108 protein-coding genes and 1 riboswitch (2 of these 109 cut by a window edge) are annotated in these 113,354 nt (G+C 74.3%); of the genes, 53 read left to right on the top strand and 55 right to left on the bottom strand.

From position 1 onward, the window contains the following. On the top strand, positions 1-1,255 hold the end of the coding sequence (locus LDL48_RS19545; RefSeq protein WP_225256599.1) for a fibronectin type III domain-containing protein. The gene continues 1,757 nt to the left of window position 1, outside the view; only the last 1,255 of its 3,012 coding nucleotides appear in the window; its start codon lies beyond the left edge, outside the window; the stop codon is at positions 1,253-1,255. 12 nt (positions 1,256-1,267) lie between these two features. Here the strand turns inward: LDL48_RS19545 and LDL48_RS19540 are convergent, their stop codons facing one another. The 4 genes from LDL48_RS19540 to LDL48_RS19525 form a co-directional block, all read right to left on the bottom strand. After that, positions 1,268-2,479: a hypothetical protein gene (locus tag LDL48_RS19540; protein WP_225256598.1), complete on the bottom strand. Its 1,212-nt coding sequence runs from the start codon at positions 2,477-2,479 to the stop codon at positions 1,268-1,270. Position 2,480: 1 nt separating this feature from the next. After that, complete coding sequence (locus LDL48_RS19535) at positions 2,481-3,323, bottom strand: sugar phosphate nucleotidyltransferase (protein ID WP_225256597.1); 843 nt, start codon at positions 3,321-3,323, stop codon at positions 2,481-2,483. A 136-nt stretch (positions 3,324-3,459) separates the two neighbouring features. Next, positions 3,460-4,086 (bottom strand): hypothetical protein, encoded by a 627-nt coding sequence (locus LDL48_RS19530; RefSeq protein WP_225256596.1) that lies wholly within the window; start codon positions 4,084-4,086, stop codon positions 3,460-3,462. Positions 4,087-4,205: 119 nt separating this feature from the next. Next, positions 4,206-4,457 carry a hypothetical protein gene (locus LDL48_RS19525; RefSeq protein ID WP_225256595.1) on the bottom strand — a complete coding sequence of 84 codons (252 nt, stop codon included), beginning with the start codon at positions 4,455-4,457 and terminating at the stop codon, positions 4,206-4,208. Between the two features lie 348 nt (positions 4,458-4,805). Here LDL48_RS19525 and LDL48_RS19520 point away from each other — a divergent pair, with 348 nt between their 5' ends. After that, complete coding sequence (locus LDL48_RS19520) at positions 4,806-5,735, top strand: S1 family peptidase (RefSeq protein ID WP_225256594.1); 930 nt, start codon at positions 4,806-4,808, stop codon at positions 5,733-5,735. Between the two features lie 36 nt (positions 5,736-5,771). Here LDL48_RS19520 and LDL48_RS19515 read toward each other — a convergent pair whose 3' ends face one another. The 5 genes from LDL48_RS19515 to LDL48_RS19495 form a co-directional block, all read right to left on the bottom strand. Continuing rightward, positions 5,772-6,281: a GNAT family N-acetyltransferase gene (locus tag LDL48_RS19515; RefSeq protein ID WP_225256593.1), complete on the bottom strand. Its 510-nt coding sequence runs from the start codon at positions 6,279-6,281 to the stop codon at positions 5,772-5,774. A 4-nt stretch (positions 6,282-6,285) separates the two neighbouring features. Then, entirely contained in the window at positions 6,286-7,956 is a 1,671-nt protein-coding gene (locus LDL48_RS19510; protein WP_225256592.1) for a glycoside hydrolase family 43 protein, read from the bottom strand. A gap of 144 nt (positions 7,957-8,100) precedes the next feature. After that, positions 8,101-10,044: a putative bifunctional diguanylate cyclase/phosphodiesterase gene (locus LDL48_RS19505; RefSeq protein WP_225256591.1), complete on the bottom strand. Its 1,944-nt coding sequence runs from the start codon at positions 10,042-10,044 to the stop codon at positions 8,101-8,103. Between the two features lie 142 nt (positions 10,045-10,186). Further along, positions 10,187-11,647, bottom strand: a complete 1,461-nt coding sequence (locus tag LDL48_RS19500) for an aldehyde dehydrogenase family protein (RefSeq protein WP_225256590.1) — start codon at positions 11,645-11,647, stop codon at positions 10,187-10,189. Positions 11,648-11,744: 97 nt separating this feature from the next. After that, on the bottom strand, positions 11,745-12,248 hold the full coding sequence (locus LDL48_RS19495; RefSeq protein ID WP_225256589.1) for a pyridoxamine 5'-phosphate oxidase family protein: 504 nt from the start codon (positions 12,246-12,248) through the stop codon (positions 11,745-11,747). A gap of 84 nt (positions 12,249-12,332) precedes the next feature. On the opposite strand from LDL48_RS19495, the gene LDL48_RS19490 reads away from it, so the two are divergent. Further along, the gene (locus LDL48_RS19490; RefSeq protein ID WP_225256588.1) at positions 12,333-12,797 is read left to right on the top strand and encodes a winged helix-turn-helix transcriptional regulator; all 465 of its coding nucleotides are present in this window, start codon (positions 12,333-12,335) and stop codon (positions 12,795-12,797) included. Here the strand turns inward: LDL48_RS19490 and LDL48_RS44545 are convergent. The 5 genes from LDL48_RS44545 to LDL48_RS19465 form a co-directional block, all read right to left on the bottom strand. Continuing rightward, positions 12,786-14,267, bottom strand: coding sequence for a sensor histidine kinase (locus tag LDL48_RS44545; RefSeq protein ID WP_225256587.1), 1,482 nt, complete (start codon positions 14,265-14,267; stop codon positions 12,786-12,788). The two genes, LDL48_RS19490 and LDL48_RS44545, sit on opposite strands and share 12 nt — an antisense overlap. A gap of 285 nt (positions 14,268-14,552) precedes the next feature. Then, the gene (locus LDL48_RS19480; protein ID WP_225256666.1) at positions 14,553-15,755 is read right to left on the bottom strand and encodes an RNA polymerase sigma factor; all 1,203 of its coding nucleotides are present in this window, start codon (positions 15,753-15,755) and stop codon (positions 14,553-14,555) included. A gap of 65 nt (positions 15,756-15,820) precedes the next feature. Further along, positions 15,821-16,150, bottom strand: a complete 330-nt coding sequence (locus tag LDL48_RS19475; protein WP_225256586.1) for a YciI family protein — start codon at positions 16,148-16,150, stop codon at positions 15,821-15,823. Between the two features lie 97 nt (positions 16,151-16,247). Further along, positions 16,248-17,297 (bottom strand): hypothetical protein, encoded by a 1,050-nt coding sequence (locus tag LDL48_RS19470; RefSeq protein ID WP_225256585.1) that lies wholly within the window; start codon positions 17,295-17,297, stop codon positions 16,248-16,250. Continuing rightward, positions 17,294-17,797: a SigE family RNA polymerase sigma factor gene (locus tag LDL48_RS19465; protein WP_225256584.1), complete on the bottom strand. Its 504-nt coding sequence runs from the start codon at positions 17,795-17,797 to the stop codon at positions 17,294-17,296. Before LDL48_RS19465 ends, LDL48_RS19470 begins: the two co-directional genes overlap by 4 nt. A 326-nt stretch (positions 17,798-18,123) precedes the next feature. Between LDL48_RS19465 and LDL48_RS19460 the strand changes: the two genes are divergently transcribed. The 6 genes from LDL48_RS19460 to LDL48_RS19435 all read left to right on the top strand — a co-directional run bounded on the left by LDL48_RS19460 (position 18,124) and on the right by LDL48_RS19435 (position 25,981). Then, positions 18,124-19,467, top strand: a complete 1,344-nt coding sequence (locus tag LDL48_RS19460) for a TolB family protein (RefSeq protein WP_225256583.1) — start codon at positions 18,124-18,126, stop codon at positions 19,465-19,467. 205 nt (positions 19,468-19,672) lie between these two features. Beyond that, complete coding sequence (locus LDL48_RS19455; protein ID WP_225256582.1) at positions 19,673-20,101, top strand: DUF1810 domain-containing protein; 429 nt, start codon at positions 19,673-19,675, stop codon at positions 20,099-20,101. A gap of 39 nt (positions 20,102-20,140) precedes the next feature. Continuing rightward, positions 20,141-21,064, top strand: a complete 924-nt coding sequence (locus LDL48_RS19450) for an FAD-dependent oxidoreductase (RefSeq protein WP_225256581.1) — start codon at positions 20,141-20,143, stop codon at positions 21,062-21,064. Then, positions 21,061-21,681: a LysE family translocator gene (locus tag LDL48_RS19445; protein ID WP_225256580.1), complete on the top strand. Its 621-nt coding sequence runs from the start codon at positions 21,061-21,063 to the stop codon at positions 21,679-21,681. The genes LDL48_RS19450 and LDL48_RS19445 overlap by 4 nt, the downstream gene beginning before the upstream one ends. A 114-nt stretch (positions 21,682-21,795) precedes the next feature. Continuing rightward, positions 21,796-23,898 carry a PhoX family protein gene (locus LDL48_RS19440; RefSeq protein ID WP_225256579.1) on the top strand — a complete coding sequence of 701 codons (2,103 nt, stop codon included), beginning with the start codon at positions 21,796-21,798 and terminating at the stop codon, positions 23,896-23,898. 31 nt (positions 23,899-23,929) lie between these two features. After that, positions 23,930-25,981: a PhoX family protein gene (locus LDL48_RS19435; protein ID WP_225256578.1), complete on the top strand. Its 2,052-nt coding sequence runs from the start codon at positions 23,930-23,932 to the stop codon at positions 25,979-25,981. 1 nt (position 25,982) lies between these two features. Here the strand turns inward: LDL48_RS19435 and LDL48_RS19430 are convergent, their stop codons facing one another. From LDL48_RS19430 to LDL48_RS19405, 6 genes are all read right to left on the bottom strand, one after another. Continuing rightward, positions 25,983-27,209, bottom strand: a complete 1,227-nt coding sequence (locus LDL48_RS19430) for a TolB-like translocation protein (protein WP_225256577.1) — start codon at positions 27,207-27,209, stop codon at positions 25,983-25,985. Next, positions 27,206-27,940 (bottom strand): TIGR03943 family putative permease subunit, encoded by a 735-nt coding sequence (locus LDL48_RS19425; RefSeq protein WP_225256576.1) that lies wholly within the window; start codon positions 27,938-27,940, stop codon positions 27,206-27,208. Before LDL48_RS19425 ends, LDL48_RS19430 begins: the two co-directional genes overlap by 4 nt. Beyond that, positions 27,937-28,983: a permease gene (locus tag LDL48_RS19420; RefSeq protein ID WP_372472151.1), complete on the bottom strand. Its 1,047-nt coding sequence runs from the start codon at positions 28,981-28,983 to the stop codon at positions 27,937-27,939. The genes LDL48_RS19425 and LDL48_RS19420 overlap by 4 nt, the downstream gene beginning before the upstream one ends. Before the next feature lie 128 nt (positions 28,984-29,111). After that, positions 29,112-29,837: a GNAT family N-acetyltransferase gene (locus LDL48_RS19415; protein ID WP_225256575.1), complete on the bottom strand. Its 726-nt coding sequence runs from the start codon at positions 29,835-29,837 to the stop codon at positions 29,112-29,114. A gap of 48 nt (positions 29,838-29,885) precedes the next feature. Further along, a complete protein-coding gene (locus LDL48_RS19410) occupies positions 29,886-30,545 on the bottom strand; it encodes a response regulator (protein WP_225256574.1) in 660 nt (219 codons plus the stop codon). Continuing rightward, on the bottom strand, positions 30,542-31,858 hold the full coding sequence (locus tag LDL48_RS19405) for a sensor histidine kinase (RefSeq protein ID WP_225256573.1): 1,317 nt from the start codon (positions 31,856-31,858) through the stop codon (positions 30,542-30,544). Before LDL48_RS19405 ends, LDL48_RS19410 begins: the two co-directional genes overlap by 4 nt. Before the next feature lie 205 nt (positions 31,859-32,063). Between LDL48_RS19405 and LDL48_RS19400 the strand changes: the two genes are divergently transcribed. Together LDL48_RS19400 and LDL48_RS19395 are read left to right on the top strand one after the other, a co-directional pair. Continuing rightward, positions 32,064-32,756 (top strand): ABC transporter ATP-binding protein, encoded by a 693-nt coding sequence (locus LDL48_RS19400; RefSeq protein ID WP_225256572.1) that lies wholly within the window; start codon positions 32,064-32,066, stop codon positions 32,754-32,756. Further along, the gene (locus tag LDL48_RS19395; protein ID WP_225256571.1) at positions 32,753-35,131 is read left to right on the top strand and encodes an ABC transporter permease; all 2,379 of its coding nucleotides are present in this window, start codon (positions 32,753-32,755) and stop codon (positions 35,129-35,131) included. The genes LDL48_RS19400 and LDL48_RS19395 overlap by 4 nt, the downstream gene beginning before the upstream one ends. A 63-nt stretch (positions 35,132-35,194) precedes the next feature. Here LDL48_RS19395 and LDL48_RS19390 read toward each other — a convergent pair whose 3' ends face one another. Continuing rightward, the gene (locus LDL48_RS19390) at positions 35,195-36,235 is read right to left on the bottom strand and encodes a Gfo/Idh/MocA family protein (RefSeq protein WP_225256570.1); all 1,041 of its coding nucleotides are present in this window, start codon (positions 36,233-36,235) and stop codon (positions 35,195-35,197) included. Between the two features lie 73 nt (positions 36,236-36,308). On the opposite strand from LDL48_RS19390, the gene LDL48_RS19385 reads away from it, so the two are divergent. The 4 genes from LDL48_RS19385 to LDL48_RS19370 all read left to right on the top strand — a co-directional run bounded on the left by LDL48_RS19385 (position 36,309) and on the right by LDL48_RS19370 (position 39,140). Beyond that, positions 36,309-36,500, top strand: coding sequence for a hypothetical protein (locus LDL48_RS19385; protein ID WP_225256569.1), 192 nt, complete (start codon positions 36,309-36,311; stop codon positions 36,498-36,500). Between the two features lie 26 nt (positions 36,501-36,526). Next, entirely contained in the window at positions 36,527-36,664 is a 138-nt protein-coding gene (locus tag LDL48_RS19380) for a MerR family DNA-binding transcriptional regulator (protein ID WP_225256568.1), read from the top strand. 64 nt (positions 36,665-36,728) lie between these two features. After that, entirely contained in the window at positions 36,729-37,076 is a 348-nt protein-coding gene (locus LDL48_RS19375; RefSeq protein WP_225256567.1) for a GyrI-like domain-containing protein, read from the top strand. Positions 37,077-37,172: 96 nt separating this feature from the next. Beyond that, positions 37,173-39,140, top strand: coding sequence for a glycerophosphodiester phosphodiesterase family protein (locus LDL48_RS19370; RefSeq protein ID WP_225256566.1), 1,968 nt, complete (start codon positions 37,173-37,175; stop codon positions 39,138-39,140). A gap of 21 nt (positions 39,141-39,161) precedes the next feature. On the opposite strand, the gene LDL48_RS19365 is transcribed toward LDL48_RS19370, so the two are convergent. After that, positions 39,162-40,079, bottom strand: a complete 918-nt coding sequence (locus tag LDL48_RS19365; RefSeq protein ID WP_225256565.1) for a 5'-3' exonuclease — start codon at positions 40,077-40,079, stop codon at positions 39,162-39,164. Positions 40,080-40,161: 82 nt separating this feature from the next. Between LDL48_RS19365 and LDL48_RS19360 the strand changes: the two genes are divergently transcribed. Genes LDL48_RS19360 through LDL48_RS19345 form a run of 4 tightly spaced genes read left to right on the top strand, consistent with a single transcriptional unit; the run spans position 40,162 to position 42,775 of the window. Then, positions 40,162-41,304 carry an acyl-CoA dehydrogenase family protein gene (locus tag LDL48_RS19360; RefSeq protein WP_225256564.1) on the top strand — a complete coding sequence of 381 codons (1,143 nt, stop codon included), beginning with the start codon at positions 40,162-40,164 and terminating at the stop codon, positions 41,302-41,304. Positions 41,305-41,329: 25 nt separating this feature from the next. After that, a complete protein-coding gene (locus LDL48_RS19355; RefSeq protein ID WP_225256563.1) occupies positions 41,330-41,785 on the top strand; it encodes an Lrp/AsnC family transcriptional regulator in 456 nt (151 codons plus the stop codon). 49 nt (positions 41,786-41,834) lie between these two features. Beyond that, the gene (locus LDL48_RS19350; RefSeq protein WP_225256562.1) at positions 41,835-42,017 is read left to right on the top strand and encodes a hypothetical protein; all 183 of its coding nucleotides are present in this window, start codon (positions 41,835-41,837) and stop codon (positions 42,015-42,017) included. Positions 42,018-42,061: 44 nt separating this feature from the next. Beyond that, positions 42,062-42,775, top strand: a complete 714-nt coding sequence (locus LDL48_RS19345) for a phosphotransferase enzyme family protein (protein ID WP_225256561.1) — start codon at positions 42,062-42,064, stop codon at positions 42,773-42,775. Here LDL48_RS19345 and LDL48_RS19340 read toward each other — a convergent pair. Beyond that, complete coding sequence (locus LDL48_RS19340; RefSeq protein WP_225256560.1) at positions 42,764-43,486, bottom strand: class I SAM-dependent methyltransferase; 723 nt, start codon at positions 43,484-43,486, stop codon at positions 42,764-42,766. The two genes, LDL48_RS19345 and LDL48_RS19340, sit on opposite strands and share 12 nt — an antisense overlap. 118 nt (positions 43,487-43,604) lie before the next feature. Here LDL48_RS19340 and LDL48_RS19335 point away from each other — a divergent pair, with 118 nt between their 5' ends. Then, on the top strand, positions 43,605-43,796 hold the full coding sequence (locus LDL48_RS19335; RefSeq protein ID WP_225256559.1) for a CsbD family protein: 192 nt from the start codon (positions 43,605-43,607) through the stop codon (positions 43,794-43,796). A 13-nt stretch (positions 43,797-43,809) separates the two neighbouring features. Here LDL48_RS19335 and LDL48_RS19330 read toward each other — a convergent pair whose 3' ends face one another. Continuing rightward, positions 43,810-45,165: a KamA family radical SAM protein gene (locus LDL48_RS19330; RefSeq protein ID WP_225256664.1), complete on the bottom strand. Its 1,356-nt coding sequence runs from the start codon at positions 45,163-45,165 to the stop codon at positions 43,810-43,812. Positions 45,166-45,300: 135 nt separating this feature from the next. Here LDL48_RS19330 and kdd point away from each other — a divergent pair, with 135 nt between their 5' ends. The 9 genes from kdd to LDL48_RS19285 all read left to right on the top strand — a co-directional run bounded on the left by kdd (position 45,301) and on the right by LDL48_RS19285 (position 55,288). Further along, a complete protein-coding gene (kdd, locus tag LDL48_RS19325; protein ID WP_225256558.1) occupies positions 45,301-46,359 on the top strand; it encodes an L-erythro-3,5-diaminohexanoate dehydrogenase in 1,059 nt (352 codons plus the stop codon). A gap of 5 nt (positions 46,360-46,364) precedes the next feature. Next, positions 46,365-47,903: an amidohydrolase gene (locus LDL48_RS19320; RefSeq protein WP_225256557.1), complete on the top strand. Its 1,539-nt coding sequence runs from the start codon at positions 46,365-46,367 to the stop codon at positions 47,901-47,903. A gap of 2 nt (positions 47,904-47,905) precedes the next feature. Continuing rightward, positions 47,906-49,462 (top strand): lysine 5,6-aminomutase subunit alpha, encoded by a 1,557-nt coding sequence (kamD, locus tag LDL48_RS19315; RefSeq protein ID WP_225256556.1) that lies wholly within the window; start codon positions 47,906-47,908, stop codon positions 49,460-49,462. Then, a complete protein-coding gene (kamE, locus tag LDL48_RS19310) occupies positions 49,459-50,235 on the top strand; it encodes a lysine 5,6-aminomutase subunit beta (protein WP_225256555.1) in 777 nt (258 codons plus the stop codon). Before kamD ends, kamE begins: the two co-directional genes overlap by 4 nt. After that, entirely contained in the window at positions 50,235-50,642 is a 408-nt protein-coding gene (gene kal / locus LDL48_RS19305) for a 3-aminobutyryl-CoA ammonia lyase (RefSeq protein WP_225256554.1), read from the top strand. Before kamE ends, kal begins: the two co-directional genes overlap by 1 nt. Then, a complete protein-coding gene (locus LDL48_RS19300; protein ID WP_225256553.1) occupies positions 50,639-51,880 on the top strand; it encodes a glutamate mutase L in 1,242 nt (413 codons plus the stop codon). The genes kal and LDL48_RS19300 overlap by 4 nt, the downstream gene beginning before the upstream one ends. Positions 51,881-52,345: 465 nt before the next feature. After that, complete coding sequence (gene lnt, locus LDL48_RS19295; protein ID WP_225256663.1) at positions 52,346-53,944, top strand: apolipoprotein N-acyltransferase; 1,599 nt, start codon at positions 52,346-52,348, stop codon at positions 53,942-53,944. Next, entirely contained in the window at positions 53,941-54,729 is a 789-nt protein-coding gene (locus LDL48_RS19290; protein ID WP_225256552.1) for a polyprenol monophosphomannose synthase, read from the top strand. Before lnt ends, LDL48_RS19290 begins: the two co-directional genes overlap by 4 nt. 31 nt (positions 54,730-54,760) lie before the next feature. After that, a complete protein-coding gene (locus LDL48_RS19285; RefSeq protein WP_225256662.1) occupies positions 54,761-55,288 on the top strand; it encodes an FxsA family protein in 528 nt (175 codons plus the stop codon). 61 nt (positions 55,289-55,349) lie between these two features. On the opposite strand, the gene LDL48_RS19280 is transcribed toward LDL48_RS19285, so the two are convergent. Both LDL48_RS19280 and LDL48_RS19275 read right to left on the bottom strand, forming a co-directional pair. Then, positions 55,350-55,688 (bottom strand): RNA polymerase-binding protein RbpA, encoded by a 339-nt coding sequence (locus LDL48_RS19280; RefSeq protein WP_203939927.1) that lies wholly within the window; start codon positions 55,686-55,688, stop codon positions 55,350-55,352. A 238-nt stretch (positions 55,689-55,926) separates the two neighbouring features. Further along, the gene (locus LDL48_RS19275) at positions 55,927-57,126 is read right to left on the bottom strand and encodes a serine/threonine protein kinase (RefSeq protein ID WP_225256551.1); all 1,200 of its coding nucleotides are present in this window, start codon (positions 57,124-57,126) and stop codon (positions 55,927-55,929) included. 103 nt (positions 57,127-57,229) lie between these two features. Here LDL48_RS19275 and LDL48_RS19270 point away from each other — a divergent pair, with 103 nt between their 5' ends. Next, positions 57,230-57,598, top strand: a complete 369-nt coding sequence (locus LDL48_RS19270) for a MerR family transcriptional regulator (RefSeq protein WP_225256550.1) — start codon at positions 57,230-57,232, stop codon at positions 57,596-57,598. Positions 57,599-57,614: 16 nt separating this feature from the next. Here the strand turns inward: LDL48_RS19270 and LDL48_RS19265 are convergent, their stop codons facing one another. Together LDL48_RS19265 and LDL48_RS19260 are read right to left on the bottom strand one after the other, a co-directional pair. After that, entirely contained in the window at positions 57,615-58,268 is a 654-nt protein-coding gene (locus LDL48_RS19265; protein WP_225256549.1) for a response regulator, read from the bottom strand. Beyond that, complete coding sequence (locus LDL48_RS19260) at positions 58,265-59,410, bottom strand: sensor histidine kinase (RefSeq protein ID WP_225256548.1); 1,146 nt, start codon at positions 59,408-59,410, stop codon at positions 58,265-58,267. The genes LDL48_RS19265 and LDL48_RS19260 overlap by 4 nt, the downstream gene beginning before the upstream one ends. A gap of 131 nt (positions 59,411-59,541) precedes the next feature. Between LDL48_RS19260 and LDL48_RS19255 the strand changes: the two genes are divergently transcribed. After that, positions 59,542-59,967, top strand: a complete 426-nt coding sequence (locus LDL48_RS19255) for a DUF6069 family protein (protein WP_225256547.1) — start codon at positions 59,542-59,544, stop codon at positions 59,965-59,967. A 126-nt stretch (positions 59,968-60,093) separates the two neighbouring features. Then, a complete protein-coding gene (ybiA, locus tag LDL48_RS19250; protein WP_372472150.1) occupies positions 60,094-60,678 on the top strand; it encodes a riboflavin biosynthesis intermediates N-glycosidase in 585 nt (194 codons plus the stop codon). A gap of 62 nt (positions 60,679-60,740) precedes the next feature. Here the strand turns inward: ybiA and LDL48_RS19245 are convergent, their stop codons facing one another. Then, positions 60,741-61,202: a VOC family protein gene (locus LDL48_RS19245; protein ID WP_225256546.1), complete on the bottom strand. Its 462-nt coding sequence runs from the start codon at positions 61,200-61,202 to the stop codon at positions 60,741-60,743. Between the two features lie 126 nt (positions 61,203-61,328). Here LDL48_RS19245 and LDL48_RS19240 point away from each other — a divergent pair, with 126 nt between their 5' ends. Continuing rightward, entirely contained in the window at positions 61,329-62,315 is a 987-nt protein-coding gene (locus LDL48_RS19240) for a helix-turn-helix transcriptional regulator (protein ID WP_225256545.1), read from the top strand. A gap of 15 nt (positions 62,316-62,330) precedes the next feature. On the opposite strand, the gene LDL48_RS19235 is transcribed toward LDL48_RS19240, so the two are convergent. From LDL48_RS19235 to LDL48_RS19220, 4 genes are all read right to left on the bottom strand, one after another. Then, positions 62,331-63,260 (bottom strand): SDR family oxidoreductase, encoded by a 930-nt coding sequence (locus tag LDL48_RS19235; protein WP_225256544.1) that lies wholly within the window; start codon positions 63,258-63,260, stop codon positions 62,331-62,333. A gap of 214 nt (positions 63,261-63,474) precedes the next feature. Next, on the bottom strand, positions 63,475-64,023 hold the full coding sequence (locus LDL48_RS19230) for a histidine phosphatase family protein (RefSeq protein ID WP_225256543.1): 549 nt from the start codon (positions 64,021-64,023) through the stop codon (positions 63,475-63,477). Beyond that, entirely contained in the window at positions 64,020-64,766 is a 747-nt protein-coding gene (locus LDL48_RS19225) for a CbtA family protein (RefSeq protein WP_225256542.1), read from the bottom strand. The genes LDL48_RS19230 and LDL48_RS19225 overlap by 4 nt, the downstream gene beginning before the upstream one ends. After that, positions 64,757-64,951 carry a CbtB domain-containing protein gene (locus tag LDL48_RS19220; RefSeq protein ID WP_225256541.1) on the bottom strand — a complete coding sequence of 65 codons (195 nt, stop codon included), beginning with the start codon at positions 64,949-64,951 and terminating at the stop codon, positions 64,757-64,759. The genes LDL48_RS19225 and LDL48_RS19220 overlap by 10 nt, the downstream gene beginning before the upstream one ends. Positions 64,952-64,959: 8 nt before the next feature. Next, a riboswitch (adenosylcobalamin (AdoCbl) riboswitch) is annotated at positions 64,960-65,106 on the bottom strand. 84 nt (positions 65,107-65,190) lie between these two features. On the opposite strand from LDL48_RS19220, the gene mycP reads away from it, so the two are divergent. Further along, entirely contained in the window at positions 65,191-66,399 is a 1,209-nt protein-coding gene (mycP, locus tag LDL48_RS19215; RefSeq protein WP_225256540.1) for a type VII secretion-associated serine protease mycosin, read from the top strand. Here the strand turns inward: mycP and LDL48_RS19210 are convergent. Then, positions 66,378-67,916, bottom strand: a complete 1,539-nt coding sequence (locus tag LDL48_RS19210) for a glucoamylase family protein (protein WP_225256539.1) — start codon at positions 67,914-67,916, stop codon at positions 66,378-66,380. The two genes, mycP and LDL48_RS19210, sit on opposite strands and share 22 nt — an antisense overlap. Positions 67,917-68,031: 115 nt before the next feature. Between LDL48_RS19210 and LDL48_RS19205 the strand changes: the two genes are divergently transcribed. Beyond that, on the top strand, positions 68,032-70,002 hold the full coding sequence (locus LDL48_RS19205; RefSeq protein WP_225256538.1) for a hybrid sensor histidine kinase/response regulator: 1,971 nt from the start codon (positions 68,032-68,034) through the stop codon (positions 70,000-70,002). A 46-nt stretch (positions 70,003-70,048) separates the two neighbouring features. Here the strand turns inward: LDL48_RS19205 and LDL48_RS19200 are convergent, their stop codons facing one another. Continuing rightward, positions 70,049-71,008 carry a glycosyltransferase family 2 protein gene (locus LDL48_RS19200; RefSeq protein ID WP_225256537.1) on the bottom strand — a complete coding sequence of 320 codons (960 nt, stop codon included), beginning with the start codon at positions 71,006-71,008 and terminating at the stop codon, positions 70,049-70,051. 262 nt (positions 71,009-71,270) lie between these two features. On the opposite strand from LDL48_RS19200, the gene LDL48_RS19195 reads away from it, so the two are divergent. Next, a complete protein-coding gene (locus LDL48_RS19195) occupies positions 71,271-72,692 on the top strand; it encodes an alpha/beta hydrolase (RefSeq protein WP_225256536.1) in 1,422 nt (473 codons plus the stop codon). A 149-nt stretch (positions 72,693-72,841) separates the two neighbouring features. Here LDL48_RS19195 and LDL48_RS19190 read toward each other — a convergent pair whose 3' ends face one another. The 4 genes from LDL48_RS19190 to LDL48_RS19175 all read right to left on the bottom strand — a co-directional run bounded on the left by LDL48_RS19190 (position 72,842) and on the right by LDL48_RS19175 (position 76,202). Beyond that, positions 72,842-73,987 carry an RNA polymerase sigma factor gene (locus LDL48_RS19190; protein WP_225256660.1) on the bottom strand — a complete coding sequence of 382 codons (1,146 nt, stop codon included), beginning with the start codon at positions 73,985-73,987 and terminating at the stop codon, positions 72,842-72,844. A gap of 5 nt (positions 73,988-73,992) precedes the next feature. Further along, entirely contained in the window at positions 73,993-74,400 is a 408-nt protein-coding gene (locus LDL48_RS19185; protein WP_225256535.1) for a YciI family protein, read from the bottom strand. A 126-nt stretch (positions 74,401-74,526) separates the two neighbouring features. Further along, complete coding sequence (locus LDL48_RS19180; protein ID WP_225256534.1) at positions 74,527-75,066, bottom strand: ester cyclase; 540 nt, start codon at positions 75,064-75,066, stop codon at positions 74,527-74,529. A gap of 29 nt (positions 75,067-75,095) precedes the next feature. After that, positions 75,096-76,202: an MBL fold metallo-hydrolase gene (locus tag LDL48_RS19175; protein ID WP_225256533.1), complete on the bottom strand. Its 1,107-nt coding sequence runs from the start codon at positions 76,200-76,202 to the stop codon at positions 75,096-75,098. Positions 76,203-76,268: 66 nt separating this feature from the next. Here LDL48_RS19175 and LDL48_RS19170 point away from each other — a divergent pair, with 66 nt between their 5' ends. Continuing rightward, positions 76,269-76,976 (top strand): TetR/AcrR family transcriptional regulator, encoded by a 708-nt coding sequence (locus LDL48_RS19170; RefSeq protein ID WP_225256532.1) that lies wholly within the window; start codon positions 76,269-76,271, stop codon positions 76,974-76,976. A 57-nt stretch (positions 76,977-77,033) separates the two neighbouring features. After that, on the top strand, positions 77,034-78,098 hold the full coding sequence (locus LDL48_RS19165; protein WP_225256531.1) for a DUF4037 domain-containing protein: 1,065 nt from the start codon (positions 77,034-77,036) through the stop codon (positions 78,096-78,098). On the opposite strand, the gene uvrA is transcribed toward LDL48_RS19165, so the two are convergent. Next, entirely contained in the window at positions 78,085-80,616 is a 2,532-nt protein-coding gene (gene uvrA, locus LDL48_RS19160) for an excinuclease ABC subunit UvrA (RefSeq protein WP_225256530.1), read from the bottom strand. The genes LDL48_RS19165 and uvrA overlap by 14 nt on opposite strands. Before the next feature lie 92 nt (positions 80,617-80,708). On the opposite strand from uvrA, the gene LDL48_RS19155 reads away from it, so the two are divergent. From LDL48_RS19155 to LDL48_RS19135, 5 genes are all read left to right on the top strand, one after another. After that, positions 80,709-81,419 (top strand): MerR family transcriptional regulator, encoded by a 711-nt coding sequence (locus LDL48_RS19155; RefSeq protein ID WP_225256529.1) that lies wholly within the window; start codon positions 80,709-80,711, stop codon positions 81,417-81,419. An 11-nt stretch (positions 81,420-81,430) separates the two neighbouring features. Further along, complete coding sequence (locus tag LDL48_RS19150; protein WP_225256528.1) at positions 81,431-81,799, top strand: VOC family protein; 369 nt, start codon at positions 81,431-81,433, stop codon at positions 81,797-81,799. Positions 81,800-81,944: 145 nt separating this feature from the next. Then, positions 81,945-83,909, top strand: a complete 1,965-nt coding sequence (locus tag LDL48_RS19145; RefSeq protein ID WP_225256527.1) for a GTP-binding protein — start codon at positions 81,945-81,947, stop codon at positions 83,907-83,909. Positions 83,910-84,089: 180 nt separating this feature from the next. Then, complete coding sequence (locus LDL48_RS19140) at positions 84,090-86,729, top strand: RICIN domain-containing protein (RefSeq protein WP_255628484.1); 2,640 nt, start codon at positions 84,090-84,092, stop codon at positions 86,727-86,729. Between the two features lie 155 nt (positions 86,730-86,884). Beyond that, positions 86,885-87,517 (top strand): class I SAM-dependent methyltransferase, encoded by a 633-nt coding sequence (locus LDL48_RS19135; RefSeq protein ID WP_225256525.1) that lies wholly within the window; start codon positions 86,885-86,887, stop codon positions 87,515-87,517. Here the strand turns inward: LDL48_RS19135 and LDL48_RS19130 are convergent, their stop codons facing one another. After that, positions 87,518-88,030: a GNAT family N-acetyltransferase gene (locus tag LDL48_RS19130; RefSeq protein WP_225256524.1), complete on the bottom strand. Its 513-nt coding sequence runs from the start codon at positions 88,028-88,030 to the stop codon at positions 87,518-87,520. Positions 88,031-88,108: 78 nt separating this feature from the next. Between LDL48_RS19130 and LDL48_RS19125 the strand changes: the two genes are divergently transcribed. Together LDL48_RS19125 and LDL48_RS19120 are read left to right on the top strand one after the other, a co-directional pair. Beyond that, the gene (locus LDL48_RS19125) at positions 88,109-88,546 is read left to right on the top strand and encodes a MarR family winged helix-turn-helix transcriptional regulator (protein ID WP_225256523.1); all 438 of its coding nucleotides are present in this window, start codon (positions 88,109-88,111) and stop codon (positions 88,544-88,546) included. Between the two features lie 32 nt (positions 88,547-88,578). Continuing rightward, positions 88,579-88,995, top strand: a complete 417-nt coding sequence (locus LDL48_RS19120) for an organic hydroperoxide resistance protein (RefSeq protein WP_225256522.1) — start codon at positions 88,579-88,581, stop codon at positions 88,993-88,995. Between the two features lie 44 nt (positions 88,996-89,039). Here LDL48_RS19120 and LDL48_RS19115 read toward each other — a convergent pair whose 3' ends face one another. The 4 genes from LDL48_RS19115 to LDL48_RS19100 all read right to left on the bottom strand — a co-directional run bounded on the left by LDL48_RS19115 (position 89,040) and on the right by LDL48_RS19100 (position 94,051). Further along, the gene (locus LDL48_RS19115; protein ID WP_225256521.1) at positions 89,040-90,002 is read right to left on the bottom strand and encodes a tyrosine-type recombinase/integrase; all 963 of its coding nucleotides are present in this window, start codon (positions 90,000-90,002) and stop codon (positions 89,040-89,042) included. Positions 90,003-90,725: 723 nt separating this feature from the next. Beyond that, positions 90,726-93,119 carry an ATP-binding cassette domain-containing protein gene (locus tag LDL48_RS19110; protein WP_225256520.1) on the bottom strand — a complete coding sequence of 798 codons (2,394 nt, stop codon included), beginning with the start codon at positions 93,117-93,119 and terminating at the stop codon, positions 90,726-90,728. Between the two features lie 48 nt (positions 93,120-93,167). Next, a complete protein-coding gene (locus LDL48_RS19105; protein ID WP_225256519.1) occupies positions 93,168-93,578 on the bottom strand; it encodes a VOC family protein in 411 nt (136 codons plus the stop codon). 5 nt (positions 93,579-93,583) lie between these two features. Next, entirely contained in the window at positions 93,584-94,051 is a 468-nt protein-coding gene (locus tag LDL48_RS19100; protein WP_372472149.1) for a helix-turn-helix transcriptional regulator, read from the bottom strand. Positions 94,052-94,118: 67 nt separating this feature from the next. On the opposite strand from LDL48_RS19100, the gene LDL48_RS19095 reads away from it, so the two are divergent. The 3 genes from LDL48_RS19095 to LDL48_RS19085 all read left to right on the top strand — a co-directional run bounded on the left by LDL48_RS19095 (position 94,119) and on the right by LDL48_RS19085 (position 96,589). Continuing rightward, the gene (locus tag LDL48_RS19095; protein WP_225256517.1) at positions 94,119-94,844 is read left to right on the top strand and encodes a VOC family protein; all 726 of its coding nucleotides are present in this window, start codon (positions 94,119-94,121) and stop codon (positions 94,842-94,844) included. Positions 94,845-94,939: 95 nt separating this feature from the next. Then, positions 94,940-95,701: a hypothetical protein gene (locus LDL48_RS19090; RefSeq protein ID WP_225256516.1), complete on the top strand. Its 762-nt coding sequence runs from the start codon at positions 94,940-94,942 to the stop codon at positions 95,699-95,701. A gap of 117 nt (positions 95,702-95,818) precedes the next feature. Continuing rightward, complete coding sequence (locus LDL48_RS19085; protein ID WP_225256515.1) at positions 95,819-96,589, top strand: lysophospholipid acyltransferase family protein; 771 nt, start codon at positions 95,819-95,821, stop codon at positions 96,587-96,589. 64 nt (positions 96,590-96,653) lie between these two features. Here the strand turns inward: LDL48_RS19085 and LDL48_RS19080 are convergent, their stop codons facing one another. Genes LDL48_RS19080 through LDL48_RS19065 form a run of 4 tightly spaced genes read right to left on the bottom strand, consistent with a single transcriptional unit; the run spans position 96,654 to position 101,140 of the window. Then, the gene (locus LDL48_RS19080; RefSeq protein WP_225256514.1) at positions 96,654-97,124 is read right to left on the bottom strand and encodes a hypothetical protein; all 471 of its coding nucleotides are present in this window, start codon (positions 97,122-97,124) and stop codon (positions 96,654-96,656) included. 25 nt (positions 97,125-97,149) lie between these two features. After that, entirely contained in the window at positions 97,150-97,992 is an 843-nt protein-coding gene (locus LDL48_RS19075) for a phosphotransferase (RefSeq protein WP_225256513.1), read from the bottom strand. Beyond that, positions 97,989-98,522, bottom strand: coding sequence for a LuxR family transcriptional regulator (locus LDL48_RS19070; protein WP_225256512.1), 534 nt, complete (start codon positions 98,520-98,522; stop codon positions 97,989-97,991). Before LDL48_RS19070 ends, LDL48_RS19075 begins: the two co-directional genes overlap by 4 nt. Continuing rightward, positions 98,519-101,140, bottom strand: coding sequence for a helix-turn-helix transcriptional regulator (locus LDL48_RS19065; RefSeq protein ID WP_225256511.1), 2,622 nt, complete (start codon positions 101,138-101,140; stop codon positions 98,519-98,521). Before LDL48_RS19065 ends, LDL48_RS19070 begins: the two co-directional genes overlap by 4 nt. Before the next feature lie 161 nt (positions 101,141-101,301). On the opposite strand from LDL48_RS19065, the gene LDL48_RS19060 reads away from it, so the two are divergent. The 5 genes from LDL48_RS19060 (at position 101,302) to LDL48_RS19040 (ending at position 107,068) form a co-directional block, all read left to right on the top strand. Then, positions 101,302-102,798 carry a dynamin family protein gene (locus LDL48_RS19060; RefSeq protein ID WP_225256510.1) on the top strand — a complete coding sequence of 499 codons (1,497 nt, stop codon included), beginning with the start codon at positions 101,302-101,304 and terminating at the stop codon, positions 102,796-102,798. After that, positions 102,795-104,618 (top strand): GTPase, encoded by a 1,824-nt coding sequence (locus LDL48_RS19055; RefSeq protein WP_225256509.1) that lies wholly within the window; start codon positions 102,795-102,797, stop codon positions 104,616-104,618. The genes LDL48_RS19060 and LDL48_RS19055 overlap by 4 nt, the downstream gene beginning before the upstream one ends. Then, on the top strand, positions 104,615-105,205 hold the full coding sequence (locus tag LDL48_RS19050) for a hypothetical protein (RefSeq protein WP_225256508.1): 591 nt from the start codon (positions 104,615-104,617) through the stop codon (positions 105,203-105,205). The genes LDL48_RS19055 and LDL48_RS19050 overlap by 4 nt, the downstream gene beginning before the upstream one ends. Positions 105,206-105,320: 115 nt before the next feature. Then, positions 105,321-106,700, top strand: coding sequence for an MFS transporter (locus tag LDL48_RS19045; protein ID WP_225256507.1), 1,380 nt, complete (start codon positions 105,321-105,323; stop codon positions 106,698-106,700). A 5-nt stretch (positions 106,701-106,705) separates the two neighbouring features. Then, on the top strand, positions 106,706-107,068 hold the full coding sequence (locus LDL48_RS19040) for a GntR family transcriptional regulator (RefSeq protein WP_225256506.1): 363 nt from the start codon (positions 106,706-106,708) through the stop codon (positions 107,066-107,068). Between the two features lie 10 nt (positions 107,069-107,078). Here the strand turns inward: LDL48_RS19040 and LDL48_RS19035 are convergent, their stop codons facing one another. The 6 genes from LDL48_RS19035 to LDL48_RS19010 all read right to left on the bottom strand — a co-directional run. Beyond that, on the bottom strand, positions 107,079-108,053 hold the full coding sequence (locus LDL48_RS19035) for a DUF3626 domain-containing protein (protein ID WP_225256505.1): 975 nt from the start codon (positions 108,051-108,053) through the stop codon (positions 107,079-107,081). Then, complete coding sequence (locus LDL48_RS19030) at positions 108,050-108,886, bottom strand: undecaprenyl-diphosphate phosphatase (RefSeq protein WP_225256504.1); 837 nt, start codon at positions 108,884-108,886, stop codon at positions 108,050-108,052. The genes LDL48_RS19035 and LDL48_RS19030 overlap by 4 nt, the downstream gene beginning before the upstream one ends. A gap of 55 nt (positions 108,887-108,941) precedes the next feature. Further along, entirely contained in the window at positions 108,942-109,910 is a 969-nt protein-coding gene (locus tag LDL48_RS19025; RefSeq protein ID WP_225256503.1) for a tyrosine-type recombinase/integrase, read from the bottom strand. 28 nt (positions 109,911-109,938) lie between these two features. After that, positions 109,939-111,558: an ABC-F family ATP-binding cassette domain-containing protein gene (locus tag LDL48_RS19020; RefSeq protein WP_225256502.1), complete on the bottom strand. Its 1,620-nt coding sequence runs from the start codon at positions 111,556-111,558 to the stop codon at positions 109,939-109,941. A 130-nt stretch (positions 111,559-111,688) separates the two neighbouring features. Continuing rightward, on the bottom strand, positions 111,689-112,549 hold the full coding sequence (locus LDL48_RS19015; protein WP_225256501.1) for a sigma-70 family RNA polymerase sigma factor: 861 nt from the start codon (positions 112,547-112,549) through the stop codon (positions 111,689-111,691). A 163-nt stretch (positions 112,550-112,712) separates the two neighbouring features. Next, positions 112,713-113,354 carry the 3' portion of an endonuclease/exonuclease/phosphatase family protein gene (locus LDL48_RS19010; protein ID WP_225256500.1) on the bottom strand. The gene runs 132 nt beyond the window's last position, so only the last 642 of its 774 coding nucleotides appear in the window; its start codon lies beyond the right edge, outside the window — the gene reads right to left on this strand; it ends in the stop codon at positions 112,713-112,715.

The raw sequence follows: 113,354 nt of genomic DNA, 5'->3' as shown, positions 1-113,354 counted from the left end.
CGTCACCCCGTCCCGGAACGCCCGCCCGGTGGCCGCCGCGCCCGGGCCGCCCACGGAGGTGGACGCCCGGCCCGGCAACGGCGAGGCGACCGTCACCTGGAGCGCACCGGAGAAGGACGGCGGCGCCTCGGTCACCTCGTACACGGTGACGTCGTCGCCGGAGAAGCGACCGGTGACGGTGGACGGCACGACGTACACCGCCCGCATCGACGGCCTGCGGACGAACGTGTCCTACACGTTCACGGTCACCGCGCGGAACGCGGCGGGCGCCTCGCCGCCCAGCGCGCCGAGCAGCCCGGTCCGGATCGTGCCGCCGGCCAAGCCGGGCACGCCAGGTGCGCCGGGTACGCCGGGCACTCCCGGCCCGCCGGGCACTCCCGGCCCGCCGGGCACTCCCGGCCCGCCGGGCACCCCCGGCCCGCCGGGCACCCCGAGCCCGCCGGGGAAGTCCCCGCCGGCCACCGTGCCGTCCCATCCGCGGCTCCCGATCGCCGCCGCCGGCCGGCGTTCCGCCACGGTGCGCTGGTCGGCACCCAGGTCCGACGGCGGGTCCCCGGTCACCGGCTACCTCGTCCGGACGAATCCCGGCGGCCGGACCCGGTCCCTGCCCGCGGGCACCCGGAACGTCACGTTCGCCGACCTGGCCGCCGGCACCGCGTACCGCTTCACCGTGGTCGCCGTCAACCAGGTGGGCCGGTCCGCGCAGAGCGACGAGACGCGGCCGGTCATCCCGCTCGACCCGGCGTCCGTGCCGTCGCCGCCGCGATTCGTCGTCGCGGCGGCGGGCGACGGCTACGCGAAGGTGGCCTGGACCGCCCCGGCCGGCGACGGCGGGCTGCCGATCACCGCGTACACGGTCACCAGCCAGGATCCGGACGTCTCCGCACGGGTGATCGGCACCGCCCGGCTCGAGGCGACGGTGACCGGGCTGAAGAACGACACGCCGTACACGTTCGGCGTCATCGCGCAGAGCAGGGCGGGCCTGTCCGCCCGCTCCGAGCTGTCGGCACCGGTCACGCCGAGGGGTGGTGCCGCGGACCCGCCGGCGCCGGTGTCGGTCGACCCGGACGCGCCCGCCGCCCGGCCGGCGAAGGCGGACTCCGGGGCGTCGGAGGTGTACGACTGGTTCCGCCGGCCCGAGGAGCACGGCATGCCGATCGCGGTGACGGTGGTGACCGTGGTGCTGGTGGTCGGCGCCGTCGTCGCGCTCGTCCGCCGCCGCGGCCGCGGCGACCGCGGAACGGCCGGAGACTGAGCCGCCGCGGGCCTAGCGGAGCGTGAGGAAGCCCGCCCCGTTGGCGGTCCGGTCGTAGCTGGTGACGACGGCCTTCAGCCCCTGGTCCGCCCCGTCGGCGAGCTTCTCCAGCGCCGAGTCGTCGATCACCAGGTGGCGTCCGCCGGGTGCCTCGGCCGCCATCAGCCCGGCCAGCCCGTCCAGCAGTGCGGCGAGCTCGGCGAACGAGTCGCCGCCGCCGGGCTGCCGCGACCACACCTCCTCGCGCAGCTCCTCCCAGCCCTGGAGCACCACGCGGGTCAGGAACGCCCGGGTCTGCGGGTCGTCGACGACCGCGGTACGGCGGGCGCCGTGCACCGTGACGAAGTGGTGGTCCGCGCGCCGGGTGGCGGAGCAGAGCGCGCCGGCCCGCCGCTCGGCGGACTCGTCGGCGATGATCTCGCCGCTCAGGCACTGCTCGAAGATCTCCACCTTGGACGGCACGATGCGGCCCATGCCCAGGCTCGCGGCGCCGGCGAACTGGATGATGCCGAGGAACGCCATGGCCAGGTCGCGCCGGTCGGCCGGGAGCGCCCGCAACTGCTCCCCGATGAACGCGGCCGGGGTGCTGCCGGTGGTCACGGCCTCGATGACGTCGTGGTTGCGGACCGCGAACAGGATCAGCTCGGTCAGGTCGCCGACCGCGTCGATCCGGGCCAGCAGCGGCGCCACCATGGCCACGCCGTCCTCCGGGTCCAGGCCGTTGCGGCGGCCGTACAGCTTGCCGTAGTCGTGCAGGCTCGCCGCGAGCCACAGCCCGAACCGTTGCCGGCGGTCGATGTCCAGTTTGGCGCCCAGTTCCCCGCACCGGGCCACGTCGGCCTCCGACACGCCCGACGAGGGCCAGATCCGGCCGCACAGCCACGCGGTCTCGCCGGCCAGCAGCTGGTCGATGCCGTAGGCCAGCGTGCGGGTGTGGTCGGCGTACGTCTGCTGCAGCCCGGAGTCGAGGCGGTTCCGGGCACCGCTGCGGATGATGAGGTTCAGCAGCAGCAGCGGCGTGCTCTGTTCCAGTGCGTGGCACACGGCCAGGCCGGACAGCGGCCGGTCACCCGCCAGGTACGCCTGTCCCTGCTCGTTCAGCCGGTTCAGCATCGACGCGTTGACCAGCTCGTCGAGTCGCGCCAGGCGGGCCGCCTGCGCGTCGGCGGAGGTGGTGGCGGGGTCACCGACGACTTTGAGGTCTTCCCACAGTTCCAGCAACATGTCAGCCTCTCATGGGGATGCCGCGATGGTCGGCCACCGCGGCGTTTGCCGTGAGCCACCCGCGAACGTCGCCGCAGTCGTGATAGCGGCCGTCGAGCGGGTGGACGAGGATCTCTGCGGCCCGCGCATAGGCCGCGTACGCATCGGTCACCTGGAACTCCCCGGTCCGCGGCGAGGGCACGACGGCATCCAGATGGGTCAGGAATCCGGACGGGAACAGGGCCCGGCCGACCGCCACCGGATAGCGCCCCGGTGGTAGCCGGCGCGGCTTGTCCCGCATCTCGACCAGCTTGGCCGCCGGGGCGCCGTCGGTGCGCAGGACGCCGTAGTGCGCGGCCCGGTCCGCCGGCATCACCGCCGCCGCGATCGCCGCCGGGGTGCCGGCCGCGTCCCGTGCGGCGCGCAGGTCGGCCAGGGCCGAACCGCCGTCGAACCGGAGCACCAGATCGTCGCAGTTGACCAGGAAGAAGTCGTCGTCCCCGACGAACCGCCGGGCGATCAGCGGCGGCAGCGCGGTGCCGTAGCGTCCGTTCATCGGCTGCCCGAGGAAGGTGAACTCGGCCAGGTCGTGCAGGTGCGCCACCGGCTCGTACCGGTCCTGCCAGCCACGCCGGCGGAAGTACGCCTCCAGGTCCGGGTCGTGGCTGAAGTAGCGGGCGATCTGGTCACCGAGGACGCCGGGCGGCGTGACGACGGCGATCTGCGTGGCGCCGGCGATGGCGCACTCCTCGACGATGTAGTGGATCACCGGCTTGTCCAGGATCGGCAGCATGCACTTGCTCGTCGCCTTGGCCACCGGGAAGAACCGGCTGCCCCATCCGCCCGCGCACAGCACCGCCTTCATGACTCCTTCCTCCCTGGCGTTTCTCGGTGACATGGGGGAGTCCAGCTGCCCTCACCCTCGCCGGTGCCTTCACCGAATCGGCATCGAAGTTGCATCGCCGGGCGGGCCACGCCCGCCCGGCGCGGACCGCCCCGGTTCAGCGCGAGCGCGGCCGGTCCGGTGGCGGCGTCAGGTCGGCGTGCCGCACGGTGTAGCCGCCCCGGGTGACGGTGGCGAACGGTGCCGGGGCGAGGCAGGTGCCGACCCGGGCCGCGCCCCACTCGCCCGCCTCGTTCTGGTCGGCGCTGACCGACCAGGTGAAGCCCACCCGGTCCGGGCCGCGGTCGCGGTCCTGGACGCTGAACCCGACGCGGGTGCCGACCCAGTCCCGCACCGGCTCGTCGGCCCGGGTGACGACGGCGGTCAGCGTCGCGTGACCCGGACTGGTGATCAGGCAGTCGACGGCCGCCTCGAACCGGACGGTGACGCCGTCGGCGGCCAGCCGGTGGGAGACCCGGACCGTGCCGGTGGCGTCGGCGGGGGAGCCGGTCGGCAGCCCCGTCACCGGCCGGCTGTACGGCACGGCGGTGGCGTCGAAGGCGAACGCGCGGACGTCGTCGTCCGGCCAGAACGGCAGGGCGAACTCCGCCGAGCCGGTCACCCGGGCCGGCGCCCGGTGTGCGGCTCCGGCGCTCGCCGGTGCGGCTGGTGCGGCCGGTGCGGCCAGCACCGCGCCGATCGTCGCTGCGGCGGCGGCAGCGGTCAGGCCGAGGGTCTTTCGCATGGTCGTCCTCCCGGTTCGGCCGCGGGTCCGCGGCATCGGTGACGTCCACACTCGACGATGCCGCGCACGGTCGGATCCCTCGCCGGAGGGAACCGGTTCCCCGCAGGTGGGAGCGCCGGTCACGGTCCGGTCCGGCGCCGGGAGCCGGACATCCGCGCCCAGTTCGACAGCTCCGGCGGCACCGACTCCCGCATGCGGAGCAGCATGGCGCGGGCGTCGTCCTCGTGGTCGAAGTAGTGGGCCACCTCGGCGCCGTCGGAGCCACCGCTGCGGCCCAGCACCTGCCAGCCGGACTCGGTCCGCAGGAGGTACACGTCGCGACGGCCGACGCCGTAGCGGCGGTTGAACCAGTGCTCCACCCGGTGCGCCATGCCGCGAAGTTAGAACACATGTTCTAGCCAGCCAAGGCGGGCCGCAGATGGCGGAAGATCGGCGAGACGGACAGGAACCCGGCGTCCGCCTTGTGATCATGGCGTTCCGTGCACTGCGAAGCTGCTCGGTCGCCGGCTGCTCACGGTGCGTACCGGCGGGCCGGCGATTGTGACCGGCTGTCACGGCCGGCGGGTGACTTCCGGGCAGAGCGCCGTCCCTCGCCGGGCGGCCGGCGGGCGGGTGGCACACACTTTCTACATTCCGTACCTGACGTGTGTGTCCACGTCGGAGAAGCGTCGCGACCGCCGTACGGTGCGTGACGATCGAACGCAAGAGGGAGTTCTGTTTTGCGACGCCGTACCAAGTCCTACATCGCCGCCGGGGTGCTCATTCCGGCGGTCGTGGCCGCCATGGCCGTCAACGCCATGGGCACCGCGAACGCCATCGCCAACGGCGAACCGGTTCCGGACGGGAAGTACGCGTTCTCGGCCAAGCTCACCCTGACCGGTATCCCGACCGCCGACGGTGGCCGGCGCAACAGTGCCTGCTCGGGTGCGCTGATCGCCCCGCAGTACATGATCACCGCCGGGCACTGCTTCCGGGACTTCAACAACGTCCGGCAGAACCGCCCGGTGGCCGATCTGTCCACCGTGACGGTCGGCCGCACGGACCTGAACGGCAGCGGCGGTGGCGAGGCCATCGTCGTCGCGGTGCGGCAGGCGCCGAACAACCAGGACGTGTCCATCGCGAAACTGGACAAGCCGATCCGAGGGGTGCGCCCGATCCGGATGGGCCGGACCGCGCCCGCGGTGGGCACCGTGCTGCGGGTCACCGGGTACGGCTCCGTCACGAGCACCAACCCGGTGCCGGAGACGCGGCTGCGGACCGGGCAGATGACCGTCGCGGAGATCAACGCCCAGAAGCTCGGGGTGCGGGGTCACGCCCCGGCGGAGAACACCACGCCGTGCCCGTACGACTCGGGCGGCCCGTTCTTCGTCGAGGCCAAGGGCCGGTGGGGCAAGCGGAAGCCGCCGGTCCTGGTGGCGGTGGTCAGCAACGGACCGTCGTGTCCGCACACCGGGCTCGAGACGCCGGCCCGCACCGACAACATCGTCGACTGGGCCCGGTCGGCGATGGCCGAGATGGACCTCCTCCCGCCGCCCGCGCCGAACGAGCCCGCCCCGGGCGAGCCGGCCCCGAGCGAGCCGGTCCCCAGTGAGCCCGCCCCGGGCGAGTCCGCCCCGGTCGAGCCGGCCCCGGTCGGCAAGGGCGGCTGACCGATCACCGCCGCCGGGCCGTGGTGAGCTGTCCGCTCACCGCGGCCCGGTCGTCGGTGTGCCGGTCAGCGGAGACTTCACGTACCGGCGGACCGGCACGTCGATCGTCCCGTCCGGTCCCGCGGCGGCGTAGGTGAACGGACCGTCGTCCACCCACCCGCTGCGGGCGTAGAAGCGCCGCGCGCGTTCGTTGCCGGCGGCGACCGCGAGCCAGGCCCGTCCGTGGCCGCCGGCCGCCACCCGCCGTTCCGCCTCCGCCAGCAGGGCGCCCGCCAGGCCGGTGCCGCGCCGGTCCGCCGCCACGTAGACCTGTTCCACCTCGTCGCCGGCCACCATCACGAACCCGGCCACGCCGTCCGCGTCGACGGCCACCGTGGTGTCCGCGACGCGGTCCGCCGCCCGGGTCCGGAACGACTCCGGCGTGCGGACCGCGACCAGCGCGTCGGGGACGTGTCCGAGGTGGCCGTCGCGCCAGCCGGCGTACCAGACGGTGGCGATCTGCGGGGCGTCCGCGCCGGTGGCCGGGCGGATCAGCGGGGCCGGCACCGGCTCAGTCCGCCCGGTAGACGGCCCGGTCGAAGTCGGCGTAGCCGCCCTCGGCGCCCAGGTCCTGCACCCACAGCCCGACGAAGGCGCCGGTGAAGCCCCACGCCTCCGGTTCGCCCGGGATCACCGTGGCGGCGTACTCGTCGGACAGGGTGGTGGCGTCGAGGTTCAGGCCGAGGTCCTGCCAGGCCGGGTCGGCGCCCGGATCGACGGCGTACCCGAAGGACAGCACCGGGCCGTCCAGCCGGCAGCGCAGACCGACCCGGCGCGCGTCGCCGAGCGGCGTGCGGACGCCCGGCGCCGAGGTGACCCGCCCGCTGTCGCAGCACAGCACGTCCAGCACCGCCCGGCCGTCGTCGTCCGCGGTCATGTGCAGGTAGTACCAGTTGCGGGAGTTGTAGTACCCGGTAATACCGGCCAGTTGCCGATAGTTTCGGGGCTCGAACTCCAGCACCGCCTCGAAGGTGCAGCGCCGCGCGGTCACCCGGCGCGCCACCAGGCTCGGCCGGTGCCGGGCCATCGGCGACTGGCCACCGTGGATCCGCAGGTGGGACGGCCGGGTGGACAGGTCGATCCAGTCCCCGGTGGCGGGGCGCCGCAGCGTCGACCAGTTCACCCCGAGCGCCGGGCCGTCGAAGTCGTCGTCCTCGACCTGCTCGGAGGAGACCGGCGGGTCGGCCGCGGCGATCACCCCGGCCGGCGCGGGCACCTCCTCGGCCGGTACGCCGTCGCGGATCCGCGGCCACCCGTCGTCCGTCCACTCGACCTTCTGCAGCGCGCTCTCCCGGCCCAGCACGCACCGGCCGAGCGGGGTGTACGGCCGGCCGACCAGGTGCGCCAGGTACCACTCCCCGGCCGGGGTCTGCACCAGGCTGCCGTGGCCGGCCTTCTGCAGGGCCAGATCCGGGTGCCCGTCCGAGGTGAGCAGCGGACCGGCCGGGTCCACCTCGTACTCTCCGAACAGGTCCCGGGAGCGGGCGACCGTGACCCGGTGCGTCCAGCTCGTCCCGCCTTCCGCGGTGACCAGGTAGTACCAGCCGTCCTTGCGGTAGATGTTGGGTGCCTCGGTGAGTCCGGCGTCGGTACCCCGGAAGATCATCCGTTCCGGGCCGGTCAGCGCGCGCGCCTCGGCGTCGTACCGCTGGATCGAGATGCCGGCGAAGCGGTCCCGCCCGGGCCGCCAGTCGGCGACCATCGACAGCATCCAGGTCCGGCCGTCCTCGTCGTGGAACAGCGAGGCGTCGAAGCCGCGGCCGTGCAGCACCACCGGGTCGGACCAGGGACCGGCCAAGGTGGGCGCGGTGACCAGGTAGTTCTGCGGATCCCAGTAGCCGCCGGCGAACGTGGCGACGTCGGTGTAGAGCAGATGGAACAACCCGTCGGCGTACGAGAGGTGGGGCGCCCAGATGCCGCACGAGTCCGCGGTCCCGGACAGGTCCAGCAGACGCCGCTCGTTCAGCGCGCCGCCGAGCGGCTGCCAGTCGACCAGGTCGGTCGAGTGGTGCAACCGCACGGCCGGGTACCACTCGAACGTGGACGTGGCGATGTAGTAGTCGGAGCCGACCCGCACGATCGACGGGTCCGGGTGGAATCCTGGCAGCACCGGGTTGCGGATCATCCGGTGGCCGGTGGTGCCGTCACCGTCGGTGGCGACGGTGGCCTTGGCGATCGTCATCTGTTTTGCCCTCAGTGGTCACGGTCCGCCGGTGGCGCGACGCGGCTTCGTAAGTTCCGCCACGCTACCGCAAGTTCCACGACCACGGTCGCCCGTAATTCCGCCGTACCGTCCCCGGTTGTTCCGGTCGCGCCGGCGCGCCGGTCACCGGACCGCGACCGGCGCCTTCCGGCGCGGCGGGACGTCCAGCTGGAAACGCTGCGTGAGATCGTCGGCGGGCTGCGGCCGGGCGTAGTGGTAACCCTGGGCGGTGTTGCAGTCGAGGGCGGCGAGCGCGGCCACGGTGGTGGTGTCCTCGACGCCCTCGGCGACGACCGTGAGACCGAGGTCGTGGCCGAGCCGGATGGTCGAGGCGACCAGCGCGTGGCTGCTGGTGTCGGTGGCCATGTCGCAGACGAACGACCGGTCGATCTTCAGCTCGTCGATCGGGAGCATCTTGAGGTAGCTCATCGAGGAGTAGCCGGTGCCGTAGTCGTCGATCGACGTCTTCACCCCGAGGCTCCGGATGTTGCGGAGAGCCTCGATCGCGGTGGTCGGGTCGTTCATCACGCTGTGCTCGGTGACCTCGATGCAGAGCAGTTCACCCGGCACGCCGGCGGTGCCGAGGTGCGCGGCGATCCGGTCCGGGAAGGTCGGGTCGAGCAGGCTGCGGGTGGAGATGTTGACCGCCACGGGTACCCGGTGCCCGGCGTCGAGCCAGCGCCGGGCCTGGCACAGCGCGAGGGTCAGGACGTGGTCGGTGAAGCGGTGGATGAGGCTGGTGTTCTCCAGAACCGGAATGAACTGGTTGGGCGGGATCAGGCCCTTGGTCGGGTGGTGCCAGCGGGCCAGCGCCTCGACACCGACCAGGGTGCCGGTGCCGACCGCGATCTTCGGCTGGTAGTGCAGGGTGAGCTGGTCCGAGTCGTCCAGCCCGCGGCGCAGGTCGCCGAGCAGGGTGAGCCGGGCCGTGCAGTCCTGGCTGTGCCGGGCGGTGAACCGGCGGTACCCGTCGTGCTGCTGCTTCGCCGCGTGCATGGCGATGTCGGCGTGCCGCAGCAGCGTGCTCACCTCGTCGCCGGGCTCGGCGGTGACCGCGCCGATGCTGATCTCCAGGTCCACGGTGATGTCGTCGAGCAGGTACGGCTGGTGGAAGATCTCCCGGAGCCGGTGCGCGACCTTCTCCGCCTCCTCGGCGTCGCTGTCGCGCAGCAGGACCGCGAACTCGTCGCCGCCGAGCCGGGCCACCAGGTCGCTGTCGCGTACCGAGGACGCCAGCCGTCCGCCGGCCTGGATCAGCAGCCGGTCCCCGATGGCCGGGCCGAGCTGGTCGTTGACGTCCCGGAAGCCGTCGATGTTGATGATCAGGACGGTCGGTGTGCCGGACCGCTTCGCGTCGGCCAGCGCCTGCTGGGCGTGGGCGGAGAAGGCGACCCGGTTCGGCAGGCCGGTCAGCGCGTCCGTGGCCGCCATCAGCTCCACCTGCCGGCGGTGCACCCGGGCGGACCAGCCGAACAGGGCCAGCACGATCAGGCTCAGTCCGAAGGTGATCAGGCTGCCCCACAGCATCCGCTGCGAGTCGCGCCGGGCCGAGGCCTGCTGGTCGGTGTAGTCGCTCAGGTGCCGGCTCTGCTCCTCGGCCAGGCGGCTGCTGATCCGGGCGTACGAGGGCTCGATGACCGTCTCCAGCGTGGCCCGCGCCGCCGCCGTGTCGCCGCGGTCCAGCTGACCGAGGAAGAGTTCGATCGTCGGGCGCAGGTTCTGCTGGCGGCCGGCGATCGCCCGGGCCTGCTGCGCCCGGCCCCGGTCCACCGCCACGATGTGCAGCATCGCCGTGTACGCCTGCTCGTCCGCGGCGAGCAGCTGCTGGCGTTCCGCGCCGCCGGACTCGCCCAGCGCGGCCTGGATCAGCGCCATCTCCAGCGCCGACCGGTACGCCGCCTGCTGGTAGGCCGCGACGTTGCTGCCCGCCACGCTGACCTGCTGCACCATCTGGGTCTGCTGCCAGCTGGCCAGCAGCGCGTACCCGGACAGCGTCGCCAGCATGCCGGCCAGCAGCACGGTCGCGCCGCGCCGCGCCCGCTGTCCGCCCCTCCGGGTCGCGCCCATTGCTGCCTCCCCGTCGCGTCCAGACGTGGCGAGGTGCGCACGGTTCCTGGTCGTTGAGCCCTTCTCATCGGCAGGACGGGGGCGAACTGTTGGCGCGCCGGGTTGCGGATCGGGTGCACCGCCGGGGCGCGGGACGACCCGGTCAGAACGGGTAGGCGGGCAGATCGCCGCGCACGGTGACCCACTGGGTCTCGGTGAACGCCTCGACGTTGGCCTGCGCGCCGCCGTGCCGCGCCCCGGTGCCCGACGCGCCGACCCCGCCGAACGGGGCGACCGCCTCGTCGTTCACGGTCTGGTCGTTGACGTGCACCAGCCCGGCCGGGATCTGTTCGGCCAGGTCCAGGCCGGCCTGCAGGTCCCGGGTCAGGATGCCCAGCGACAGCCCGTACTCGGTGTCGCGGGCCAGGGTGGTCAGCTCGTCCAGCGAGGAGAACGGCGTCACCGGGGCGACCGGGCCGAAGATCTCCTCCCGGTACGCCGGCGCGTCGATCCGGACGTCGCCCAGCACCGTGGGGCGGTAGAACAGGTCCTGGTAGGTGCCGCCGGTGCGGATCGTCGCCCCGCCGGTCACGCTGGCCGTCACCAGGCCGTGCACCCGGTCGCGCTGCCGGGCGTCGATCAGCGGGCCGAGCGCGACGTCGCCGGTGGACGGGTCGCCGACCGGCAGCCGACCGGCCTTCTCGGCGAGGATCGCGGTGTACTCCTCCGCGATGTCGCGGTGCACCAGGTGGCGGGACGTGGCCATGCAGACCTGGCCGGAGTGCTGGAACGAGCCCCAGGCGCCCACCGAGGCGGCCGCGGCCACGTCGACGTCGGGCAGGACGATCAGCGCCGAGTTGCCGCCCAGCTCCAGGTGCGCCCGCTTGAGGTGGCGGCCGGCCAGCGCGCCGACCTCGCGGCCGGCCTCGGTGGAGCCGGTGAACGCGATGATCCGTACCCCGGGCTCGGTCACCAGCGCCGCGCCGACCTCCGCGTCGCCCGGCAGCACCTGCAGCACGCCGGGCGGCAGCCCGGCCTCCTCGAAGATCCGCGCGAACAGCACCCCGCCGGCCACCGCGGTCCGCGGATCGGGTTTCAGGACGACCGCGTTGCCCAGCGCCAGCGCCGGTGCGACGGCGCGGATCGCCAGGATCGTCGGCACGTTGAACGGCGCGATCACGCCGACCACCCCGGCCGGCACGCGGCGGGCGAAGGACAGCCGGGGCAGGCCGCTGCGGAGCATCTCCCCGTACGGCCGGCTCGGCAGTGCGGACGCCTCGTAGCACTCCTGGGCGCTGGTGTGCACCTGGAAGTCGCCGAACGGCGCGATCGCACCGGACTCCCGGGACAGCCACCCCTTGATCTCCGCGGCGTGTGCCAGCAGCAGGTCGCCGGCCCGGCGCAGCACGGTGGCGCGCTGCTCGAACGGTGCCGCGGCCCAGGCACGCTGGGCCCGCGCGCCGCGCTCGGCGGCCGCGGCGACGTCGGCCGGTGCGGCCCGGCCGGCGGTTCCCAGGGTGGCGCCGGTGGCCGGTTCCCGTACCGGGTATGTGCCCCCGCCGCCGCCGGTCCACGACCCGGTCCAGATCCTGCCCTGCCAGGCGTCGTCGTCGAGCAGTGCCATCGCGTCGCCCTCCTCTCCGCGCCGTTGCGTACCGGGGACGTTAGGCAGGTTGATCACGTTCGGCGAGGGCCGGCTTCCGCTGACCGGAAGGCACCGGTCAGGCCGGGTCGAGCACGCCGCCCAGCGGGGACGGCAGGCGGGTGGTGAAGTCGAGGAGGCCGACCCAGGCGGGCCGCACCACGATCCGGGCCTGGGTGGTGCCGGGCCGGTCCATCTGGGCGATCATCTCCGCGGCGGCGTCGCCGAGGTAGCGGTGGGCCGCGGCGACGTACTCCGGTGCGAGCCCCCGGACGTCCTCGACCCGGGCGTGACCGCGGATGGTCAGGACGGCCGGTGGGGTGGTCTCGGTGTCGACGGTGAGGGCGACGGCCGGGTTGCGCCGCAATGCCGCCACCCGGGCGGCCGGGTGCCGGATGTGCGGTCCGCCGGTGTAGGTGGCCATCACGATCTCCGAGCCGGTCCAGTGGAACCAGGTGGCGACGATCCGCGGGGTGCCGTCCGGCCAGACGAAGGCCAGCCGGGCCGGGATGCGCGACTGCAGCAGGTCCCGCGCGGCGGGGGAGTCCAGCAGGCGGATGTCGCCCTGGGGGAGAGCGGCCATGGTTGTCCTCCTCGGGCAGGTCTCGTGAAGAGACCGTAGCAGGGTGAGTTCCTTGAGGGAACCCACCGCGGGTACGCTGGGCGCATGCAACGCACCAACTTCGCGGACATGGCGTGCTCGATCGCTCGCACCCTGGACGTCATCGGGGAGCCGTGGTCGCCGCTGATCCTGCGCGACGTCTGGGTCGGCATCCGGCGCTTCGACGAGATCCAGGCCGACCTGGGCATCTCCCGCAAGGTGCTCACCGAGCGGCTGAAATGGCTGGCCGAGGCCGGTGTCCTGGCCCGCCGGGAGTACTCCCGGCGCCCGCCGCGCAGCGAGTACGTCCTCACCGCCCGCGGGGCCGAACTGTGCGACCTGCTGGTCGTCATGGCCGGGTGGGGCGACCGGTGGCGGTCCGGCGCCGCCGGGCCCCCGGCGCTGCACCGGCACCGTACCTGCGGCGAGATCAGCCACGCCGAGCTGCGCTGCGCGCACTGCGGCGCACCGATGACCGCCGGCACCATCGACGTGCTGCCCGGCCCCGGCGCCGCTCCGTCAGGCGGGTAGCCGGACCGTCACGGTGGTGCCCCGGCCCTCGGCCGAGTCGAAGTCGATCACGCCGCCGTGGTTGGCCACGATCGTCTGGACGATGGCCAGTCCCAGGCCGGTGCCGGGGATGACCCGGCTGACCGCGTTGCCGGCCCGGAAGAACCGGGTGAACAGGTGCGCCTTGTCCGAGTCCGGCACCCCGATCCCGGTGTCCGCGACCGTGAGCACCAGGTGGTCACCGTCGCGGACGGCCGTCACCGTCACGTGCCCCTCGGCCGGAGTGAACTTGACCGCGTTGGAGAGCAGGTTCATCACCAGCCGGTCGATCTGGTCGGCGTCGACCTCGGCCCGCAGGCCACCGCCGATCCGGCTCTCCACCGCCACGCCGGTCCGCTTCGCCGTCGGCCCGATGGCGGCCACCGCGGACTGCACCAGGTCGGCGACGTCCGTCGACTGCCGCTCGGTGGGCAGCCGGCCGGCCTCCACCCGGGACAAGGTCAACATGTCGTCGATCAGCGCCTGCAACCGCTTGCCGTTGCGCTCGACCACCTCGAGCATCTGTTCCTGCTTGTCGTTGACCGCGCCGACGTCGCCGTCGCGCAGCGACTCCACGAAACCGGTGATGCTGGCCAGCGGCGTACGCAGCTCGTGCGAGACGGTCCACATGAACTCGGTCTTCGTCTCGTCCAGCAGCTGCAACCGCTCCACCAGCTCCTGTTCCCGCTCGTAGAGCTGGGCCTGGAGCAGGCCACGGCCGAGACCGCCGAGGACCGACTCGGCCGCCTCGATCTCCGGACCGTGCCACGGCCCGGCCGCCGAGTCGCGGGCGAGGACGGCCACCCCGGAGAGCCGCGGGCCGGCGTCGAACGGGATCACCACGACCGGTCCCGCGCCGAGGGCGAGCAGCGTGGTGACCTGGTCGGTGGGCAGCGGCGCGGGACCCGCCGTCCGGAGGTCGCCGGCCGACCAGCGCTCGGCCGGCGGGTCCGGCCAGCCCTCGTGCACCTCCGCCGGCGCCGGGCGGGGCCAGGCCACGGCGGCCGGGTCCGCGCCCGCCCCGTCGCACCGGATCAGCACGTAGTCCGCCGCCAGCATGCCGGCCAGGCCGCGGGCGGCCTCGTCCAGCGCCGATTCGACGGTCAGGTGGCGCCGGATCCGGACCCCGGTCCGCCGGGCCGCGGCGTTGAGGCGGGCCGACTCGGCCTCCGCCATCTTCGCCCGGGCCAGCTTGCCGGCGAGCGTGTTGACCGCCCGGGCGACCTCGCGGACCGCCGGCGTACCCGAGGTCACCGCGGCGCGCGCCCCGACCTCGCCGGCGCTCAGCCGGTCGATCACGGCCGCCACCAGGCGCAGCGGGCGGTCCACCCGCCGTCCGGCCCGCACGGCCAGCGCGACCGCCACCACGGCCACCGCCGTCACCGGGCCGGCCGGCCGCCACCGCGCCCGGGCGGCCGGCGCCGGGTCGAACCGGCCCGTCCGGAGACTCACCACACGAGGGCCGCTCTGCCCTCAGCGACCACCTCGCTGGTCACCGCGAAGCCCTTCGTCCGAAATGCCCCTTCGCCGACGTCTGCACCATATCGGCCACGCCGTACCGGCACCGGGCGATTCCGGATTGTCGCCGGGCGCACCGCGCGGAGCGATGCATCGCCGCCCCCCAGGCAGGCGGAGATCGGCACAACGTCGAACACCAGCACGTCATCGGCGCGGCGGTGCGCCGGGCCGGCCACCACGCCTACCTGGCCGCCGACCGGGACCGCGGCCCGGGCGCCGTCATCCGCTGCGCCCGCCCGCGCCGGGCCCCGCCGTCTCGTCGTGGCGGCGGGCCAGGAAGGCCCGCTCGGCCTCGTTGTCCGCCAGGTCCAGCGCGCGGCGGTAGCAGGCCGCCGCCTCCCGGTCCCGGCCCAGCCGGCGCAACAGCTCCGCCCGCACCGCCGGCAGATAGTGGTACGCGGCCAGCTCACCGCCGCGCTCCAGCTCATCGAGGCCGGCCAGCGCGACGTCCGGGCCGTGCACCATGGCCACCGCCACCACCCGGTTCAGCGCCACCACCGGCGACGGCCACGCCCGGCGCAGCTCGTCGTACAGCTCGAGCACCTGCGGCCAGTCGGTGTCGGCGTACGTCGGCGCGGTGGCGTGCAGCGCGGCGATCGCGGCCTGCAGCGCGTACCGGCCGGGCCGTCCGCCGCGCATCGCCGCGACGACGTGCCGGTGTGCCGCGGCGATCGCCGGCCGGTCCCACCGGGACCGGTCCTGTTCCTCCAGCAGCAGCAGCCGCCCGGCCGGGTCGGTACGGGTGGCCCGCCGGGCGTGGTTCACCATGAGCAGCGCCAGCAGGCCGTGCACCTCCCGCTCGCCGGGCATCAGGTCGAGCAGCACGGTGGCCAGATCCACCGCACGCCGGGCCAGGTCCGTCCGGGTCAGCGAGGGCCCGGACGGTGCCGTGTGCCCGGCGGTGAACAGCAGGTGGAGGACGGCGAGCACGGCGTCCAGCCGCTCCGGCAGGTCCGCCCGCTCCGGCACCCCGAACGGGATGTGCGCGGCGGCGATCTTCTTCTTGGCCCGGGTGATCCGGGCCAGCATGGTGGTCTCCGGGACCAGGAACACCGCCGCGATGTCGCCGGCGCCGAGGCCGCACACCAGCCGCAGGGTGAGCGCCACCCGGGCCGGTTCGGACAGCGCCGGGTGGCAGCACATGAAGATCAGCCGCAGCCGGTCGTCGGGGACCGCGTGCTCGTCCGGGTACCCCATCTCCACCGCCTCCGCCTCGGCCAGCAACGGCAACCGGGTGCGCAGCGCCGCCGCCCGCCGCACCGCGTCGAGCGCGTTGCGGCGGGCCACGACGGTCAGCCAGGCGCCGGGATTCGCCGGTACGCCGGACCGGGTCCAGGCGCCGAGCGCCGTGACGTACGCGTCCTGAACGCACTCCTCGGCGATGTCCAGGTGGCGCGCCACGCGCACCGTCGCGGCGAGCACGGCGGCCCACTCCCGGCGGTGCGCGTCGGCCACGGCCCGGCGGACGCCGGGCGGTTCCGCACCGGTCACATCTCGAGCAGGGGCCGGATCTCCACGCCGCCCTCCATGATCGGGAGCAGCCGGCCGACGGCGATCGCCTGGTCCAGGTCGCGCGCCTCGATCACGAAGATGCCCGCGAACGCCTCCTTCGCCTCGATGAACGGCCCGTCGGTGACCACCCCGCCGGTGCGGATCGTGGTGGCCGTGCTGGCCGGAGCCAGCGCCTGCTCGCTGACGATCCGGGCGCCCATCTCGGCGATCTTCGCGGGCGCCGCCAGGTTGGCCGCCATCACGTCGGCGGGGATGTCGGCGACGGGGATTTCCTTCTCGTAGATCAGGACCGCGTACTGGGGCATGGCCTGGATCCTCTCAGTCTCAGCCGGTGTGCTGTCATCTGCCCGACGAACGGGCCGGGCCCGATTCAACATCCGGCCGGAAAGATGTTCGCCCGGATCAGGGGGTACCGAGCCACCGCACGTCCGGCGTGTCGTCCACCCGGACCGCCCCGGCCACCCGGATCATCTCGGCCTCGGTCACTCCGGACGCCGTCAGGGTCAGCCGGCGGCCGCCGCCCAGGTCCACGATCAGCACGGCCTGCCCGTCCTTCTCCGCGGACCACCGCGCCGGGTGGCCGGCGACCGTGACCGGCCGCCCGTCCGCCGGTGCCGGGGCCGGCGCGGACGTCGCGTACGTCACCGACAGGAACGTGACCTGGGCGCGCTCCTTGCCACCCCGGCTCGGGCCGGCGGCCGGCAGCTCCGAGCCGCTGATCAGGACGCTCCACGACCGCGGCGAGGCCCCGGCAATCTCGGCCGTCTCCACCGCGATGGCGTCCGGCAGCACGCCCAGCCGCACCGGCACCGAGAACGTACCCGGTTCCGGCCGGACCGACCGGGCGATCGCCACCATCTCCGGCCGGGACAGCCCGAGGCCGTGCTCGCTCAGCGTCAGGACGGTGGCGTCGTCGTACCGCCATGCCAGGTACGACTTCGAGTCCGCGCCGTGGTGCACGCCCTCCCGGCCGCCGACGTCGACCGGCGTGCCGTCCGCGGTGGACAGGGGTTCGCCGGTGCGACGTACGCCCAGTTCCAGGCGGGCCCGCCGGTCCAGCGGATCGGCGTCCGCCGCGGCCGTCCAGGTCCGGTGCAGGCCGGGTTCCGTGCCCTCCGGCAGCACCAGGAGCCGGCCGCGCTCGGCGAGACCGGCCGGCAGCCGGGTGGGGTGGAATCCCAGCGCCACCGGGGCGAACTCGACCGCGGCCGGCGCCGGTGGCGGACCGGCCGGCGGGTCGGCGGCGGGGGTACGGAACGCCACCATCGGCACGGTGAGCGTGACCACCGTCGCCGCCGCGGCCGCCGCGGCGACCAGCAGTCCGGTGCGGCGTACCCGGGCGCGGCGGGCCACGCCGGTGGCCAGGGCCGCGCGGATCGGTTCGGGGTCCGGCGCCCGGTCCGCCATGTGCAGCTGGGCCTCCCGGACGAGCTCTTCCACTTCGGTGTTCACAACGACTCCTCGACCAGCGTCTTCGTGGGGGACAGGGCGGTGCGCAGGTTCGCCAGGGCCCGGGACAGGGTGGTGCGGACGGTGACCGCGCGGCAGCCGAGCACCTCGGCGATCTGCTCGTGGCTGAGGTCCTCGTAGAACCGCAGCGCGATCACCGCGCGCTGCCGGGGCGGCAGCGCCGCGATCAGGCGGGCCACCGCGTCGCGCCGGACCACCTCGCCGCCGTGGTCGGGTGCCGGCGGGGCGATCCGGTCGAGCGACTCCCGGGGCAACGGCACGAGCCGGGCGACGCGGCGCCGCCAGGACAGGAACTCATTGACGATCATGCGTTTGACGTACTGTTCGGGTGCGTCCAGGCGGCCGATGCGCGGCCACCTGGCCTGCGCCCGGATCAGGACGTTCTGGGTGATGTCCTGGGCCAGGTCGGGATCCCAGGTCACCACCGTGGCGTACCGCACCAGCGCACCGAGCCGGGCGGCGGTGAACTCCTCGAATGTCACGTCGGTCGGACCTCTCGCGGTGTGTCGGGCCGGACCCACCTCAAACGCCGGCGGGATGGCGAAACGTTGCTCCGCGGGCCGGCCCGATCTATCGCAGCAGGTCGTCGATGTCGGCGAGCGCCTGCAGGGTCTCCAGGAACCGCGGGACGGCGTCGCGTCCGGGGTCCGCCCAGTCGGTCCAGCCGGCGTGCCGCAGCCGGCCGGCCAAGGCGGCTTCGGCCCGGGTGGCCGCCAGGTGCGTGTGCCAATTCCGCGCGGCCGGCGAACGAATGCCGCACCACCGGAGACAGACGATCTGACCGAACTGACTGTTCCAAGGAGTGCAGATGTCTGGTTCCACCTCGCCCCGGGTCCGCCGTACCGCCGGCCCCGCCGTCGTCCTGATGCTGGCCGCGGCCGCCGCCGGAGCGTTCACCGGCCCGGCCGCGGCCGGCCGGGCACGGGCACCCACCACCACACAGGTCAGCGTCCCCGGCGCCGGAGCGCCCGGGACCGGGTTCAGTTTCGAGAACGCGGTCAGCGCCGACGGCCGGTACGTGGCGTTCGGCTCGACCGTAGCCACGCTGGTGCCCGGCGACACCAACGACGAGGGTGACGTGTTCCTGCGCGACCTGCGGGCCGGCACCACCGAACGGATCAGCGTCTCCGGCACCGGAGCGCAGGGCGACGGCAACAGCTTCCATCCGGCGGTCAGCGCCGACGGCCGGTACGTCGCCTTCGCCTCGCTGGCGCGGACCCTGGTGGACGGGGAGCCCGGCGACGGCCGGGCGAACGTGTTCGTCCGGGACCGGCGGACCGGCACCACCACGAAGGTCACCCGCGCCGCGACCGGTGGGGCCACCGACGGCGGCAGCACCGACACGGCGATCAGCGGCGACGGCCGGTACGTCGCGTTCGGCTCCGACGCGACGAACCTGGTGGCCGGCGACACCAACGGCGTCCGGGACGTGTTCCGCCACGACCGGCGGACCGGCGCCACGGTCCGGGTCAGCGTGGCCGGCGACGGCGTGCAGGGCGACGACGCCAGCCTCGACCCGGAGATCAGCGACGACGGCCGCCACGTCACCTACTACTCGACGGCGACGAACCTGACGCCCGGCGACACCAACGAGGTGCCCGACGTCTTCGTCCGTGACCTGCGCGCCGGCGCCACCACGCTGGTCAGCGTGCCCGCGGTGAGCGGCGGAACGAGCGGCTGGGGTGCCTTCACGCCGGACATCAGCGCCGACGGCCGGCGCGTCGCCTTCATGTCGACCGGCAACAACCTGGTGGCCGGCGACACCAACAACAACTCGGATATCTTCGTCCGCGACCTGCGCGCCGGCACCACCACGCTGGTCAGCGTGTCGGGCGGCGGTCAGCAGGTCGCCGCCGGCGCCGAGACCCCGGCGATCAGCGCCGACGGCCGGCACGTCGTCTTCATCAGCGCCGACGGCGCCCTCGTCCCCGGCGACACCAATCAGGTCGGCGACGTCTTCCGCCGCGACCTGCGCGCCGGCACGACCGCCCGGGTGAGCGTGTCCAGCACCGGCACGCAGGCGGACGACGGGAGCCAGAGCCCGACGCTGAACGCGGACGGCACCCGGGTCGCGTTCGCCTCGCTCGCCACGAACCTCGTCGCCGGCGACCGCAACGGCCAGATCGACGTGTTCGTCCACATCCGGCGCTGACGCACACCGCCGCCGGTCCGCAGTCCCGCCGGTGCGGGGCTCCGGACCGGCGGCGGTGGCCGGTGTCGTCGGGCGGCGCACCGCGGTGCCGTAGGCTTTCCGGGTCGGGCACTCACCGTGTCCGCGACACCGAGGGTGGAGGGGAACCGATGCACACCGACCCACACCCGATGACGGGCGGCACGGACGCGATCCGGATGCCGACATGATCGACCTGAACCGTTTCGTCCGCGCGCAGGACGGCGTCTACCAGCAGGCCCTGGCGGAACTGGCCGCCGGGGAGAAGCGCTCACACTGGATGTGGTTCGTCTTTCCGCAGGTGGACGGGCTGGGCCGGAGCCCGCACGCCCGGCGCTACGCGGTCGACTCGCTCGACGAGGCCCGGGCCTATCTGGCCCATCCGGTGCTCGGCCCGCGCCTGACGGAGGCGGCCGAGGCCGTGCTCGCCGTGCCGGACCGGTCCGCCGCGGAGATCTTCGGCCATCCGGACGATCTGAAGTTGCGGTCCTCGATGACGTTGTTCGCCCGCGCCGCCGACGATCCGGCGGTGTTCGAGGCGGTGCTGAGCCGCTTCTACGACGGCCCCGACCAGCGCACGCTGGATCTGCTCGAGGCCGGCGGGAAGCGCGCCTGACGGTTCGCGGCGCCGCCGCCGGTGCGTCACGATGGCCCCATGGCGGACGTGATCGTGCTCGGCGGCGGCATCATCGGGCTGACCTCGGCGGTACGCCTGGCCGAGGCCGGCGCCGACGTGACCGTGTGGGCGCCGGACGACCCGCGGGACACCGTGTCCTCGATCGCCGCGGCGGTCTGGTACCCGACCCACACCGACTACGCGCCGCGGCTGCTGACCTGGGCCGGCCGCACCTACGACGAGTTCACCCGTCAGGCCGCGGCCGGCGTACCCGGCGTCCTGCTCCGCGCCACCCGCAACCTGGAGCGCGAGGCGTCCGGCGCGGTGCCGTGGTGGGCGTCCGCGGCGCGGGACGTGACGATCGGCCCGGCCGCCCCGCCGTACGCCCGCACGGTCCGCTTCACCGCGCCCCTGGTCGAGATGAACGTCTACCTGCCGTGGCTGCGCTCCCGGGTGACCGTGCGGCGGCGGGCGGTCACCGATCTCGCCGAGGCTCTCGCGGAGGCGCCGGTGGTGGTCAACGCCACCGGGCTGGCCGCCGGGCGGCTGGCCGGCGACCCGGACGTGTTCCCGGCCCGCGGGCAGATCGTGCTGGTCGCCAACCCGGGGCTGACCGAGTCGGTGCGGGCCGGCGGAGACCCCGGCTCGTACGTGCATCCGCGCAGCTCCGACGTGGTGCTGGGCGGGACGTTCGAGGTGGGCCGGTGGGACACCGGGCCGGACCCGGCGACCCGGGCGACGATCCTGCGACGCTGCACGGCGCTGGTACCGGCGCTGGCCGGCGCGCCGGTGCTGGGCGAGCGGGTGGGCCTGCGGCCGTGCCGCACCGGCGGCCCCCGGGTCGAGCGCGACGGCGCGGTGGTGCACGCGTACGGCCACGGCGGCGCCGGGATGACGCTTGCCTGGGGGTGCGCCGACGAGGTCACCGCCCTGGTCACCGGCGGGGTAACGTCGGGCCGGTGAGCTGGTCGTCGTACCTGTCGTATGTGGTGTTCGCGGCCGTGCTGGTCCTCGTACCGGGCGCCGACTTCACCGTGATCGTGAAGAACACGCTGGCCGGCGGCGCGGCCCGGGGCCGGTGGAGCGCGGTCGGCGTCGGCGCGTCGAACGCGCTGCAGGGCGTGGCCGCCGTGGCCGGCCTGGGTGCGGTCGTGGTGCGGATCCAGCCGCTGTTCCAGGCGATCAAGTGGGCCGGGATCGCCTACCTGGTCTATCTGGCGGCGCAGTCGTTGCGGTCGGCCTGGCGCGGCCGGTACACGCCGTTCGGTGGTGACCCGGCGGACGCCGGGCGGCGGGGCCTGCGGGAGGGCTTCCTGTCCAACATCACCAACCCCAAGGTGCTGGTGTTCTACCTGGCCGTGCTGCCGCAGTTCATCGGGCCGCGGACGCCGTGGGCGGTGCTGCTCGCGCTGGCGTTGACCCACGCGCTGCTGTCGCTGGGATACCTGCTGCTGGTGGTGGCCGGGCTGCACCGGGTGCGCCGGGTGCTGGACCGCCGCCCGGTGCGCCGCGCCCTGGACGCGCTCACCGGCACCGTGCTGCTCGCCTTCGGTGCCCGCCTCGCCACCGAGCGGGCCTGAAACCGCAGGTCCGGACCGGCAGGGGTTCATGTCGCGTTCACATGTTGTCGGGCTGTGAATCATCGGCGGCTCCTAGCGTCGGGCCAGCAACCTGACTGCAAGGAGCACTTCCTGATGAGTGACCGACCTCGCCTGCTTCCGCTGCTCGGCCCGACCGGCCACGGCGGACGCGACGCGATGACCTGCCTTTACCGCTGCGGCAACGCCTGCGACCACCCGGTGCCGAACACGTCCACGAACGACTACCTCGGCGACGTGGTGAACCGCGAGATGTCGCGGCGCGGCGTCGTCCGCGCCGGTGCCGTGGGTGCGCTGGTGCTCGGTTTCGCCGGTGCCGCGGGGGCGGTCCCGGCGACGGCCGGTGCCGCCGGAGTGCCCGCGGCCGCGCCGCGGTCGCTCCCCGCCCGGCGGGCCGGCGTCCTGTCCTTCAAGGCCATCCCGCCGAACAAGCTGGACAACCTGATCGTCCCGAACGGCTACGACTCGGCCGTGGTGATGCGCTGGGGCGACCCGGTGCTGCCCGGCGCGCCCCGGCTCGACGTGGCGAAGCAGACCGCCGCCCGCCAGTCCCGGCAGTTCGGCTACAACAACGACTTCGTGGGCGTGCTCCCGCTCGGTGGTTCGGGCCGGCGGGCGCTGCTCGTGGTCAACCACGAGTACACCAACGAGGAGCTGATGTTCCCCGGCTTCACCACCCTGGACGCGATGACGGTCGCCCAGATCGAGGTCGCGCTGGCCGCGCACGGCATGTCCGTGGTGGAGCTGGAACGGGTCGGCGACACCGGCCGGTGGCGCCCGTCGGACGCCGCGCGCCTGCCGTACAACCGGCGGATCACGGCGCTGGCGACGCGGTTCGAGTTCACCGGCGCGGCCGCCGGGTCGGCCTGGCTGAGGACCGCGGACGACCCCAGGGGCCGGACCGCCGTCGGTACGCTGAACAACTGCGCCGGCGGCGTGACCCCATGGGGCACCGTGCTGTCCGGCGAGGAGAACGTCAACCAGTACTTCGTCGGCGGCGACGGCGCGCCCGAGGACCTGAAGCCCAAGCTGGCCCGGTACGGCATCACCACCACCGCGCGGTACCCGAGCGGCTCGCGCAAGTGGGAGCGGGCGCAGGAGCGGTTCGACCTGGCGAAACACCCGAACGAGGCGCACCGGTTCGGCTGGATCGTCGAGCTGGACCCGTACGACCCGCAGTCGAAGCCGCGCAAGCACACCGCGCTGGGCCGGTTCAAGCACGAGGGCGCCAACGTCATCGTGGCGAAGAACGGCAAGGTGGTGGCGTACCTGGGCGACGACGAGCGGTTCGACTACCTGTACAAGTTCGTGTCCGACAAGAAGTTCCAGCCGGGCGACTCGGCGGCGGCGCGGCGGCACAACCTGACCCTGCTGGAGTCCGGCACGTTGTACGTCGCGAAGCTCACCGGCGACAGCCCGGCCGGGCAGATCGGCGGCGGCGGCACGCTGCCCGCGGACGGCGCGTTCGGCGGCAGCGGCGTCTGGATCAGGCTGGTGCAGGGCACCCGCTCGTTCGTGCCCGGGATGACCGCCGCCGAGGTGCTCACGTTCACCCGGCTGGCCGGCGACGCGGTGCAGGCGACCAAGATGGACCGCCCGGAGGACGTGGAGGCCAGCCCGCGCACCGGCAAGGTGTACGCGGCGATGACCAACAACACCAACCGCGGCGTCGGCGGCAACCCGGGTGTCGACGAGGCCAACCCGCGCAACGCCAACAAGCACGGGCACATCCTGGAACTGGTCGAGGCCCGCGGCGACAACACCGCGGAGGCGTTCACCTGGTCGCTGCCGATCGTCTGCGGCGACCCGGCCGACGCCACGACCTACTTCTCCGGGTACGACAAGTCCGCGGTGTCGCCGATCTCCTGCCCGGACAACCTGGCGTTCGACAGCGCCGGCAACCTGTGGATCTCCACCGACGGCAACGCGCTGGGCGGCAACGACGGCCTGTTCGCCACCCCGGTCGAGGGTCCGGACTCCGGGCACCTGCGGCAGTTCCTCACGGTCCCGACCGGCGCGGAGACGTGCGGGCCGTTCCTCACCTCCGACGACCGCTCGGTGTTCGTCGCGGTGCAGCATCCCGGCGAACTCACCGGCGCCACCCTGGAGAAGCCCGCGTCGACCTGGCCGGACGGCGACTTCGCCAAGCCGGCCGTGGTGGTCACCTGGCGCCTGGACGGCGGCCCGGTCGGCAGCTGACAGACCGGCGGGAGGAGCTTAACGTCGGTTCATGACAGACCGACCGCTCCTCCCGCTGCTCCGGCCCACCGGCCACGGCGGACGCGACTCGATGACCTGCCGCTACCGGTGCGGCAACGCGTGCGGCCACCCCGTACCCAACACCTCCGGCAACCCGGGTCTCGGCGACGTGGTGGCCGCCGGCCTCACCCGCCGCGGCCTGATCCGCGCCGGCGCCGCCGGTGCCCTGGTCCTGACCGTCGGCGCGCCCGCCGGCCCGGCCGCGGCCGGGCCCGCCACCACCACCGGCGGGCGGCCCGGCGCGCTCACCTTCACCCCCGTCCCGCCGAACCGGGCCGACCGGGTGACCGTCCCGCCCGGGTACGACTCCGCCGTGGTGATCCGCTGGGGTGACCCGATCCTGCCCGGCGCGCAGCCGCTGGACGTGCACCACCAGACCGCCCGCCGCCAGCTCGGCCAGTACGGCTACAACAACGACTTCCTCGCGCTGCTGCCGCTGGGCCGCGACCGGGGCCTGCTGGTGTCCAACCACGAGTACACCAACGAGGAGCTGATGTTCCCCGGCTTCACCACGCTGGAGGCGCTGACCGTCGGGCAGATCGAGGTGGCGATGGCCGCGCACGGCATGTCCGTGGTGGAGCTGGAACGGGCCGGCGACACCGGGCGGTGGCGGCCGGTGCGGTGCGGACGGCGGCCGTACAACCGGCGCCTGAGCATGCTGGCCACACCGTTCCGGCTGGACGGCCCGGCCGCCGGGTCACCGCTGCTGCGCACCGCCGCCGACCCGCACGGCCGGGTCGCGATCGGCACGCTGAACAACTGCGCGGGCGGCGTGACCCCGTGGGGCACCGTGCTGTCCGGCGAGGAGAACGTCAACCAGTACTTCGTCGGCGGCGACCAGGCGCCCGCCGGGCTGCACCCGAGCCTCGCCCGGTACGGCTTCGCCACCACCGCGCGGTACCCGGAGGACTCCCGCCGCTGGGAACGCGCCCAGGAACGGTTCGACCTGGCGAAGCACCCGCACGAGGCGCACCGGTTCGGCTGGATCGTCGAACTGGACCCGTACGACCCGCGCGCCACGCCGCGCAAGCACACCGCGCTGGGCCGGTTGAAGCACGAGGGCGCCAACGTGGTCGTCGCCCGCAGCGGGCACGTGGTCGCCTACATGGGCGACGACGAGCGCTTCGAGTATCTGTACAAGTTCGTCTCCGACCGGACGTACCGGCCGCACGACCGGCGGCACAACCTGCGCCTGCTGGAGTCCGGCACGCTGTACGTCGCGAAGCTCACCGGGGACAGCCCGGCCGGGCAGATCGACGGCACCGGCACGCTGCCCGCCGACGGCGCGTTCGGCGGCACCGGCACCTGGATCAGGCTGGTCCGGGGCACCCGCTCGTCCGTGCCTGGGATGACCGCCGCCGAGGTGCTCACGTTCACCCGGCTGGCCGGCGACGCGGTCGGCGCGACCACCATGGACCGCCCCGAGGACGTCCAGCCCAGCCCGGTCACCGGCAAGGTCTACGCCGCCCTGACCAAGAACGAGGACCGCGGCCTCGACACGTTCCCGGGGGCGGACGAGGCCAACCCGCGCAACGCCAACAAGCACGGCCACATCCTGGAACTCGTCGAGGACGGCGGCGACCACACCGGCGAGACGTTCACCTGGTCGCTGCCGATCGTGTGCGGCGACCCGGCCGACCCGTCCACCTGGTTCGCCGGGTATGACAGGTCCGCGGTGTCGCCGATCTCCTGCCCGGACAACGTCGCGTTCGACGCCGCCGGCCACCTGTGGATCTCCACCGACGGCAACGCGCTGGGCAGCAACGACGGCCTGTTCGCCACCCCGATGGAGGGGCCGGAACGCGGTCATCTCCGGCAGTTCCTCACGGTGCCGCCGGGCGCGGAGACGTGCGGGCCGCTGATCACCGCCGACCACCGCTCGGTGTTCGTCGCCGTGCAGCACCCCGGCGAGGTCGACGGCGCCACCTGGGACAACCCGGCGTCGACCTGGCCGGACGGCGACTTTCCCCGGCCGGCCGTGGTGGTCGCCTGGCGCCCGGACGGCGGCCCGATCGGGCGCTGACTCAGACCGTGCGCAGGTCCAGGGTGTGCCAGGCCAGCGAGTCCTGGTCGCCGGTGGACCACCAGAGCACACCGCCCCGGGCGAACGCGCCGCTCACCGTGGCGGCCACCTCGACGGTGCGCCCGGTCGCGGCGTCGTACACCAGCAGGCGCTGCTCGCCGGTGAGATCGGAGCCGGGCAGCGGCTCGGCCAGCACCTCGAAGCGGTCCAGCAGCGCCACGTCGGTGACCGCCGCGACCGCGGCGCCGCCGGCGATCCGGCGCCGCTCGGTGCCGTCCGGGCGCATCAGGTCGATCCGCGCCGGGCCGTCGCCCGACATCACCACCACCCGGCACCAGGCCGGGCTGCACGCGGCCAGTTCCGCGCCGGTGGTGTCCACCTCGACGTCCCGGACGGTCGACGGGTCGCGCAGCCGGGTCGTGCCGGTGCCGTCGGCGCCGCCCTCGACCAGCCACGGCCACGCGGTCTGGGCCCAGGTCCCGGGTTCGGTGCGCGCCGTCACCGGACCGCCGGCCAGCGACACGGACCGGATCTCGGTCGCGGTCCCACCACCCGGCCCGGTCCCACCACCCGGCCCGGCCCCGGCAGACGGACCGGCCCCGGCAGACGGACCGGCCCCGGCGGAGGAGCTGGGCTCGGCGGAGGAGCTGGGCCGGGCGGGCGAACCGGCCTTCGTGGACGCCGCCGGCCGGGCGGCGGGCGCCGCGGCCCAGTGCACCCGGCCGTCCGCGATCACCAGGTCGTGCTGGGAGCCGTAGAACACCGGATCGCCGGTGTCGGCGGTGAGCCGGCGGGCCGTGCCGGTGTCCACCCGGGCCGCCCACACCTGCACGCCGCCGCTGCCGAACGACTCGGCCCAGACGACGTCGTTGCCGGACGCGGCGAACGAGTCGAACGCCGGGGCGTCGTCCAGCGGCAGGCGGCGCAGCTCGTCCAGGCTGCCGTCGGCGCGGCGCAGCAGCAGCCGCAGCGACAGCGCGTCGGGACTGGGCGCGGTGCCGATCGCGGTCGCCGCGTCGAGGAACAGGCCGGGCTGGAACACCGGCCCGTCCGGCACGTTGCCCGGGACGTCGGCGCGCCGGGCCTGCGGCCACGCGCTGGCCAGGGACGCCACCCCGGCCGGCGCCGGCCGGTCGGACCGCTCCGGCACCAGCAGCAGCGCGGCGCCGGCGGCGAGCGCCACGGCCAGCGCGAGCGGCGCCGGGCGGCGCCACCACAGGGCGGTCATTCGTACTGCTGCTTCGGTGCGGTGATCTGTTCCCACGCCCGGACCTCGAGGTACGGCACGGTGGCCTGGTTGATCGGGTCGGTGCCGGTCCGGTCGGTGTACACGCCGACCAGCCGGACCCAGGTGTCGGCCGGGACGCTGATCGGGGTGTCGCCGCTCAGCCCCACCTTGATCGGCCGGCCGTCCGCGGCGCAGCAGGACAGCACCATGCGGGCGAGCATCGGCTGCCCGTCCGCGCCGGGCGTGACGAACCCGGTGAGCTGCAGGTTGCGGCCGGCCAGGCTCTTGCCGTCGTCGAACACCGCCCGGGAGGCGTAGTCGAGCAACGTCACCGGGGCCGGGTCCCCGGGCGGCAGCGGCGGGTAGTCGGAGGCGGACGTGTCGGCGCTGAGCACCGTGCCGGCCTGCCCGGCGGCGTACGAGCCGAGGGCCGGCGGCGCCACCAGCAGCAGCCCGAGCACGGGCAGGATGAGCAGCCAGCCGACCCGGGGCTCGTGGTGGCCGTGGTCGTGGCCGTGGCCGTGGTCGTGGTCGTCGCCGGTCTCCGGGCGGGGCGCGCGCAGGTCGTACCAGAGCGTCATGGCCGCGGCCACGACCAGCAGCAGCCCGGCCCCGATCAGGAACGGCCGCAGTTCCTCCTTGACGTACCGCAGGTGGATGTCGGTGACGCCGGCCTTGAGGACCGCGCCGCCGAACAGCAGCATCACCACGGCCTGGGCCTGCCGGTTCACAGCAGCACCCAGCCGATGCCGGTGCCGGCCACGACCGCCGCCACGAACGTCACCGGCGCGAAGCGGACCGCGAACGCGGATCCGAACACCCCGGTCTGCAGGGAGATCAGCTTCAGGTCCACCATCGGGCCGACCACCAGGAACACCAGGCGCGAGGTGAGCGAGAACTGGGAGAGCGAGGCGGCCACGAAGGCGTCGGCCTCGCTGCAGATGGAGAGCAGGACGGCGAGTACGGCCAGCGCCAGCACGGACAGCACCGGGTCGGCGGCCAGCGTCTGCAGCCACGCCTCCGGGACCACCACGTTGATGGTGGCGGCCGCCGCGGCGCCGAGCACCAGGAACCCGCCGGCGTGCATGATGTCGTGCCGGCAGGCGGACCAGAACGCCCGGGCCCGGGACTGGTCGTCGAGGTCGGGCCGGTGCGGCAGCCGGATCCAGTCGGCGCGTCCCAGCCGCAGCCAGAGCCAGCCCATCACGACCGCCACGATCAGGCTGGCCACCCCGCGGCCGAGCACCATCTCCGGGTTGTTCGGGAAGGCGACCGCGGTGGCGGTGAGCACGATCGGGTTGATCGCGGGCGCGGACAGCAGGAAGGCCAGCGCCGCCGCCGGGGTGACCCCGCGGCGGATCAGTGACCCGGCGATCGGCACGCTGCCGCACTCGCACCCGGGCAGCGCCACCCCGGCCAGGCCGGCGGCGGGCACCGCGAGCGCGGGATGGCGGGGGAGGGCCCGGGCCCAGAACGAGCGGGGTACGTACACCGCGATCACCGCGGAGAGCGCCACCCCGAACACCAGGAACGGCGCGGCCTGCACCAGCACCGAGACGAACACGGTGGTCCAGGTCTGCAGCCGGGCACCGGAGATCAGGTCGGCCAGCGGGTTGCGGAACACGACCAGCAGGACCAGCAGCACCGCGAGGGTCTCCACCGAGCCGAACCGGCGTTCCCGCCGCGGCGGCCCGGCCTCCGGCGCCGGGGGCGGCGGCGGGTTCGCGGGGGCCCAGTCGATGGCGTCGGCGCCCACTCCGTGGCGGTCGGTCACTCGCCTGCACTCCAGGGATCGGGGGGGTCGGACCGGCCCCACCTTAGCGGGCGCGGCTGACCGCCGGCCCACTCACCCGGTCACCCTCAGGGTGACCTGCACGCATGGTGGCCTGCGCATATCTACATTCATGCCGGAACCCGGAGCACGTGGAACACCACCTGCGCGCGATCGGTGAACCCGATCCGCCGGTACACCCGCAACGCCGCCTCGTTCTCCGTGACCGCGGCCAGGAAAGGCAGTTCGCCGCGGTCCCGGGCACCGGTGGCGACGGCGAGGATGAGCCGGGCCGCCAGTCCCTGCCCGCGGTGCGCCGGATCGGTGCAGACCGCGCTGATCTCGGTGTACCCGGGCACCCGGAGCCGCTCGCCGGCCATCGCGATCAGCGCACCGCCGCGCCGGATGCCGAGGTAGCGGCCCAGCTCGAGGGTGCGCTTGCGGAACGGCCCGGGCTGCGTGCGGGACACCAGGTCGAGCATCTCCGGCACGTCCGCGCCGGTCAGCGCGACCGCTTCCGGGTCCGGCGCGGCGTCGACGTCCGTGCCGACCAGCTGGACCGCCGGCATCACCCGCAGCCGCTCCCATCCGGCCGGCACGGTGAGCCGGTGCGCGGACATGCCGAGCTGCGCGCCGGGCCCGGCGACCGCCGCGAGATCGCGCCACCCGGCCGGGTCGGCGGGGTCGGCCAGCCCGGCGAACGGCGAGATGTCCGGGTGGTACCGGGCGGCCCGGCCCCGCGGCTCGGCGAAGCGGCCCAGCGGCTCGGCGAAGCGGCCCAGCGGCTCGGCGAAGCGGGCGTGCGGGCCGGACAGCGCGGCCCAGACCGGGTTGTCCAGAACCTCGTCGGGTGACACCCCCCGACCCTGCCCGGACACCCGCGCCGGGGGAAGCGATATTCCGCGTCACGGGCGGACCAGGCCGGTCCGGTAGGCGACCACCACGGCCTGCACCCGGTCCCGGAGGCCGAGCTTGGCGAGGATCCGGGCGACGTGCGTCTTCACGGTCGCCTCGGACAGGTGCAGCCGGCCGGCCAGTTCGGCGTTGCTCAGCCCGTGCGCGAGCAGTTCCAGCACCTCCCGTTCGCGCGGGGTGAGCGCGGTCAGGTCGCGGTGCACCGGCGGCGGGCCGGAGTCGTGCGCGGCGAACCGTTCCACCAGCCGCCGGGTGATCGCCGGGGCCAGCAGCGCGTCGCCGGACCGGACCAGCCGGACCGCGCCGACGAGCTGTTCCGGGCTGACGTCCTTGAGCAGGAAGCCGCTGGCCCCGGCGGTCAGCGCCGCGTACACGTAGTGGTCGAGGTCGAACGTGGTCAGCATGATGACCCGGGGCACCGGGCCGGCGCCGGACAGGATCTGCCGGGTCGCGGCGAGGCCGTCCAGCTCCGGCATCCGGATGTCCATCAGCACCACGTCCGGCCGGTGCCGGTGCACCGCGCCGACCGCCTCGGTGCCGGTGGTGGCCTCGCCGACCACCTCGATCCCGTCGGCGGTGAGGATCATCCGGAAGCCCGCCCGGACCAGGGCCTGGTCGTCGGCGACCACCACCCGTAGCGACCCGGTCACGACGCCGCCACCGGGATCCGGGCGCGGACCCGGTACCCGCCGGTGACCCGCGGCCCGGCCTGCAGGGTGCCGCCGTAGACCGCGAGCCGTTCCCGCAGGCCGATCAGCCCCCGGCCGGTGCCGGTGGCGGCCGCCGCGCCGGACGTACCCCCGGTGTCGGTGACCTCCACCTGCACGTGATCCTCCCGGTAGTCGAGGCTGACCCGCACGGTCGCACCGGACGCGTGCTTGACCGTGTTCGTCAGCGCCTCCTGGACCAGCCGGTAGACGGTGAGTTCGATGCCGGACGGCAGCGGCCCGGCCCGCCCGGTCACGGCCAGGTCGACCGGGACGCCGGTCTGGCGTACCCGCCGGACCAGGGCGTCCAGGCCGTCCAGACCCGGTTGCGGCGCCAGTTCCGGTGCGCCGGCGTGGTCCGGGCCGTCGTCCTCCATGGTGAGCAGGCCCATCACGTGGCGCAGTTCGGTCATCGCGGACCGGCCGCTCGCCTCCACCGCGAGCAGCGCCTCCCGGGCCTGCTCCGGCGACCGTTCCATGACCTTGCGGGCGGCGCCGGCCTGGATCACCATCACGCTCACGTTGTGCGTCACCACGTCGTGCAGCTCCCGGGCGATCCGGGCGCGTTCGTGCTCGGTGGCCCGGCGCAGCGCCTCGATCTGCTCGTGCTCCATCGCCGACATCCGGGCGCGGTCCGCGTCGGCGTGCGACTTCCACCGGCGCAGCCCGTCCGCCGCGACCGCCATCGGCACCAGGATCAGGAACGGCACGGAGTCGGCCGGCACCGTCGGCGTGCCGTCGGACTGCATCTGGGCGTAGCCGAGCGCGGCCACCGGCAGGCTGGCCAGCGCGGGTATCCGGTACGGGCTGTAGACGGCGGCGGTGTATCCGGCGATCACCACGGCGTAGAAGGAGAGCCGCAGCACCGGATGGTTCTCGCTGACCGCGGCCGCGATCGCCAGCACCGTCCACAGCACCGCGAGCGGGTAGCGGCGGCGCAGCACCAGCGGCGCCACCACCAGCAGGAGCAGCAGGATCGTCCCCTCGGACCGCTCCGGCTCGATCGGCAGGAACGGCGGCCACACGGGCTCGCCCGGCGGCCGTGGCGGTGTCCCCGGTGCGGGCGGCCCGACCTCGAACGAGCGCTGCGGCCTGTCCCCGCCGCCGCCGGCCCGGATCGCGATCAGTGCCAGGCCCAGCGCGAGCGCGGCGTCGAACACCTGGCCGCGCAGCGTCGGCGACGGTGGCGGACCGGCCGGCCGGAACAGCGAACGCAGCCCGGTCCGCAGCCGGCCGGTCACCGCACGCCACGTCACCCGCTCATTCTGGCCCGCCGGCCGGGACCGGCGGTATCCGCCGCGCGACCGGCCGGGCTACCTCGCTCGCCTACATCGCAGGGATGACGGCGTCACGGCTCATCCCGATGCGGTACCGGGAATGCCTCCGGTGGCCGATGTGTCCGGTTCCGGCCCGGCCATAGCGTCGGCGCCGTCAGCCGGGAACGACCCTGAGGAGACCGCCATGCCGGAACCACTGATCGAGATGCGCGAGGTGAGCCGCCGGTACGACGAGGGCCCGCCGGCCCTGCACGAGGTGTCCCTGCGGGTGGCGCCGGGCGAGTCGGTGGCCGTCCTCGGACCGTCCGGCAGTGGCAAGTCCACGTTGCTCAACCTCCTCGCCGGACTGGACCGGCCGACCGCAGGCACGGTCACCGTGGACGGTGTCCGCGTCGACCAGCTGGGCGAGGCGGCCTCGGCCCGGTACCGGCGGGCCCGCATCGGCCTGGTGTTCCAGTTCTTCAACCTGCTCGACGACCTGACCGTCGCGGACAACGTGATGCTGCCCGCCCAGCTCGCCGGGATGGCGCGCGGCACGGCGCAGCGGCGCGCCGCCGAGCTGCTCGGCGCGCTCGGCGTCGACCGGCACGCCGGCGCGTACCCCGGGCGGCTCTCCGGCGGGGAACGGCAGCGCGTCGCGGTGGCCCGGGCCCTGATGAACCGCCCGGCGCTGCTGCTGGCCGACGAGCCGACCGGTGCGCTGGACACCGCGGCCGGTGCGGACGTCCGGCGGCTGCTCGCCGAGCTGCACGCGGACGGGCAGACGATCATCCTGGTCACCCACGACCTGGTCCTCGCCGAGACCTGTGCCACCCGCACCGTGCGGCTGCTGGACGGCCGGATCGCCGACGACACCGCGGCGGAGCTGGTCCGATGAGCGCGCTGAGCCGGGTGGTCCGGTCCGGCGTCGGGCGGCGGCGGGTGCCGACCGTCGTCATCGGCCTGGTGGTGATGATCGCGGTGACGTCCGCGGTGCTGGGCGCCTCCCTGATGGTGGCGTCGCGGGACCCGTTCGACCGGGCGTTCGGCCAGCAGCGGGGCGCGCACCTGAGCGCCCAGTTCGACGCCGGTGCCGTGACGCCGGCGCAGCTGGCCGCGTCCGCCCGGGCCGACGGTGTGGCCGCGTCCGCCGGTCCGTTCCCCACCACCCAGGTCACCCTGCGGGAACAGCGCGGCCGGCGCCTCCCGCCGATGGCCGTGGTGGGCCGCGCCGCCCCGGACGGCGCGGTCGACCGGCCGGAGCTGACCGCCGGGCGGTGGGCGAGCGCCCCGGGCGAGATCGTGCTGGCCGTCGACCCCGGGCGCCAGGGGCCGCCGGTCCCGCTCGGCGCCACCTGGACGCTGCCCGACCTGCCCGGTACGCCGACCGTGACGCTGGTCGGCAAGGCCCGGTCGGTCAGCGGCACGGCCGACGCCTGGGTCACCCCGGCCCAGGTCGCCGCGTGGACCACGGCCGGCGGCCCACGGGGTTACCAGATGCTCTACCGGTTCCGCGCCGCCGGCACGACCGCGCAGGTGGAGGCGGGCCGGGCGGCGGTGGCCGGCGCCGTGCCGGCCGGCGCGCTCACCGGGGCGGTGTCCTGGCTGACCACCCGGCGCGACGCCACCGAACGGACCGTGCTGCTGGTGCCGTTCCTGATCGCGTTCGGTGTGCTCGGGGTGGTGATGGCGGTGTTCATCGTCGGCAACGTGATCGCCGGCGCGATCTCCGCCGCCACCCGGCGGATCGGCATCCTCAAGGCGCTCGGGTTCACCCCGGCGCAGGTGGTCCGGGCCTATCTGGGCCAGGCGCTCGTGCCCGCCGGGGTGGGCGTGGCGGCCGGCCTCGGCCTGGGCACCGTGCTGACCAAACCGATCCTGAATCAGACCGACCGGGTGTACGGCACGGCCGACAGCGGGGTGGCGCTCGGGGTCCACCTGGTGGTCGCGGCCGGCGCGCTGCTCGTGGTGACGGTGACCGCGTGGGCCGCCGCGGCCCGGGCCGGTCGCCTGCGCAGCGTCGACGCGCTCGCCGTGGGCCGTACCCCCCGGCCCGGCCGCGGCCGGTGGGCGGCCCGGTGGACCGCGCGGTTGCCGTTGCCCCGTCCGCTGACGCTAGGCCTGGCCCATCCGTTCGCCCGCCCGTTGCGCTCCGCCAGTGTGGTCGCGGCGATCGCGTTCGGCGCCGCGGCGGTGACCTTCGCGGTCGGCCTGAGTGTCTCGCTGAACCGGATCCAGGAGGTGGAGGACGTCGCCGACGTGCGGGTGATGCCCCGGTTCGAGGGCAGCCGGGAAGGCCCCGGCGGCGGTCCGCCGCCGGGCGGCACCCCGGTGGGGGAGGAACCGCCGTCGCTCGACGGTCCGGCGGTCGTCGCGGCGCTCACCGCGCAGCCCGGGACCGGCGACTACGTGGGCCTGGCGCAGACCGAGGTGACCGTCCCCGGCGTCACCGGTGCGCTCGACGCCGTCGGGGTCACCGGCACGAACGCGGGGAGGTACTACCGGATGGTGTCCGGCTCCTGGCTGACCGGTCCGGGGCAGATCGTGGTCGCCACACCGTTTCTGACCGCGACCGGCACCCGGGTGGGTGACACCGTCACGCTGACCGGCCGGGGCGTCGAGATCGCCGTCCGCATCGTCGGGGAGGCGTTCAACGTGGACGGCGACGGCATGCAGGTGGTCACGGACCTGGCGACGCTGCACGCCGCCGAACCGGACCTGGCGCCGGCGACGTACTTCGTCACGGTGCGGCCCGGCACCGACCGCGAGGCGTACGCCACCGGGCTCGGCGAGGCGCTGCGGCCGGCCGGCGCGGACGCCACGACGGTCAGTCACGAACCCGACGAGATGCTGCTCATCATCGGTACCCTGACCGGGCTGCTCAGCCTGATGCTGGTGGTGGTCGCCGGGCTGGGCGTGCTGAACGTGGTGGTGCTGGAGACCCGGGAACGGGTCCACGACCTGGGCGTCCACAAGGCACTCGGGATGACGCCGCGGCAGATGACCGCGATGGTGGTCGCCTCGGTGGTGGTCACCGGGCTGGCCGGCGGCGCCGCCGGCACGGCGATCGGCGTGGCGGTGCAGCGCGCGGTCCTGGACGCGATGGCCGGCGGCGCCGGGTTCGCCCTGCCGGCCTCGGTGACCGATGCGTACCGGCCGGTCGACCTGCTGCTGTTCGGCCTGGGCGGCCTGGTCATCGCGGTCGGCGGCGCGCTGCTGCCGGCCGGCTGGGCGGCCCGGACCCGGACCGCGGTCGCGCTGCGTACCGAGTAGCCGCCCGGCGCCGTCCGTCCGGTGGTGCGGGGCGGCTCACCGGTCCGGCGCCCGTGGTGACGCTCAGCCGGCGTGCCACGGCTCCGGGCCGGTGACCACGGTGCGGTCGGTGTCCGCGGCCTCGCCGATCGCCAGCGCGATCCGGTGGTCCTGCAGGCCGTCGGCGAGCGGGTACGGCGGCGGCCCCTCCCCGCGCACCCAGGCCGCCATCTGCCCGAGCTGGGTGCTGATCGCGATCTCCTCGTCGCTGTACCGGTGACCGAGCAGCGGGTTGCGGAACAGCACCTGGGATCCGAGCGTGATGGTGTCCGTCTCGAAGCCGTCCAGGTCCAGGTCGTACCCGGTCTGCCGGCGCACCAGCGGGGTACGCACCACGGTGCGCGGCGCGGCCAGCCGGACCACCTCGTCGTCGCGCAGCTCGCCGTGCGTGCCGCGGACCACGATGCGGCGGAACCGCAGCTGGTTGTGCCACTGGTTGTCGGTGAAGTCGTACAGCCCGGAGCGGCCGGCGCCGAAGTCCAGGGTGGCGAGGACGGTGGTGGCGGGTCTCGGCTCCGGGTCGTCGGTCCAGCCGTCCCGGGTCAGCGGGTTCACCAGCGGGGCGGTGGTGCGGGTCGCGCGTACCGTCACCGGGTCGTGTCCCACGCCGAGGAAACCGCGGATCAGCGAGACGGCGTGGTACTGGTGGGTGGACGACACCTGCACCTGCGTGGGCGTGCCGATCACCTGGTCGCGTACCGCCGCCAGCCGGGCCGCGTGCGCCGGCACCAGCAGGTACTGCTCGGCCACCTGGACCAGCCCGGAGTCGCCGACCGCCGCCCACAGCTCGCGCAGCCCGGCCAGGTCGGGTGCCGGCGGCGTCTCGGACAGCACCGGCAGGCCGCGCCGGACCGCGTCCCGGATCACCTCCGGGTTCGGTCCCCAGGACACCGCGGTCACCACGAAGTCCGGGCGGACCTCGTCCAGCGACGCGAACGTCGGCACCGGCAGGTCCCGCGGGCTGCGCACCACCGCGCCCAGGCACTCCACGCCGGGCAGGCCGTCCGCGAGCCGCCAGAACATCTCCGCGCGCCAGCCGGCGCCCACCACCACGAACGAGGTCATGCGTCCCACCCTAGGGTCCCTCCCGGGCGGGCGCCTTGACCCGGCCCCTGGGGCAGCCCGGACAGTCGGCGCCATGGACGAGATCGAACTGCGGGACGTGCCGGAGCAGCGGGTGACGGTCGAGGCGCGCACGGTGGACGAGGCCGAGCTGATCGGGTGGCTGCCCGGCGCGATGGCACGGGTGGAGGCGCGGGCGGGCGGGGCCGGGTTGCGGACCTCCGCCCAGCCGTGGCTGGACCGACTTCACCTCGGCGGGCGAGGATGACCTGGTGTTCGACGTGGCGTTCCCGGTTGCCTGACGACGGGCTGCTCACCCGCGGCGAGTTCGGCGCCCGGTCCGGGCTGTCGATCAAGGCCCTGCGCCTGTACGACCGGATCGGGCTGCTCCGCCCGGCCGACGTGGAGCCCGGTAACGGATACCGCCGCTAGAACGAGAACCAGCTGTACGCGGCCCGGCTGATCGCCCTGCTGCGCGCCGGACGGCGACTGGCCGGTGCGGACCCGGGACGTGCCGGCCCGGACGGTGCTCACCGAGCAGCGGCACGTCACGATGAGCGAGCTGGGCTGGACCGCCGAGGCGAGCGCCCGGCTCGGCGCGGTCGCGGACCGGCACGGCGGCCCGGCCGGCCCGCGGTTCGTGGTCTTCCACAGCCGGGTCGGGGAGGACCTTCCCGGGGTGGTCGAGGTCTGTGTGCCGGTGCACGCCGGGCGGGTCGACGTCACCACCGCGGCGGTACGCACCGAGCCCGCGCACCGGGAGGCGTACCTGCCGGTGGCCGCCGGTCATTTCGAGCCGCCCCGCATCCTCACCGTGTGCGACGTCGCCCTGCCGTACCACTGACGACCCGTCATGCCGCGGAAACTCCTCGCTCTCAGCTTCGCCGCGGATTAGCCCGGCGTTCACCGTCCGGCCATGCCGTCCCGGCAGGTTGCGGGCATGTCTTGGACACGTGTGAACGCGGCGGTCGCGGCAGTGGCGGTGGCGGCCGCGGTGCTCGTCGCGCCGGCCCCGGCGACCGCCTCCCGACCGTTCGACCTGCAGGCCCACCGCGGCGGCCTGGGCCTGCGCCCGGAGAGCACGCTCGCCGCCTTCGGCCACGCGCTGCGCCTCGGCGTCAGCACGCTGGAACTGGACGTGCAGATCACCCGGGACGGTCACGCGGTGGTCACCCACGACCGCCGGGTGGACGGCCGCAAGTGCGACACCGAGTACGCCGGCCGGTACGTCAAGGACCTGACGCTCGCCCAGATCCGCACGTTCGACTGCGGCACGCCGGCGGCGCCCTCACCCGGACGGGTGGACGTGCCGGGCGCCGGGATGCCGCTGCTGCGCGAGGTGTTCGACCTGGTGCGCCGGTACCGGGCGAGCGGCGTGACGCTGAACGTGGAGACCAAGGTGGAGGCCGGCGCGCCGGCCGAGACCGCGCCGCGCGAGCGGTTCGTCCGGGTGGTCGCCGCCGAGGTGGGCCGCGCCGGGCTGGCCCGCCAGGTGACCGTGCAGAGCTTCGACTGGGGCGCGCTGATGCTGATGCGCCGGGTCGCGCCGCGGCTGCCGATCGTGGCGCTGACCAACCGCGACTTCCTGCAGACCGGGCAGCCCGGCCGGTCGCCGTGGCTCGGCGGGCTGGACATCGACGACTTCGGCGGTGACCCGGTGGCGGCGGTCCGGTCGTTCGGCGCGGACGCGTTCTCCCCGGTGTACGGCTGGCCGCGCGCCGGCGGTGGCTACGACCCGTACGTCACCCGGGACCTGGTCCGGCGGGCGCACCGGCACGGCATCGAGGTGGTGCCGTGGACGGTGAACGAGCCGGCCGTGATGCGCGACCTGATCGCGCTGGGCGTGGACGGCCTGATCACCGATTACCCGGACCGGCTGCGCGGCGTCCTCGCCGCGCTGGGCCGCCCGCTGCCCCGGGCGTACGCCTCCCCGTTCGACATCCAGGCGCACCGCGGCGGCCGGGCCGCCGTTCCGGAGAACACCCTGGCCGCGTTCCGCCGCTCGCTGGCCGACCCGGACGTGTCCACGCTGGAGCTGGACACCGGCGTCACCCGCGACGGGGTCCTCGTGGTCACCCACGACCGCACGGTCGACCCGGCCCGCTGCACCGACACCGGCGCCGGCCGCTACGTCGGCCGGCTCGTCCACGACCTGACGCTGGCCCAGCTCCGGACCGTCGACTGCGGCTCCCGGACGCTGCCCGAGTTCCCCGCGCAGCAGCCCGTGCCCGGCGCGCGGATCCCGACGCTGGACGAGGTGTTCGCCGCGGTCCGGGCCAGCGGCCGCACCGACGTCCGCCTCAACATCGAGACCAAGCTCAGCCCGGTCACGCCGGACGACACGGTCGGCCCCGGCACGTTCGCGGCCAAGCTCACCCGGGCGATCACCGCGGCCGGCTTCGCGTCCCGGGCCACCATCCAGTCCTTCGACTGGCGCACCATCCGGCTGTCCCGCAAGCTCGCGCCGCGCATCGCCACGGTGGCGCTGGTGTGGCAGTACGGCCGGGCCGAGTGCCGTTCGCTCGCCGACGAGTGCTCCCTGCGGGCGGTGTACGGCGACCCGTCGGTGCGCAGCCCGTGGACCGGCGGCCTGGACTGGTGGGACCACCGGGACCTGGGCGCTCTGGTGCGGGCCGCCGGCGCCGGTACGGTGTCGGCGAACTGGCAGGTGCACGACCCGGCCCAGCCCGTGGTGGCGGACCCGGACTGGTACCTGCGCCGGCACCCGGAGTACTTCGCCGGCCCGCCGGTCCCGGTGCTGCAACGCCGGTACGGCCTGACGGTGGTGCCGTACACGATCAACGACGCGGCGATCATGCAGCGCGTGATCGACCTGGGTGTGGACGGCCTGATCTCCGACGACCCGGACCTGGCGGTCCTGGTCGCCCGGCGCAACGGCCTGCGCTGACCCGCGGGAACCGGCCCGGGCTCAGCCCGGGCCGGCCAGCGCGTCCACCAGGCGCCGGGCCGAGCCGGCCAGGTTCCACCGCTGGGCCAGCGCGAGCAGCCGGTCCGGATCCTCCGGGGCGGACGGCAGCGCCGCGTCGAACGGCGGCAGCGCCACGTCCCGGGCCACCCGGCACACCGGCAGCGCCTTGATCAGGTATTCCTCGGAGTTCTTGAGCTTGGCGCGCAGCCCGGGCGCGAACCCGGCCTCCGGGTCGTCCAGCGCGGCCAGGATCTCCTCGATGCCGCCGTACCGGTTGATCAGCCGGGCCGCGGTCTTCTCGCCCACGCCGGGCACGCCGGGCAGCCCGTCGCTGGGGTCGCCGCGCATCGCCGCGAAGTCCGCGTACCAGCGGGCCGGCACGCCGTACTTCCGCTCCACCAGCGCGTTGTCGCTGTCCTCCAGTTTGGCCACGCCGCGGCCGCAATACAGCAGCCGCACGCCGCGCTCGTCGTCGACGAGCTGGAACAGGTCCCGGTCGCCGGAGACCACCTCGACCGGCGCCGGCTGCGTGGTGGCCAGCGTGCCGAGCACGTCGTCGGCCTCGTACCCGGCCACTCCGAACGCCGGGATGCCGACCGCCTCGAGGACCTCGAGCAGCACCGGGACCTGGCGTTCCAGGGAGGCCGGGACCTCCTCGACGTCGCCGTGCGCGACCCGGTGCCGCTTGTACGACGGCACCAGCTCGACCCGCCAGGCCGGCCGCCAGTCCGCGTCCAGGGCGCACACCACCCGGTCCGGGCGGCGGGTGCGGACCAGCTGGGCGATCATGTCGAGGAAGCCGCGGATCGCGTTGACCGGCTCACCGGCGTCGGTGCGGGCGGCGTTCTCCGGGATACCGTGGAAGGCCCGGAAGTAGAGGCTGGGCGCGTCCACGGCGAGTAGCGGTCGATCGGTCACGCGAGCAGCCTGGCACAGATCCGGCCGCCGACCCAGCACCGGCATGACGCGCGGCCACCTAACGTTCGTTAAGCTCACGGGCATGACGGTGGACCGGATCCTGCCCACGGAGGAAGCCTCCGACCTGCTCGGCCTGACCCAGGAACTCGCCACCGGCGAGCTGGCGCCCCGGGTGTCCGACTTCGAGGCTCGCGGCGAGTTCCCGCGCGAGATCATCCGCACCGTCGGCCGGGCCGGCCTGCTCGGCCTGCCGTACCCGGAGGCGGACGGCGGCGGCGGCCAGCCGTACGAGGTGTATCTGCAGGTCCTGGAGATCCTGGCCGGCTCCTGGCTGGGCATCGCGGAAGCGGTCAGCGTGCACACGCTGTCCTGCTTCCCGGTCGCCGCGCACGGCACCGAACGCCAGCGCAAGCTGCTGCCCGACCTGCTCGGCGGCGACCTACTCGGCGCCTACTGCCTGTCCGAGCCGCAGGGCGGGTCGGACGCCGCGGCGCTGACCACCCGCGCCGTGCGCGACGGCGACGACTTCGTTCTCGACGGCACCAAGGCGTGGATCACCCACGGCGGCCACGCGGACTTCTACAACATCTTCTGCCGCACCGGCGGCCCGGGCGCCTCCGGCATCTCCTGCCTGTTCGCGGACGCCGACACGCCCGGCCTGATCCCGCAGGCGCCGGAGCGGACCATGGGCATGCGGTCCGCGGCGCCGGCGCAGATCGTGCTGGACGGCGCCCGGATCCCCGCGGACCGGCTGGTCGGCGGCGAGGGCACCGGTTTCCGGATCGCCATGCAGGCGCTGGACTCGGGCCGGCTGGGCATCGCCGCGTGCGCGGTGGGGCTGGCCCAGGCCGCGGTGGACTACGCCGCCGGGTACGCCCGGGAGCGCGAGCAGTTCGGCCGCCCGATCGCCGAGTTCCAGGGCGTCGGGTTCCTGCTGGCCGACATGGCCACCCAGGTGTCGGCGGCGCGGGCGCTGACCCTGGCGGCGGCGCGGCTCAAGGACGCCGGGCGGCCGTTCTCCACCGAGGCGGCGAAGGCGAAGCTGTTCGCCACGGACGCGGCCATGCGGGTCACCACGGACGCGGTGCAGGTGCTCGGCGGGTACGGCTACGTCGCGGACCACCCGGTCGAGCGCTGGTTCCGGGAGGCCAAGGTGCTGCAGATCGTGGAGGGCACCAACCAGATCCAGCGGATGGTGATCAGCCGTGCGCTGACCCGTGGCTGATCGCCGGGCCAGTAGTGTGTCGCCCGTGGAAGAGATCGACCGGGCGATCGTGGCCGCCCTCACCGCGGACGGGCGGCTGTCGTACACGGATCTGGCGGAACGGGTCGGGCTCAGCGTGTCGGCGGTACACCAGCGGGTACGCCGCCTCGAGCAGCGCGGGGTGATCAAGGGCTACACCGGCCGGGTGTCGTACGAGGCTCTCGGCCTGCCGTTGACCGCGTTCGTGGCGATCCGGCCGTTCGACCCGTCGCAGCCGGACGACGCCCCGGAGCGGCTGGCGCATCTCGCCGAGATCGACTCCTGCTACTCGGTGGCCGGGGAGGACTTCTACCTGCTGCTGGTACGGGTGGCCAGCCCCGCCGACCTGGAGCGGCTGCTGCAGGAGATCCGGACCGCCGCGAACGTCACCACCCGCACCACGGTGGTCCTGTCCACGCCGTACGAGAACCGCCCGCCCCGCATCCAGGAGCCTTCATCCTAGGACGGTTTAGGGGATGTGGCCGGTGACCTGGGGCCGTATCCTGATCACCATGGAGCAGCGGACGGACGTGGATCTGCGGACGGACATGGACCCGCGGGCGAAGTTCCGTCGCCTGCCGGCCCGGATCACCCAGGACGAGATGGTGCCGGTGCAGCCGGTGGTGCAGGCCGTGTCCCGGCCGGCCGTCGGCAGCGAGGAGGAGTACCAGCTGCGCGCCGGCGGGGCCGGCTGACGCCCCCGGAGGAGCCACTGACCGGCGGCAACGTCGCCGACAGCGTGGTCCGCAGCGGCGACACGGTCCGCAAGCCGTGGACGGCCGCCACGCCGTCCGTCCACGCGTACCTGCGGCACCTCGAGGCCGCGGGCTTTCCGGCCGCGCCCCGGGTCACCGGCCGCGACGCCCAGGGTCGCCAGATCCTCGAGTACGTGCCCGGCACACCGGCCGACCGGCAGCCCCCGATGACGGCCGCCGACCTGCACCGGCTCGGCGCCCTGGTCCGGGATCTGCACGACGTGTCGGCCGGCTTCGTCCCGCCGCCCGGCGCCCGGTGGGACTGCGCCATCCCGGCCGACGGCACCGACCTGATCTGCCACCAGGACCTGGCGCCGTGGAACCTGATCCGCGACGGCGACCGCTGGGTCTTCGTCGACTGGGACGCCGCCGCCCCCGGGACCCGGCTGTGGGACCTGGCGTACCTGGCGCAGACGTTCGCCCCGCTGGTGGCGGGCGGCGACCCGGCCGCGGACGCGGTGCGGCTGCGCGCGGTGATCGACGGCTACCGGCTCGGTCCGGCCGGCCGGGTGGCGTTACCGGCGATGCTGGCCCGGCGCACCCGGGCCATGGCGGACCTGCTGCGGCGCGCCTCGGCCACCGGCGAGCAACCCTGGGCGCGGCTCTGGGACGAGGGCCACGGCGACCGCTGGCAGGGTGCCGCCGACTACGTGTCCGCGCACCGCGACGTCTGGCGGCAGGCCCTGTCAGGCGAGTGAGGCGCGCACACCCAGGGTGACGTACGGCAGCTCGAACTCGGTGCGCCCGACCAGGTCCGGGTGGGTGATCAGCATCTGCCGCACCTGCGCCAGCACGGCCGCGCGTTCGTCGCTGCGCAGCAGGATGACGTTGCTGCGGGAGGCGACCAGGTCGAGCAACTGGTCCGGCCCGAGGCGGTGCGTCCAGCGGAACTCGCGCGTCTCGGCCGGACCGAACGGCGGGCCGATGCGTGGGCTGAGCTGGTCCTCGGCGGTGCCGATGATCCGGTCCAGCCGGCCGACCCAGTCGGTGGCCCGGTCGCGCAGGTTCCAGACCAGGCCGAGCCGGCCGCCGGGGGAGAGGACCCGGGCGATCTCGGCGGGGGCGCGCACCGGGTCCATCCAGTGCCAGGCCTGCGCCACCACGACCGCGTCCACGCTGTCGTCGCTCAGCGGGATGCGTTCCGCGCTGCCGAGGTGGGCCGGTACGTCGGGCAGGACGCGGCGCAGCTCAGCGAGCATGCCCTCGGACGGGTCGACGGCGGTGACCGGCAGGCCGCGGGCGTGGATCTGCCGGGTCAGCTTGCCGGTGCCGGCCCCGAGGTCGAGCACCCGCGGCGCGCCGTCGGGCAGCAGCCAGTCGAGGGCGGCGGTGGGGTACGGCGGCCGGCCGCGTTCGTAGCGGTGCGCGGCGGGTCCGAACGAGAGCGCGTGTGCGGAGCGGTCATCCATGATCCAAGCCTACAGACTGGTATCCTAGGACGCCTGAGACGCGGTGCACCGCGTCACCGGACCGGTTTTGCCACCCGGCGACGCGGGCACATTCGGGTGCCGAGCATGGAGGTTGACGATGAGCTTCTCGGACAAGGCCAAGAACAAGGCCGACGAACTGACCGGCAAGGCGAAGCAGGGCATCGGCGACGCCACGGACAACGAGCGCCTGGTCGCCGAGGGGCAGGCGCAGGAGACGGCCGCGCATGCCAAGCAGGCCGGTGAGCACGTGAAGGACGCCGGCCGCGACGTGCGGGACGCGTTCAGCTGACCGGGCGGTCGCCCTACTCGGAGATCAGCTGCTTGCTCCACCACTTCTGGCCGGAGTCGGGCAGCGTGTCGATCGGGTCGTAGTACGCGTACAGCTTGGTGAGCGCCTCGTCGTCGGTGGCTTCGAGCGAGGTGCGGTAGTTCTTGGTCCAGTACGAGATGCCGTGTTCGCGGTCGTACTCGGTGACCATGTGCACCCAGCGCTTGCCGACGAACGGGACGTCGCAGACGATCCGCGGGGTGGCGTACCCGGGCAGGTAGCCCATGATGTCGTGCTGGAGTTGCTGGGCGTACCAGACCGGCACGCGCCAGTGCTCGGCGTTGGGGATCATGTCGCACATGTAGAAGTAGTACGGCAGGATGCCGGTCTCGCCCTGTAGTCCGAAGCAGAGGTCCAGCAGGTCCTTGCCGGTGGCGTTGACGCCGCGCATGAGCACGCCCTGGTTGCGGACGTCGCGCACGCCGACCTCGACGGCCATCCGGGCGGCCCGGGCCACCAGCGGGGTCAGCGAGTTGACGTGGTTCACGTGGGTGTGGATGGCCAGGTTGACGCCGCGCCGTTCGGCGGTGATGGCGACCCGGTGCAGCCCTTCCACCACGTCGCCCTGCAGCCAGTGCTGGGGCAGGCCGGCGAGGGCCTTGGTGGCCAGGCGGATGTCGCGGACGGTGGGCACGGAGAGCAGACCCATGAGGTACGCCTCGAGCTGCTTCCAGGGCACGTTGGCGACGTCGCCGCCGGAGACGACCACGTCCCGGACGCCGGGGTGCGCCTTCAGGTAGGCGAGGTGGGCGTCGTACCGGTCGACCGGTTTGAGGGTGAGCTTGAGCTTGTCGACCGTGGGGGTGCTGTTGCCGACAAGATCCATCCGGGTGCAGTGCCCGCAGTACTGCGGGCAGGTGGAGAGCAGTTCGGCGAGCACCTTGGTGGGGTAGCGGTGGGTGAGGCCCTCGGCGACCCACATGTCGTGCTCGTGCAGGGAGTCGCGGGTGGCGTGCGGGTGGGACGGCCAGTCGAGGTGGCGGTCGGTGGCGACGGGCAGCATGTACCGCCGGATGGGGTCTGCGTAGAACGACTCCGTATCGGGTGTTTTGTCGGGCACCATGGTGTTGAGCATCTGCGGCGGTAGCAGCATCGACATGGTGGCCAGGCGCTGCTGGTCGGTCTCCAGGTCGGCGTAGAAGGTCTCGTCGACGAGGTCGCCCAGGACGGCGCGGAGTTGCTTGATGTTCTTGACGCAGTTGACCCGCTGCCACTGGGCCGATTCCCACTGCCGGGCGGTGACGTCGCGCCAGCCGGGGAAGCGGGTCCAGTCGGGCTCGACCAGGGTGCGGCGCTGGTACTCGTACGGCTGGCCGGCTGCCTCGGCGATGGTCACGCGAGCCTCCTGCGATGATGATCGGATTCGTCGACGATACTGGAGAATCTGCGGTCCAGTAACCGTAGATCCGGAGGATTTACGGCTGGCTCGCCGAATGGCAGGCTGTTTCACGTGAGGATGGTGGGCATGACGGTTCCCGTGGGGATCTCCCGGGTGGTCGAGCCGGCCGGGGTGCTGCCCCAGGCGGCCTGGCGGCTGGACACCACGCCGGCGCTCGGGCCGGACGAGGTCCGGATCCGGGTGGAACGGCTCAACCTGGACGCGGCCAGCTTCCGGCAGCTCGCCGACAAGCACGGCGGTGACGGCGCCGCGGTGCGGGCCGAGGTGCTGGAGATCATCGGTACGCACGGCAAGATGCACAACCCGGTGACCGGCTCGGGCGGCATGCTGATCGGCGTCGTGGACGAGGTGGGACCGGCGTCGCCGCTGGCGGTGAAGCCGGGTGACCGGGTGGCCACGCTGGTGTCGCTGACCCTGACCCCGCTGGTCGTCACGGACGGCCTGGCCGGCTGGGACGGCACCGGCGAGCAGGTGCCGGCGCAGGGACACGCGATCCTGTTCGGCCGGTCGGTGGTGGCGGTGCTGCCCGACGACCTGCCACCGGAGCTGGCCCTGGCGGTGTACGACGTGTGCGGCGCGCCGGCGCTGACCGACCGGATCGTCAAGGCGTATGTGGGCGCGGCGCAGATCGCGCACGACGTGACCCCGGTGACCGTGGCGGTGCTGGGCGGCGCGGGCAAGAGCGGGTCGCTGGCGCTGGCGGCGGCGCGGCTGGCCGGTGCCCGTACCGTCGGGGTGGTCGTCTCGGACGCCGAGCGCGACGCGCTGACCGAGACCGGGCTGGCCGACCGGGTCGCGGTCGCGGACGCGCGGGATCCGGTCGCGGTGTCCACCGCGGTGGCGGCGGCGCTGGGGCATCCGGCGACGGTCACCGTGGTGTGCGTGGACGTGCCGGGGTGCGAGCACGGCGCGATCCTGTCCACCGCGAACGGCGGCACGGTGATCTTCTTCTCGATGGCGACCAGCTTCTCCGCGGCGGCGCTGGGCGCGGAGGGCCTGGCCGCGGACGTGACGATGCTGATCGGCAACGGGTACGTGCCCGGCCACGCGGCGTTCGCGGTGGACCTGGTGCGGCGCGATCCGGCAGTGCGGGCGATCTTCGAGCGGCGTCTCGCGGGACACTGACATCCATGACTGCTGAACACCCCCCGACCCGGTACCGCAACGGCCGCTTCTACTCCGCCGCCGAGCCCCGTGCGACCGCCATGCTGGTGCGCGACGGCCGGATCGTGTGGCTGGGCGCGGACGCCGACGCGCCCGCCGCCGACCGCACCGTGGACCTGGACGGGGCGCTGGTGACGCCCGCGTTCGTGGACGCGCACCTGCACGCCACCGACACCGGGCTGGCGTTCGACGGGCTGGACCTGTCCGGCACCCGGTCGGCCGGCGAGTTGCTGGACGCGGTGGCGGCGTTCGCCCGGACCCGCCCGGCGGACGGCGTGGTGCACGGCCACGGCTGGGACGAGTCGACCTGGCCGGACCAGACGCCGCCGTCCGCCGAGGTGCTGGAGCGGGCCGCGGGCGGGCGCCGGGCGTACCTGTCGCAGGCGTCGGTGCACTCCGCGCTCTGCTCGTCGTCGCTCTTGCCGGCGGCCGCGGGGGTGCCCGGTTACGACGCGTCCGGCTGGGTGCGGGAGCAGGCCCACCACGCGGTGCGGGCGGTGGCGCTGGGTGCGCTGACGCCGGAGCAGCGCACGGCCGCGCAGCGCACCGCGTTGCGCCGGGCCGCCGCGACGGGGGTGGCCGCGGTGCACGAGTGCGCCGGGCCGGGCACGTCCAGCGAGGCGGACTTCGCGTCGGTGCTGGCGCTGTCCGGCGACGGGCTGCCGCTGGTGTTCGGCTACTGGGGCGAGCTGGGCGGTGCGGCGAAGGCCCGGGAGCTGGGCGCGGTGGGTGCGGCCGGCGACCTGTACGCGGACGGGGCGCTGGGTTCGCGGACCGCGTCGGTGCGGTCGCCGTACCACGACGGGCCGGGGTGCGGTGAGGCGTTCGTGACCGCCGCGCAGGCCGCCGACCATCTGCTGGACTGCGTCAGCGTGGGCGTGCAGGGCGGGTTCCACGCGATCGGGGACGCGGCGATCGAGACCGTGCTGGAGGGTTTCGCGCTGGCCGCCCGGGCGGTCGGGGTGGACCGGTTGCGCGAGGGCCGGTACCGCGTCGAGCACGTCGAGCTGATCGACAAGCCGATGATCGCCCGGATGGTGGAGTTCGGTGTGGTGGCCAGCGTCCAGCCGGTGTTCGACCTGCTGTGGGGCGGGCCGGACCGGATGTACGCGCAGCGGCTCGGTGTGGAACGGGCGATGGCGTCCAACCCGATCGGGGCGATGCACGCCACCGGGGTGGCGCTGGCGTTCGGCTCGGACTCGCCGGTGACCGCGCTGGACCCGTGGACGGTGGTGGCCGCGGCGGCGGCGCCGCGCAACCCGGCGTACCGGATGAGTGTGCGGGCGGCGTTCGCGGCGTCCACCCGGGGCGGCTGGCGGGCCGCCGGGCAGGACGGGGCGGGGACGCTGGTGCCGGGTGCGGCCGCGTCGTTCGCGGTGTGGGAGACGCCGGGCGGGCTGCGCGACGGCCTGCCGGCGCTGTTGCCGGACGTCGACGGCGCGGTGCCGCCGCGGCCGGTGTGCCGCCGGACGGTGTTGTCCGGCCAGACCATCTACGAGGAGTGACGGTGCCGAAGTTGGGTCTGGACCCGCGGGTGGTGCGGCGGGCGCGGGAGCTCGCCGCCCGGGCGGGTCAGCCGGTCGTCGATCTGGCGCGGTCGCACACCACCGTGTCGGTGGAGCGGGCGGTGCTGCGCCTGGCCGGGGTGCGCGGTGCGGACTCCGACGGCATCCCGTGGGTGAACCGGCTGGTCGACGCGGTCCGCGCGGACGTCGGCCTGGAGCACGGTGTGGCGGCGCCGGCGTTCCACGCGATGCTGACCCAGGGCGTGGACGACGTGACGGTGCTGGCGCAGAAGGCGGCGGCCGGGGCGGTGCGGTTCGCCGTACCCTCGTCGCGGGCCGAGGTCACCGCGGCCCGGCGGGCCGCCCGCCGGGCGACCGGGGCGGGCCTGAAGGCGGTGGACCGGCGGCGCGCCGAACGGGACCGGCTGATCAGGCGGCTCGGTGACCCCGCGCAGCGGCCGTGGATCTATCTGATCGTGGCGACCGGCGACATCTACGAGGACATCCCGCAGGCGCAGGCGGCGGCGCGGGCCGGTGCGGACGTGATCGCGGTGATCCGGTCGACCGGGCAGTCGCTGCTGGACTACGTGCCGGAGGGCGCGACCCGGGAGGGGTTCGCCGGGACGTACGCGACGCAGGAGAACTTCCGGCTGATGCGGGCCGCGCTGGACGACGTGTCCCGGGAGGTGGGCCGCTACGTGCGGCTGACCAACTACGCGAGCGGGCTGTGCATGCCGGAGATGGCGGTGATGGCCGGGCTGGAGCGCCTGGACATGATGCTCAACGACTCCATGTACGGCATCCTGTTCCGCGACATCAACCCGGTCCGCACGTTCGTCGACCAGCGGTTCAGCCGGCAGGTGCACGCCCGCGCCGGGATCATCATCAACACCGGTGAGGACAACTACCTGACCACCGCGGACGCGGTCGAGGCGGCGCACACGGTGACGGTGTCGCAGTTGCTCAACGAGTTCTTCGCGCACGAGGCCGGGCTGGCCGACTGGCAGCTGGGGCTGGGTCACGCGTTCGAGATCAACCCGGAGCTGCCGGAGTCGTTCCGGATGGAACTGGCGCACGCGCTGCTGGCCCGGGAGCTGTTCCCGGACGCGCCGCTGAAGTGGATGCCGCCGACCAAGCACATGACCGGTGACGTGTTCCGCGGCAACCTGCTGGACGGCTTCTTCAACCTGGCCGGCGCGCTCACCGGGCAGGGCATCCTGCTGGTCGGGATGATGACCGAGGCGGTGGTGACGCCGTGGCTGTCCGACCGCGACATCGCCCTGCAGAACGTGCGGTACGTGCTGAACGGCGCCGGGAAGCTGCACGAGGACTTCGTGCCGGCGCCGGGCGGGTTCATCCGGCAGCGCGCGCACGGCGTGCTGGGCGAGGCGGTGGAGCTGCTGGCCCGGATCGTCGACGACGGCCTGCTGAACGCGATCGCGGACGGCACCTTCGGGATCATGAAGCGGCCGGCCGACCGCGGCAAGGGCCTGGACGGCGTCGCGAAGCAGGCCGGGGACTACTTCAACCCGGTGACGGAGGTGCTGGAGAAGCCATGAGTATCGTCCGGCCCTACGGGGACACCACCGGTGACGGCATGGTGCAGCTGTCGTTCACGCTGCCGGTGCCGCACGACAAGCGGGCCGAGGGTGCCGCGCTGCAGCTGGCCGGGAAGATGGGCATGGACCCGGCGATGCTGGTGCACGCGAGGCAGATGGGTGACGGGTTCACCTTCTTCGTGGTCTACGGCCGGGTCAGCCACCTGGTCGACACCGCGCAGGTGCAGGTGGTGGAGCGGGACTTCCCGCTGCTCGGCGCCAAGGAGATCAACGCGGTGATCCGGCGGCGGCTGCGGCGCCCGCTGTCGGTGGTGGGTGCGTGCATCGGCACCGACGCGCACACCGTCGGCATCGACGCCATCCTCAACCTCAAGGGCATCGCGGGGGAGAAGGGCCTGGAGTCGTACGCGGAGCTGGCCGTGACGAACATGGGTGCGCAGGTGTCCGTACCGGATCTGGTGGAGACCGCGCGGGCGCGCAGGGCGGACGCCGTGCTGGTGTCGCAGGTGGTGACGCAGCGCGACGCGCATCTGCAGAACACCCGGGCGATGTCGGCGGCGTTCCGGGAGGCGATGCCGGCCGGCCGGCGACCGCTGCTGATCGTGGGCGGCCCGCGGTTCGACGAGCTGATGGCGGGGGAGCTGGGGGTGGACCGGATCTTCGGCCGGGGCACCACGCCGCGCGAGGTGGCCTCCTATCTGGTGCACGCGATTCTGGAGGACCGCCCGTCCAACCGCCCCGCCGCCACCCCTGAACGGACTGAAGGCAATTAATGATCACTGTTGTGCACCGCCGCTACGTGCCGTACGCGCACGCGCACTACGCCGGGAACCTGGTCGACGGCGCGTACTCGCTGGGGTTGTTCGGTGACGTCGCCACCGAGGTGTGCATCCGGCTGGACGGTGACGAGGGGCTGTTCGCGTCCTACTCCGACGTGCAGTTCCGGGCGCCGGTGCAGGCCGGTGACGTGCTGGAGGTGACCGCGACGGTGACCCGGATGGGTACCCGCAGCCGCACCGTCGACTTCACCTGCGCCGTGGTGTGCCGTGGCACCGGCGGTTCGGGGGCACGGGTGCTGCCCGAGCCGATCGTCGCGGTGACCGCCACGGGCACCGTCGTGGTCCCGCCGCGCCCCCCGTCCGGCCTCTCCGCCGCACCCGAGACCGGACGTCACGGTTGACCACCGCGGTCTGCGTCGACGTCGGTTCCACCTACACCAAGGCGTGCCTGATCGATCTGGCCGGCGCCCGGCTGGTGCGCCGGGCCGAGGTGCCGACCACCGCGGGCACCGACGTGCTGACCGGTCTGGATGCCGCGGTCGCCGCGCTGGGCGGCACCGGCGAGCTGTACGTCTGCTCGTCCGCCGGTGGCGGGCTGCGGCTGGCGGTGGTCGGCTACGAGTCGCTGGTCACCGCGGAGGCCGGGCACCGGGTCGGGTTGTCCGCGGGTGCGCAGGTGGTGCACGTGGCGGCGGGTCCGCTGGACACCGCGGCGGTGACCGCGCTGCGTGCCGCGCGCCCGGACGTGATCCTGCTGGTCGGCGGGACCGACGGCGGCGACGCGGAGGTGCTGGTGCACAACGCCGGACGGCTGGCCTCGGCCCGGCTGCGGGTGCCGGTGGTGGTGGCCGGCAACGCCGACGCCCGCGCGGCGGCGGCCGGCCGGCTGACCGCCCGCGGTGTGGCGGTGACCGTGGCGGGCAACGTGCTGCCGCGGATCGGCGTGCTCGATCCCGGCCCGGCGCGCGCGGCGATCCGCGAGGTGTTCCTGCGGCACGTGATCGGCGGCAAGCGGCTGTCCCGGGGTGCCCGGTTCCGGTCGCTGGTGCGCTCCGCCACCCCGGACGCGGTGCTGGCCGGCGTGGAGGTGCTGGCCGACCGGCTGGGCGCGGGCGTGCTGGTGGTCGACGTCGGCGGCGCCACCACGGACGTGTACTCGGCGCTGGTCCCGGACGCCGAGGCGGAGGCTGGTCCGAACCGGGACGTGGCGGGGACGCTGTGGAGGTCGCGCACCGTGGAGGGCGACCTCGGCGTCGCGGCCGGCGCGGCCGGCACCCTGGCCGCCGCGGCCGCGGAAAAGTTGGACACCGCCGGGTCGGTCACCGACCGGCGGCTGGCCGCGCTGGCCGCGACCGTCGCGCTGCGCCGCCACGCACGGGGTCACGCGCCGGGCCCGGGGCTGCCCCGTACCGGGGGCCGTGATCTGCGGGACGTGCGGCTGGTGGTCGGTTCCGGCGGGGTGCTGCGCCACGGCGGCGGCGACGCGGTGCTGGACGCGGTGCTGGGTGACACGGCCGGCGGGTGGGCCGCGCCGACCGCGGCCCGTCGGATGATCGACACCGAGTACGTGCTGGCCGCCGCCGGCCTGCTCGCCACGGACCATCCCGCGGTGGCGGCCGAGCTGGTGAACTTCGGGTAGCCCGATCGGGTACACCGGATGACACGCCGAAGGACGCGACACGCCCAGGGGTGGGTGGGGCGGTTGACAGGCGGCCGGGGGTGCCACGTACCGTCGTGGGGTCCTTCAGCGGGAAGTGGCCTTGTTCGCTTCGTTCCTTCGCCCACTGGCCGCGCGGCCGACCCGATCGGGTCGGCGGTGCACGCCAGGTCCAGGGGGTGGGGGTCGGCGGGGCGGCGCGGACCGGCCGCGCTCCTTCAGTGGTCAGCAGATGAACAGCGCCAGTAGACAACGGCACGGCGGGGGCAGCCAGCCCGTGGCGCGTCGGTCCGAAGGTGTTCGTTCATCCGTCTGCTCCACCGGGCCGCAGCGGGACCAGGAATGCAATCGGGGCGTGGCCGCACAGGCCACGCCCCGGTTCCGTTTCCGCTGCTCACACCCGCGATCTGTTCGTGACCGCCGCCAGGTAGCCTTCCGCGGGTGGAAATGACGCTGCAGACTCCGGCACCGAGTGCCGTGGCCCCGGCCACCGGCCCGCAGCCGCTGCGGCGGGGCGTCGCGCTGCTGCTCGCCGCGCTCGCCGGTGCCGCCCTGCTGGCGTCGTTGCCGCCGTACGATCTGTGGTTCCTCGCCCCCGCCGGGGTGGCCCTGCTGGCCGCGGCGGCGCACCGGCGGCGGCTGCGCGGTGGCCTGGCCGTCGGCGTGGTCGCCGGGCTGGTGCTGTTCGTGCCGCTGCTGGAGTGGACCCGGATCGCCGCCGGCTGGCTGCCGTGGGTGCTGCTGTCCGGCGCGCAGGCCGTCGTGCTGGCGCTGGCCGGTGTGACGGCGGCCTGGCTGTCGCCGCTGGTCGACCGGTGGCGCGGGCTGTGGCCGCTGCTGACCGGGCTGCTCTGGGTGGCGCAGGAGGCGGTCCGGGACCGGGCGCCGTTCGGCGGGTTCCCGTGGGGGCGGCTGGCGTTCGCGCAGGGCGACGCGCCGTCGTTGCGGCTGGCCGCGTACGGCGGCGCGCCGCTGGTGACGTTCGCGGTGGCCGCCGCCGGCGGGGTGCTGGTGGCGCTGTTCTGGCGCCGCCGGCCCGGACCGGCCGTGCTGGGCTACCTGCTGGCCGGTGGCGTGCTGGTGGCCGGGCCGCTGGCCGTGCCGGTGGCCGCGCCCGGCGCCGCCACCAGCACCGTGGCCATCGTGCAGGGCAACGTGCCGCGCCTCGGCCTGGACTTCAACGCCCAGCGCCTGGCCGTGCTGGACAACCACGTGCGGGCCACCCAGGCCCTGGCCGCGGACGTCGCGGCGGGCCGCCGGCCGCAGCCGGATCTGGTGGTGTGGCCGGAGAACAGCAGCGACATCGACCCGATCCGCAATCAGGACGGCGCGCAGCGGATCGCGGCGGCGGCCCGGGCGATCGGCGTGCCGATCCTGGTCGGCACGGTGCTGCGCAGCGACGTCCCGGGTGAGATCCGCAACGCGGGCATCCTGTGGCATCCGGTCACCGGCCCCGACCTGGATCAGCTCTACGTCAAGCGGCACCCGGTGCCGTTCGCCGAGTACATGCCGCTGCGCCCGGTCGCGCGGCTGGTCAGCGAGAAGGCCGACCTGGTGAAGACCATGGTCGCCGGGCGGACCCCGGGGGTGGTGCGGGCCGGCCCGGTCACCGTCGGCGACGTGATCTGTTTCGAGGTGGCCTACGACGACATCGTCCGGGACACCGTGACCGGCGGCGCGCAGATCCTCGCGGTGCAGACGAACAACGCCACCTTCAACGAGGCCGAGGCCCGCCAGCAGCTCGCCATGGTGCGGCTGCGGGCGGTCGAGCACGGCCGCGAGGCGCTGATGGTGTCGACCGTCGGGGTCTCCGCGTTCGTCGGCACGGCGGGTGATGTGCGTGCTTCGACCGGCTTCAACGTCGATGCGGTGGTAGTGCGTGAGATGCACCTCGGGGGAACGCGTACGCTATCGACTCGCCTGGGCCACTGGCCCGAGATGGCGGCGCTCGCCCTCGCCGCCATCGCCCTGATCGGGGCGCTGCCGCTGCGCCGCCGGCGTGCCGGCACCGCCCCCGCGATGACCACTTCGGAGGATGCACGGTGAGCGAGGCGGAGGAAGGATATCCGGGGATCGGTCGAGTCCTCGTGATCATCCCGACCTACAACGAGGCGGAGAACATCCGGCTCATCACGGACCGGGTGCGCCGGGCCGTACCGTCCGTCGACATCCTCGTCGCCGATGACAATTCGCCCGACGGCACCGGCACCATCGCCGACGAGCTGGCCGCCGCGGACGATCACATCTTCGTGCTGCACCGCCCCGGCAAGGAGGGCCTCGGTGCGGCGTACGTGGCCGGCTTCGCCTGGGCGAAGGACAAGGGTTACGACGCGGTCGTGGAGATGGACGCGGACGGCTCGCACGCCCCCGAGGAGCTGACCAAGCTGCTCGACGCGCTGCGGGTCAACGACGCGGTGCTGGGCACCCGGTACGTTCCGGGTGGTTCGGTGCACAACTGGCCGCTGCACCGGCTGGTGCTGTCGCGCGGCGGCAACCTGTACATCCGGATGGCGCTGGGGATGCCGTTCAAGGACGCCACCGGCGGCTACCGGGCGTACCGGATGTCGGTGCTGGACCGCATCGACGTCGCCACGGTCGCGTCGCAGGGCTATTCGTTCCAGGTGGAGCTGGCCTGGCGGGCGCACCGCCACGGGTTCCGGGTGGTCGAGGTGCCGATCACGTTCACCGAGCGCGAACGCGGCGCCAGCAAGATGAGCTCCAACATCTTCCGTGAGCAGCTGCTGCGGGTCACGGTGTGGGGCGTGCAGGCGCGCCGGGACTCGCTGCTGGCCCGGCTGGGCAAGCGGCGGCAGGGTTCCACCTGGCCGTGACCCGGCGCGGGCGTGTCATGCTGGAAGCATGATGCGCCGGGGCCTGGCTCTCCTTCCGATCGGCATGCTGCTGCTCGCGGTGGCCGAGATCGCCGTCTTCGTCGCGGTGGTGCAGGCCATCGGGGCGCTCTGGTCGATCCTGCTGCTGGCCGTCACCAGCCTCGCCGGTCTGGCGCTGCTGCGCCGCGAGGGCATCCGCGGGTGGCGGGCCTTCCGGGCCGCCGCCGAGTCGGGCCGCCCGCCCGGCCCGCAGGTCAGCAACTCGCTGGTCGGGTTGCTGGGTGCGCTGCTGCTGGCCTCGCCGGGTTTCCTGTCGGCCGCGGCCGGCCTGCTGCTGATCACTCCGCCGACGCGGGGGCTCGCCCGGCGGGGCGTGGAACGGGCCACCGAGCGGCGGGTGCCGTCCGCGGTGGCCGGCGACCTGTTCGGACCCCGGCGGGTTCGCGTGAAGCGCGGCACGCCGACCACCACGACCGCCACGGCCACCGCGGACGAGCCGGCGGTGGCCGCACCCGCCCAGATCGAGGGCGAGGTCGTGGAGGGCGAGATCGTCCGCTGATCCGGCACAGCAAGACGCCGTCGCCGCTGGCGCGGTGACGGCGTCGCTGTGGTGCTGCGGGTCAGCGACCCCGGCGGGTCCTGACCTCCTGGAGCCGCTCGTTGAGGATGTCCTCGAGCTCCGAGATCGAACGCCGCTCCAGCAGCATGTCCCAGTGGGTACGCGGCGGCTTGGCCTTCTTCTGCTCCGGCTCGTTGCCGTCGACCAGCCGGGCGACGCTGCCGTCGAACTTGCATTCCCAGGTCATCGGGACCTCGGCGTCGACGGCGAACGGCACCTCGAACTGGTGGCCCTTGACGCACAGGTACTCGCGGGTCTGTCGGGGCGCCAGCTCCGTGTTGCGGTCGGACTCGTAGCTGACTGCGCCTAGACGGCTGCCGCGCAGCATGCGCTCGCCCATGATGGCTTCCCCTCGGTCGTGGTGCTGCTCTCGTTGGTGTAACGAAAGGAACGGTCGCCGGATTCCAGCGAGCCGCACGTTGTGGCGTCATCGTGTGTCGTGGGTGTTAACGCTACGAGCGTAGCCGCCCGCGGGCCTTACCTGTCAGCACGCAATGGTCTCGAAGTGGACCTTGGTCCACTTTACGACCGTTTGAGTGTCTCCACATCCTGCGATATAGGTCACGCCACCTGTGTGATCATCGATTTCCGTCCGGCTGCGCCGGTAGCCTGCCCGGCCCGAGCGAGGCCAGCGCGGACGCCAGGTCGCTCACCTGCGCGGACAATTGTGCCACCCGGTCCTGCGCGGCCGCCGCGTCGGCCCGCGCCGCGGCCAGCCGCCGGTCCAGGTCGGCGGCGTCCCGCGCGGCCGCCTCCCGGGCCGCGGCCAGCTCGTCGGCGGCCCGGGCCGCCGCCCGTTCCCGCTCGTCCGCCGTCCGCCGGGCCGCGTCCCGGTCCGCAGCGGCCCGGGACGCCTCGGCGCGGGCGGCCTCGGCCTGGTCCCGGGCCTGCCGCGCCGCCTGCCCGGCCTCGGCCGCCTCCGCGCGGGCGGCCTGCGCGGCCTCGGCCGCCTCCGCGTGCACCGCCTGCGCGGCCTCGGCCGCCTCGGCGCGGACCGCCTGCGTCTCCGCCCGGGCGGCGGCGGCGTCGCGGGACGCCTGGACCGCCTCGGCGCGCGATTCGTCGCGTTGCCGTTCGGCCTGCTGCTGGCCGGCCAGGGCGGTGTCCGCCGCCCGCCGCGCGGCCTCGGCGTCGCGCCGGGCGGCGGTCTCGGCCCGCCGGGCCGACTCGAGCTCGTGCCGCAGTTCGGCGGCGTCGGCGCGGGCCGCGTCCCGGTCCGCCTCGGCCTGGGCCCGCAGCGCCGCGGCGGCGCTGGCCGCCCGCTGCGCCTCGTCGCGGGCGGCGGTGGCCTGCCGGGCGTCGTGCGCGGCGGTGTCGGCGGCGCGCCGCGCGGCCTCGGCGGCCTGCCGGGCCTCGTCCCGCTCGGCGGTGGCGGCCTCGGCCAGCTGGGTGGCGGCGGCCGCGGCACCGGCCGCGTGGTCGGCGTCGCGGCGGGCCTCGTCGCGCTCGGTGTGTGCGGCGGCGATCTGCCGGGACGTCTCCGCGCGGACCTCGGCCACCTGCCGTTCCACGCCGGCCGGCGACATCTCCGAGTGCAGCGCCTCGGTCAGCGTGCCGACCAGCTGGTCCAGCCGGTCCACGGCCTCCCAGGTGCGGGCCACGTGCCCGGCCAGGCCGGGGGAGGAGCGGTGCCGCATCCGGACGTTGCGCGACGCCCGCTGGCATTCGCCGTCGTTGTCCCGGCAGTAGCGGAACGGGCGCCCGGCGGCGGCCCGCTGCGGCACCGGGCGTCCGCAGTGGGCGCACGGGCGGGTCTCCGGCGGTGCCTGCTGATCCACGGCTCCGCACACTAATCCGGTGTCCGGCCGCACCGGTGGCGGCGCGCCGACGGCCGCTACGCTTGATCTGACGTTGGCGTCAACGGCACGTGAGGGAGTGGCGATGCGGATCGGTGAGGTGGCGGCCGCGGCCGGGGTGAGCCCGCGCGCCCTGCGCTACTACGAGGAGCAGGGACTGCTGGCGTCCGACCGCAGTGCCAGCGGCCAGCGGCACTACCGTCCGGACGCGGTGGACCGGGTGAAGTGGATCCAGGCGCTGTTCGCCGCCGGGCTCAACAGCAGGGCCGTGACCGGGCTGCTCCCGTGCGTGTACACCGGAGTGGCCACCGAGACGATGCTCGCCCAGCTGGCCGCCGAGCGCGACCGGATCACCGCCCAGATCGACGACCTCACCAGCACCCGGGACCGGCTGGACTCGATCATCGCGGCGGCCGGCGACCCGGTCCGGGAGTGCGACCTGGACCGCCGGTAACCCGCCGCCCCGGCGGTCAGGCGAGGCCGGCGTCGTGGGCGAGCAGCGCGATCTGGGTGCGGTTGCCGAGGTCCAGCTTGGTCAGGATGTGCGACACGTGGGTCTTCACCGTGGCCAGGGTGAGGTGCAGCGCGGCGGCGATCTCGGCGTTGTTGCGGCCCTGCCCGATCGCCACCACGACGTCGTGCTCGCGCGGGCTGAGGGTGGCCAGCACGGCCCGGGCCCGGGCGTACCGGTCGGCCTGCCCGGCGGTCCGGTCCATCAGCCGGCGGGTGATCGTGGGGGAGAGGATCGGTTCGCCGGCCGCGACCTGCCGGATCGCCTCGGCGATCCGGTGCGGCGGGGTGTCCTTGAGAAGGAATCCGCCGGCCCCGGCGCGCAGCGCGTGCAGGATGTTCGCGTCGGTGTCGAACGTGGTCAGCACGATGACCTCCGGCGGCCGCGGCCGGGCCCGCAGGCGGCGGGTGGCGGTGATGCCGTCGACCCTCGGCATGCGCAGGTCCATCAGCACGACGTCCGGCCCGTGGGCGTCCACCACGGCGGGCACCTGGTCGCCGTCGGCGGCCTCGCCGACCACGACGATGCCGGGCGCACCGTCGAGCATCATGGTCAGCCCGGCGCGGACCAGCGCGTCGTCGTCGACGACCAGCACCCGCACCGGCGCGGTCATGCCGGCCACGGCATCGACGCGTGCAGCCGGAACTCCCCGGCGACGGCCTGGTGGTCCAGGTGCCCGCCGGTCAGGCGGACCCGTTCGGTGAGTCCGACCAGCCCGGCGCCGCCGGACACCGCGCCCGGTGCGGGCCGCTCCGGCGGCAGCGCGTTGCGGACGTCGATCTCCAGGCCGGCGCCGGGCCCGCCGCGCACGGCGATCCGGACCGGCTGCCCGGCGGCGTGCCTGCGGGCGTTGGTCAGGCCTTCCTGGATCACCCGGTACGCGGTGCGGGCCACCGCCGGCGGCGCCTCGGCCGGCTCGCGCACCGCCTCGCGCAACGACACCACGACGCCGGCGTCGCGGGATTCCTGGACCAGCCGGGGTACGTCCGCCAGCACCGGCTGCGGGCGGCTGCCGTCACCGTCCGGCGGGTCGTCGTCGCGCAGCAGGGAGATCACCTCGCGGAGTTCGTCGAGTGCCTGGTGCACGCCGTCGCGGACCACCCCCGCGGCCCGGGACAGCTGCTCCGGCGGGGAGTCCGGGCGGTACTCCAGGGCACCGGCGAACGTGGCCAGCAGCGACAGCCGGTGGGCCAGGACGTCGTGCATCTCCCGGGCGATCCGGCGGCGTTCCAGCATGCGGGCCTCGGCGACCCGGCGGCCCTGCTCGGCCTCGGCGCGGCGGGCCCGGTCGTGCAGGGAACGGATCAGCGCCGTGCGGGCCTGCGCCCACGCGCCCCAGCCGAGCAGCGCGCCGTAGCCCAGGGTGATCAGGACCAGCCACCAGCCGTACCAGAGGCCGCCCCCGGGACGCCAGGCGCCCTGGACCGCGTGCGCGGCGACCCCGCCCGCCGACACCGCCGCGGCGACCGGGAAGGCCCGGCGCCGCGCCACCTGCAACGCGCCGATCGTGCTCGGCGGGGTCCCGGCCGGCGACACCGCGGCCAGCACGGTGAGCAGCACGGTGGCGGTCACCGGCCGCCACCGCAGCACCGGCGTCAGCAGCACGCCCAGCACACCGGCCGCGATGTCGAGTGCGAGCAGCGGGCCGGGCGGCCGGTCGCTCCACACGCCCAGCAGCGTGGCCGCGGTCAGCACGCCGGCCGCCGCGGCCAGCACGGCCGCCTCGGCGGGTCCGGTGCGGCGGTCGCGGTTCACCGGGCGAGGCTAACCGACGGTCATCGGGCGCCGACACCTTCCAAAGATGGTGGCCGGACCGCCCCGGGACGGAGCCGGCGGCCCCACGGGACCGATGTGGCCGACCGCCCCCGGCCGGGACCCTCGACGGCATGACGAACGACACGAGGACACCATGCGGTACGGCCGCCCGGCGTACCGGCCGCGCGCTGACCGTCGCGGCGGCGACGGCCGGTGCCGTGCTGCTGTGGGCGGTGCACGACCTGGTGGCCGGGGCCGGCCCCGCGGTCCGCTCGGGCGCGACGACCGAGCGGGTCGGCCCGGTGGCCGTCGCCCTGACCGCGCTGGTCGCGGGCCTGACCGGCTGGGGCCTGCTGGCGCTGCTGGAACGCACCGTGCGACGCCCGGGCCGGGTGTTCCGCGCCGTCGCCCTGGTGGTGCTCCTGCTGTCCCTGGCCGGGCCGCTGGCCGGGGCCGGCCCACAGGACCGGATGGCGCTGCTCGGCCTGCACCTGACCGTCGGTGTGGCGCTGATCGCCGGCCTGCCGTGCCGCAGTGGAACCCAAATAACATCCTAGGACGCTCTACAGGGTGTGCGCCGCCTCGCTCGGCGCGGACTCACCCCAAACCAAAAAGGAATCAACGACCACCCTGAACTGCATTTGACCTGGTGTTGAGCGCGGGCGTCTGGCACCCTGCCGGGGGTGTCCGAGATCGTCGACCCGCCGCGCGACGTCAACGACCTGCGCGCCCTGGCCGCCGCCCGCGGCCGCCTCAACTACCTGTTCTTCTGGGGACACCGGCCGCCGCCCGACCGCGCCGTCGGCCCGGGATGCCTGAGCCAGTGGTGGCCGGCGCCGTTCGTGGTCGACGGGATCCGGTACGCGACCGCCGAGCACTGCATGATGGCCGGCAAGGCGCGCCTGTTCGGTGACGAGTCGATCGCCGCGCGGATCGTGGCGGCCGACAGCCCGAACGCGGCGAAGGCGCTGGGCCGGGAGATCCGGGCGTTCGACGAGCAGGTGTGGCGGGCGCACCGGTTCGATCTAGTGGTGGCGGCGAACCTGGCGAAGTTCGGTCAGCATCCCGGTCTGGCGGCGTACCTGCTGGGCACGGGCAACCGGGTTCTGGTGGAGGCCAGTCCGGTGGACCGGATCTGGGGCATCGGGCTGGCCGCGCACGACGCCCGGGCGGCCGATCCGGCGCGGTGGCCGGGGCTGAACCTGCTGGGGTTCGCGCTGATGCGGGTGCGGGCGGCGCTGACCGTGGACGGCGCCGGGGTGGCGTAGCGCCGGCGGGTGGGCGGGGTCCGGGGCAACCTGGTTCGGCGGCCCCGGACCAGCGGGGCGGGTCAGCCGGCGTAGGCCACGGCGACGTCGAGGATCCAGGTGACGCCGAACCGGTCGGTGAGCATCCCGAAGCCGGGTGCCCACTGCGACGGGCCGTACTTCTCGATGATCTGGGCGCCGTCGGCGAGCTTGTCCCAGAGTGCGCCGACCTCGTCGGCGGTCTCGCCGCGCACGGAGACGAAGAACCGTTCCCCGGTCAGGGTCAGGCCGTTCTCGCGGGTGGTGGCCGCGGCCGGCGCCGCGGCGGGGGCGTGGCCGGGTACGTCGTAGGCCATGACGGTGAAGCCGTTGTCCGCGGTGACCTGGCCGAAGACGACCTGGTCGGCGCCGGGCAGGTCGTTCGGCATGCCGAAGTCGCCGTACGTGACGACGGTGAGGTGGCCGCCGAACACCGACTGGTAGAACTCCAGGGCGGCGCGGGCGTCGCCGCGGAAGTTCAGGTGGGTGGTGGTCGTGATGGCCATGCGGTTCTCCTTGGTGGTTGCTCGGACGCGGCCGGTCCGGAGGGATGCCGGGCTGACCGGCTCGAGATCAAGATTCGCAGCAGTAGGTGACAGGGTGTGGCATCTACTACGGGCAGAATCGGGTTCATGCCGAAAACCTCCGCGCGCCTGCTGGCCCTGCTGTCGTTGCTGCAGACCCGCCGGGACTGGTCCGGCACGGTGCTGGCCGAGCGGCTGGACGTCAGCCTGCGGACCGTGCGGCGCGACGTCGACCGGCTCCGTGAGCTGGGCTATCCGATCGCCGCGGTGAAGGGCCCGGAGGGTGGTTACCGGCTCGCCGCGGGCACCGAGCTGCCGCCGCTGTTGTTCGACGACGACCAGGCCGTCGCTCTGGTGGTGGCGTTGCAGATCGCCGCGACGTCCCGGGGGAGCGGCCTGGCCGAGGACGCCGAACGGGCGCTGACCACGGTCCGGCAGGTGATGCCGTCGCGGTTGCGGCACCGCGTGCACGCGCTCGACGTGACGGCGGTCGATCGGCCCGCCACCCGGCCGGCCGATCCGGTCGACGGCGACGTGCTGTTGACCGTGAGTGCCGCCGTGCGCGCCCGGGAGGTGCTGCGTTTCGACTACGGCTCCGACGGTGCGGCGCCGCCGCGCCGGGCCGAGCCGCACCACGTGGTCACCTGGGACGGGCGGTGGTATCTCGTCGCGTGGGACCTCGACCGGGGTGACTGGCGTACCTTCCGGGTCGACCGGATGGGTCTGCGCACGCCGAACGGGCCGCGGTTCACGCCGCGGGCGGTGCCCGGTGGCGACGTCGCCGGGTACGTCACCGGGGTGTTCCGTGGTTCCGGTGGCGGGTCGGCGGACTGGCCGTGCCGCGGCACGGTGATCCTTGATCTGCCGGCGGCCACCGTGGCCCGCTTCACCCGTGAGGGCCTGGTCGAGGAGATCGGGTCCGGCCGGTGCCGGCTCTCTCTCGGGTCGTGGTCCTGGCCCAGCCTCGCGGCGGCGGTCGCCCGGTACGACGCGGACATCGAGGTCGTCGGCCCGGACGAGCTCGCCGAGGCGTTCGCGCACCTGGCCGGCCGGTTCGCCCGGACCGTGGCCGCCGGGGTGCGCGGTCGTCGGTAGCGGGGGAGCCGGTGGTCACCGGTATCCGGCGTCTCCGGCCGGGCGGCCTGGCGCCATGACCTCCGTGTAGTAGCGCGGGAAGTCGGGCCGGGTGCCGTCGAGGTCGTCGACGGCGTACTCGGCGGCCAGGTCGGCACTGGACAACGTCCGGCCGCCGAAGCGTCGGGCGTCCGGATCGGCGGCCAGCGCGGCGACGCCTCGTCCGACGTACCGGGGGGATTCGGTCATGCAGAAGTGCGGGTCCTTCGCGGTGCCGTCGCGCCAGGTGGATTCGGTGGCGCCGTACTCCTCCAGCATTCGTTCGGAGCGCAGCCAACCAGGGGTCACGGCGACCGCGGCGGCGCCGTGCGGGCGCAGTTCGACGTTCTGTGCCTGGGCCAGCCGGATCAACGAGACCTTCACCAGGTCGTAGTAGACGGACTCGCGGTAGGCGCCGTCGACGCCGGCTTTGCCGTCGGTCGTCTCCACGACCAGGCCGCCCGGCCGGCGGATCAGCAGCGGCAGGGCGTGATGGCTGGTGATCAGGTGGGTGTCGAGGCCCTGGTGGAGCAGGCGCAGGCCGTGGTCGAGGCGGTGCTCCCAGATCGGCTTGCCCCACTCGGTGAACATGTCGCCGCCCCAGACGTTGTTGACCAGGATGTCGAGGCGGCCGTGGTCGGCGTCGATGCGGGCGACGAGGCCGGCGACCTGCGCCGGGTCGCTGTGGTCGACCCGGAGCGGGATGCCGGTGCCGCCGATGGCCGTGACGGCCGCGGCGGTCTGTTCGACGGTTTCCGGCCGGTTCATCTCCGAGCGGGCCGCCGCCGTGCTGCGGCCGGTGGTGTACACGGTGGCGCCCAGTGCGCCCAGTTCCACCGCGATGCCCCGGCCGGCGGCGCGGGTGGCGCCGGCCACCAGCGCGACCTTTCCGGTCAGGGGCGCGTTGTCGGGTCGGTCGGCGCTCACCCACCGATGGTGTCAGGGGGGTACGACATTGCGCGCCCGTGGTCCGGGCGGTCTCCGGTGCGCGGGATGGTGCGGAGGTTGTACAGGTACCGGCCGTGGTGGCGGAAGGCGATCCTTGGCGATGCCGTGCGGCACGGGTGACACCTGGCGTGCGCTCGTCCGCATGGAGGCGGCCAGCTCGCCGACGACCGTACCTGCGGGTGCGTCGTGTGGTTCAGGGGTGGTGTGCCGGCAGGTGCAGGTGCCAGCGGCCGGACCGGTGGTGCAGGCGGGTGGCGGACAGGGGTGCGACGTCGAGGCGCCAGATGCCGTCGGGTGGCAGGCCGAGGGCGTGGGTGAGGGCGGCGCGGACGACGGTGGGGTGGGCGACGGCGACGGTGTCGCGGGTGTCGGTGTGGGTGTCGAGCCAGGTGCCGGCGCGGTGGATGACGGCGGTGAGGGGTTCGCCGCCGGGTGGGGTGGTGCCGGGGTCGGTGAGCCAGGCGTGGGCGTGTTCGGGTGTCAGGTCGTCGAGGGTGTGGCCGGTCCAGGTGCCGTAGTCGGGGTCGGCGAGGCCGGGTGCGGGCTGGGGGGTGTGCCCGAGGGCGTGGGCGGTCTGCCGGGCGGCGCGGGTGGGTGCGGCGTACCAGTGCCGGCCGGTGATGGTGCCGCGCAGTGCGCGGGCGGCGTTGGTGCCGCCGTGGTCGAGGTCCTGGTCGCCGCCGAACTGGGCGCGGCGCAGTGCCGGGGTGGGTGCGGCGGCGACCAGGACGATGCCGTTCACGGGTGGGCGGGTGCGGCCTCGCGTTCGGCGGCGCGGCGGTGCAGCAGGCCGGCGTAGGCGAGTCCGAGGGTGGTCCAGAGCACGGCCTGGGTGCCGAGGGACGCGAGCCGGAAGTCCCAGAGCAGGTCAGCGGGGAAGCCGTCGGGTGCCGGTTCGGCGGCCGGCAGCAGGAGGTAGCCGGCCGTGACGACGGCGAGGAAGGCGCCGGTGCCGGCGGCGGCGCGGGCCCATTCGGTGGGTACCGAGCGGGCGGCGACGACGGCGGCCCAGACCGCGACCAGTCCGATGACCAGGATGGTGAGCCAGCTGATGGTGCGCTGGTTGATGGTGGCGGGGTCGCCGACGGCGGGCGGGTTGGGCGGGTATTTGAGGTAGGGGACCAGGACGGCGCCGAGCAGCGCGGCGCCGGCGAGGCTCAGGGCGGCGCGGGTGTCGTGGGTGGTGCGGAGCCGCCGGCGCAGCAGGGTGTAGCCGGTGGCGAGGAGCCCGCCCATGGCGATGCCGTACAGGGTGGTGGCGAGGAGCAGGCCGGCGCGCTGGGTGCTGCGGCTGACCGCGGCGTCGCCGCCGTGGTCGTGGGTGCCGGCGGCCTGTTCCTCGATGGCGATGGCGGCGTCGATGTGGGGTTCGCCGGTGGCGTAGGCGAAGACCCCGGCCAGCAGGCCGGCGATCAGGCCGGCGAGCAGGCCGCGCAGCAGCAGGGCGCGGTAGCGGGGCGCCGCGGGGTGGCCGGTCAGTGGCACGGGACGCCGAGCAGGTGCCGGCCGTCGTGCATGAGTTCGTGCAGGAAGGTGCCGCTCTGCGAGACGGCGCCCTGGTCGAGGACCACGAGGTACGCCATGAGCAGCAGCGCGGCGGTGACGGTGAGGGCGGTCCACAGCAGCCGGGGGGAGACGGCGGGTGTGGTCAGCGGGTGTGCCTTGGGCATGGTGGGTGAGACCTCCTACCGGGATGACGCGTCCCGTTCGACAGGCTGCGACGCGTGAGCGTCCTGACTCACCGACGTCGGCGTCGGTTCACAGTGGCGCGACCGCACCGGATTTGCACCGGTTTCCCTCACGACGCCGCAGGTTTGGTTCCCACAACCTAGCGGTGGGCCGCGCGCGGGGCAATCGCGGCCTGGCGTGTTGAGTAGCATCCCCCGGGTTCGTCGACCCGGGGGGTGTGATGGCGGTGCGTGCGGCCGCGGCGGTGGCGGTGCTGGCGGTGCTGGGTCCGGCGGTGCCGGCGCAGGCGCGGGTGGCGCGGTGTGACCGGCCGCCGGCGCCGGCCGCGGTGCGGACCGCGGTGCCGGCGGAGGTGCGGCGGTTCGACGTGCCGTCGCTGGCCGCGCTGGCGACCGGTGCCGGGGTCCGGGTGGCGGTGGTGGATTCCGGTGTGGACGCGGCGCATCCGCAGCTGCGGGGCCGGGTGGCGGCGGGCCGGGACTTCCTGCGGGGCGGTCCGGGCGGCCGGGAGGACTGTGTGGGGCACGGCACCGGGGTGGCGAGTGTGATCGCCGCGGCGGCGGTGGACGGTACCGGGTTCCAGGGGCTGGCGCCGGGGGCGACGATCGTGCCGGTGCGGATCAGTGAGCAGGAGCAGATCGACGGCGAGGCGGTCGGCGCGCAGGGGTCGGCGGCGGACTTCGCGCGGGCCATCGTGTGGGCGGCGGATCCGGCGGGCGGGGACGCTCAGGTGATCAACCTCTCGTTGGCGATGACGGCGGACGACGCCGGGGTGCGGCGGGCGGTGGCGCGGGCGGTGGCGGCCGGGGTGGTGGTCGTGGCGGCGGTGGGTAACCGGGCGGGCGAGGGCAATCCGACGCCGTACCCGGCGGCGTATCCGGGGGTGATCGGGGTGGGCGCGGTCGCCGCGGACGGCACCCGGTCGGAGTTCTCCCAGCGTGGTCGGTATGTGGATCTGGTCGCGCCGGGTGCCGGGGTGACCGTGGCGGCGCCGGGGTCGGGACACCGGCCGGTGGACGGGACGAGTTACGCGGCGCCGTTCGTGGCGGGGGCGGCGGCGCTGGTGCGGGAACGTTTCCCGCGGGCGACGCCGGAGCAGGTGGCGCGGCGGTTGTTCGCGACGGCGGATCCGGCGCCGGGTGGTGGCCGCAGCGCGGAGTACGGGTTCGGGGTGGTGAATCCGTACCGGGCGCTGACCGAGACGTTGGGTCCGTTGCGGGAGCGGTCGCCGGAGCCGGCGGTGGTGTTCACCGACGATCCGGCGGCGGTGGCGGTGCGGGCGCGGCGGGACGCGGCGCAGCGGCGGGCGTTGCTGCTGGCCGGCGGCGGGGTGGCGGGGATGGTGCTGGCGGTGGTGGTGGCCGGGGTGTGGCGCGGGGGACGGCGGCGGGGCTGGCGGGCGGCGGGTCAGGGCGTGCGGGCCGGTTGAGTGCGCAGCTGCGGCAGCGGCTGGTGTGCGGGCACGTGGAACGTCTCCCGGGCGAGCAGGGGGCGCAGGGCGCGTTCCAGGTCGGGGGTGACGAAGGCCCGTTTGAGGACGTCGCGGGCGAGGTGGTTGCCGATCGCGCCGAGGATCATCGCCTGGTCCAGGGAGAGGTAGCGGGTGGCGACCGCGCCGGTGCCGACGTTGACCGCGTCGTAGAAGCCGCCGGGGCCGTAGGCGGCGAAGCCGGTGCGCAGCCGGGCCAGGTTGGCCAGTGCCGGGCCTTTCGCGTACGGCAGGGCGAGGAACGCCGCGTGCGGGGTGACCACGCCGTCGCCGTAGTCGGGCGCGGGGCCGGGTGGGCGGCAGGAGCCGAATCCGGCGTCGTAGCGGCTCTGCCGGGTGTCCGACGGGTAGCCGTCGGCGTCCATGCCCATCGCGTCGACGCCGTACACGGCGTATCCGCCGGCCGGGTCGGAGGCCGGCGAGAATCCCCAGTAGCCGTATCCGGCGTCGTGCAGTCCGTGTTCGATCTGGGCGGCCACGGTGGCGGGGTGGTTGCGGCCCCAGGAGCGTGGTCCCCACTGCGCTTCGGGCACGAACAGGTCCGGCATCAGGGCTTCGAACATGTCGCCGCCCCAGCTCGGCACGAACGTGATGCCGCGGTAGCGGTAGGAGCCCTCGTACACGTCGCGGCCGAGGTGGGTGGTGTGGTGGCCGCGTGGCCGCATCTCCTGCCAGGCGTAGTCGCAGGTGTCCGGCAGGGTCCGCATGGTGTCGAAGTACGCGGTCGGCGGGATCTGCCCGGCGGCGATGCCGAGGTAGGTGGCGATCCGCGGTTCGGTGACGGTGATGTCGTAGTGGTTGCAGGTGAACCAGACCCCGCGGTGCGGCACCGTGCAGCCGCCCGGTGGTGCGGTGTCCCAGAAGCCGCCGCGGATCAGGCCGCGGGTGCCGATCGGGCTGGTGGCGGCGGGGTTGAAGAAGAATCCGAAGTTCATCGGGGTCAGCAGGGCGTCGGCCGCGGCGCGCAGGTCCGGCATGGCGCCGCGGACCACCCGCAGCCCGGCGGCGAGCCAGCCGTTGTCGACGCTGGACAGGAACGGGGTGACGGCGGCGCCGTCCTCGGGCCACACGGTGACGACGGTGCCGTCGCGCGGGTCGTACCAGTTGTAGTACATGCCGGAGGGTGCGTGCCGGTCGAGGGTGGCCAGGGTGCGCAGCGTCCGCGCCACCCGGGTGCGGGCCTCGGTGCGGGAGATGACGCCGAGGTCGCGGGCGGCGACGGCGGACCACAGGTAGCCGCCGATGTTGGTGGGTGAGGTGTAGGCGGACGGTTCGGTGAGGTCGCCGCGGACGGAGTCGGCGATCAGTCCGGTGCGGGGGTCGGTCATCGCCGCCATCGACCGCCAGGTGTCGCGGGCGTAGCCGGCCAGCGCCGGGGCGGCGGGTGCGGCGGGTGCGGCGGCCGGGCCGCCGGCGATCAGGAGCAGGGACATCAGGGGTACGAGCAGACGTCTCATCGTCGAGGTCCTAACGTCGTCCGGTGATGGCTGTGGTGTCAGCTTGCGCCTGATCCGGTGGCGACACCGCGCGTCACACCCCCGTACGTCCGATATGTCCATTTACAGTGGGCGCATGGCAACCGTGGTCGTGGCCGAGGACAACGTCGAACACCAGCACGTCATCGGCGCGGCGGTGCGCCGCGCCGGCCACCACGTGATCGTGGTGGCCGACGGCCGGGCCGGGCTGGACGCGGTCCGCCGGCACCGGCCCGACCTGGTCATCGCGGACGTGGACATGCCGCACATGGACGGCCTGGAGATGTGCGAACGGCTGCGCGCCGACCCGGATCTGGCCGGCATCCCGATCGTCCTGGTCACCGGCTACCTGTCACCGGCCGACCCGATGTTCAGCTCGGCCGGCGTGGCGGTCGTGGTGTCCAAGCCGTTCACCCTGGCCGAGCTCGCCGCGGCGGTGCGGGCCGGCCTGGACGCGGGCGACCCGGCCGGACCGGCGCCGTCCGGGCCCGGGGCGGACCTGCGCGCCTGCCCGGAGTTCCTGGATGCGCTGGTGCAGAGCCTGGACACCGGGGTGGCGGCCTGCGACGCGAACGGCCGGCTGGTGGTGTTCAACCGCACCCTGCAGACGTTCATCGGCGACCACCTCGGCGCCGTGCTGCCGATCACCTGGCCGGACGGCTTCACCCTGTGCGACCACGACGGCACCCCGCTGCCGGCCGACCAGTTGCCGCTGACGCGGGCCCTGGCCGGTGCCGACGTCCGCGGCGCGCAGGTGCGCGTGGACGACCCGCAGCACCGCCACCGCTGGTTCGAGATCAACGCCCGGGCGGTGCGGGACCCGCGGACCCGCACGGTGGCCGGCGCGGTCGCCGCCGTGCACGATGTCACCGCGCAGCACTGCGCCCGGCGGTACCAGGACTGCCTGAGCGAGGTGCTGCGGATCCTGGCCGCGACCCCGGACACCACCAGCGTCGGCGGGCAGGTCATGCGGGCCGTCGCCACCTCGCTGCGCTGGCCGTACGTGCGGCTGTGGCTGGTCGACCCGGTCACCGACCGGCTGCGCCCGGCCGGCACGTACACCGCGCCCGGGGAGACGCCGTTGCCGATCCCGGACAGCTTCGCTCGCGGCGTCGGCCTGGCCGGGCTGGCCTGGGAACGCGGCGAACTGGTCTGGGTGCCGGACATCCAGGACGACGACGCCCCGATCCTGCCCCAGGTGGCCGCCGCCACCACCCACCGGGCGGCCGGCGCGGTGCCGCTGCGCAGCGGGGACACCATCACCGGGGTGATGACGTTCTTCGCCGCCGAACGCCAGGAGGCCGACCCCGGACTGGCCGTGCTGCTCAGCGGGATCGCCGGCAACCTGGGCGCCTACCTGGAGAACCGGCGCGCCGAGGAACTGGCGCTGCACCTGGCGGCCAGCACCGACGAGTACATCGCCCTGGCCGGGCACGACCTGCGGACCCCGCTCACGTCGATCAGCACCTACGCCGACCTGATCGCCGAGTCGCCCGACGACACCCCGCTCGGCGAGGTACGCGACCTGCTCGACGTGGTGATCCGCAACAACACCCGGCTGCGTGGCCTGGTCGACGACCTGCTCGACCTCGCCGCCCTGGAGTCCGGGCACGCCACGATGGCCACCGATCCGGTGGACCTGGCCGGCGTGGTCCGCGCGGCGGTGGACGCGCTCCCGCCGTCGCCGGTCACCGTCGAGGTCCGGCTGCCGGACCGGCCCACCGTGATCGGCGACGCGGACCGGCTCCGCCAGGTCGCCGACCACGTGCTGCGCAACGCCGTCGGTTACAGCCCCGGCGGGGGCACGGTCACCGTCGAGCTGGAGACCGCGAACGGCTGCGCCGTGCTGACCGTCGCGGACACCGGCATGGGCGTCCCCGCCGAGGAACGCGAGCTGGTGTTCCGGCGCCTCTACCGCTCGGCCGGCGCCCGGCACGGCGGCACCACCGGCTCCGGGCTCGGCCTGGCGCTGTGCCGGGTGGTGGTGGACCGCCACCACGGCACGATCACCCTGCAGCCGCGCCGGCCGCAGGGCACCACCGTCACGGTCCGCCTCCCCTGTACCTGAGCGCCCTGTACCTGAGCGCCGCGCAGGTCCGGCCGGCGACCCCGGCTCAGCTGGTGGTGTCGTGCAGGTTGGTCTCGAACAGCGCGGCGATGGTCTCGACGCCGCCGCCGAGCCCGGCGGCGGCCACCGCCGCGACGACGGTGGCGGCGCGCAGAGCGTGGAACATGCCGCGTCCGTGGCTGGCGGCGAGCAGGTTGCGGGCCACGGCTCGCGGGAGGACCCGGCGGACGTAGTCGCGTTCGGCGCCGAGCTTCTGGGTGCGGGGAAGGAGTCCGGCCATCTGGACCTTGCCGCGGCCCTCGGCGTAGCAGCGGCGCATCAGGAACCGGAAGGTGCTGCGGCCGTGGGGCACGTCGTGGTCGATGATCGCCGCGGGTACGTACATCCAGTGACCGCCGCTCGCCGCGCTCATTCGCAGGCACAGCTCGGTGTCCTCGGGCCGGTTCTGTTCGCCGAGCTTGCCGAAGCCGATCCGGAATCCGCCCACGGCCACGAAGACGTCGCGGCGCACGATCATGCTGGCCGACCACACGTTGCGGATCACCGCGGTGGACGTGGGCATACCGGTGTAGGAGACCCCGACGGTCCAGAGCAGCTCGTCGGGCAGCCACCGCGGTCGGTCGCCTTCCCAGGCCGGGGCGATGCCGCCGCCGGCGCCGACCACGGCCGGGTCGGTCAACGGCGCGATCAGATGGCCCAGCCAGCCCGGATCGGCCACCGTGTCGTCGTCCAGGAACGCGATCAACGGGGTACGGGTCTGGAACGCCCCGGTGTTGCGGGTACCCGACGCGCCGCGGGCGTAGACGTTCTCCAGCACCGTGACACCGGTCAGCTCCCGCAGCGCCCGCCGGTACAGCGCCGGATTGTGGTCGACCACCACGATGATCTCGGTCGCGGCCCGCTGTTGCGCCCGGGCGGACGCGACGGTCCGGGACAGCGACTCCCACCGCAGCTCACTGTGGGTGGGAATGACGATGCTGACGGCGGTGTCCGGGGTGATGTTCACACAGAAGCTCCTGACCAACGGTGCTGCACGGCGCCCTCATCGGAGTAACGACTACACACCGTAACGGCGAGGTGGTCGGGCGGGGATGCCCCGAACGGCCCGTCCACCGACGATCTTCGGCTCGTTCCCGCACGGAGCGTGTGGCCACCCGGGCACACCGTGCACCGGTAGGGGCAGCCCTACCCCGGATACGCCTGGTGACCGGGTTCTGGTCGTACCGCCGCGCCGGAAGGCTCTAGGCAGTCGATCGAGGGAGCCACTGATGGCGGACAAACAGGTATCCGGACGGCGCGGACGGGCGCCGCTGTTCGCGGCCGGGCTGGCGCTGGCGCTAGCCGTGACACTGCCGGCGGCGTGGGCGGCGACCACCCCGCAGGACCGGCCGGCCGTGCCCGCGGCGGCGCTGCGCTGGCAGCCGTGCCCGGCCGGCGACACGCCGCTGGAATGCACCACGGTCACCGTGCCGGTGGACTGGGCGAAGCCCGGCGGCCGCACCCTGACGCTGAAGGTGGCGATGCTGCGCGCCACCGGCGAACGGCGCGGCGTGGTGTTCACCAACCCCGGCGGGCCCGGCGTGTCCGGCGTGCGGAACCTGCCCGGCCTGGCCCGCAGGTTCGGCGCCGCGGTCCGCGCCGGGTACGACATCGTCTCCTGGGACCCGCGCGGGATCGGCGCGTCCGCGCCGGTGAGCTGCCCGGACGGCGCCGACGCCGCATTCGCCGCGCTGGACGTCCCCGACTCGGTCGCCGAACGGGTGCGCTACGAACGCGCCGCGGCGACCTGGGCCCGGGACTGCCGACGGCAGTCCGGGCCGGTGTTCGACCACGTCGACACGCTCAGCACCGCCCGCGACCTGGACCGGCTGCGCGAGCTGTGGCACGAGCCGAAGCTGCACTACGCCGGCTTCTCCTACGGCACCCGCATCGGCCTGTTCTACGCCGACCTGTTCCCGCACCGGGTCGGCCGGATGGTGCTGGACTCCGCGGTCGACCCGGCCAGCGACGAGGCCGACTTCTTCCGCGGCCAGACCCGCGCCGCCGAGCAGGCGTTCACCGACTACCACGCCGACTGCGGCAACCGCAGCGGCTGCCCGCTGGGCGACCTGACCGTGGCGCAGGCCCGGGCCTGGCTGGCGCCGCTGCTGCGCGCCGACGTACAGCTCAACGGCCTGCTGCCGAACATCCTGCGGCAGCCCGGAACCTGGGGCTCGCTCGACGAACTGCTCGGTGAACTCCGCGCCGGGGTGTACCAGCCCAACGGCGAGTCCGGCAGCGACGTGGCCAACCACGCGGTGAACTGCCTGGACCTGCCCGACCACCGCAGCGCGGCACGGATCGCCGCGGACACCAGGGCGGCCGCCGCCCGGTACCCGCTGTTCGGCCGCCTGATGACCGGCAGCGTGGTCTGCACCGAATGGCCGGTACCGCCGACCTACCGGCCGCACCGGATCACCGCCCGCGGCGCCGCGCCGATCCTGGTCGTCGGCACCACCCGCGACACCGCCACCCCGTACGACTGGGCGGTGTCCGCGGCGCGGAACCTGTCGTCGGGCCGGTTGCTGACCGTCCGCGGCACCGGTCACGTCGCCTACGGCACCAACCCCTGCGCCGGCGAGGCGATCGACCGGTACCTGCTCACCGGCACGCCGCCACCGGCCGGGAAGGTCTGCGCCGCACCCGCGTAGCGCCCGCGCGTCCCGGGCCCGACCGACCGGGCCCGGGACGCAGCCGTGGAGGACGGAATTAGCGTATTGCTGTTAACGGTAATCTGATAATCCGCTCAGACGCCGAAAAACGGGGTACACCATAATGACGGTTATGGTGTAACCGGGGGTCAGTCGCGGAGCTGGGCGTTGAGCCGGGCGGCCTGCCGGGTGAGGTGGTCGCGCTCGGCCAGATTGGACGCGGCCCGGGCGGCGTCGGCGTACCGCCGGGCCGCGGTCACCGGATCACCGTCGCGTTCGTGCAGGTACGCCTCGGCGGCGGCGTAGCGGGGCAGGGCCGGGTCGAGCGCGGCCAGGGCGGCCAGACCGGCGCGCGGGCCGTCCGCCTCGCCGACCGCGACGGCCCGGTTGAGGCGGGCCACCGGGCTGCCGGTGAGGCGTAGAAGTTCGTCGTACCACTCGACGATCTGCACCCAGTCCGTCTCGGCGGCCGTGCGGGCGTCCGCGTGCAGCGCGGCGACGGCCGCCTGCGCCTGGAACTCGCCCAGCCGGTCGCGGGCCAGCGCGGCCTGCAGCACGTCGACGCCCTCGGCGATCAGGCGGGTGTCCCACCGGCCGCGGTCCTGCTCGGCGAGCGGCACCAGGCTGCCGTCGGGGCGGGTCCGTGCCGGGCGGCGGGCGTGGTGCAGCAGCATCAGCGCCAGCAGGCCCGCCGCCTCCTCGTGCCGGCTCAGGGCGGCCACCTGGCGGGCGAGGCGGATCGCCTCGGCGGCCAGGTCGACCTCGCCGGAATAGCCCTCGTTGAAGACCAGGTAGAGCACCCGCAGCACGGTGGCGAGGTCACCGGGCCGGTTGAGCCGGACCCCGGCGACGGTCCGCTTGGCCCGGCTGATCCGCTGCGCCATCGTCGCCTCCGGCACCAGGTAGGCCTGCGCGATCTGGCGGGTGGTCAGGCCGCCGACCGCGCGCAGCGTGAGCGCGACCGCCGAGGCGGGACTCAGCGACGGATGCGCGCACAGGAAGTACAGCTGCAGCGTGTCGTCCACCGCCACGGCCGGGCCGGGCACGGTCTCGGCGTGCGCCGACTCCTCCCGGCGGCGCCGCGACGCCTCGGCGCGGGCGGCGTCGAGGAACTTGCGCCACGCCACGGTGATCAGCCAGCCCTGCGGATCGTGCGGGCGGTCCCGCGGCCACGTCCGCACCGCCTCGATGAGCGCGTCCTGCACGGCGTCCTCGGCCGCCGCGAAGTCGGCTCCGCGGCGGACGAGGACGGCGATCACCGTGGGGGTGAGGCTGCGCAGCAGGGCCTCGTCCACCATGGTCATTCCGTGATGGTCGGCAGTTCGGTCAGGAACGGCCGCAGCTCGAGCCACTCGTGGATCGGCTGCCCGCCGGCGCCCGGTGCCGCGGACAGTTCACCGGCCAGTTCCACCGCCCGTTCGTGGCTGTCCACGTCGATCACCATCCAGCCGGCGATCAGGTCCTTGGTCTCGGCGAACGGGCCGTCGGTGACCGGCGGGCCGCCCGCGCTGTCGGAACGCACGAACGTGCCCTCCGGTGACAGCGCCTGGCTGTCGACGAACTCGCCGGTGGCTTCGAGCCGCGCCGCGAAGTCCGACATGTACCGCAGGTGCGCCGACAGCTCCTGCGGCGTCCACCGGTCCATCGGTACGTCGTTGACCGCCGCCGGCGCGCCGCGGTAGTGCTTGAGCAGCAGGTACTTGGCCATCATGGTCTCCTCGGTGTGGTGCGGCCATTCTGGCCGCGTTCACCCTGGGACGCAGCCGCCGGGCGGATCTCGACATCGGCCCGGCGGAATTTCCCGCTTGATTTCCGCCCGGGCGCTCGGCGGGCCTCAGCCGATCGGGCGGGCCTCGTCGCCGCGCCTGCCCCGGGCGCCGAGGGAGGCGGGCACGGCCCGCAGCGCCTTGATCAGGTAGAGCCAGGTGGCGGGCCTGCGGAAGTTCAGCGCGCCGAAGAGCTGCCGCAGCATGGTCAGCTGGTCGAAGTAGATCCGTTCGCAGGTCAGGGTGGGGCCGTCGAAGACGAAGAAGGCGGTCATCCGCACCTTGAACGGGTTGCCGGTCGGCGGGATGGTCCCGTAGGGGCCGGTGTGCGTACCGATCAGGTAGAACTCGCAGATCACGGCGTCGTCGCTGTGCCGCAGCTGGATCATTTCGTGGTGCTGGTCGGGGAACGCGACCCGGGTGTGGTGGTAGTAGGCGCGGACCGCGGGGCCGCCGTCGTGCACGACACCCATCGGGATCAGTTCGTAGCGGGGGTGCGGGAACGTCGACAGGGTGGCGTCCCAGTCCTGCCGGACCTCGTCCGCGAAGTGGTCGAGCACGGTCCTCTCGCGGATCGCGCGCAGCTCGGCGGTGGGTTCACTGGTCACGGGGGTGCTCCTGATCTGGGAGGCGCCGCTCAGGCGTGGTGGGTGATGCCGCCGTGGCGGAACGCCGGTTTCGTACCGGGGTTGGTCCAGGCGCCGACGAGTTCGCTGGAGGGCAGGAACTGCAGGAAGCGGGGGTCGCGCTGGCTGCGGTCGACGAGCAGCTTCTCCAGGACGATCGAGTTGTACTGGTCCGCGGCGGTTTCCAGGGTGTTCGCGTTCATCACGACCTCCTGCTGCCACCGGCGCGACCAGCTCGCCAGGCCGGGCAGCGTGGAGTGCTCCGGCGTCAGGGCCTCGGCCGCGATCACGTTCTCGCTGCTGGCCCAGATTCCGGTCGAGGTGTTCAGCAGCAGGCTCTGGTTGCCGAACACGTGACCGGGCGTCTTCACCACGGCGACACCGGGGCCGAGGATCGCGCTGCCCGCGATCGGGTGGAACGCCTCCGGCGGCACGTCGCGATAGGTGGCGGGCTGGTACCAGGGTTTCTGCAGCGGGTGCAGGTCGGCCATGCCGGCCAGTTCGTCGCGCTGCACGATGACCTTGGCGTGCGGGAACGCCGCGGTCACCCGGCCGAGGTCGGCCTGGTCGGCGGTGGTGCCGACCCAGCGGCGCAGATCCTGGGTGTGCAGGTGGTCGAACATCAGATAGTCGACCTCCGCCGGGTCGATCCCGAGCCGGGCGAGGTGCCCGAGCACCGTGCCGTGCTCGGTCCGGAACAGCGGTCGCAGTGGCCGCGGCACCCGCCGGCTGAGGTCGTCGAAGTACGGCGTGTAGGCGCCCCGCTCGTGGTCGCTGGGCTCGAACAGCAGGGTGCGGCGCCGGCCGGCGCTGTCGTGCCATCGGATCACCAGCATCCGGTTGCGGATCGACAGGAACGGCGCGATCGCCATCGACGCCCGGAACAGCCCGAACCGGGTCGGGTACGGCAGGGTGATCAGGTCGCAGGTGACCACGCTGTCCGGGGTGCCGGTCGAGGCGAACTCCCGGCGGAACGCCTGGGCCAGGTCCCGCAGGGCGCGCAGCCGGGCACCCGGGCCGCCGGGCAGGCGGGACACGTCGGCCAGGGTGTCCACCGGTTCCCCGACGGGCGGCAGGTCCGGGACCTCCGCCGTGCGCCACGGGACGCTGAAGGCCATGACTTCTCCCTTCCGGAAACCCACGGTGGGGATTTAACGACGTACCTTAATATCCACGTTGTGGATATGACAAGCCGTGCCGCACGCCCGTCCCGCGGGCGCCCGCCGCGGGGCGCGCCGCAGTTGTCGATCGCCGCGATCGCCCAGGCCGCGCTGGCGGAGATCGACGACCAGGGTCTCGCCGGGCTCGGCGTCCGGTCCGTGGCGCGCCGCCTGGGCGTCGACCCGAAAAGCCTCTACAACCACGTGGACGGCAAGGAGGGCCTGCTCGACGCGGTGACCGACCACCTCCTGACCACCATGCGGCTACCCGAGCCCACCGGCGCCCTGGAAACCGACATCGACCGGTTCGCGCGCGCCTTCCGCGCCCACGCCCTGCGCCACCCGCAGGCGGCCGGCCTGGTGATGACCCGCCAGACCCGCTCCCGGGCCAGCCTCGTCCCCCTCGACGTGGCGCTGTCGATCCTCGTCACCGCCGGATGCGACCACCGGCACGCGGTCCGGCTGCTCCGCATGATCATGGCGATGCTGATCGGCACGATCCTGCGCGAGGCGGACGCCGCGTTCACGTTCGCCGCCACGACACCGGCGGAGATCGCCCACCGCATCGCGGCGCTGGAGAGTTCCGGGCTGCCGACCCTCACCGCCGCGGCCCGGCACATCGCCCGCGTCGACCACGACGCCGAGTTCGACTTCGTCCTGGCTGCCGCCATCAGGATCGTCACCGACGACCTGGCCGGCCGGGCGCCGTCCGGTCCGGCGCACCCGGGGTGATCGCCGGACGAGCGGAAAAGCTTGTGCGAAGCGGGTCCGACACGACAGGGTGACGGCGTGTCCGGACTTGAGGTGGCGCGGCGGTTCTACGCGCAGGCGGTGGCGCCGCTGCTCGACGCGGTGCCGCACGGCGCCGGGCTGCTCGGCCCGGGCTCGGAGGTGCTCGGCTACGACGACGCGGTGTCCGCCGACCACGACTTCGGCCCGCGGGTGCAGGTGTTCCTGTCCGACCCGGGCGACGCGGAGAAGGCCCACGCGGCGCTGGCCGGGCTGCCGGCGGAGTTCGACGGGCTGCCGGTGGTGTTCGGGTACGGCGGCGGCCCGCCGGCGCACCAGGTGCGGGTGACCACGGCGGCGGCGTTCTTCCGGGAGCGGCTGGGCACCGACCCGGCCGGCGGCCTGTCGCTGGCGGACTGGCTGCTGACCCCGACGCAGGTGCTCGCGTCGCTGACCGCGGGCGCGGTGTTCGCCGACCCGGACGGCACCCTGGCCCGCTACCGGGCGGCGCTGCGCTGGTATCCCGACGACGTGTGGCGCTACGCGCTGGCCGCCGGGTGGCTGCGGGTCGCCCAGGAGGAGGCGTTCGTCGGCCGCGCCGGTGCCTCCGGCGACGACCTGGGTTCCCGGCTGCTGGCGGCGCGCCTGTCGCGGGAGCTGATCCGGTTGACGTTCCTGGTGGAACGGTGCTGGGCGCCGTACCCGAAATGGTTGGGCCGGTCCTTCGCCGAACGCCGGCTGGCGCCGCGGCTGCGGCCGTTGCTGGCGGTGGCGACCAGCGCGGTGCGGTGGCAGGAACGCGAGGGTGCGGTGGCGGCGGCCGCCGGCCTGGTCGCGGCCGCGACCAACGAGCTGGGCCTGTGCCCGCCGCTGGATCCGGCGCCGCGCCGGTACTTCGACCGCGACCTGCGGGTGCTCGGCGCGGACCGGTTCACCGTGGCGCTGACCGACGCGATCACCGACCCGCCGGTACGGGCGCTGCTGGACCGGCTCGGCGGCCGCCGCGGCGGGCCGGTGGCGACGCTGCCGGGCACCGTCGACCAGGCGGTGGACTCCACCGACGTGCTGACCCACCCGGCGCGGTGCCGGGCGGCCGCCCCGATGCTCGGCCTCACCGCCCACTGACGACCGCGGCACCCGCGGCCAGGGCGGCACCGGTGCGGGACCCGGCGGTGGCGGCGACCTGCTCGGGGGTGCCCTCGGCGACCAGCCGCCCGCCCGCGGCGCCCCCGGCCGGGCCCAGGTCGATCACCCAGTCGGCGGCGCGGACCACGTCCAGGTCGTGTTCCACCGTCACCACGGTGTTGCCCGCGTCGACCAGCCGGTGCAGCACGGCGAGCAGCCGTCCGGTGTCGTCGGGATGCAGGCCCGTGGTCGGCTCGTCCAGCAGGTACAGGGTGCGGCCGGTGCCGCGGCGGGCCAGTTCCCGGGCGAGTTTGACGCGCTGCGCCTCGCCGCCGGACAGGGTGGTGGCGCGCTGGCCGAGCGGCAGGTAGCCGAGCCCCACGTCGGCCAGGGTGCGCAGCCGGACGGCGGCCGCCGCGACGTCGGCGAACACGGTGACGGCCTCGTCGACGGTCATCGCCAGCACGTCGGCGATGCTGTGCCCGCGGTACGTCACGGCGAGCACGTCGCGGGTGAACCGGCGGCCGTGGCAGGCCGGGCAGCGTACCGGCACGGCCGGCAGGAAGTGCATGCTGACGTCGAGCACGCCGGCGCCCTCGCAGCGTTCGCAGCGCCCACCGGCGACGTTGAACGAGAAGTGCCCGGCGCCCAGCCCCCGCTCGCGGGCCGCCGCGGTGGCGGCGAACGTCTCCCGGATCGGGGTGTACGCCTCGGCGTAGGTGGCCGCGTTGGACCGCGGCATCCGGCTGACCGGCTGCTGGTCGATGGTGATGACCTTGTCGAGCGCGGCCAGTCCGTCGATGCCGTCGTGGTCGCCGGGCAGGTCCGCGGCGCCGGTGAAGTGGCGCCGGGCGGCCCGGTCGAGGATGTCGAGCATCAGCGACGACTTGCCGGACCCGGACGGCCCGGTGACCGCGACGAGCCGGCCCAGCGGCAGCCGTACCGTGAGGTCACGCAGGTTGTGGGCGCGGGCGCCGCGGATGGTGAGCGCGCCGCCCGGGCCGGCGCGGCGGGCCGGCGGCACCGGCACCCGGCGGCGCCCGGCCAGGTAGTCGCCGGTGACCGAGCCGGCGGTGGCGGCGACGTCGTCCGGGCTGCCGGTGGCCACGACCCGCCCGCCGTGGCGGCCGGCGCCGGGCCCGATGTCGACCAGATGGTCGGCGGCGCGCAGCACGTCGAGGTCGTGCTCGACGACCAGCACGGTGTTGCCCAGGTCGCGCAGCCGCCGCAGCACCCCGACCAGGTGCGCGGTGTCCGCCGGGTGCAGGCCGATGGTGGGTTCGTCCAGCACGTACAGCACGCCGGTGAGGCCGGAGCCGAGCAGCGCGGCCAGCCGCAGCCGCTGGGTCTCGCCGGCGGACAGGCTGGTGGCGGCCTGGTCCAGGGTGAGGTAGCCGACGCCGACGTCGACCAGCCGGCGGATCCGTTCGCGCAGGTCGTCCCGGATCGGCGCGGCGAGGCCGGCGTCGTCGCGCAGGCCGGTGATCCAGCCGGCGAGCCGGTCCAGGGGCAGCCGGGCGGCGTCGGTGATGCCCAGCCCGGCGACCGTGACCGCGCGGCTCCGCGGGCGCAGACGGGTCCCGAGGCAGTCCGGGCAGGTGCGGTTGACCAGCAGGCGTTCGGTCTTCTCCCGGTACGCGGTGTCGGTGATCCGGGCCTGGTAGCGGCGCAGCACCGCGGTGGCGACGCCCTCGAACCGGCCCCGGCCGACCGTGGCCGGTGCGGCGGCGCCGGGGAAGTGGCGGCGGAACCGGGGGCTGTCCACGCCGTGCAGCAGCAGGTCACGGGCCGGTTCGTCGAGGTCGGCGACGGGCCGGTCGCCGTCGAACGCGAAGCCGTAGTGGCGGGCGGCGGCGTGCAGCACGCCCAGCTGGTGGGCGGCCAGCGCGGGCGGCCAGCCGAGGACCGCGCCGCCGGCGACGCTGCGGGCCGCGTCGACGAGCCGGTCGGGGTCCGGCCGGATGACCACGCCCAGGCCGGTGCAGGCGGGGCAGGCGCCGGCCGGCTTGTTGAACGAGAAACTGCCCATGACCAGGCCGGGCAGGTGGGTGCCGCAGTGCGGGCACGGCACGGGCGGGGCGTCGGCGTCACCGTCCGGGTCGTCGGCGGCCTCCGCGCCCACGTGCGCCGGCGGGACGTCGCCGCCGCAGGCCGGGCACGGCCGGTGCCCCAGCCGGGCCCAGAGCAGCCGCAGGTAGGTGAACACCTCGGTGACGGTGCCGACGGTGGAACGCGGGCTGCGGTTGGTCAGGTGCTGGTCCACGCTGATCGACGGGGACAGCCCGGTGATGGCGTCCACCGCGGGCCGGCTGACGAACCCGGTGACCATGCCGAGCGACTCCAGATACTGCCGCTGCCCCTCGTGGTGCAGGGTGTCGAAGGCGAGACTGGACTTGCCCGAACCGGACAGGCCGGTCAGGACCACGAGACGGTTCTTCGGTACGTCGAGCGTGACGTTGCGCAGGTTGTGCAGGCGGGCGCCGACGATGCGGATGTGGCCGGGATTCGCGTCCTTCATTCCTTCAAGTCTGTCATTGAACTACCCAATGGAGACTTGTCCGGCCGGGACCTCGGTGGCGTACCGGAAACCCTCAACGGGATACTTCACCGATGGGGTGGCGCGGAGTGGACCTGGCCCGGCTCGCCGGGGTGTCGACGCAGCAGATCCGCAACTACCTCGACGCCGGTGTGCTGCCCGCCGCGCCGCGCAGCCCGGCCGGGTACCGCCAGTTCGGCGAGCGGCACCGCGGCGCCCTGCTGGCGTTCCGGGCGCTCGGCGCCGGGTACGGCTGGGACACCGCCCGCGCGGTGATGCGGGCCGTGCACGCCGGGGACCGGGCCGGCGCGCTGGCCCGCGTCGACGCCGCGCACGCCGCGCTGCACGCCCAGCGGCTGTCCCTGCGGGAGGTCGCCGACGCCCTGGCCGCGGTGGCGCAGGCACCGCCGTCGGCGCTGCCGCGGACCGCGCTGCGGATCGGTGAACTGGCCGCGCACCTGGGCGTGCGTACCTCGGCGATCCGGGTGTGGGAGGCGGCCGGCCTGCTGCGCCCGGACCGCGAGCGCGGCACCGGCTACCGGCGGTACGCCCCGGCCGACGTGCGCGACGCCCGGATGGTGGCGATGCTGCGGCAGGCCCGGTACCCGCTGGCGCAGATCGGGCCGATCCTCGACGGGCTGCGCCGCGAGGGCAGCACCGAGGCCCTGCGCACCGCCACCGCCCGCCGCCAGGGCCAGGTGAGCGCGCAGAGCCTGGCGATGCTGGCGGCCGCCGGACTGCTGCACGAGTACCTGACCGGGTTTGCGCCGCCCCCGCAGCGGTGAAAGTCGCCCGCATGACGTCGGTGATCCGCAACATCACAGTCGACTGCGCGCCGCCCTACGAGCCGTACGAGCTGGCGCAGTTCTGGAGCCAGGTGGTGGGCCGGCCGGTGACGCCGGACGCCGCGCCGGGCGACGACGCGGTCGCGGTGACCGGCGCGCCCAGGCTGCTGTTCGTCCGCGTGCCGGAGGCCAAGACCGACAAGAACCGGCTGCACGTCGACCTGCGGCCGGACCAGCCGCGTGACGCCGAGGTGGACCGGCTGTCCGGCCTGGGCGCGAAACTGGTCGACGACCAGCGCCGGCCCGGCGGCGACGGCTGGGTGGTGCTGGCCGACCCGGCCGGCAACGAGTTCTGCGTCACCGACGGCGACGACGCCTGACCATCGGCGCCGCCTAATCCGGTTGTCCCGGCCCCGGCGTTCTGGTCTGCTACCGGCGGTAGCCACCGTCGTGAGGAGAGCATCGTGCGAGCAACGTTCATGTCCACCCGGAAAGGAATCGCCTCCTCAGCAAGGGACATGACGCTTGGCACGCACCCTCAACCTCGGCATCCTGGCGCACGTCGACGCCGGTAAGACCAGCCTCACCGAGCGGCTGCTGTACAGCGCCGGGGTGATCGACGAGATCGGCAGCGTCGACGCGGGCAGCACCCGCACCGACACCCTGGAGCTGGAACGCCGCCGCGGCATCACCATCCGGTCCGCCGTGGTGTCGTTCACCGTCGGCGACGTCGTGGTCAACCTGATCGACACCCCCGGCCATCCCGACTTCATCGCCGAGGTGGAACGGGTTCTCGGCGTGCTCGACGGCGCCGTCCTGGTGGTCTCCGCGGTGGAGGGCGTCCAGGCGCAGACCCGGGTGCTGTGGCGCACCCTGCACCGGCTCGGCATCCCGACGCTGATCTTCGTCAACAAGATCGACCGCACCGGCGCCCGGGACACCGGCGTCCTGGCCGAGATCGCCGAACGGCTCACCGCGCACCTGGTGCCGCTGTCCACGGTGCACCGGGCCGGCACCCGCGACGCCCGGGTCACCCCCCGGGCGATCCCGGTCGAGGCGCTGGCCGAGCACGACGACGGGCTGCTGGCCGCGTACGTCGACGGCGCCGGCGTCCCGCAGCACCGGCTGCGCGACGTGCTGCGGGACCGGACCGCGCGGGCCCGTACCCATCCGGTGCTGTTCGGCTCGGCCATCACCGGCGCCGGCGTCGACGACCTGCGCGTGGCCGTCGCCGACCTGCTGCCGGCCGCGGCCGGCGATCCGGCGGCGCCGCTGCGCGGAACGGTGTTCAAGGTCGAGCGCGGGCCGGCCGGCGAGAAGGTCGCGTACGTCCGGCTGTTCGACGGCACGCTGCGGGTCCGCGACCGCCTCGGCGACGACCGGGTCACCGCGGTGGCCGTGTTCGGCGACGGCGCCCTGCGCCCGGGCCCGCAGGTGACGGCGGGCCGGATCGCCACGGTACGCGGGCTGGCCGGCGCCCGCGTCGGCGATCCGCTCGGGCCGGCGGCCGGGGGACACCGGCGCCAGTTCGCCCCGCCCAGCCTGGAGACCGTCGTGCTGCCCCGGCGGCGCGCCGACGCCGGCCGGCTGCACGCCGCGCTGACCCAGCTGGCCGAACAGGACCCGCTGATCGCCCTGCGGCAGGACGACCTGCGCCACGAGGTGTCCGTCTCGCTCTACGGCGAGGTGCAGAAGGAGGTGCTGCAGGCCACGCTGGCCGAGGAGTACGGCCTCGCGGTGCGGTTCCGGGAGACCACCACGATCTGCGTCGAGCGGGTCACCGGCACCGGCGAGGCGGCGGAGATCATCGGGGTGGCACCCAACCCGTTCCTGGCCACCGTGGGCCTGCGGGTGGCGCCCGCGCCGCCGGGCACCGGGCTGCGGTTCACCCTCGGCGTGGAACTGGGCGCGATGCCGTCCGCGTTCTTCACCGCGGTGGAGGAGACCGTGCCGCGGGTGCTGCGCGAGGGACTGCACGGCTGGCAGGTCGCCGACTGCACGGTCACCATGACCCGCTCCGGCTACTGGGCCCGGCAGAGCCACGCGCACGGCACGTTCGACAAGAGCATGTCGAGCACGGCCGGCGACTTCCGCCACCTGACACCGCTGGTGCTGATGGACGCGCTGCGCCGCGCCGGCACCCGGGTGCACGAGCCGATCCACGCGGTACGCCTGGAGGTCCCGGCCGCCGCCCTGCCCGCGGTGCTGCCGGTGCTGGCCCGCCTGCGCGGGGTGCCGCTGGCCACCACGGTGCACGGCTCGGTGTGCGTGGTGGAGGGCGAGGTGCCCGCGGCCCGTGTCCACGACCTGCAGCAGCGGCTGCCCGCGCTGACCCGCGGCGAGGGCGTGCTGGAGAGCGCCTTCGACCGGTACGCGCCGGTGAGCGGCCCGGCCCCGTCGCGGCCCCGCACCGACCACAACCCGCTGGACCGCAAGGAGTACCTGCTGCGGGTGGTCCGCCGCACCGGCTCAGCGCCCCGTCCGGGCTGACCGGTAACCCGGGAACTCACCCGGAAAGTGTTATGCCGGGGCGTCCGGAAAAGCCCCGGAGAAATTGCTGTCCGGCCGCAAAACAATGTGTATATATTGCCGGCAGTCGATATTTAGCGAGGGGAGTGCCCCGTGTCGAGCGCGCTTGCCGCCGTGGGAAGGTCGCTGCTGGTGGCCGCCATGATCAGCTCTGCCCCGGCCGTGGCCAGCCCGGCCGGCGGTGCCGCCGCGGCCGCGGACCAGGCGACCTACTATGTCGCCCCGGACGGTGACGACACCAATCCGGGAACGGTCACCGCACCATTCCGGACACTGCAACACGCCCGCGACGTCGTCCGTTCGGAAAACGCGAACATGACCGGCGATATTCGCGTATACCTGCGCGGCGGAACCTATCCGGTGAGCAGCACCATAGAGTTCGGCCCGGCCGACTCGGGCACCAACAACCACCGCGTCGTCTACGCCGCGTACCCGGACGAGACACCGGTGCTCGACGGCGGCGTCCGGGTGACCGGCTGGACGCCGCACAGCGGCAACGTCTGGAAGGCCCCGCTCGACCGCGCGAACAAGCTCCGCGCGCTGTACGTCAACGACAAGCGCGCGTACATGGCCGCCAAGACGATCACCTCGGCCGGCTGCCACGGCACCTACGCCATCACCGCCGGGCAGGCCGCGTGGGCGTGGGAGACCGGGTCCCAGTGCGCCGGCGCCCGGTACAGCACGTCGGACTTCCCCGCCATCGCCGCCAACCACGACGACATCGAGATCGAGACCGCGACCACCTGGACCTCCGCCATCGTCGGCGTCCGCCAGGTCACCACGGACGGCGGCAACCGGGTGGCGCTGTTCCAGCAGCCGGGCGCGGCGATCGCCCAGGGCGCGTACAACGGCAACGCGCAGGTCGGCGGCTCCCACAAGGTCATGAACGCCTACGAGTTCCTGGACGCGCCGGGCGAGTTCTACTTCGACAAGTCCAGCCGGACGCTGTACTACTACAAGACCGACGCCGAGAACATGGCGACCGCCACGGTCATCGCCCCCGGCAACGTGTCCACCCTGCTACGGGTCGCCGGCACCTCGACCAGCGCCCACGCCCGCAACATCACGTTCACCGGCCTCACCGTGCAGCACTCCGACTGGAACCTCGTCAACGTGGCCGGCTCCGTCTACAAGCAGGCGCAACAGGGCAACCTCAGCGCCATCGCCTACGCGAAGCAGAACTTCCACGCGTACTACTACCGCAACGTCGACCTCACGCCCGGCATCGTGCACGTACAGAACGCCGACGGCATCCGCCTGGAACGCAACCGGATCCGGCACACCGGCGCCGACGGCATCAACATGATCAACGACGTGCGGGACTCGCAGCTGATCGGCAACCACACCAGCGACATCGCCGGATCGGCGATCACCGTGGGACATCCGCAGCACGTCTACCTCGGCGACCACACCTCGACCAACCGGGAGAAGTTCCCGGCCCAGGTCGAAGGACTGTGCCGGAACATCGAGATCAGGAACAACTACCTGTACGACAGCGCGGTGCTGTTCTCCGGGCACAGTCCGGTCTCCGCCTACTTCGTCGACACCGTCACGGTGCAGCACAACCGGATCGAGAAGGCACCCTGGGCCGGCATCACGCTCGGCTGGGGCTGGTGGAACTTCGACGGATCGGCGGGCTCGATCGCACCCAACCGGCCGACCACCACCGCCCGGAACAACACCGTCAGCCACAACCACATCATCGACACGGTGCAGCGCCTCGCCGACACGGCCCCGATCTACACCCTGGGCAGCCAGCCCGGAACCACCGTCACCGACAACTACCTGCAGGGTGTGCCCGCCGGCCACAAGTACGGCCTGCACCCCGACGAGGGCTCGGCGTACCTCACCTTCCGCGACAACGTGCTCAGCGTCGACAAGAACGTCACCTGGCTGATCAACTCCGACGACTTCGGACGCAAGCACGACCTGAGCATCACGCGGACCTACGGGCCGATCAACAAGGTCTCCAACAAGAACCTGCCCAACAGCACCGTCCAGGACATCCTGGTCTCACCCGACTACGTCTGGCCCACGGCGGCCTACACCATCGCGGTGAACTCCGGCCTGGAGGAACCCTTCCAGGACATCGTGGCACCCGGCGCCCGGGCACTGCCGGACCACGTGCTGCCGGCCAGCACGGTCGTCGACAGCGGCACCTCGTCGATCCGCGTCCGCTCCACCGGCGACGCGAGCCGCCGGATCTGGCTGGCGCCGTCCGGCACCACCACCTTCGCCGCCGGCCCGACGATGACCACGGCGGACGGCACCGCCACCTCCATCGCGGTACCGGCGGCACCGGGCGACTACCGCCTCTTCGTCCTCGACGCCGCGGGCGCCCGGTCCGCCGAGTCCCGGTCGCTCGTCCGGCAGCCGGGCGGCAGCGGACAGCAGGCCGGGCAGCTGGTGGGCGGCCAGTCGGGACGGTGCGCCGACGTGCCGAACGCCGCGACCGCCAACGGCACCCAGATCCAGCTCTGGGACTGCGACGGCAGCACCCGGCAGCGGTGGGCGCACACCGCCGGCAAACAACTGACGGTGTACGGCACCAAATGCCTGGACGCCTCCGGCGGCGGCACGGCCAACGGCACCGCGGTCATCATCTGGGACTGCCACGGCGGGCTCAACCAGCAGTGGAACGTCAACCCCGACGGCACCGTCTCGAGCGCCCAGTCCGGACTCTGTCTCGACGCCAGCAACGCCGGCACCGCGAACGGCACGAAGCTCATCGTCTGGGCCTGCACCGGCGGCGCGAACCAGCGGTGGACCCTGCGCGGCTGACCCGGCCGGTCCGGGGGGCCTGCCGAACCTAGGATTCACCGGTCCTGGCAGACGGCCCGGCGATGCCCGACGCTCGGTGGCGCAGTCGATCAACGGCTGCCGCTGCCACACCGTCGGCCGTCGCGGGCACCGCGGCCGGACAGGAGACCTGAGCCGTGTCGTTCCTCCGTGAGTTCGTGCGCAACCCGATGGCGGTCGGCGCCGTCCGGCCCAGCGGATCGGCCCTGGCGACGGTGGCCACCGCGACCGTGCCGCTCACCGGTTCGCCCACCGTCGTCGAACTCGGACCCGGAACCGGCGCGTTCACCGGAAGCATCCAGCAGCGCCTGGCCGGCTCCGGCCGGCACATCGCCATCGAGGTCAACCCGCGGTTCGCCGCGCAGCTGGCGGCCCGCTACCCGGCGGTCGACGTGGTGACCGCGGACGCCACCCAGGTCCGCGACGTGCTCGCGCGGCGCGGCATCGACCGGGCCGACGTCGTGGTCAGCGGCCTGCCCTGGGCGGCGTTCGACGCACGCGCACAGCACGACGCCCTGGCCGGGGCCGTCGCGGTCATGGGACCGGACGCCGTCTTCACCACCTTCGCCTACGTCCACGCCCGCTGGGCTCCGCCGGCCCGGCGGCTGCTGCGGTCCCTGCGCGCGCGGTTCGAGGAGGTCGTGGTCAGCCGCACGGTGTGGGCCAACCTGCCACCCGCCCTGGTGTACGTCTGCCGGCGCCCGGTCACCGCCACCGGCGCGGACCGGCACCAGTGCGCGGCCGCCGGCGGCGCCCGCCCCGGCGCGTAGCTAGGCCGCGCCGCCGGCCGGGCGCAGGAACACGAACTCCAGGCCGTCCTCCTGGTCCCACTGTTCGCCGGCCTTGTGGAAGCCGAACCCGGCGATCGTCGCCAGCGATCCCGCGTTGTCCGGGCGGATACTCGCCCGGACCGCACGCACCGCCGGATCGGCGTCGGCCCGCGCCAGCAGCTGCCGCAGGATCTCCTTGGCGTACCCGCGGCGGCGGAAACCCGGATCCACCGAGTACGCCACCTCCACCACCCCGTCCTCCGACGGCGGGCCGTGGAAACCGCCGTGCCCCACCACCTCGCCGGTCTCCGCGTCCACCGCGGCCCGGGCGATCCACTCCGCGCTGGCCGGATCGGCCGCGATCTGCTCCTGCCGGATCCGCCACAACCACGCCTCGTCGACCAGGAACCGGCTCAGCGGGGTGCCGGCGGCGGCGCTCGCCGCGGCCAGGTCACCGGAGATCAGCGCGGACAACGCGGCGGGGGAGAGCCGCACAAATCGGATGGAAGGCACGCAGGAATGATCACACGCCGCGGTGACCCCCGCCACCGAACGGTTGTGCACAACTGAGTTGCGCCCTACTGTTCGGGCATGGGTGACACCACCGGCCTCGACCACCTGGTCTGCTTCGACCTCTACGCCGCCTCCCGCGCCACCACCGCGCTCTACCGCCGCACCCTCGACGCCCACGGCCTCACCTACCCGCAGTACCTCGCCCTGCGCGTCCTCTGGCACCGCGGCCCCACCACCGTCCGCGACCTCGGCCACGCCCTCGCCCTCGACAGCGGCACCCTCTCACCGCTGCTCAAACGCCTCCAGACCCAGGGACACGTCCGCCGCGAACGCGGCACCCACGACGAACGCACCGTCTGGATCCACCCCACCGCCAAGGCCACCGACCTCCGCCACCACCTCGCCGACCTGCCCGAACGCCTCGCCGCCGCGGTCGACCTCACCCGCGACGAATACGCCCAACTGCACCACCTGCTCGGCCGCGTCCGCGCCGCCGCCGGCACCAACCACCTCTGAGCACCCACACCCGACAACCCGAAAGGCCCCCCATGAGCAACCTCTACACCGCCTCCGCCACCGCCACCGGAGACGGCCGCGGCGGACACACCCGCAGCAGCGACGGCGTCCTCGACCTGGACCTCGCCGTCCCCAAGGAACTCGGCGGCCCCGGCGGCGCCCACACCAACCCCGAACAACTCTTCGCCGCCGGCTACGCCGCCTGCTTCCACAGCGCCCTCAAGACCGCCGCCCGCAAACGCAAGATCGACCTCACCGACACCGCCGTCACCGTCGACGTCGGCCTCGCCCGCACCGGCACCGGCGTCGGCCTCACCGTCGCCATCGAGGCCGAACTCCCCAGCGTCGACGAGACCACCGCCCACGAACTGCTCGAGCAGGCCCACCAGATCTGCCCCTACAGCAGCGCCACCCGCGGCAACATCGACGTCACCTTCACCCTCGCCTGAGCCCACCCGCGGCGGAAAACCCAGGTAGGTTCCTTCAAGGACCCTCACCCCAGACGCCCCAGCGCGCGGTTCGTGCGGTTCGCCCGCACCGCCGCGCGCTGCTGCGCCGACGTCACCTCGATATAGTTCTGCGACGTCGTCAACGACGCATGCCCCAGCAACCGCATGATCTCCGACGCGTTCGCCCCGTCCTCCGCCAGCCGCGTCGCGAACGTATGCCGCAACGCATGCAACTGCGCACCCCGCGGCACCCGGTCGGTGATCCCCGCCCGGCGGAAACACGATTCCACCAGATACTGCAGCCCACCCCGCCGCAACGGCTGCCCCCGCCCGTCCACCAGCAACACGTCCGTCGACCGCGACACCCGCTGCGCCCGGCTCACCAGATAACGCTCCACCACCGCGTCCAGCTCCGGCTCGATCGGCACCGTACGCGGCCGCCCACCCTTACCCGCCACCTCCACCCGGCGCTCACCCGGCCGCCCCGCGAACGACCCGGTCCGCAACGCCAGCAACTCCGACAACCGCAGACCCGCACACAACGCCAGCGCCAGCACCACCACGTCCCGCTCCGGCCACGGATCACGCTGCCGCTCGTCGGACCGGCTCACCGCCGCCAGCAACTGCTCCGGCGTGTCCTCACCCCGCAGTGGCTTGGGGGAGAGCGGCGCCATCCGCGGCTTGTCCACCGCCGGCATCGGATTGCCCGCCACCACGCCCTCGGTGACCAGAAACGTGAAGAACGAGTTCCAGCTCGACCAGGCCCGGTAGACCGAAGCCGGGGCACGGTCCGCCGCAAAACGGGCAAAGGCCCCGCGCAGGACGCGCGGGGAGAGGGCCGCCAGGGGGAGCGAGGCACCCTCGTCACCCGGCGCGACCAGGGCGACGATCGAGGTCAGATCACGCCGGTACGCCTGCAGCGTGTGCACCGACGGCTTCCGGACGGCGCGCGCGGCGAGAAACTCACCGATCAACTCGTGGACGGTAACGTTCCGTTCGTCCTGCATAAGACATATTATGCAGCATTTGTCCGGTCGGTCGGAAGCTGGTTCGCACGCGGGAATGCATGGCGGACACCGGCCGATTCCGGCGCGTGCGGAGCTGTGGTCGGCACCGTGCCGCAGCTCCACACGGACACCGGCCCATTCCGGCGCGTGCGGAGCTGTGGTCGGCACCGTGCCGCAGCTCCACACGGACACCGGCCGATTCCGGCGCGTGCGGAGCTGTGGTCGGCACCGTGCCACAGGTCCACACGGACGCCGGCCGTATTCCGGCGCGTGCGGAGTTTCGGTGCACCCCGAGCCGGATTTCCACACGCGACTGCACGGGACCGTCTACCTCACTGAGGCCGCCGTCACCACCTGGCGAGCGCGGGCAGGGAGTTCTGTCAGAGGCGCCCTTTGGGCTGGCTACCTCGGCCGGGCCGGGTCGCCACGCGCCGACGGCCGGCGGGCGGTTCTGTCAGAGACGTCCTCTCGGGATTTCCGTCGGGCGTCGACGTTGGGATCGCTGCCGAGCGCCCCGGTGCGTGCCGTTTTCGGGCGGTGGTCGGTGTGGTAGGTGGTGTGTGGCCCCGTGCACGGGAGTTGGCACGGTGGAGTGGCGGCGTGGGTCTGCCCGCTGTGTCAGTTGTGCCACGGGCCGGCCTGGTTACCGGTGTGCTCCGTACCCTCTCGGGATTCATGGTTTTCGGGGTTGGTTTACATAATGTACATTATCGACCAGGGTGCTCAGGCGCCGATGTAGGTGGCCAGGTGCTGGCCGGTGAGGGTGCTGCGGTCGGCGACGAGGTCGGCGGGGGTGCCTTCGAAGACGATGCGGCCACCGTCGTTGCCGGCGCCGGGGCCCAGGTCGATGATCCAGTCGGCGTGGGCCATGACGGCCTGGTGGTGTTCGATGACGATGACCGACTTGCCGGAGTCGACGAGGCTGTCCAGGAGGCCGAGCAGATGTTCGACGTCGGCGAGGTGCAGGCCGGTGGTGGGTTCGTCGAGGACGTAGACGCCGCCCTTGTCGGCCATGTGGGTGGCCAGCTTGAGGCGTTGCCGTTCGCCGCCGGACAGGGTGGTGAGGGGCTGGCCGAGGCTGAGGTAGCCGAGTCCGACCTCGGCGAGGCGGCCGAGGATGGCGTGGGCGGCGGGAGTGTGCGCGTCGCCGGTGCCGAAGAACTCCTCGGCCTCGGTCACGCTCATGGCGAGGACCTCGCTGATGTCGCGGCCGCCGAGGTGGTACTCGAGCACCGAGGCGTCGAACCGCCGGCCCTCGCACTCCTCGCAGGTGGTGGCGACGCCGGCCATCATGCCCAGGTCGGTGTAGATGACGCCGGCGCCGTTGCAGGTGGGACAGGCGCCTTCGGAGTTGGCGCTGAACAGGGCGGGCTTGACGCCGTTGGCCTTGGCGAAGGCTTTGCGGATCGGGTCGAGCAGTCCGGTGTAGGTGGCGGGGTTGCTGCGGCGGGAGCCGCGGATGGCGGTCTGGTCGACCGAGACGACGCCGGCGCCGGCCGGGACCGAGCCGTGGATCAGGGAGCTCTTGCCGGAGCCGGCGACGCCGGTGACGACGCAGAGGACGCCGAGCGGGATGTCGACGTCGACGTCGCGCAGGTTGTGCCGGTTGGCGCCGCGGATCTGCAGGGTGCCGGTGGGTTCGCGGACGGTCTTCTTCAGGGTGGCGCGGTCGTCGAGGTGGCGGCCGGTGATGGTGCCGCTGGTGCGCAGGCCCTCGACGGTGCCTTCGAAGCAGATGGTGCCGCCGCCGGTGCCGGCGCCGGGGCCGAGGTCGACCACGTGGTCGGCGATCGCGATGGCTTCCGGTTTGTGTTCCACCACCAGGACCGTGTTGCCCTTGTCGCGCAGGCGCAGCAGCAGGTTGTTCATCCGCTGGATGTCGTGCGGGTGCAGGCCGATGGTGGGTTCGTCGAAGACGTAGGTGACGTCGGTGAGCGAGGAGCCGAGGTGGCGGATCATCTTGGTGCGCTGCGCCTCGCCGCCGGACAGGGTGCCCGACGGCCGGTTCAGCGAGAGGTAGCCGAGGCCGATCTCGACGAACGAGTCGAGGGTACGCAGCAACGCGGTGAGCAGCGGCGCGACGGACGGTTCGCGCAGCGTGCGGACCCAGTCGGCGAGGTCGCTGATCTGCATGGCGCAGGCGTCGGCGATGTTCACGCCGTCGATCCGGGAGGAGCGGGCGGCTTCGCTGAGCCGGGTGCCGTCGCAGTCAGGGCAGGTCGTGAACGTCACGGCCCGGTCGACGAAGGCGCGGATGTGCGGTTGCAGGGCGTCGGGGTCCTTGGCCAGGAACGACTTCTGGACCTTGGGGATCAGTCCTTCGTAGGTGAGGTTGACGCCGTCGACCTTGACCTTGGTGGGTTCCTTGTAGAGGAAGTCGTGGAGTTCCTTCTTGGTGTACTTGCGGATCGGCTTGTCCGGGTCGACGAAGCCGGACTCGGCGTAGACGCGCACGGTCCAGAAGCTGTCGGACTTCCAGCCGGGGATGGTGAACGCGCCCTCGGCGAGGGACTTGGTGTCGTCGTAGAGCTGGGTGAGGTCGATGTCGGAGATGGAGCCGCGGCCCTCGCAGCGGCTGCACATGCCGCCGGTGATGCTGAAGCTGCGCCGTTCCTTGGTGGTCCTCCCCCCGCGTTCCAGGGTGACCGCGCCGGCGCCGCTGATCGAGGCGACGTTGAAGGAGAACGCCTGGGGTGAGCCGATGTGGGGTGTGCCGAGCCGGCTGAACAGGATGCGCAGCATGGCGTTGGCGTCGGTGGCGGTGCCGACCGTGGAGCGGGCGTCGCCGCCCATCCGCTGCTGGTCGACGATGATGGCGGTGGTGAGGCCGTCCAGGACGTCCACGTCGGGCCGGGCCAGGGTCGGCATGAAGCCCTGCAGGAACGCGCTGTACGTCTCGTTGATCATGCGTTGGGACTCGGCGGCGATGGTGCTGAACACCAGGGAGCTCTTGCCGGAGCCGGAGACGCCGGTGAACACGGTGAGCCGCCGCTTGGGCAGTTCGATGCTGACGTCTTTGAGGTTGTTGACCCGGGCGCCGTGGACCCGGATCAGGTCGTGGCTGTCGGCGGCGTGCGGCGCCGGTGGCTTCGAGGCCGTCCTGGTGGACGGGGTCATGGCGTCTCCATCTGTGCGGTCTCGGTCGGGCCGGCCGGCGGCGGTCGTTCAGCGCAGTTGCTGGATGCGGATCATGTTGCCGGAGGGGTCGCGGAAGGCGCAGTCCCGGACGCCGTACGGCTGGTCGGTGGGTTCCTGGACCACGTCGGCGTCGCCGGCCTGGAGGCGTTCGAAGACGCCGTCGAGGTCCTTGGTGGCGAGGTTGATGCCGCCGTAGGTGCCCTTGGCCATCATCTCGGCGATGGTGCGGCGTTCGTCGTCGGTGATGCCGGGGTCGGCGGCCGGCGGGTGCAGCACGATGGAGGTGCCGGGCTGGCTGGGCGGGCCGACGGTGATCCAGCGCATGTCCTGGTAGCCGACGTCGCCACGGACCTCGAAGCCGAGGACGTCGCGGTAGAACGCCAGGGCGGCGTCGGGGTCGGTGTGCGGGAGGAAGCTGCTGTGAATGACGATGTCCATGGCAGTCACGCTAGTTGCGTGGTGCGGACCGGCGCTTCTTGATTCCTGATCGGTCTGGTGACCTGTTTCGCGACGCACGCCGGCATCCCGGCGGTGCCGAGCAGGGCCTGGTCGCGGAAGGCGCTGGGCGGGATGCCGACCAGTTCCCGGAACCGGGTGCTGAAGGTGCCCAGCGAGGAGCAGCCGACCGCGAAGCAGACCTCGGTGACGGTGAGGTCGCCGCGGCGCAGCAGGGCCATGGCGCGTTCGATCCGGCGGGTCATCAGGTAGCTGTACGGCGATTCGCCGTAGGCCTGGCGGAACTCGCGGCTGAGGTGCCCGGCGGACATGTGTGCGCCGCGGGCGAGGGCCTCGACGTCGAGGGGCTGGGCGTACTCGCGGTCGATCCGGTCGCGGACGCGGCGCAGCCGGGCCAGGTCGCGCAGGTGTTGCGCTTCGGCGGGTGTGCTGGTCACCTCCGGATCGTGCCACATCGGGTGGCGGGTGGAGCAGGATGAACGCGGTACCGGTCCGATCGGTCGATGAGGGAGGGAGGGTCCGATGGCGGTTCGCTGGGTCACCGGGTTCCTGGACACGCCAGCTGCCTCGGCCGCGGCGGCGGAGGCGTTCTGGGCGGCGGTGACCGGGTCCGGGTGGTCGGCGCGGCGCGGTGGCGGGGCGTTCGCGACGTTGCTGCCGCCGGGCGGGGACGCGTTCCTGCGGGTGCAGGTGGTGGGTGACGGGCCGGCCCGGTGTCATCTCGATCTGCACACCGATGCGGTGGCGCAGGTGGCGGACCTGGCGGAGTCGCTGGGTGCGCGGCGGGTGCACGTGGAGCCGGATCTGGTGGTGTGCCGCTCCCCTGCCGGGTTGCCGTTCTGTGTGGTGCGGTGGCAGGGCGAGCGGGTCCGCCCGGCGGCGGTGGCGTGGCGGGGTGGGCAGCGCAGCCTGGTGGATCAGGTGTGCCTGGATCTGCCGCGGGCGGGCTTCGACGCGGAGGCGGGGTTCTGGGCGGCGTTGACCGGGTGGGAGCGGCGGGCCGTCGGGTTGCCGGAGTTCGATGTGCTGCGGCGTCCGCAGGGTCAGCCGTTGCGGTTGTTGTTGCAGCGCACCGGGGGTGAGTCGGCCGGGATGCACCTGGATCTGGCGTGTGACGACGTGGCGGCGGAGGTGGCGCGGCATGTGACGCTGGGGGCGTCGGTGGTGCGGCGGGTGCCGGATGACTGGACCACGTTGCGGGATCCGGCGGGGCGGGAGTACTGCGTCACGGCCCGGTCGCCGGATTAGTCCGGTGGTCCGGGGAGTCCTGCTGCGTTTCTGTCGGTGGCTGCTGGTAGAAACGACAGCATTCATACAGGCGTACGAACGACGAGGGGTGTCCGATGGCTACGGCGCGTGCACGGGTGCGGGGCTTGAGTTCCGAGGACGTCCAGACGATCCGGGAGGGTGTCGCGGCCGGCCGCCGGCCCAAGGTGGTGTTCACCGAGGCGGCCGGGCAGATCGCCGGGCAGGTCGGGCAGGTGGTGTCGGTGACGGATCCGGCGGAGTCGGACGAGTTCCTGGTGGTGCGGTTCGGGCGCGACGAGTTGCCGTTCTCCCCCGGTGACCTGCAGGTGGCGCCCAAGGGGGCGGTGGCGCGCAAGGCGTCTCCCCCGCCGGCGCCACCGGTGGCGGAGCCGCCGGCCCGGCCGGAGCCGGAGTTCGTGATCGACAAGCCGGTGGTGCCGGCGTCGCGGCGGGCCGCTGCCGCCGCCGCTCCCCCGGCGGCGGCAGCTTCCGCGGCGGACGCTCCCGCGGCGGCCGGGTCGCCGCCGGCTTCCGCGGCGGCGCCGGCCGCTGGGCGTAAGGCGGCGCGGCCGGCGAAGCCGAAGGGGCCGGCCGGGTTGACCGTGACGCTGGCGTATGCCGACGGCGAGTGGACGGTGGCCGCGGCGCAGGGGGCGAAGACGCTGGCCCGGCCCTATGTGGTGAAGCCGTCCGAGGCGTTGCGGATGGTGTCGCTGGTGGACGTGCCCGGGGTGCAGGAGGCGGTGGCGCAGATCCTGGCGGCCGAGCGGGGCGAGGCGGAGCGGGCGGCCGAGCGGCTGCGGGCGGAGCTGGCGGAGGTGGAGGCGCGGCTGGCGGAGCTGCGCGAGGCGGGCTGAGCCGGGCTCTGCCGGGGCTGGGCCGGGTGGGCTGGGGCGGGCCGGCGGGCCCGGCGGCGCGCCGCAGACGGCGGTCGGGCCACGCCGGTGGGCCCGGCGTGGGATCATGACGGCCTGATGGACGGGTCGTGGCGGGTGCCGTGGTTGTGGCGGCTGTTGCTGTCGGTCTCCCCCGCCGTGGTGGCGCCGATCTGCCGGCTGCGGGTGTCGGGGTCGGTGCCGCCGGAGTTGCGGCGCGGGCCGCTGATCCTGGCCGCCAACCACGTCAGCCCGGTGGACCCGATCGTGATGGCGGCCGCGTGCCGCAAGGCCGGGCTGGCGCCGCGGTTCATGGCGACCGGCGGGTTGTTCGACGCGCCGGTGGCGGGGGCGGTGATGCGCCGGTGCGGGCACATCCGGGTGGACCGGCGCACGCCGCGGGTGGCGCAGGCGCTGCCGGCGGCGGTGGCGGCGTTGCAGGCCGGTTCGGTGGTGCTGGTGTACCCGGAGGGTCGCATCGGCCTCGACCCCTGGATGTGGCCGGAGCGCGGCAAGACCGGGGTGGCGCGGATGGCGCTGATGTCGGGTGCCGCGGTGGTGCCGGTGGCGCAGTGGGGTGCGCACGTGGTGATGCCGTACACGGCGCCGAAGGGTCTGGGGCGTGCGCTGCTGCGGGCCCTGGTGCGCCGGCCGGTGGTGCAGGTCCGGTTCGGCGCGCCGGTGGACCTGTCCGGGTTGACCGGCGCGGCGGGCGCGCAGGCGGTGCGGGTCACGCAGCGGGTGGTGGAGGCGATCGACGCCACGTTGGCGCCGTTGCGGTCCGGCGAGCCGGAGACACCGCGGTGGGTGGACCGGACCCGGCCGGTGGACATGTCACGGGTGCGGCGGCGCCCGGCCCGCACCCCCTGACCGGCGCAGACCTCTGACCGGCCGACCTCCTGACCGGCCGACCTCCTGACCGGCCGACCGGGGCTCAGAGCGGGAGTTCGTCGGGCACGGGCAAGCCGAGGGCGGTCAGCAGGCGCGCGGTCCGGGTCTCGACGAACACGTCCGCGGCGGCGGCGTCGTCCACGGCGTCGTCCCAGTCGTCGTCGCCGCGGTCCCGGTCGGCGGCCAGGTAGGTGGCGATCTCCGCCTGCTTGGCGGCGCGTTGCGGCGCACCGGCGGCGGGGTGCTGCCGGGCCCACCAGTGGGCCAGCCCGGCGGCCTCGCGGGTCACGTCGGTCGGTGCGGACGCGTCCGGGTCGTCGAAGTAGGCGCGGGGGGTGTCACCCAGGTACGCCACGCCGCTGCCCGGGCCGGCCGGCCCGTAGCTGACGGTGGCGATGTCGCTGTCGTAGATGTCGACGAGCAGCCACGGTTCCGCGGCGGGCGGCGGTACGTCGTCGGGGTCGTGGTCGCTCCAGTCGTCGCCCGTGCGCAGATAGGTACCGGAGAATCCCATGGTGGGTCATCTTGCCGTACGGGGTTCAGGCCGGCCGGCCCGCTTCGGCGACGGTGAGCCAGCGGTCGACGGCGGCGGTGTCGTGGTGGCGGATGGACCAGTCGACCTGGCGCAGGCTCATGTGCGCCCAGTAGGCGCGTACCCGGTCCGGGTCGGCGGCGGCCAGCCGTTCGTCGACCAGCGGGGTCAGGTGCGGCGCCCGCCAGGTCAGGTCGAAGCGCAGCGTGACCAGGTCGAGGTGGCGGTCGCCGCGGCAGGCGCCGTCCCAGTCGACCACGCCGCTGAGCTGGTGCCGGTCGACCAGGGTGTTGCCGGGGTGGAAGTCGAGGTGGACGAGGTCGTCGCCGGTGCTGTCCGGGCCGATGGCGCCGACGTCGTGGATCCAGTCGAGCAGGCGGGCGGTGCGGCGGCTGTGCTCGGCCAGCGGCCGGTGCAGGCAGTACCCGGGGCCGTCGGCGGTGAGGTACAGCTCCGGCGGGGCCGCCCCGGGCCGGTCGGCGAGCAGGCCGGCGAGCCGGTCGTTGACGTCGAGCAGCGCGTGCACGAGGGCGGCGTCGACGGTGGCGGGCGGGGTGCCGGGCAGGCGTTGCTGGACCACGACGCGGGTGCCGTCGATGTGGGCGGCCAGTTCCTGCCGGGCGGTGGGCACGCCGGCGGCGCGGGCCAGGTCGAGCAGTTCACCGGTGCGGCTGTGGCCTTCGGACAGCACCGAGCGGCGGCCGTCCGGCCAGCGGACGTACGCGGCGCCGACCTCACCGCCGGGGCACGGCCCCTCCAGGGTGAGCCGCACTCCGGTGATCTCGGCGATCCGGTCGACCAGCCGGGGCGCGTCGAGGCGGGCGGTGCGGGGCCAGGCGTGGGTGGTCACCGTCCCTCCTTCGCGCGGTGGCGCAGGTAGGCCAGCACCGCCTCGCGGGTGGTGCGCACGCCGAACAGGGCGCGGGCCTCGGCGATGCGGCGGTTCGCGGTGCGCAGCGAGAGGAATTCGGCGGCCGCGGCGGCGGCGATGGTGTCGCCGGCGGCGAGGCGGTCGAGCAGGGCGCGTTGTTCGGGGATCAGGTCGGCGATCGGGTCGCCGCTGTCGTGGCCGGGTCCGTGGTGTACCGGGCCGAGCCGGGACAGGTCGTCGACCAGGGCGCGGCCGGTGGGGGTGTCGGTGTCGCAGACGGCGACGATGCCGGCGCCGCGGGCGGCGGCGAGCACGGCCAGTTGCAGGGTGTCCGGGTCGGTGATGCGGCCGTGCAGCACCAGCCGGGAGCCGGTGACGTCCCAGGCGGGGTCGGGCAGGGCGAATCCTTCGCGGACGACCCAGCCGTCGCGCAGCAGCCGGCGCAGCACGGTGTCGGCGTCGGCGGTGGAGGTGACGACGTGTCGGGGGGCGTCGGGCTGACGGGTCACCGGCGGTCCTTTCCTGCCGCGAGGTCGCTCGGGTACGCGCCGTCCGGCGCCGGCTCGGCGGCGAAGGCCAGGGCGGCGGCCTCGGTGCGGGTGCGCGCGCCGAGTTTGCGCATGCCGCCGCGGATGTGGGTGTCGACGGTCTCCGCCGAGATGCCCAGTTGCCCGGCGATGCGGCGGGTCGGTTCGCCCGCGGCGACCAGGCGCAGCACGTCGGTCTCGCGGTTGGTGAGCTGGGTGCCGGAGCGGCGGCTGCGGGTGTCGCGGTGCACGCGGTGGCGGCGCAGGCCGCGGCGGGCGCGTCCGGCGAGGACGGTGAGCCCGGCGGTGTCGGCGAGGCGTTCGGCGGCCAGCAGCGCCGCGACGGCGCGGTCGCCGTCGGTGTCGTGCAGGCCGGCGGCGAGCAGGCAGCGGACCTGTTCGCGCAGCGCGGTGCGGGCCCAGGTGTGCGCGGCGGCGGTGAACCCGGTGCCGGTGGCCCAGGACAGCAGGGTGCGGCGGGCGGGCGCGGGCAGGTCGGGCGGGATGGGCGCGGCGGCCGGTGCGCCGGTGTCGTGGGCGGCCCAGCGGGCGGTGATGTGGTGCAGGCCGGTGAGTAGTCCGGCGCCGGGTGCGGGCGGTGGTTCGGCGGCGCGGTCGGGTTGCCCGTCGAGCCAGGCGGCCTCGCGGGCGACCCAGGCGGTGGCCGGGTGGCCGGGGCCGGCGTCGAGGCGGGCGCGGGCGGCGGCGAGCAGCCCGGTGTCGGCCTCGATGAGCGCCGCGGCGGCGACGGCGTAGCCGCGGGCGACGGCCGGCAGTGCCCGGTCGGTGAGGTCGGCGGCGCGCCGCTGCACGGCGTCAGCAGCGTCCGGGTCGGCGTCCCACTCGGCCGGGGCCGGGCCGAGGGCTGCCGGGCCGGCGTCCCAGTCGGCCGGAGCCGGCGCTGCCGGGCCGGCGTGCCACTCGGCCGCGGCCGGGCCAGGGCCTGCCGGGCCAGGGCCTGCCGGGCCGGGGTCGGGGGCGGAGCCGTGCAGGGCGCGGGCCCAGTCGGCGGCGGCCAGGAACCGGGTCTGCCACCCGTATGCCAGGTCGTCGGCGCAGTCGCGGGCGGCGCGGGTGGCGGCCGCCGCGGACTCGGCCAGGCGCCCGTCCGCGGCCAGCGTCTCGACCAGCAGCCAGGCGCTCCACCGGCGGGTCAGCGGGTCCCCGCCGGTGGCCGCGTCGGCGAGGGCGGTGTCCCAGCCGGGTGCGCGGACCGCGGCGCGGACCGCGGCGAGCGCGGCCGCGACGCCGGGCGGCGGTACCGGGTACCGGCTGATGATCTTGCCGGCGGTGTCCTGGGCGGTGGCCGGGTCGTCGGCGAGGTCGGCCAGCAGCAGCACCCGGTCGCGGGCGGCGACCACGGCGGCGGCCGCGGCGTCCGGGACCGGCCGGACCGCGGCGCGGGCCGCGGCCGGTTCACCGGCCTGCAGGAGCGCTTCGCCGCGCAGCACGTCGGCCTCGACGCCGAGCGGGGAGCCGGTGGTGAGCACGCGGGCGGCGGCGTGCGGCCGGCCGGTGGCCAGCGCGGCGTCGGCGGCGGCGAGCCGGACCCGGGGGTCGGCGCTGACCCCGGGCAGCCCGCACGCGAACAGCAGCAGGTGGGCGCGGTCGCCGCCGGTGGCGCGGTCGGCGGCGGCGAGGGCCAGACGGTACGCGCCCGGGTGGTCGCCGGCGGCGGCAAGGTGGCGGGCTGCCTCGGCGGGCGGGGTCAGGTCGGCGAGGCGCCGGTGCAGGTCGGTGCGGGCGGCGGCGTCGAGCAGCCCGGCGGCGGTGTCCGCGACGTACGCCGACACCGGGGTGAGCAGCCCGGCCGGGTCCGCGGTGACCAGCCCGGCGGCGTGCAGGTCGGCGGAGCCGGGACCGAGCAGGTCGGCGGGGGCGCCGCGGCCGAGGAGCCCGAGCGCGGCCAGGGCGGTGCGGGCGGGCCGGGGCAGGTCGGCCAGGGCGGTGGCGATGGCGTACGCCACCTGGTCGATGTCGCCGGCCGCCGGGCCCCGGCCGGCGGCGGCGTGCCGGGCCAGCGCGGTGACCGCGAGCGGGTTGCCGCCGGCCCGGCCGGCGACGGCGCGCAGCGTGGCGTCACCGAGGTGGGGTGCGGTGCGGCGGGCCAGGTCCAGCGCGGCGGCCGGGTCGAGCGGCGGCACGTCGAACCAGGCGGTGGCGGCGGCGCGCAGCGCGGTGTCGTCGAGGCGGTGCGGGGTGCGCACGGCGACCACGACCCGGCAGTGCACGGCCAGGTGCGGCAGCGCGGCGAGGGTGGCCGGGTCGGCGTGCTGCAGGTCGTCGAGGACCAGCAGGCCGCCGCGGACCCGGGAGCGGACCGCCTCGGCGAGCAGGTGCACGTCGTGGGCGGGCAGCCGGGCCCGGACCGCGCGGGACAGCGCCAGCGCGGGCACCGCGGTGAGCATGGCCAGGCCGCCGCCGGCGTGTACCGGGCCGGGTGCGGCGGCGGCCACGGACCGCAGCAGGGTGCTGCGGCCGCAGCCGGGTGGCCCGGCGAGCACGACGAGGCCGGGTCGGCGCAGGTGGGTAGCGGCGGCGGTGGCGACGTCGTGCGGTTGCGCCACCGCGTCCTCCTCCTTGTCGCCGGTTCGCGGCACGTGGCACGAACTCGGGATCCTGCGTGTCGTCGGTGTCCGTAGTCTGTGGTGCGGCAGGCGTCGCCGCTTGCCGCACCACACCGGGAGGGTATGGCAGGCATGCGGACGACGGCCGTGGTCAGCACATTGTCGCTGACAGTGTGCTCGGCTGACGAGTCGTCGTGACCGGCACGCTGTCCGGCCGGGTCGCGACCCTGTGTGACGAGATCGTCGCGGTGGTCGCGCCGGAGGTCGCTGATCAGGTACGACACATCGGCGTTCGTCTTCATGAGCCGCTGCGGGTGGCGATCGCGGGCCGGTTGAAAGCCGGAAAGTCGACACTTGTCAACGCGCTGATCGGGCGGCGGGTGGCGCCCACCGCGGCCGGTGAGTGCACCCGGGTGGTGACCCGGTTCCGGTACGGGCCGGCCGACCGGGTCGACGTGGTGTCGCGCGACGGCGGCCGCAGCAGCCTGCCGCTGGACGACGACGGCATGATCCCGCAGCGTCTGGGGGTGCCGGCGGGCCGGGTGGCGTACGTGGACGTGATGTTGACCAGTGCCCGGCTGCGGGACCTGACCGTGGTGGACACCCCGGGCCTGGCGTCCGCGGACACCGGGGTCAGCGCCCGCGCCGAGGAGGCGGTCGGTACCGCGCCGTTCGACGCCGGCATCGACGCCGCGTCCGCGTCGGAGGTGGCCGCCGCGGAGGCGGTGGTGTACGTGTTCACCCAGGCGGTGCGCGCCGACGACGTGCGCGCGCTGGAGGCGTTCCGGGCGTCGTCCGCGCGGCTGGCGTCCACCCCGATCAACGCGCTCGGCGTGTTCGGCAAGGTCGACACGCTGGTCGGCGGGGCGGCGGACCCGTGGCCGGTGGCCGAGCCGCTGGCCGCGCAGCAGCAGGCACTGCTGTCGCGGTGCGTCGGCGAGGTGGTGCCGGTGGTGGGGCTGCTCGCCGAGACCGGGGAGGCGGGCCGGCTGACCGCGGCGGACTGCGCGGCGCTGGGCCGGCTGGCGCAGGCACCGGACCTGCCGCTGCTGCTGGCGTCGGTGGACCTGTTCCGGACCCGGCCGGCGCCGGTGGACGCGGCCCGCCGGGAACGGCTGCTGGCGCTGCTGGACCTGTACGGGGTCGGGTTCGCCATCGCGCAGCTGACCGCGGAGCCGCAGCTGGGCACCGGGGAACTGGTGCGGCGGCTGGTCGCGGCGTCCGGCTTCCCCCGGCTGCGGCACACCCTGCAGGAGACGTTCACCTGGCGCTCGGACGCGATCAAGGCGGGGTGGGCGCTGGCCCGGCTGGAACGCCTCGCCGGGCACACCGTGGGCCGCGCCGACGCGGAGGCGCTGCGCGACGCGGTGGAACGGCTGCTGCGCGACCCCGCGTACCACCGGCTGCGGCTGCTGGAGGTGGCGCAGCGGGTGGCCACCGGCGCGGTGCCGATGCCGCAGCCCTGGGAGCAGGAACTGATCCGGCTGGCCACCTCCGACGACCCGCGGTGGATCCTGCGGCTGCCGCAGGCCCCGGCCGGGCAGCTGGCGGAGGCGGCGGTGCAGGCCGCGAACCGGTGGCGGGTGTACGCGGTGGCCGGCGCCGGGCCGGCCCAGTCGCGGGTGGCGCAGGTCGCGCACCGCGGCTTCCACCTGCTGGCGCAGTCGCTGCGGACCGGGGCCGGCCGATGACCGACCTCACCGCCGCCCTGGACACCGCGGTCCGCGACACCTGCGCGTACGTGCGCACGCTGGACCCGGACGCCGGCGCGGACCTGGCCGACCTGCGCCGCCGGCAGCTGACCCGCCCGTCGGTGGTGCTGGTCGGCGAGACGAAACGCGGCAAGAGTTCGCTGCTGAACGCGCTGCTCGGGGTGCCCGGCCTGTCGCCGGTGGACGCCGCCGTGGCGACCAGCACCTACCTGCATTTCCGTCCCGGCGCGGCGGCGGCCGTGGCGTGGGTGCCGGGCGCACCGGAACCGGTGGACGTGCCGCTGGCCGACCTGGCCGGGTGGGCGACCGGGCCGGGCCGGGCCCGCCGCATCGAGGTGACCCACCCGGCGCCGCTGCTGCAGTACGTGAGCCTGCTCGACACCCCGGGCGTCGGCGGCCTGGACCCGGCGCACACCGCGGTGGCGCTGGACGCGGTGGACCGGGCGACGGCGCTGCTGTTCGTGGCGGACGCGTCGGCGCCGCTGTCGCAGCCGGAGCTGACGTTCCTGGAGGCGGCCAGCGCCCGCATCGACACGGTGGTGTTCGCGCTGACCAAGGTGGACGCGTTCGGCGGCTGGCGGCGCATCGCCGAGGACAACCGGGCGTTGCTGCGCGCGCACGCCCCCCGGTTCGCCGACGCCGGCTGGTTCCCGGTGTCGGCGCGGCTGGCCGAGCTGGCGCTGACCGTGGCGCCGGCGGAGTCGGCGGCGCTGGTCGACGCGTCGCGGATCGCCGACCTGCAGCACGCCCTGGTGGACCTGGCCGGTCGCGGGCACCAGCTGCAGTTGGCCAACGTGCTGCGGGCCGCCCGCGGCGACCTGCAGCGGCTGGAGGCGGCCGCGGCGGCGCGGATGGCGGCCACCGAGGCGGACCCGGCGGACGTGGCCCGGGTCCGCGCCGAACGCGCCGGGCTGGCCGCCCGCAAACGCACCGAGTCGCGGCAGTGGACGCTGCTGCTGGGAAGTGAGATCCAGCGGGCCCGGGTGGAGGTGGTGGGTCTGCTGCGGACCCGGGTGGCCGCGGTGCAGTCCGACTTCACCGCCCGCATCGACGCCGCCCGCGGCGCCGCCCTGGCCGCGTTGCCGCAGGCGGTGGACACCGAGTTGCAGGCGGTCGCGGTGGGCCTGTCGCACGACCTGGAGGTCACCTTCCGGCAGGTCGGCGAGAAGGTGCTGGCGGAGGTGTTCGGCCCGGACGAACTGGCCGGGGTGCTGGGCCGGCTCAACGCCACGCTGCGGCACGCGCTGGCCGCGGCGCCGCAGCGGGAGTCGTCGGCGGACAACGTGCTGATCGCGGTGTCGGCGGGCGGCATCGCGTTCCTGGCCGGGCGCGGCGCGATGCTGGGCGCGTCGGTGCTCGGCGCGGGCGGGATCGCCGCCGGTGGGCTGCTGGTGCCGGTCGCCGGGGTGGGGCTGGGCCTGGCCGCCGGCGGGTACGTGCTGTACCGGCGGCGGGTGCAGACCGACCGCCAGCAGGCCCGGGCCTGGCTGCGGGACGTGCTGGCCGAGGCGCGGGCGGCGCTCGCCGACGAGATCTCCTACCGGTTCACCGATCTGCAGTACGCGCTGTCGGTGGCGGTGGACGACGCGGTGGAGCGGCGGCTGAAGCAGTTGGACGCGCACATCGCGGACCTGGACGCGGCGGCCGCGGAGGACGCGGCCGGGCGGGCCCGGCGCCGCGCCGAGGCGCAGGCCGACCGCGACGCGGTGCGGGCGAGGATGCGGCAGGTCGACGACGTGCTGGCGCGGGTCCGGGCGCAGACGCCCGTGGCCGCGCCGGAGGGCAGGGAGAACCCATGAGCGAGTACGGCTGGCCGGACCACCCCGACGACGACGGCGACGGTTTCGAGGACGGCCCCGACGACGTGGCGCCGCCCGGCGGCGACGACCCGCTGGGCTTGCCGGCCGGGCCCGACTTCCTGGACGACGTGCCCGACGTGCCCGACGTGCCCGACGTGCCCGGACCGGTGTTCGAGCACGGCGGCGGTCCCGAACCGCAGCCGTGGCCGGAGGCCGGGCCGCACCCGGAACCGGAGACCGCGTCCGCCGCGCCCGCGGCGCAGCCGCTCCTGGGGCCGGTGGGCGCCGACCCGGACGCCGTCGCGGAGACCGGCACCGACCCGGCGGCGGTGTTCCCGGCGGCGGTCGACGTGGGCCCGCTGCCGGAACCGGTGGACGGGTTCCCGTGGATCGACACCGGCAGCCTCGGCCTGGTCGGCGCCGCACCCCTCGACGCCGGCCCGGTCCTGCCGGTGCACCCGCAGGAACTCGCCGAGTACGCCGCCGCCGACCTGCCGCCCGGGGTGGACCCGTGGGCGGCGCTGGCCGCGTCCGACGACCCGGCGACCAGCGCTCTGGCCCGCTGGTGGTCCGAACACGGCCACTGAGCCACCGCCCGGGACACGCCTGCGGGGTAATCGGCCGGACGGCCGGTTCCGGGGCACACCGGGGGTGACATCATGTGTCGCACCGTGAGCCCGAACCGCTGGAGCGCGAACCCCGATGGCCGCAACCGACACACCCGCCGCACCGGCCAGTACCCGCCAGGCACGCACCGGCTGGTATCTGTACGACTGGGCGCAGAGCGCGTTCTCCACCACCGTCATCACGGTGTTCCTGGGCCCGTTCCTGACCACGATCACCGAGCTGGCCGCCGGTTGTGAGCTGGGCGCCGACGAGTGCGACGGCCGGGTGCACCCGCTGGGCATCACGGTCGCCGCCGGCTCCTACTTCGCGTACCTGGTGTCGCTGTCGGTGCTGCTGACGGTGTTCGTGCTGCCGGTGATGGGCGCGGTCGCCGACCGGGTGCCGCGCAAGAAGCCGCTGCTGGCCGGGGCCGCGTTCACCGGCGCCGGCGCCACCGTCGCGATGGCGTTCGTGACCGGCGAGCGGTACCTGCTGGGCGGGGCGCTGTTCCTGATCGCGAACATCGCGTTCGGCGCCGCGGTGGTGGTGTACCACTCGTTCCTGCCGCGGCTGGCCGGCCCGGACGACCGCGACCGGGTGTCCAGCCGCGGCTGGGCGCTGGGCTACCTCGGCGGCGGGGTGCTGCTGCTGCTCAACCTGGGCGTGGTGCAGGCGCTGTCGGTGGACGGCGACCACCAGCGCACCCTGGACCTGGCCCGCTGGTGCATCGTGTCGGCCGGGGTGTGGTGGGCCGCGTTCACCCTGCTGCCGCTGCGCTGGCTGCGGGAACACCCACCGGCCGCGGCGCAGTCCGCCGCCGGTGGCAACGTACTGACCGACGGGTTCCGGCAACTGGGCCGCACCGTCCGGCAGATGCGGGCGTACCCGCTGACCCTGTTCTTCCTCGGCGCCTACCTGATCTACAACGACGGCATCCAGACCGTCATCGCCCTGGCCAGCCAGTTCGGCAGCGAGGAACTGAAACTCGGGCAGACCGTCCTGATCATGACGATCCTGATCGTGCAGTTCCTGGCGTTCGGGGGTGCGCTGCTGCTCGGGGCGCTGGCCGGCCGGATCGGGGCCCGCAAGACGATCCTGCTCAGCCTGGCGCTGTGGCTGGCCGTGATGCTCGGCGCGTTCTGGCTGCCGGCCGGGGAACCGGTGCCGTTCATGCTGCTGGGCGCCGCGATCGGGCTGGTCCTCGGCGGCAGCCAGGCGCTGAGCCGCAGCCTGTTCTCCCAGCTCATCCCGGACGGCAAGGAGGGCGAGTACTACGGCTTCTACGAGATCAGCGACAAGGGCACCAGCTGGCTGGGGCCGCTCGCGTTCGGGCTGGTGTTCCAGCTGACCAACAGCTACCGGATCGGCATCGTGTCACTGGTGGTGTTCTTCGTCGTCGGTGGCGTCCTGCTGGCACTGGTGCCGATCCGGCGCGCCATCGTGGCGGTCGGCAACACCCCGCCGCGGGTGCTGTGAGCAGCATGGACATTCACCTGGACGCCGACTCGCCGGTGCCGCCGTACGAGCAGGTGCGGCTGCGGATCGCCGAACTGGCCGCGGACGGTGCGCTGCCGGCCGGGGCGAAACTGCCGCCGGTGCGCCGCCTCGCCGCCGACCTGGGCCTGGCGGTGAACACGGTGGCCCGCGCCTACCGGGAACTGGAACAGGGCGGGCTGGTGGAGACCCGCGGCCGGGCCGGGACGGTGGTCACCGCCCGCGCGGCGCGCACCCCGGCGGAGGCGCAGCGGGCCGCCCAGCGGTACGCGGAGACCACCCGGAACCTCGGCGTGGCCCCGGAGGCGGCGCTGGAACTGGTCCGGGCCGCGTTGCAGCTGCCCGGCTGATCCGCGCCGGTCAGCCGGCGGGCCGGCCGCGCAGCACCAGAATGTGCCACAGGTACTTCAGCTGTTGCAGCACCTCGGCCGGCGGCCCCCACCGGTCCCACCGGCCCGGCTCGCGTACCACCGACCGGGCGGCCCGCCCCACCACGGCGGCGTCCAGGTGCCCGGTGCGGTAGCGGTCCGCGACGAACCGCGCCAGCCGCGGCGCCACCGGGCCGCGCAGGTCCTCCGGGAACTCGTCCGGGCCCAGCACGAACCCGGGATGCCACCGCAGCCGCGGCGCCAGCCGGGCCAGCAGGTCACCGGTGGGCGTACCCCGCAGGGACGGGTCGGCGACCACCGCGGTGACGTCGGCGCCCAGGTCGACCCCGCCGTGGACCTGTGCCTCGACGTAGTCGTCGAGGGCGCGGCCGGCGCCGGCCGGCGGCGCGGACAGCGACGCCACCCACTGCTGCGGCGACGCGGCGGCCCGGCCCAGCGCCGACCCGGTCCGGGCGACCTCGTCGAGCAGCGCCGCCCAGATCCCGCCGAAGGCGTCCACGGTGCCGACCACGGTGGGTTCGGTGACGCTGTCGCCGTGACTGAACGTGGCCCGCCGCGACACCTCCGGCCGCAACAGCAGATGGCAGCTGCCGAACCGCGGCGACGCACCGTCGGGGTGACCGGCCAGGTTCAGGCCGCCGTACACCGGCCGGCCGACGATGCCGTCCGCCGGATAGGCGCCGCCGAACATGCGCTGCTCCCAGCGGTGCCGGTCGCCGCCCGGGTAGGCGGTGAGCCCGCCGTTGGAGATGCCGGTCTCGAACTGGCTGCGGTACCGGCCGTCGGCCAGCAGGTGTTCGGCGACGGTGGCGCCGTCGCCGAGCAGCCGGTCCGGGTGGAAACTGACCGTGATCGGGGCCCGGTCCAGCAGGCCGGGCGGCGGCGCGGTACCGGCGGCGGCCCGGCCCCGCACGTGGGCCAGCGCCCGCCGGACCGCCTCGGTCACTGCGCCTCGATGGTGCCGGTGGCCAGCAGCACCATCAGCACCGCACCCAGCACCAGCCGGTACGCGATGAACATGCTGTAGGTGTGCCCGGAGATGAACTTCAGCAGCCAGGACACCGCGAAGTAGGCGACCACGAAACTGACCACGGTGGCGGTGATCGTGTTCACCCAGCCGACGCCGCCGGCGATCCGGTCGTACTCCTCCACGCCCTGCAGGACCGACGCACCCAGCAGCGCCGGGATGGACAGGAAGAACGACAGTTTCGTCACCGCCACCCGGTCCAGGTCCCGCAGCAGGCCGGCGGACATGGTGGCACCGGACCGGGACACGCCCGGGATCAGCGCCATGCACTGCACCGCGCCGATGATCAGGGTGTCCTTCCAGGTGACGTCCTCCTCGTGCCGCACCTGGGTGGCCGCGTGGTCGGCGAACGCCATCACGCCGCTCCACAGGATCAGCGCACCCGCCACGAACCACAGGCTGCGCAACGTGGTCTCGATGGTGTCCTTGAACAGCAGCGCCGCCAGCACGATCGGCACCGAACCCAGGATGACCGCCCACCCGAACCGGTAGTCCAGGTGCTGCCGGTGCGCCCGGTTGACCAGCCCGCGCAGGAACGCCGGCACGATCCGGGCGATGTCGTGGCGCAGGAACAGGATGGTGGCCAGGACCGCCCCGGACTGGATGATCACCGTGAACGCGGTGATGTCCGGGTCGTCGATGTCGTACCCGAGAAGTTTCTCCAGAATGGTCAGGTGCCCGGTGCTGGACACCGGCAGGAACTCGGTGATGCCCTCGACCGCGCCGAGCAGCACCGCTTCGAAAATGTTCAACCCTGACCCGCTCCGCTGATCCGTCTACTGGCAGCGTTAGAGCATAAGGGGCGGATCAGGCGGAGCTGCGGCGGGCTCGCGCCGCCGCGATCGTGTACGCCGGGTCCCGGTCCAGGTTGTGCCGGTCCCGGTCGTAGCGGCGGGTGGTCCGCGGGTCGGCGTGCCCCATCGCGTCCTGCACGTCCTCCAACGGCACCCCCTCCTCCCGGGCGGCGGTGGCGAACGCGTGCCGCAGCGAGTGCGGCGACAACCGCTCCGCCCCGGCGATCCCGGCCTGTTCGGCCAGCCGCCGGATCAGCCGGAACACCGCGTGCCGGTCGATGCGGGCGCCGGTGCCGGTGACGAACAGCGGCCCGGACGTGCGCGGCGGCCCGCTCGCCAGGTACGCGTCGAGCGCCGCCGACGCCGCCGGGGTCAGCGCGCGGCGCCGTGGCCGGCCACCCTTGCCGACGAACCGGACGCTGCGGTGCCCCCGCTCGGCGCCGACGTCCGTCACGTCCAGGCCGACCACCTCACCCACCCGCAACCCCAGGTCGGCCAGCAGCGCCAGCACCGCCCGGTGCCGCACCGCCGCCGGCCCCCGCTCCGCACCCGCCGCGGCCAGCAGCGCGTCCACCTCCGCCGGGGTCAGGCCCACGGTGGCGGAATGGTCCCGGGACACGTACGGCCGGTCCGCGCCGGCCACCGGGTTCGCGTCCACCGCCCGCAGCTTCACCAGGAAGTCGTACCAACTGGACAGCCCGGACAGTTTCCGCGCCACCGTGGTCGCGGCCAGCGGCCGGCCACTGCGCGGGTCGGCCACCGACTCCAGCGCCCTCGCGTACGCGTTGACGTCGAGGAACGTGGCCCGCAGCGGGTCGGCCCGCCGGTCGGCGCACCACGCCAGCCACGCCGCCACGTCCCGCCGGTACGCGTCCCGGGTGTGCGGCGACAACCGCCGGTTCGCCAGCCACGCCTCGGTGACCTGCTCGGCGTCCGTGCGCCCGGCCGGCGTGCCGGCCTGCCGGGGCACCAACGACGTCATGCACCCATCGTCGCAAGCAGAACACCGCTCAGCTCTGCGTGACACGCCCGCCGGCGACGTGCCAGCGGCGGGTGTACCCCACCGCGTCGGCGAACCACCGGTCGTGGGTCACCGTCAGCACCGTCCCCCGGTACCGGCGCAACGCCTCCTCCACCACGTCCAGGGCGTCGAAGTCCAGGAAGTTCGTCGGCTCGTCCAGCAGCAGCACCCGGGCCGGGCTGTTCACCAGCACCGCCAGCAGCAGCCGCCGCAACTCCCCCGCGGACAGGGTGCGCAGCGGCGCGTCCCACATCTCCGGGCCGAACTGGTGCCCGGCGAGCAACCGTTCCGCGTCGTCGACGTACACCGGCACCTGCGCCCGGAAGTGGTCCAGCACGGTGACCCCGGTGCGCAACCCGTCCGACGTCTGCGGCAGCACCGCCGTCGCCGTCTCCGCCCGCACCGCGCCGCCGTCCGGGCGCAACCGGCCGGCCAGGGCCCGCAGCAGGGTCGTCTTGCCGGCCCCGTTGCGGCCGGTGAGCAGAATCCGGTCGCCGCGCGCCACGCTCAGGTCCACCCCGTCCAGCAGGACCCGCCCGCCGAACCGCACGGTCAGCCCCGACGCGGACAGCACCGGCTCACCGGCGCCGCGGTCGTCGTCCGGGAACGCCAGCGTCAGCGGCGGCCGGGTCCGCGGCTCGGCGATCCACCGCACCGACGCCATCTGCCGGGCCAGCCGCCGTTCCCGCGCCTTCGCCTTCGCCGCCACCTTCTTCGCGATCCGCCGCAGGTGCGGCGCCTCCACCCCGGAGCGCACCGTGGTCTCCACGAACCGGGCCTGCTGCTTGGTCCGCTCGATGTCGGCGGACCAGCGCACCCGGTCCTTCTCCTGCGCCTCGTAGTCCAGCAGCAGCCGCTGCCAGCGCCGCGCCTTCTCCGCCCGGTACGCGGTGTACCCGCCGCCGGGATAGTCCTGCGGCTCGTCGTGGATGCCGTCCAGCTCGACGATCCGGGTCGCCGTGGCGTCCAGGAACGCCCGGTCGTGGCTGACCGCCAGCACCGCCCCGCCGAACCCGGCCAGCCACTCCTGCAGCCACCCGGCACCCTCGGCGTCCAGATGGTTGGTGGGTTCGTCCAGCAGCAGCACGTCCGGCGTGTCGAGCAACGCCCGGGCCAGCAGCAGCCGCGCCTGTTCACCGCCGGACACCCGCCGCAACGGCAGGTCGTCGGGCAGGTGCGCGATGTCGAGACGGGCGCGGACCTCGTCCAGCCGGGTCTGCGCCGTCCACCCCTGCAGCGCGGTCCACCGCTCCTGCGCGGCGCCGTACTCCTGCAGCCGGTCCTCCCCCGCGGCCAGCGCCGCCGCCAGGCTGCCCATCCGCGCGGTCACCTGCGCCAGCTCACCCAGGCCGGCGTCCAGGAACGCGCCCACCGTGCCGTCCGGGTCACCCACCTGCTGCGGCACATACCCCACCCGGGTGCCCGGGGCGCGGGTCACCGCACCCGACACCGGCGCCAGCTCACCCGCCAGCACCCGCACCAGGGTGGTCTTACCGGCACCGTTGGGGCCGACCACACCCACCCGGTCACCGTCACCGAGCACCAGATCCACCCCGGCGAACAACATCTCACCGTCATGGGCACCGCTGACCGACACCGCTTTGAGCACGGAGGCCACCTCCACCGACGAACCGACAGGGCGCGCCCGCCGCACGGCGGGGCGAACGTCTCAGGCTCGGGTGGGCATCACACCACCGCAGCATCGTCGCCGGCGACCGGCACCGCAACCGCAATACCGATCAGGCCGCCGTGGCCATCCGCATCCCGTGCACGTCCGTCGCCGCCAGCCGGGTCGCCATCGTGCTGCGCGCCGCGATCTGCGCCGCGTACGCCGCCCGCCGCCGCGCCACACACCCGTCCGCCTTCGCCGCACCCGCGTCCTGCTGCTCCATGTGCGTGGCCAGACCGTCCTTGAGCAGCGCCAGCGCCTCGGTACGCAACTGCGACACCCGCGACTCGGTCACCCCCAGCTCCGCCGCCACCTCCGACAACGGCCGCTCCTGCAGGAACGACGCCTCCACCACGAACCGCAGCCGCTCCGGCAGCACCGCCACCGCATCGTGCAGGTACCCGATCCGCTCCCGGTGCAGCAGCATCTCCTCCGGGTTCAACGCCGACTCCGTCACCATGTCCTCGGCGTTGCCGGCCGTGAAACCCTGCAGCGACAGCACCGCCGCCCGCTGCACGTCGTCCTCGACGTTCGCCAGCTCACTCACCCCGACACCGAGCAGCTCCGCCAGCTCCGTCGGCGTGGGCGTACGACCCAGACGCGCGGTCAGCTCCTGCCGCGCCACATCCGCCCGCCGCGCCCGGGCCCGCACCGACCGGCTCGCCCAGTCCATCCCGCGCAACTCGTCCAGCAGCGCACCCCGCACCCGCATCGCCGCGAACCGGCCGAACGGGATCCCCCGCCCCGCGTCGAAGTTCTGCGCCGCCGTGACCAGCGCCGCGTACCCCGCCGACGCCAGGTCGTCCCGGTGCACGTGCGCCGGGACCTTGAACAGCATCTCGCGAACCATGTGCCCGACCAGCGCCATGTTGTCGCGGATCAGCGTCTCCTGCTCGCGGGTGACGGTCTTCGTCGCGGTCGCTGCGGTCATGTCTGGTTCCCCCTCGTGAACGTCGCCGGACGGCTCACCGGCTGACAGAGGGAACTTTTCGTGGCGCAGGGTGCAGCGAACGGTCACACATGGTTGCGGACCGGTTGCACCGGAAATTAGTTCTCAGGTTTCCTACAGCGACCCCGCAGGCCGCCCACACCCACTAGCGGGACAACTCCACCACCAGCGGCCGATGGTCCGAGATCCCCGCCGCCGGCGCCGCCGCCGACACCACCCGGCCCAGCGCCGCACCACCCCGCGGATCCACCAGCACATGATCCAACTGCGCCCGCGGCGACGGACTCGGATACGTCGCCACCCGCGCCAACGGCCGCCACCCGGAGAACGCCCGCGCCGGCCCGGCCGGCAGATTCAGATCCCCCAGCAACACCCGCGGCGCCGGCAGAGCCCGCAACGCCCGCACCGCCGCCCGCAACTGACGCACGTTCCACCCCGGCACGAACGACAGATGCGTCGTCGCCACCGTCACCGGCCCACCCGGCGCCTCCACCACCGCGGCCAGCAACACCCGCGGCTCATCCCGCAACAACACCAGCCCACGATCCGGCACCCATACCGGCGACCGCACCGGCGCCGCCGGCAACTGCGTGATCTGCCACCGCAACACCGGCCACCGGCTCACCAACGCGATCCCGTACAACGGATGCGCATTGTCGTCGTCACTGCGCCACGGCTGCCACCGCTCGCCCGGCGTACCCACCACCGCCGCCGCGAACCGGTGCACCGGCGCACCCGACGCCCGCGCCGCGATCGCCGTCAGATCCAGCAACCCACTACGCGGCTG

It is taken from the genome of Jidongwangia harbinensis (genome assembly GCF_020216025.1).
In the GTDB taxonomy this organism is placed as follows: domain Bacteria; phylum Actinomycetota; class Actinomycetes; order Mycobacteriales; family Micromonosporaceae; genus Actinoplanes; species Actinoplanes harbinensis.
The sequence above is the reverse complement of the archived record's forward strand: the minus strand, read 5'-3'. Positions and strand labels throughout refer to the sequence as shown.

Excerpts from the sequence above, each read along its gene's own strand:
- LDL48_RS19495 (WP_225256589.1), bottom strand. The coding sequence starts at position 12,248 with ATGGCCGCTCTCCCCCAGGGCGACATCCGCCTGCTGGACTCCCCCGCC.
- kal (WP_225256554.1), top strand. The coding sequence starts at position 50,235 with ATGATCACTGTTGTGCACCGCCGCTACGTGCCGTACGCGCACGCGCAC.
- LDL48_RS19255 (WP_225256547.1), top strand. The coding sequence starts at position 59,542 with ATGACGAACGACACGAGGACACCATGCGGTACGGCCGCCCGGCGTACC.
- mycP (WP_225256540.1), top strand. The coding sequence starts at position 65,191 with ATGGCGGTGCGTGCGGCCGCGGCGGTGGCGGTGCTGGCGGTGCTGGGT.
- kdd (WP_225256558.1), top strand. The coding sequence starts at position 45,301 with ATGACGGTTCCCGTGGGGATCTCCCGGGTGGTCGAGCCGGCCGGGGTG.
- LDL48_RS19320 (WP_225256557.1), top strand. The coding sequence starts at position 46,365 with ATGACTGCTGAACACCCCCCGACCCGGTACCGCAACGGCCGCTTCTAC.
- LDL48_RS19385 (WP_225256569.1), top strand. The coding sequence starts at position 36,309 with ATGGACGAGATCGAACTGCGGGACGTGCCGGAGCAGCGGGTGACGGTC.
- LDL48_RS19115 (WP_225256521.1), bottom strand. The coding sequence starts at position 90,002 with ATGCAGGACGAACGGAACGTTACCGTCCACGAGTTGATCGGTGAGTTT.
- LDL48_RS19105 (WP_225256519.1), bottom strand. The coding sequence starts at position 93,578 with ATGGACATCGTCATTCACAGCAGCTTCCTCCCGCACACCGACCCCGAC.
- LDL48_RS19195 (WP_225256536.1), top strand. The coding sequence starts at position 71,271 with ATGGCGGACAAACAGGTATCCGGACGGCGCGGACGGGCGCCGCTGTTC.
- LDL48_RS19040 (WP_225256506.1), top strand. The coding sequence starts at position 106,706 with ATGGACATTCACCTGGACGCCGACTCGCCGGTGCCGCCGTACGAGCAG.
- LDL48_RS19340 (WP_225256560.1), bottom strand. The coding sequence starts at position 43,486 with ATGGATGACCGCTCCGCACACGCGCTCTCGTTCGGACCCGCCGCGCAC.
- LDL48_RS19085 (WP_225256515.1), top strand. The coding sequence starts at position 95,819 with ATGGACGGGTCGTGGCGGGTGCCGTGGTTGTGGCGGCTGTTGCTGTCG.
- LDL48_RS19455 (WP_225256582.1), top strand. The coding sequence starts at position 19,673 with ATGATCGACCTGAACCGTTTCGTCCGCGCGCAGGACGGCGTCTACCAG.
- LDL48_RS19400 (WP_225256572.1), top strand. The coding sequence starts at position 32,064 with ATGCCGGAACCACTGATCGAGATGCGCGAGGTGAGCCGCCGGTACGAC.
- LDL48_RS19265 (WP_225256549.1), bottom strand. The coding sequence starts at position 58,268 with ATGACCGCGCCGGTGCGGGTGCTGGTCGTCGACGACGACGCGCTGGTC.
- LDL48_RS19170 (WP_225256532.1), top strand. The coding sequence starts at position 76,269 with ATGACAAGCCGTGCCGCACGCCCGTCCCGCGGGCGCCCGCCGCGGGGC.
- LDL48_RS19535 (WP_225256597.1), bottom strand. The coding sequence starts at position 3,323 with ATGAAGGCGGTGCTGTGCGCGGGCGGATGGGGCAGCCGGTTCTTCCCG.
- LDL48_RS19460 (WP_225256583.1), top strand. The coding sequence starts at position 18,124 with ATGTCTGGTTCCACCTCGCCCCGGGTCCGCCGTACCGCCGGCCCCGCC.
- LDL48_RS19245 (WP_225256546.1), bottom strand. The coding sequence starts at position 61,202 with ATGGCCATCACGACCACCACCCACCTGAACTTCCGCGGCGACGCCCGC.
- LDL48_RS19335 (WP_225256559.1), top strand. The coding sequence starts at position 43,605 with ATGAGCTTCTCGGACAAGGCCAAGAACAAGGCCGACGAACTGACCGGC.
- LDL48_RS19360 (WP_225256564.1), top strand. The coding sequence starts at position 40,162 with ATGACGGTGGACCGGATCCTGCCCACGGAGGAAGCCTCCGACCTGCTC.
- LDL48_RS19435 (WP_225256578.1), top strand. The coding sequence starts at position 23,930 with ATGACAGACCGACCGCTCCTCCCGCTGCTCCGGCCCACCGGCCACGGC.
- LDL48_RS19175 (WP_225256533.1), bottom strand. The coding sequence starts at position 76,202 with ATGGCCTTCAGCGTCCCGTGGCGCACGGCGGAGGTCCCGGACCTGCCG.
- LDL48_RS19025 (WP_225256503.1), bottom strand. The coding sequence starts at position 109,910 with ATGACGTCGTTGGTGCCCCGGCAGGCCGGCACGCCGGCCGGGCGCACG.
- LDL48_RS19220 (WP_225256541.1), bottom strand. The coding sequence starts at position 64,951 with ATGCCCAAGGCACACCCGCTGACCACACCCGCCGTCTCCCCCCGGCTG.
- uvrA (WP_225256530.1), bottom strand. The coding sequence starts at position 80,616 with ATGAAGGACGCGAATCCCGGCCACATCCGCATCGTCGGCGCCCGCCTG.
- LDL48_RS19530 (WP_225256596.1), bottom strand. The coding sequence starts at position 4,086 with ATGCGAAAGACCCTCGGCCTGACCGCTGCCGCCGCCGCAGCGACGATC.
- LDL48_RS19280 (WP_203939927.1), bottom strand. The coding sequence starts at position 55,688 with ATGGGCGAGCGCATGCTGCGCGGCAGCCGTCTAGGCGCAGTCAGCTAC.
- LDL48_RS19150 (WP_225256528.1), top strand. The coding sequence starts at position 81,431 with ATGACGTCGGTGATCCGCAACATCACAGTCGACTGCGCGCCGCCCTAC.
- LDL48_RS19185 (WP_225256535.1), bottom strand. The coding sequence starts at position 74,400 with ATGGCCAAGTACCTGCTGCTCAAGCACTACCGCGGCGCGCCGGCGGCG.
- LDL48_RS19125 (WP_225256523.1), top strand. The coding sequence starts at position 88,109 with ATGGGTGACACCACCGGCCTCGACCACCTGGTCTGCTTCGACCTCTAC.
- LDL48_RS19525 (WP_225256595.1), bottom strand. The coding sequence starts at position 4,457 with ATGGCGCACCGGGTGGAGCACTGGTTCAACCGCCGCTACGGCGTCGGC.
- LDL48_RS19430 (WP_225256577.1), bottom strand. The coding sequence starts at position 27,209 with ATGACCGCCCTGTGGTGGCGCCGCCCGGCGCCGCTCGCGCTGGCCGTG.
- LDL48_RS19490 (WP_225256588.1), top strand. The coding sequence starts at position 12,333 with ATGCAACGCACCAACTTCGCGGACATGGCGTGCTCGATCGCTCGCACC.
- LDL48_RS19080 (WP_225256514.1), bottom strand. The coding sequence starts at position 97,124 with ATGGGATTCTCCGGTACCTATCTGCGCACGGGCGACGACTGGAGCGAC.
- LDL48_RS19140 (WP_255628484.1), top strand. The coding sequence starts at position 84,090 with ATGATCAGCTCTGCCCCGGCCGTGGCCAGCCCGGCCGGCGGTGCCGCC.
- LDL48_RS19350 (WP_225256562.1), top strand. The coding sequence starts at position 41,835 with ATGGAGCAGCGGACGGACGTGGATCTGCGGACGGACATGGACCCGCGG.
- lnt (WP_225256663.1), top strand. The coding sequence starts at position 52,346 with ATGACGCTGCAGACTCCGGCACCGAGTGCCGTGGCCCCGGCCACCGGC.
- LDL48_RS19095 (WP_225256517.1), top strand. The coding sequence starts at position 94,119 with ATGGCGGTTCGCTGGGTCACCGGGTTCCTGGACACGCCAGCTGCCTCG.
- LDL48_RS19540 (WP_225256598.1), bottom strand. The coding sequence starts at position 2,479 with ATGTTGCTGGAACTGTGGGAAGACCTCAAAGTCGTCGGTGACCCCGCC.
- LDL48_RS19390 (WP_225256570.1), bottom strand. The coding sequence starts at position 36,235 with ATGACCTCGTTCGTGGTGGTGGGCGCCGGCTGGCGCGCGGAGATGTTC.
- LDL48_RS19440 (WP_225256579.1), top strand. The coding sequence starts at position 21,796 with ATGAGTGACCGACCTCGCCTGCTTCCGCTGCTCGGCCCGACCGGCCAC.
- LDL48_RS19100 (WP_372472149.1), bottom strand. The coding sequence starts at position 94,051 with ATGTGGCACGATCCGGAGGTGACCAGCACACCCGCCGAAGCGCAACAC.
- LDL48_RS19395 (WP_225256571.1), top strand. The coding sequence starts at position 32,753 with ATGAGCGCGCTGAGCCGGGTGGTCCGGTCCGGCGTCGGGCGGCGGCGG.
- LDL48_RS19505 (WP_225256591.1), bottom strand. The coding sequence starts at position 10,044 with ATGGGCGCGACCCGGAGGGGCGGACAGCGGGCGCGGCGCGGCGCGACC.
- LDL48_RS19210 (WP_225256539.1), bottom strand. The coding sequence starts at position 67,916 with ATGAGACGTCTGCTCGTACCCCTGATGTCCCTGCTCCTGATCGCCGGC.
- LDL48_RS19500 (WP_225256590.1), bottom strand. The coding sequence starts at position 11,647 with ATGGCACTGCTCGACGACGACGCCTGGCAGGGCAGGATCTGGACCGGG.
- LDL48_RS19240 (WP_225256545.1), top strand. The coding sequence starts at position 61,329 with ATGCCGAAAACCTCCGCGCGCCTGCTGGCCCTGCTGTCGTTGCTGCAG.
- LDL48_RS19120 (WP_225256522.1), top strand. The coding sequence starts at position 88,579 with ATGAGCAACCTCTACACCGCCTCCGCCACCGCCACCGGAGACGGCCGC.
- LDL48_RS19090 (WP_225256516.1), top strand. The coding sequence starts at position 94,940 with ATGGCTACGGCGCGTGCACGGGTGCGGGGCTTGAGTTCCGAGGACGTC.
- kamE (WP_225256555.1), top strand. The coding sequence starts at position 49,459 with ATGAGTATCGTCCGGCCCTACGGGGACACCACCGGTGACGGCATGGTG.
- LDL48_RS19205 (WP_225256538.1), top strand. The coding sequence starts at position 68,032 with ATGGCAACCGTGGTCGTGGCCGAGGACAACGTCGAACACCAGCACGTC.
- LDL48_RS19055 (WP_225256509.1), top strand. The coding sequence starts at position 102,795 with ATGACCGACCTCACCGCCGCCCTGGACACCGCGGTCCGCGACACCTGC.
- LDL48_RS19155 (WP_225256529.1), top strand. The coding sequence starts at position 80,709 with ATGGGGTGGCGCGGAGTGGACCTGGCCCGGCTCGCCGGGGTGTCGACG.
- LDL48_RS19285 (WP_225256662.1), top strand. The coding sequence starts at position 54,761 with ATGCGCCGGGGCCTGGCTCTCCTTCCGATCGGCATGCTGCTGCTCGCG.
- LDL48_RS19050 (WP_225256508.1), top strand. The coding sequence starts at position 104,615 with ATGAGCGAGTACGGCTGGCCGGACCACCCCGACGACGACGGCGACGGT.
- LDL48_RS19475 (WP_225256586.1), bottom strand. The coding sequence starts at position 16,150 with ATGCCCCAGTACGCGGTCCTGATCTACGAGAAGGAAATCCCCGTCGCC.
- LDL48_RS19270 (WP_225256550.1), top strand. The coding sequence starts at position 57,230 with ATGCGGATCGGTGAGGTGGCGGCCGCGGCCGGGGTGAGCCCGCGCGCC.
- LDL48_RS19045 (WP_225256507.1), top strand. The coding sequence starts at position 105,321 with ATGGCCGCAACCGACACACCCGCCGCACCGGCCAGTACCCGCCAGGCA.
- LDL48_RS19015 (WP_225256501.1), bottom strand. The coding sequence starts at position 112,549 with ATGACCGCAGCGACCGCGACGAAGACCGTCACCCGCGAGCAGGAGACG.
- LDL48_RS19510 (WP_225256592.1), bottom strand. The coding sequence starts at position 7,956 with ATGACGATCGCCAAGGCCACCGTCGCCACCGACGGTGACGGCACCACC.
- LDL48_RS19450 (WP_225256581.1), top strand. The coding sequence starts at position 20,141 with ATGGCGGACGTGATCGTGCTCGGCGGCGGCATCATCGGGCTGACCTCG.
- LDL48_RS19110 (WP_225256520.1), bottom strand. The coding sequence starts at position 93,119 with ATGACCCCGTCCACCAGGACGGCCTCGAAGCCACCGGCGCCGCACGCC.
- LDL48_RS19370 (WP_225256566.1), top strand. The coding sequence starts at position 37,173 with ATGTCTTGGACACGTGTGAACGCGGCGGTCGCGGCAGTGGCGGTGGCG.